124 protein-coding genes, 1 pseudogene and 1 riboswitch (1 of these 126 only partly in view) are annotated in these 108,141 nt (G+C 68.0%); of the genes and pseudogenes, 61 read left to right on the top strand and 64 right to left on the bottom strand.

Going from position 1 to position 108,141, the window contains the following annotated elements; translation table 11 throughout:
• A protein-coding gene (locus ACAG25_RS13070; RefSeq protein ID WP_370488877.1) for a lysostaphin resistance A-like protein crosses the window boundary here: on the bottom strand, positions 1–285 show its 5' end (the start). The gene continues 480 nt to the left of window position 1, outside the view; 285 of the gene's 765 nt are visible here — the first part of the coding sequence; its start codon is at positions 283–285; its stop codon lies off the left edge, out of view.
• A 20-nt stretch (positions 286–305) separates the two neighbouring features.
• On the bottom strand, positions 306–2,792 hold the full coding sequence (locus tag ACAG25_RS13065) for a phosphoketolase (RefSeq protein ID WP_370488876.1): 2,487 nt from the start codon (positions 2,790–2,792) through the stop codon (positions 306–308).
• 90 nt (positions 2,793–2,882) lie between these two features.
• On the opposite strand from ACAG25_RS13065, the gene ACAG25_RS13060 reads away from it, so the two are divergent.
• Positions 2,883–4,358, top strand: coding sequence for an acetyl-CoA acetyltransferase (locus tag ACAG25_RS13060; RefSeq protein ID WP_370488875.1), 1,476 nt, complete (start codon positions 2,883–2,885; stop codon positions 4,356–4,358).
• A 6-nt stretch (positions 4,359–4,364) separates the two neighbouring features.
• Here the strand turns inward: ACAG25_RS13060 and ACAG25_RS13055 are convergent, their stop codons facing one another.
• The 4 genes from ACAG25_RS13055 to ACAG25_RS13040 form a co-directional block, all read right to left on the bottom strand.
• On the bottom strand, positions 4,365–4,946 hold the full coding sequence (locus ACAG25_RS13055) for a hypothetical protein (RefSeq protein ID WP_370488874.1): 582 nt from the start codon (positions 4,944–4,946) through the stop codon (positions 4,365–4,367).
• A 27-nt stretch (positions 4,947–4,973) separates the two neighbouring features.
• Positions 4,974–5,621, bottom strand: a complete 648-nt coding sequence (locus tag ACAG25_RS13050; RefSeq protein ID WP_370488873.1) for an endonuclease — start codon at positions 5,619–5,621, stop codon at positions 4,974–4,976.
• A 107-nt stretch (positions 5,622–5,728) separates the two neighbouring features.
• Positions 5,729–8,062 carry an endopeptidase La gene (gene lon / locus ACAG25_RS13045; RefSeq protein WP_370488872.1) on the bottom strand — a complete coding sequence of 778 codons (2,334 nt, stop codon included), beginning with the start codon at positions 8,060–8,062 and terminating at the stop codon, positions 5,729–5,731.
• Positions 8,063–8,225: 163 nt separating this feature from the next.
• Positions 8,226–9,230 (bottom strand): esterase family protein, encoded by a 1,005-nt coding sequence (locus tag ACAG25_RS13040; protein ID WP_370488871.1) that lies wholly within the window; start codon positions 9,228–9,230, stop codon positions 8,226–8,228.
• 188 nt (positions 9,231–9,418) lie between these two features.
• Here ACAG25_RS13040 and ACAG25_RS13035 point away from each other — a divergent pair, with 188 nt between their 5' ends.
• Entirely contained in the window at positions 9,419–9,865 is a 447-nt protein-coding gene (locus tag ACAG25_RS13035) for a DUF1810 domain-containing protein (protein ID WP_370488870.1), read from the top strand.
• Here ACAG25_RS13035 and ACAG25_RS13030 read toward each other — a convergent pair.
• Both ACAG25_RS13030 and ACAG25_RS13025 read right to left on the bottom strand, forming a co-directional pair.
• A complete protein-coding gene (locus ACAG25_RS13030; protein ID WP_370488869.1) occupies positions 9,862–11,169 on the bottom strand; it encodes an alpha-amylase family protein in 1,308 nt (435 codons plus the stop codon). The two genes, ACAG25_RS13035 and ACAG25_RS13030, sit on opposite strands and share 4 nt — an antisense overlap.
• A gap of 17 nt (positions 11,170–11,186) precedes the next feature.
• Positions 11,187–11,645 (bottom strand): nucleoside deaminase, encoded by a 459-nt coding sequence (locus ACAG25_RS13025; protein WP_370488868.1) that lies wholly within the window; start codon positions 11,643–11,645, stop codon positions 11,187–11,189.
• Positions 11,646–11,705: 60 nt separating this feature from the next.
• On the opposite strand from ACAG25_RS13025, the gene ACAG25_RS13020 reads away from it, so the two are divergent.
• Positions 11,706–12,335, top strand: a complete 630-nt coding sequence (locus ACAG25_RS13020) for a PaaI family thioesterase (RefSeq protein WP_370488867.1) — start codon at positions 11,706–11,708, stop codon at positions 12,333–12,335.
• Here ACAG25_RS13020 and ACAG25_RS13015 read toward each other — a convergent pair.
• The gene (locus ACAG25_RS13015) at positions 12,307–14,301 is read right to left on the bottom strand and encodes an FUSC family protein (protein WP_370488866.1); all 1,995 of its coding nucleotides are present in this window, start codon (positions 14,299–14,301) and stop codon (positions 12,307–12,309) included. The two genes, ACAG25_RS13020 and ACAG25_RS13015, sit on opposite strands and share 29 nt — an antisense overlap.
• A gap of 37 nt (positions 14,302–14,338) precedes the next feature.
• Between ACAG25_RS13015 and ACAG25_RS13010 the strand changes: the two genes are divergently transcribed.
• Together ACAG25_RS13010 and ACAG25_RS13005 are read left to right on the top strand one after the other, a co-directional pair.
• The gene (locus ACAG25_RS13010; protein ID WP_370488865.1) at positions 14,339–15,058 is read left to right on the top strand and encodes a hypothetical protein; all 720 of its coding nucleotides are present in this window, start codon (positions 14,339–14,341) and stop codon (positions 15,056–15,058) included.
• Positions 15,055–15,813, top strand: coding sequence for an enoyl-CoA hydratase/isomerase family protein (locus ACAG25_RS13005; protein ID WP_370488864.1), 759 nt, complete (start codon positions 15,055–15,057; stop codon positions 15,811–15,813). The genes ACAG25_RS13010 and ACAG25_RS13005 overlap by 4 nt, the downstream gene beginning before the upstream one ends.
• On the opposite strand, the gene ACAG25_RS13000 is transcribed toward ACAG25_RS13005, so the two are convergent.
• The gene (locus ACAG25_RS13000; protein WP_370488863.1) at positions 15,810–16,001 is read right to left on the bottom strand and encodes a bacterioferritin-associated ferredoxin; all 192 of its coding nucleotides are present in this window, start codon (positions 15,999–16,001) and stop codon (positions 15,810–15,812) included. The genes ACAG25_RS13005 and ACAG25_RS13000 overlap by 4 nt on opposite strands.
• 8 nt (positions 16,002–16,009) lie before the next feature.
• Positions 16,010–16,642, bottom strand: a complete 633-nt coding sequence (locus ACAG25_RS12995) for a fatty-acid--CoA ligase (RefSeq protein WP_370488862.1) — start codon at positions 16,640–16,642, stop codon at positions 16,010–16,012.
• 252 nt (positions 16,643–16,894) lie between these two features.
• On the opposite strand from ACAG25_RS12995, the gene bfr reads away from it, so the two are divergent.
• The 3 genes from bfr (at position 16,895) to ACAG25_RS12980 (ending at position 20,043) form a co-directional block, all read left to right on the top strand.
• On the top strand, positions 16,895–17,374 hold the full coding sequence (gene bfr / locus ACAG25_RS12990; protein ID WP_370488861.1) for a bacterioferritin: 480 nt from the start codon (positions 16,895–16,897) through the stop codon (positions 17,372–17,374).
• Between the two features lie 109 nt (positions 17,375–17,483).
• Positions 17,484–19,541 carry an MDR family MFS transporter gene (locus ACAG25_RS12985; RefSeq protein WP_370488860.1) on the top strand — a complete coding sequence of 686 codons (2,058 nt, stop codon included), beginning with the start codon at positions 17,484–17,486 and terminating at the stop codon, positions 19,539–19,541.
• A 19-nt stretch (positions 19,542–19,560) separates the two neighbouring features.
• Entirely contained in the window at positions 19,561–20,043 is a 483-nt protein-coding gene (locus ACAG25_RS12980) for a carboxymuconolactone decarboxylase family protein (RefSeq protein WP_370488859.1), read from the top strand.
• Between the two features lies 1 nt (position 20,044).
• On the opposite strand, the gene ACAG25_RS12975 is transcribed toward ACAG25_RS12980, so the two are convergent.
• Genes ACAG25_RS12975 through ACAG25_RS12965 form a run of 3 tightly spaced genes read right to left on the bottom strand, consistent with a single transcriptional unit; the run spans position 20,045 to position 24,070 of the window.
• The gene (locus tag ACAG25_RS12975; RefSeq protein WP_370488858.1) at positions 20,045–21,805 is read right to left on the bottom strand and encodes an amidohydrolase family protein; all 1,761 of its coding nucleotides are present in this window, start codon (positions 21,803–21,805) and stop codon (positions 20,045–20,047) included.
• An 11-nt stretch (positions 21,806–21,816) separates the two neighbouring features.
• Positions 21,817–22,266 (bottom strand): nuclear transport factor 2 family protein, encoded by a 450-nt coding sequence (locus ACAG25_RS12970; protein WP_370488857.1) that lies wholly within the window; start codon positions 22,264–22,266, stop codon positions 21,817–21,819.
• Positions 22,256–24,070 carry an amidohydrolase family protein gene (locus ACAG25_RS12965; protein ID WP_370488856.1) on the bottom strand — a complete coding sequence of 605 codons (1,815 nt, stop codon included), beginning with the start codon at positions 24,068–24,070 and terminating at the stop codon, positions 22,256–22,258. The genes ACAG25_RS12970 and ACAG25_RS12965 overlap by 11 nt, the downstream gene beginning before the upstream one ends.
• 72 nt (positions 24,071–24,142) lie before the next feature.
• On the opposite strand from ACAG25_RS12965, the gene ACAG25_RS12960 reads away from it, so the two are divergent.
• The 3 genes from ACAG25_RS12960 to ACAG25_RS12950 all read left to right on the top strand — a co-directional run bounded on the left by ACAG25_RS12960 (position 24,143) and on the right by ACAG25_RS12950 (position 25,976).
• Positions 24,143–25,042 (top strand): dienelactone hydrolase family protein, encoded by a 900-nt coding sequence (locus tag ACAG25_RS12960; protein ID WP_370488855.1) that lies wholly within the window; start codon positions 24,143–24,145, stop codon positions 25,040–25,042.
• Positions 25,043–25,062: 20 nt separating this feature from the next.
• Positions 25,063–25,455: a hypothetical protein gene (locus ACAG25_RS12955; RefSeq protein ID WP_370488854.1), complete on the top strand. Its 393-nt coding sequence runs from the start codon at positions 25,063–25,065 to the stop codon at positions 25,453–25,455.
• A gap of 80 nt (positions 25,456–25,535) precedes the next feature.
• On the top strand, positions 25,536–25,976 hold the full coding sequence (locus ACAG25_RS12950) for a hypothetical protein (protein WP_370488853.1): 441 nt from the start codon (positions 25,536–25,538) through the stop codon (positions 25,974–25,976).
• On the opposite strand, the gene ACAG25_RS12945 is transcribed toward ACAG25_RS12950, so the two are convergent.
• From ACAG25_RS12945 to ACAG25_RS12930, 4 genes are read right to left on the bottom strand one after another with little or no spacing between them, the layout of a single operon-like run.
• Positions 25,977–27,275, bottom strand: coding sequence for a cytochrome P450 (locus ACAG25_RS12945; protein ID WP_370488852.1), 1,299 nt, complete (start codon positions 27,273–27,275; stop codon positions 25,977–25,979).
• Between the two features lie 17 nt (positions 27,276–27,292).
• The gene (locus ACAG25_RS12940; protein WP_370488851.1) at positions 27,293–27,688 is read right to left on the bottom strand and encodes a hypothetical protein; all 396 of its coding nucleotides are present in this window, start codon (positions 27,686–27,688) and stop codon (positions 27,293–27,295) included.
• A 41-nt stretch (positions 27,689–27,729) separates the two neighbouring features.
• A complete protein-coding gene (locus tag ACAG25_RS12935) occupies positions 27,730–28,191 on the bottom strand; it encodes an SRPBCC family protein (protein WP_370489005.1) in 462 nt (153 codons plus the stop codon).
• A gap of 8 nt (positions 28,192–28,199) precedes the next feature.
• Positions 28,200–28,409, bottom strand: a complete 210-nt coding sequence (locus ACAG25_RS12930) for a hypothetical protein (protein WP_370488850.1) — start codon at positions 28,407–28,409, stop codon at positions 28,200–28,202.
• A gap of 195 nt (positions 28,410–28,604) precedes the next feature.
• Between ACAG25_RS12930 and ACAG25_RS12925 the strand changes: the two genes are divergently transcribed.
• The 7 genes from ACAG25_RS12925 to ACAG25_RS12895 all read left to right on the top strand — a co-directional run bounded on the left by ACAG25_RS12925 (position 28,605) and on the right by ACAG25_RS12895 (position 34,813).
• A complete protein-coding gene (locus tag ACAG25_RS12925; RefSeq protein ID WP_370488849.1) occupies positions 28,605–29,489 on the top strand; it encodes a cyclopropane mycolic acid synthase family methyltransferase in 885 nt (294 codons plus the stop codon).
• A 42-nt stretch (positions 29,490–29,531) separates the two neighbouring features.
• Positions 29,532–29,641: riboswitch (TPP riboswitch) on the top strand.
• Positions 29,633–30,259, top strand: a complete 627-nt coding sequence (locus tag ACAG25_RS12920; RefSeq protein ID WP_370488848.1) for an ECF transporter S component — start codon at positions 29,633–29,635, stop codon at positions 30,257–30,259. Its footprint overlaps the riboswitch before it by 9 nt.
• Positions 30,256–31,722, top strand: a complete 1,467-nt coding sequence (locus ACAG25_RS12915; RefSeq protein WP_370488847.1) for an ABC transporter ATP-binding protein — start codon at positions 30,256–30,258, stop codon at positions 31,720–31,722. The genes ACAG25_RS12920 and ACAG25_RS12915 overlap by 4 nt, the downstream gene beginning before the upstream one ends.
• Complete coding sequence (locus tag ACAG25_RS12910) at positions 31,719–32,465, top strand: energy-coupling factor transporter transmembrane protein EcfT (protein WP_370488846.1); 747 nt, start codon at positions 31,719–31,721, stop codon at positions 32,463–32,465. The genes ACAG25_RS12915 and ACAG25_RS12910 overlap by 4 nt, the downstream gene beginning before the upstream one ends.
• Positions 32,455–33,003 carry a hypothetical protein gene (locus tag ACAG25_RS12905; protein WP_370488845.1) on the top strand — a complete coding sequence of 183 codons (549 nt, stop codon included), beginning with the start codon at positions 32,455–32,457 and terminating at the stop codon, positions 33,001–33,003. Before ACAG25_RS12910 ends, ACAG25_RS12905 begins: the two co-directional genes overlap by 11 nt.
• Positions 33,004–33,019: 16 nt before the next feature.
• Positions 33,020–33,988, top strand: coding sequence for a threonine/serine dehydratase (locus tag ACAG25_RS12900; RefSeq protein ID WP_370488844.1), 969 nt, complete (start codon positions 33,020–33,022; stop codon positions 33,986–33,988).
• A gap of 63 nt (positions 33,989–34,051) precedes the next feature.
• Complete coding sequence (locus ACAG25_RS12895) at positions 34,052–34,813, top strand: L,D-transpeptidase family protein (RefSeq protein ID WP_370489004.1); 762 nt, start codon at positions 34,052–34,054, stop codon at positions 34,811–34,813.
• Positions 34,814–34,822: 9 nt separating this feature from the next.
• Here the strand turns inward: ACAG25_RS12895 and ACAG25_RS12890 are convergent, their stop codons facing one another.
• Genes ACAG25_RS12890 through ACAG25_RS12880 form a run of 3 tightly spaced genes read right to left on the bottom strand, consistent with a single transcriptional unit; the run spans position 34,823 to position 36,877 of the window.
• Entirely contained in the window at positions 34,823–35,242 is a 420-nt protein-coding gene (locus ACAG25_RS12890; protein ID WP_370488843.1) for a lipoprotein LpqH, read from the bottom strand.
• Between the two features lie 37 nt (positions 35,243–35,279).
• Positions 35,280–36,062 carry an acyl-CoA thioesterase gene (locus tag ACAG25_RS12885; protein WP_370488842.1) on the bottom strand — a complete coding sequence of 261 codons (783 nt, stop codon included), beginning with the start codon at positions 36,060–36,062 and terminating at the stop codon, positions 35,280–35,282.
• Between the two features lie 38 nt (positions 36,063–36,100).
• The gene (locus ACAG25_RS12880) at positions 36,101–36,877 is read right to left on the bottom strand and encodes a helix-turn-helix domain-containing protein (RefSeq protein WP_370488841.1); all 777 of its coding nucleotides are present in this window, start codon (positions 36,875–36,877) and stop codon (positions 36,101–36,103) included.
• 110 nt (positions 36,878–36,987) lie between these two features.
• On the opposite strand from ACAG25_RS12880, the gene ACAG25_RS12875 reads away from it, so the two are divergent.
• On the top strand, positions 36,988–37,287 hold the full coding sequence (locus ACAG25_RS12875) for a hypothetical protein (protein ID WP_370488840.1): 300 nt from the start codon (positions 36,988–36,990) through the stop codon (positions 37,285–37,287).
• Here ACAG25_RS12875 and ACAG25_RS12870 read toward each other — a convergent pair.
• On the bottom strand, positions 37,254–38,507 hold the full coding sequence (locus ACAG25_RS12870) for a cytochrome P450 (RefSeq protein WP_370488839.1): 1,254 nt from the start codon (positions 38,505–38,507) through the stop codon (positions 37,254–37,256). The genes ACAG25_RS12875 and ACAG25_RS12870 overlap by 34 nt on opposite strands.
• Positions 38,508–38,632: 125 nt before the next feature.
• On the opposite strand from ACAG25_RS12870, the gene ACAG25_RS12865 reads away from it, so the two are divergent.
• Complete coding sequence (locus tag ACAG25_RS12865; protein WP_370488838.1) at positions 38,633–39,028, top strand: hypothetical protein; 396 nt, start codon at positions 38,633–38,635, stop codon at positions 39,026–39,028.
• 3 nt (positions 39,029–39,031) lie between these two features.
• On the opposite strand, the gene ACAG25_RS12860 is transcribed toward ACAG25_RS12865, so the two are convergent.
• Positions 39,032–40,162 carry a nitronate monooxygenase gene (locus ACAG25_RS12860; RefSeq protein ID WP_370488837.1) on the bottom strand — a complete coding sequence of 377 codons (1,131 nt, stop codon included), beginning with the start codon at positions 40,160–40,162 and terminating at the stop codon, positions 39,032–39,034.
• A gap of 53 nt (positions 40,163–40,215) precedes the next feature.
• A complete protein-coding gene (locus ACAG25_RS12855) occupies positions 40,216–40,959 on the bottom strand; it encodes an HAD family hydrolase (protein WP_370488836.1) in 744 nt (247 codons plus the stop codon).
• Positions 40,960–41,165: 206 nt separating this feature from the next.
• On the opposite strand from ACAG25_RS12855, the gene ACAG25_RS12850 reads away from it, so the two are divergent.
• Complete coding sequence (locus tag ACAG25_RS12850; RefSeq protein WP_370488835.1) at positions 41,166–41,552, top strand: STAS domain-containing protein; 387 nt, start codon at positions 41,166–41,168, stop codon at positions 41,550–41,552.
• 46 nt (positions 41,553–41,598) lie between these two features.
• The gene (locus tag ACAG25_RS12845) at positions 41,599–42,045 is read left to right on the top strand and encodes an ATP-binding protein (RefSeq protein ID WP_370488834.1); all 447 of its coding nucleotides are present in this window, start codon (positions 41,599–41,601) and stop codon (positions 42,043–42,045) included.
• Here ACAG25_RS12845 and ACAG25_RS12840 read toward each other — a convergent pair.
• A complete protein-coding gene (locus ACAG25_RS12840; protein ID WP_370488833.1) occupies positions 42,042–43,118 on the bottom strand; it encodes a diacylglycerol kinase in 1,077 nt (358 codons plus the stop codon). The two genes, ACAG25_RS12845 and ACAG25_RS12840, sit on opposite strands and share 4 nt — an antisense overlap.
• A 79-nt stretch (positions 43,119–43,197) precedes the next feature.
• On the opposite strand from ACAG25_RS12840, the gene ACAG25_RS12835 reads away from it, so the two are divergent.
• The 3 genes from ACAG25_RS12835 to ACAG25_RS12825 are packed head-to-tail and all read left to right on the top strand — an operon-like array spanning position 43,198 to position 45,493.
• On the top strand, positions 43,198–43,944 hold the full coding sequence (locus ACAG25_RS12835) for a glucose 1-dehydrogenase (RefSeq protein ID WP_370488832.1): 747 nt from the start codon (positions 43,198–43,200) through the stop codon (positions 43,942–43,944).
• Positions 43,945–43,950: 6 nt separating this feature from the next.
• Positions 43,951–45,231 carry a competence/damage-inducible protein A gene (locus tag ACAG25_RS12830; protein ID WP_370488831.1) on the top strand — a complete coding sequence of 427 codons (1,281 nt, stop codon included), beginning with the start codon at positions 43,951–43,953 and terminating at the stop codon, positions 45,229–45,231.
• A 37-nt stretch (positions 45,232–45,268) separates the two neighbouring features.
• Positions 45,269–45,493: a hypothetical protein gene (locus tag ACAG25_RS12825; protein ID WP_370488830.1), complete on the top strand. Its 225-nt coding sequence runs from the start codon at positions 45,269–45,271 to the stop codon at positions 45,491–45,493.
• A 3-nt stretch (positions 45,494–45,496) separates the two neighbouring features.
• On the opposite strand, the gene ACAG25_RS12820 is transcribed toward ACAG25_RS12825, so the two are convergent.
• Genes ACAG25_RS12820 through ACAG25_RS12805 form a run of 4 tightly spaced genes read right to left on the bottom strand, consistent with a single transcriptional unit; the run spans position 45,497 to position 47,900 of the window.
• Positions 45,497–46,414 (bottom strand): alpha/beta fold hydrolase, encoded by a 918-nt coding sequence (locus tag ACAG25_RS12820; RefSeq protein WP_370488829.1) that lies wholly within the window; start codon positions 46,412–46,414, stop codon positions 45,497–45,499.
• Between the two features lie 24 nt (positions 46,415–46,438).
• Positions 46,439–47,290 carry a hypothetical protein gene (locus tag ACAG25_RS12815; protein ID WP_370488828.1) on the bottom strand — a complete coding sequence of 284 codons (852 nt, stop codon included), beginning with the start codon at positions 47,288–47,290 and terminating at the stop codon, positions 46,439–46,441.
• Between the two features lie 17 nt (positions 47,291–47,307).
• A complete protein-coding gene (locus ACAG25_RS12810; protein ID WP_370488827.1) occupies positions 47,308–47,676 on the bottom strand; it encodes a hypothetical protein in 369 nt (122 codons plus the stop codon).
• Positions 47,673–47,900, bottom strand: coding sequence for a hypothetical protein (locus tag ACAG25_RS12805; protein WP_370488826.1), 228 nt, complete (start codon positions 47,898–47,900; stop codon positions 47,673–47,675). The genes ACAG25_RS12810 and ACAG25_RS12805 overlap by 4 nt, the downstream gene beginning before the upstream one ends.
• A gap of 86 nt (positions 47,901–47,986) precedes the next feature.
• Here ACAG25_RS12805 and ACAG25_RS12800 point away from each other — a divergent pair, with 86 nt between their 5' ends.
• Positions 47,987–48,460 carry a hypothetical protein gene (locus ACAG25_RS12800; RefSeq protein WP_370488825.1) on the top strand — a complete coding sequence of 158 codons (474 nt, stop codon included), beginning with the start codon at positions 47,987–47,989 and terminating at the stop codon, positions 48,458–48,460.
• Between the two features lie 12 nt (positions 48,461–48,472).
• Here ACAG25_RS12800 and yaaA read toward each other — a convergent pair whose 3' ends face one another.
• On the bottom strand, positions 48,473–49,219 hold the full coding sequence (gene yaaA, locus ACAG25_RS12795; protein WP_370488824.1) for a peroxide stress protein YaaA: 747 nt from the start codon (positions 49,217–49,219) through the stop codon (positions 48,473–48,475).
• Positions 49,220–49,261: 42 nt separating this feature from the next.
• A complete protein-coding gene (locus ACAG25_RS12790; protein ID WP_370488823.1) occupies positions 49,262–49,798 on the bottom strand; it encodes an NlpC/P60 family protein in 537 nt (178 codons plus the stop codon).
• 597 nt (positions 49,799–50,395) lie between these two features.
• Here ACAG25_RS12790 and ACAG25_RS12785 point away from each other — a divergent pair.
• On the top strand, positions 50,396–51,706 hold the full coding sequence (locus ACAG25_RS12785) for an adenylate/guanylate cyclase domain-containing protein (protein WP_370488822.1): 1,311 nt from the start codon (positions 50,396–50,398) through the stop codon (positions 51,704–51,706).
• 55 nt (positions 51,707–51,761) lie between these two features.
• On the opposite strand, the gene ACAG25_RS12780 is transcribed toward ACAG25_RS12785, so the two are convergent.
• From ACAG25_RS12780 to ACAG25_RS12765, 4 genes are read right to left on the bottom strand one after another with little or no spacing between them, the layout of a single operon-like run.
• Complete coding sequence (locus tag ACAG25_RS12780) at positions 51,762–52,901, bottom strand: alkaline phosphatase family protein (RefSeq protein ID WP_370488821.1); 1,140 nt, start codon at positions 52,899–52,901, stop codon at positions 51,762–51,764.
• Position 52,902: 1 nt separating this feature from the next.
• Positions 52,903–53,343: a response regulator gene (locus tag ACAG25_RS12775; protein WP_370488820.1), complete on the bottom strand. Its 441-nt coding sequence runs from the start codon at positions 53,341–53,343 to the stop codon at positions 52,903–52,905.
• The gene (locus ACAG25_RS12770; protein ID WP_370488819.1) at positions 53,340–54,938 is read right to left on the bottom strand and encodes a CHASE3 domain-containing protein; all 1,599 of its coding nucleotides are present in this window, start codon (positions 54,936–54,938) and stop codon (positions 53,340–53,342) included. Before ACAG25_RS12770 ends, ACAG25_RS12775 begins: the two co-directional genes overlap by 4 nt.
• The gene (locus tag ACAG25_RS12765) at positions 54,935–56,110 is read right to left on the bottom strand and encodes a PP2C family protein-serine/threonine phosphatase (protein ID WP_370488818.1); all 1,176 of its coding nucleotides are present in this window, start codon (positions 56,108–56,110) and stop codon (positions 54,935–54,937) included. The genes ACAG25_RS12770 and ACAG25_RS12765 overlap by 4 nt, the downstream gene beginning before the upstream one ends.
• A gap of 245 nt (positions 56,111–56,355) precedes the next feature.
• Here ACAG25_RS12765 and ACAG25_RS12760 point away from each other — a divergent pair, with 245 nt between their 5' ends.
• The 3 genes from ACAG25_RS12760 to ACAG25_RS12750 are packed head-to-tail and all read left to right on the top strand — an operon-like array spanning position 56,356 to position 58,631.
• On the top strand, positions 56,356–57,567 hold the full coding sequence (locus ACAG25_RS12760; protein WP_370488817.1) for an acyltransferase family protein: 1,212 nt from the start codon (positions 56,356–56,358) through the stop codon (positions 57,565–57,567).
• A 59-nt stretch (positions 57,568–57,626) separates the two neighbouring features.
• Complete coding sequence (locus ACAG25_RS12755) at positions 57,627–58,316, top strand: GDSL lipase (RefSeq protein WP_370488816.1); 690 nt, start codon at positions 57,627–57,629, stop codon at positions 58,314–58,316.
• Between the two features lie 21 nt (positions 58,317–58,337).
• Positions 58,338–58,631, top strand: coding sequence for a Dabb family protein (locus tag ACAG25_RS12750; protein WP_370488815.1), 294 nt, complete (start codon positions 58,338–58,340; stop codon positions 58,629–58,631).
• A gap of 8 nt (positions 58,632–58,639) precedes the next feature.
• On the opposite strand, the gene ACAG25_RS12745 is transcribed toward ACAG25_RS12750, so the two are convergent.
• The gene (locus tag ACAG25_RS12745; RefSeq protein ID WP_370488814.1) at positions 58,640–59,389 is read right to left on the bottom strand and encodes a glutamine amidotransferase; all 750 of its coding nucleotides are present in this window, start codon (positions 59,387–59,389) and stop codon (positions 58,640–58,642) included.
• 35 nt (positions 59,390–59,424) lie between these two features.
• On the opposite strand from ACAG25_RS12745, the gene ACAG25_RS12740 reads away from it, so the two are divergent.
• Both ACAG25_RS12740 and ACAG25_RS12735 read left to right on the top strand, forming a co-directional pair.
• On the top strand, positions 59,425–60,204 hold the full coding sequence (locus tag ACAG25_RS12740; protein WP_370488813.1) for an O-succinylbenzoate-CoA synthase: 780 nt from the start codon (positions 59,425–59,427) through the stop codon (positions 60,202–60,204).
• 87 nt (positions 60,205–60,291) lie between these two features.
• Positions 60,292–61,473 carry a cytochrome P450 gene (locus tag ACAG25_RS12735; protein WP_370488812.1) on the top strand — a complete coding sequence of 394 codons (1,182 nt, stop codon included), beginning with the start codon at positions 60,292–60,294 and terminating at the stop codon, positions 61,471–61,473.
• A 15-nt stretch (positions 61,474–61,488) separates the two neighbouring features.
• On the opposite strand, the gene aceA is transcribed toward ACAG25_RS12735, so the two are convergent.
• Both aceA and tenA read right to left on the bottom strand, forming a co-directional pair.
• On the bottom strand, positions 61,489–63,777 hold the full coding sequence (gene aceA / locus ACAG25_RS12730; RefSeq protein WP_370488811.1) for an isocitrate lyase ICL2: 2,289 nt from the start codon (positions 63,775–63,777) through the stop codon (positions 61,489–61,491).
• Positions 63,778–63,802: 25 nt separating this feature from the next.
• A complete protein-coding gene (gene tenA, locus ACAG25_RS12725; RefSeq protein WP_370488810.1) occupies positions 63,803–64,480 on the bottom strand; it encodes a thiaminase II in 678 nt (225 codons plus the stop codon).
• Positions 64,481–64,552: 72 nt separating this feature from the next.
• Between tenA and ACAG25_RS12720 the strand changes: the two genes are divergently transcribed.
• The 4 genes from ACAG25_RS12720 (at position 64,553) to ACAG25_RS12705 (ending at position 68,388) form a co-directional block, all read left to right on the top strand.
• The gene (locus ACAG25_RS12720; RefSeq protein WP_370488809.1) at positions 64,553–65,239 is read left to right on the top strand and encodes a DUF899 domain-containing protein; all 687 of its coding nucleotides are present in this window, start codon (positions 64,553–64,555) and stop codon (positions 65,237–65,239) included.
• Between the two features lie 42 nt (positions 65,240–65,281).
• On the top strand, positions 65,282–65,779 hold the full coding sequence (gene tpx / locus ACAG25_RS12715) for a thiol peroxidase (RefSeq protein ID WP_370488808.1): 498 nt from the start codon (positions 65,282–65,284) through the stop codon (positions 65,777–65,779).
• A gap of 211 nt (positions 65,780–65,990) precedes the next feature.
• Entirely contained in the window at positions 65,991–66,587 is a 597-nt protein-coding gene (gene ripD, locus ACAG25_RS12710) for an NlpC/P60 family peptidoglycan-binding protein RipD (RefSeq protein ID WP_370488807.1), read from the top strand.
• Positions 66,565–68,388 carry a fatty acyl-AMP ligase gene (locus ACAG25_RS12705; RefSeq protein ID WP_370489003.1) on the top strand — a complete coding sequence of 608 codons (1,824 nt, stop codon included), beginning with the start codon at positions 66,565–66,567 and terminating at the stop codon, positions 68,386–68,388. Before ripD ends, ACAG25_RS12705 begins: the two co-directional genes overlap by 23 nt.
• Positions 68,389–68,395: 7 nt before the next feature.
• On the opposite strand, the gene ACAG25_RS12700 is transcribed toward ACAG25_RS12705, so the two are convergent.
• The gene (locus ACAG25_RS12700; RefSeq protein ID WP_370488806.1) at positions 68,396–68,986 is read right to left on the bottom strand and encodes a YdcF family protein; all 591 of its coding nucleotides are present in this window, start codon (positions 68,984–68,986) and stop codon (positions 68,396–68,398) included.
• A 121-nt stretch (positions 68,987–69,107) separates the two neighbouring features.
• Between ACAG25_RS12700 and ACAG25_RS12695 the strand changes: the two genes are divergently transcribed.
• Positions 69,108–69,638, top strand: a complete 531-nt coding sequence (locus ACAG25_RS12695) for a hypothetical protein (RefSeq protein ID WP_370488805.1) — start codon at positions 69,108–69,110, stop codon at positions 69,636–69,638.
• A gap of 3 nt (positions 69,639–69,641) precedes the next feature.
• On the opposite strand, the gene ACAG25_RS12690 is transcribed toward ACAG25_RS12695, so the two are convergent.
• From ACAG25_RS12690 to ACAG25_RS12675, 4 genes are read right to left on the bottom strand one after another with little or no spacing between them, the layout of a single operon-like run.
• Positions 69,642–70,394 (bottom strand): alpha/beta hydrolase family protein, encoded by a 753-nt coding sequence (locus ACAG25_RS12690; RefSeq protein ID WP_370488804.1) that lies wholly within the window; start codon positions 70,392–70,394, stop codon positions 69,642–69,644.
• On the bottom strand, positions 70,387–71,928 hold the full coding sequence (locus ACAG25_RS12685; protein ID WP_370488803.1) for a class I adenylate-forming enzyme family protein: 1,542 nt from the start codon (positions 71,926–71,928) through the stop codon (positions 70,387–70,389). Before ACAG25_RS12685 ends, ACAG25_RS12690 begins: the two co-directional genes overlap by 8 nt.
• Complete coding sequence (locus ACAG25_RS12680; protein ID WP_370488802.1) at positions 71,910–72,494, bottom strand: cyclopropane-fatty-acyl-phospholipid synthase family protein; 585 nt, start codon at positions 72,492–72,494, stop codon at positions 71,910–71,912. The genes ACAG25_RS12685 and ACAG25_RS12680 overlap by 19 nt, the downstream gene beginning before the upstream one ends.
• Positions 72,491–72,838, bottom strand: a complete 348-nt coding sequence (locus tag ACAG25_RS12675) for a DUF3253 domain-containing protein (protein WP_370488801.1) — start codon at positions 72,836–72,838, stop codon at positions 72,491–72,493. Before ACAG25_RS12675 ends, ACAG25_RS12680 begins: the two co-directional genes overlap by 4 nt.
• A gap of 177 nt (positions 72,839–73,015) precedes the next feature.
• On the opposite strand from ACAG25_RS12675, the gene ACAG25_RS12670 reads away from it, so the two are divergent.
• Both ACAG25_RS12670 and ACAG25_RS12665 read left to right on the top strand, forming a co-directional pair.
• The gene (locus tag ACAG25_RS12670; protein ID WP_370488800.1) at positions 73,016–73,402 is read left to right on the top strand and encodes a hypothetical protein; all 387 of its coding nucleotides are present in this window, start codon (positions 73,016–73,018) and stop codon (positions 73,400–73,402) included.
• 65 nt (positions 73,403–73,467) lie between these two features.
• Entirely contained in the window at positions 73,468–73,752 is a 285-nt protein-coding gene (locus ACAG25_RS12665) for a hypothetical protein (RefSeq protein ID WP_370488799.1), read from the top strand.
• On the opposite strand, the gene ACAG25_RS12660 is transcribed toward ACAG25_RS12665, so the two are convergent.
• Entirely contained in the window at positions 73,749–74,693 is a 945-nt protein-coding gene (locus ACAG25_RS12660; RefSeq protein ID WP_370488798.1) for an esterase family protein, read from the bottom strand. The two genes, ACAG25_RS12665 and ACAG25_RS12660, sit on opposite strands and share 4 nt — an antisense overlap.
• A gap of 133 nt (positions 74,694–74,826) precedes the next feature.
• On the opposite strand from ACAG25_RS12660, the gene ACAG25_RS12655 reads away from it, so the two are divergent.
• The 3 genes from ACAG25_RS12655 (at position 74,827) to ACAG25_RS12645 (ending at position 77,330) form a co-directional block, all read left to right on the top strand.
• Positions 74,827–76,215, top strand: coding sequence for an NAD(P)/FAD-dependent oxidoreductase (locus ACAG25_RS12655; RefSeq protein WP_370488797.1), 1,389 nt, complete (start codon positions 74,827–74,829; stop codon positions 76,213–76,215).
• The gene (locus tag ACAG25_RS12650) at positions 76,212–76,463 is read left to right on the top strand and encodes a hypothetical protein (protein WP_370488796.1); all 252 of its coding nucleotides are present in this window, start codon (positions 76,212–76,214) and stop codon (positions 76,461–76,463) included. The genes ACAG25_RS12655 and ACAG25_RS12650 overlap by 4 nt, the downstream gene beginning before the upstream one ends.
• Positions 76,464–76,526: 63 nt before the next feature.
• Positions 76,527–77,330, top strand: coding sequence for a thioesterase family protein (locus ACAG25_RS12645; RefSeq protein WP_370488795.1), 804 nt, complete (start codon positions 76,527–76,529; stop codon positions 77,328–77,330).
• Here the strand turns inward: ACAG25_RS12645 and ACAG25_RS12640 are convergent.
• Complete coding sequence (locus ACAG25_RS12640) at positions 77,327–77,695, bottom strand: RNA-binding S4 domain-containing protein (RefSeq protein ID WP_370488794.1); 369 nt, start codon at positions 77,693–77,695, stop codon at positions 77,327–77,329. The two genes, ACAG25_RS12645 and ACAG25_RS12640, sit on opposite strands and share 4 nt — an antisense overlap.
• Entirely contained in the window at positions 77,692–78,252 is a 561-nt protein-coding gene (locus tag ACAG25_RS12635) for a TetR family transcriptional regulator (RefSeq protein ID WP_370489002.1), read from the bottom strand. Before ACAG25_RS12635 ends, ACAG25_RS12640 begins: the two co-directional genes overlap by 4 nt.
• A 198-nt stretch (positions 78,253–78,450) precedes the next feature.
• Between ACAG25_RS12635 and ACAG25_RS12630 the strand changes: the two genes are divergently transcribed.
• Both ACAG25_RS12630 and ACAG25_RS12625 read left to right on the top strand, forming a co-directional pair.
• Positions 78,451–80,856 carry a SpoIIE family protein phosphatase gene (locus ACAG25_RS12630; RefSeq protein WP_370489001.1) on the top strand — a complete coding sequence of 802 codons (2,406 nt, stop codon included), beginning with the start codon at positions 78,451–78,453 and terminating at the stop codon, positions 80,854–80,856.
• On the top strand, positions 80,856–81,164 hold the full coding sequence (locus ACAG25_RS12625; protein WP_370488793.1) for an STAS domain-containing protein: 309 nt from the start codon (positions 80,856–80,858) through the stop codon (positions 81,162–81,164). Before ACAG25_RS12630 ends, ACAG25_RS12625 begins: the two co-directional genes overlap by 1 nt.
• Here the strand turns inward: ACAG25_RS12625 and ACAG25_RS12620 are convergent.
• The 3 genes from ACAG25_RS12620 to ACAG25_RS12610 are packed head-to-tail and all read right to left on the bottom strand — an operon-like array spanning position 81,161 to position 82,774.
• Positions 81,161–81,595 (bottom strand): nitroreductase/quinone reductase family protein, encoded by a 435-nt coding sequence (locus tag ACAG25_RS12620; RefSeq protein WP_370488792.1) that lies wholly within the window; start codon positions 81,593–81,595, stop codon positions 81,161–81,163. The genes ACAG25_RS12625 and ACAG25_RS12620 overlap by 4 nt on opposite strands.
• A complete protein-coding gene (locus ACAG25_RS12615) occupies positions 81,592–82,167 on the bottom strand; it encodes an FKBP-type peptidyl-prolyl cis-trans isomerase (protein ID WP_370488791.1) in 576 nt (191 codons plus the stop codon). Before ACAG25_RS12615 ends, ACAG25_RS12620 begins: the two co-directional genes overlap by 4 nt.
• Before the next feature lies 1 nt (position 82,168).
• Positions 82,169–82,774 carry a TetR/AcrR family transcriptional regulator gene (locus ACAG25_RS12610; RefSeq protein WP_370488790.1) on the bottom strand — a complete coding sequence of 202 codons (606 nt, stop codon included), beginning with the start codon at positions 82,772–82,774 and terminating at the stop codon, positions 82,169–82,171.
• Between the two features lie 103 nt (positions 82,775–82,877).
• Between ACAG25_RS12610 and ACAG25_RS12605 the strand changes: the two genes are divergently transcribed.
• Positions 82,878–83,813, top strand: a complete 936-nt coding sequence (locus ACAG25_RS12605) for a metal-dependent hydrolase (RefSeq protein WP_370488789.1) — start codon at positions 82,878–82,880, stop codon at positions 83,811–83,813.
• Positions 83,806–84,945 (top strand): hypothetical protein, encoded by a 1,140-nt coding sequence (locus ACAG25_RS12600; RefSeq protein WP_370488788.1) that lies wholly within the window; start codon positions 83,806–83,808, stop codon positions 84,943–84,945. Before ACAG25_RS12605 ends, ACAG25_RS12600 begins: the two co-directional genes overlap by 8 nt.
• On the opposite strand, the gene ACAG25_RS12595 is transcribed toward ACAG25_RS12600, so the two are convergent.
• Positions 84,942–85,676, bottom strand: a complete 735-nt coding sequence (locus tag ACAG25_RS12595) for a hypothetical protein (protein ID WP_370488787.1) — start codon at positions 85,674–85,676, stop codon at positions 84,942–84,944. The genes ACAG25_RS12600 and ACAG25_RS12595 overlap by 4 nt on opposite strands.
• Positions 85,673–86,128, bottom strand: coding sequence for an MOSC domain-containing protein (locus ACAG25_RS12590; protein ID WP_370488786.1), 456 nt, complete (start codon positions 86,126–86,128; stop codon positions 85,673–85,675). Before ACAG25_RS12590 ends, ACAG25_RS12595 begins: the two co-directional genes overlap by 4 nt.
• 58 nt (positions 86,129–86,186) lie before the next feature.
• On the opposite strand from ACAG25_RS12590, the gene ACAG25_RS12585 reads away from it, so the two are divergent.
• Positions 86,187–86,669, top strand: coding sequence for an SRPBCC domain-containing protein (locus ACAG25_RS12585; protein WP_370488785.1), 483 nt, complete (start codon positions 86,187–86,189; stop codon positions 86,667–86,669).
• Here the strand turns inward: ACAG25_RS12585 and ACAG25_RS12580 are convergent.
• The gene (locus tag ACAG25_RS12580) at positions 86,650–87,384 is read right to left on the bottom strand and encodes a cutinase family protein (protein ID WP_370488784.1); all 735 of its coding nucleotides are present in this window, start codon (positions 87,382–87,384) and stop codon (positions 86,650–86,652) included. The genes ACAG25_RS12585 and ACAG25_RS12580 overlap by 20 nt on opposite strands.
• A 79-nt stretch (positions 87,385–87,463) precedes the next feature.
• Complete coding sequence (locus ACAG25_RS12575; protein WP_370488783.1) at positions 87,464–87,913, bottom strand: hypothetical protein; 450 nt, start codon at positions 87,911–87,913, stop codon at positions 87,464–87,466.
• A 64-nt stretch (positions 87,914–87,977) separates the two neighbouring features.
• Here ACAG25_RS12575 and ACAG25_RS12570 point away from each other — a divergent pair, with 64 nt between their 5' ends.
• Positions 87,978–88,457, top strand: coding sequence for a hypothetical protein (locus ACAG25_RS12570; RefSeq protein WP_370488782.1), 480 nt, complete (start codon positions 87,978–87,980; stop codon positions 88,455–88,457).
• A 45-nt stretch (positions 88,458–88,502) separates the two neighbouring features.
• Here ACAG25_RS12570 and ACAG25_RS12565 read toward each other — a convergent pair whose 3' ends face one another.
• Positions 88,503–89,144, bottom strand: a complete 642-nt coding sequence (locus ACAG25_RS12565; protein WP_370488781.1) for a nitroreductase family deazaflavin-dependent oxidoreductase — start codon at positions 89,142–89,144, stop codon at positions 88,503–88,505.
• Here ACAG25_RS12565 and ACAG25_RS12560 point away from each other — a divergent pair.
• Genes ACAG25_RS12560 through ACAG25_RS12545 form a run of 4 tightly spaced genes read left to right on the top strand, consistent with a single transcriptional unit; the run spans position 89,109 to position 90,782 of the window.
• On the top strand, positions 89,109–89,720 hold the full coding sequence (locus tag ACAG25_RS12560) for a hypothetical protein (protein WP_370488780.1): 612 nt from the start codon (positions 89,109–89,111) through the stop codon (positions 89,718–89,720). The genes ACAG25_RS12565 and ACAG25_RS12560 overlap by 36 nt on opposite strands.
• On the top strand, positions 89,717–90,232 hold the full coding sequence (locus ACAG25_RS12555; protein ID WP_370488779.1) for an FUSC family protein: 516 nt from the start codon (positions 89,717–89,719) through the stop codon (positions 90,230–90,232). Before ACAG25_RS12560 ends, ACAG25_RS12555 begins: the two co-directional genes overlap by 4 nt.
• 15 nt (positions 90,233–90,247) lie before the next feature.
• A complete protein-coding gene (locus ACAG25_RS12550; protein ID WP_370488778.1) occupies positions 90,248–90,397 on the top strand; it encodes a hypothetical protein in 150 nt (49 codons plus the stop codon).
• Positions 90,398–90,413: 16 nt separating this feature from the next.
• The gene (locus ACAG25_RS12545) at positions 90,414–90,782 is read left to right on the top strand and encodes an STAS/SEC14 domain-containing protein (RefSeq protein WP_370488777.1); all 369 of its coding nucleotides are present in this window, start codon (positions 90,414–90,416) and stop codon (positions 90,780–90,782) included.
• An 11-nt stretch (positions 90,783–90,793) separates the two neighbouring features.
• On the opposite strand, the gene ACAG25_RS12540 is transcribed toward ACAG25_RS12545, so the two are convergent.
• Positions 90,794–92,479 carry a GMC family oxidoreductase gene (locus ACAG25_RS12540; protein WP_370488776.1) on the bottom strand — a complete coding sequence of 562 codons (1,686 nt, stop codon included), beginning with the start codon at positions 92,477–92,479 and terminating at the stop codon, positions 90,794–90,796.
• A gap of 43 nt (positions 92,480–92,522) precedes the next feature.
• Complete coding sequence (locus tag ACAG25_RS12535) at positions 92,523–92,726, bottom strand: hypothetical protein (protein WP_370488775.1); 204 nt, start codon at positions 92,724–92,726, stop codon at positions 92,523–92,525.
• Positions 92,727–92,880: 154 nt separating this feature from the next.
• On the opposite strand from ACAG25_RS12535, the gene ACAG25_RS12530 reads away from it, so the two are divergent.
• Positions 92,881–93,705: a mycofactocin-coupled SDR family oxidoreductase gene (locus ACAG25_RS12530; protein ID WP_370488774.1), complete on the top strand. Its 825-nt coding sequence runs from the start codon at positions 92,881–92,883 to the stop codon at positions 93,703–93,705.
• Positions 93,706–93,736: 31 nt separating this feature from the next.
• On the opposite strand, the gene ACAG25_RS12525 is transcribed toward ACAG25_RS12530, so the two are convergent.
• Positions 93,737–94,546, bottom strand: a complete 810-nt coding sequence (locus tag ACAG25_RS12525) for a FadR/GntR family transcriptional regulator (RefSeq protein ID WP_370488773.1) — start codon at positions 94,544–94,546, stop codon at positions 93,737–93,739.
• A 136-nt stretch (positions 94,547–94,682) separates the two neighbouring features.
• Between ACAG25_RS12525 and ACAG25_RS12520 the strand changes: the two are divergent.
• Positions 94,683–95,854 (top strand): annotated as a pseudogene (locus tag ACAG25_RS12520) (amidohydrolase family protein).
• Positions 95,855–95,857: 3 nt separating this feature from the next.
• Here the strand turns inward: ACAG25_RS12520 and ACAG25_RS12515 are convergent.
• From ACAG25_RS12515 to ACAG25_RS12505, 3 genes are read right to left on the bottom strand one after another with little or no spacing between them, the layout of a single operon-like run.
• Positions 95,858–97,075, bottom strand: coding sequence for a CaiB/BaiF CoA transferase family protein (locus tag ACAG25_RS12515; RefSeq protein WP_370488772.1), 1,218 nt, complete (start codon positions 97,073–97,075; stop codon positions 95,858–95,860).
• Positions 97,072–97,497, bottom strand: a complete 426-nt coding sequence (locus tag ACAG25_RS12510) for a Zn-ribbon domain-containing OB-fold protein (protein WP_370488771.1) — start codon at positions 97,495–97,497, stop codon at positions 97,072–97,074. Before ACAG25_RS12510 ends, ACAG25_RS12515 begins: the two co-directional genes overlap by 4 nt.
• An 8-nt stretch (positions 97,498–97,505) precedes the next feature.
• On the bottom strand, positions 97,506–98,702 hold the full coding sequence (locus ACAG25_RS12505) for a lipid-transfer protein (protein WP_370488770.1): 1,197 nt from the start codon (positions 98,700–98,702) through the stop codon (positions 97,506–97,508).
• Positions 98,703–98,851: 149 nt separating this feature from the next.
• Here ACAG25_RS12505 and ACAG25_RS12500 point away from each other — a divergent pair, with 149 nt between their 5' ends.
• The gene (locus ACAG25_RS12500; RefSeq protein ID WP_370488769.1) at positions 98,852–100,060 is read left to right on the top strand and encodes a cytochrome P450; all 1,209 of its coding nucleotides are present in this window, start codon (positions 98,852–98,854) and stop codon (positions 100,058–100,060) included.
• Between the two features lie 85 nt (positions 100,061–100,145).
• On the opposite strand, the gene ACAG25_RS12495 is transcribed toward ACAG25_RS12500, so the two are convergent.
• Positions 100,146–100,379, bottom strand: a complete 234-nt coding sequence (locus tag ACAG25_RS12495; RefSeq protein WP_370488768.1) for a hypothetical protein — start codon at positions 100,377–100,379, stop codon at positions 100,146–100,148.
• Positions 100,380–100,815: 436 nt separating this feature from the next.
• On the opposite strand from ACAG25_RS12495, the gene ACAG25_RS12490 reads away from it, so the two are divergent.
• Positions 100,816–101,487 (top strand): DUF4304 domain-containing protein, encoded by a 672-nt coding sequence (locus ACAG25_RS12490; RefSeq protein ID WP_370488767.1) that lies wholly within the window; start codon positions 100,816–100,818, stop codon positions 101,485–101,487.
• A gap of 116 nt (positions 101,488–101,603) precedes the next feature.
• On the opposite strand, the gene ACAG25_RS12485 is transcribed toward ACAG25_RS12490, so the two are convergent.
• The 3 genes from ACAG25_RS12485 to ACAG25_RS12475 are packed head-to-tail and all read right to left on the bottom strand — an operon-like array spanning position 101,604 to position 103,663.
• Complete coding sequence (locus ACAG25_RS12485) at positions 101,604–102,854, bottom strand: MFS transporter (RefSeq protein WP_370488766.1); 1,251 nt, start codon at positions 102,852–102,854, stop codon at positions 101,604–101,606.
• Positions 102,855–102,856: 2 nt separating this feature from the next.
• On the bottom strand, positions 102,857–103,252 hold the full coding sequence (locus ACAG25_RS12480; protein ID WP_370488765.1) for an ArsR/SmtB family transcription factor: 396 nt from the start codon (positions 103,250–103,252) through the stop codon (positions 102,857–102,859).
• 60 nt (positions 103,253–103,312) lie between these two features.
• Positions 103,313–103,663, bottom strand: a complete 351-nt coding sequence (locus ACAG25_RS12475) for an ArsR/SmtB family transcription factor (RefSeq protein ID WP_370488764.1) — start codon at positions 103,661–103,663, stop codon at positions 103,313–103,315.
• Between the two features lie 154 nt (positions 103,664–103,817).
• Here ACAG25_RS12475 and ACAG25_RS12470 point away from each other — a divergent pair, with 154 nt between their 5' ends.
• The 5 genes from ACAG25_RS12470 (at position 103,818) to ACAG25_RS12450 (ending at position 108,098) form a co-directional block, all read left to right on the top strand.
• Complete coding sequence (locus tag ACAG25_RS12470; protein ID WP_370489000.1) at positions 103,818–105,746, top strand: heavy metal translocating P-type ATPase; 1,929 nt, start codon at positions 103,818–103,820, stop codon at positions 105,744–105,746.
• Positions 105,747–105,864: 118 nt separating this feature from the next.
• The gene (locus ACAG25_RS12465) at positions 105,865–106,467 is read left to right on the top strand and encodes an LGFP repeat-containing protein (RefSeq protein ID WP_370488999.1); all 603 of its coding nucleotides are present in this window, start codon (positions 105,865–105,867) and stop codon (positions 106,465–106,467) included.
• 465 nt (positions 106,468–106,932) lie between these two features.
• Positions 106,933–107,382, top strand: coding sequence for a type II toxin-antitoxin system VapC family toxin (locus tag ACAG25_RS12460; RefSeq protein ID WP_370488998.1), 450 nt, complete (start codon positions 106,933–106,935; stop codon positions 107,380–107,382).
• 171 nt (positions 107,383–107,553) lie between these two features.
• Entirely contained in the window at positions 107,554–107,760 is a 207-nt protein-coding gene (locus tag ACAG25_RS12455; protein ID WP_370488763.1) for a DUF2191 domain-containing protein, read from the top strand.
• The gene (locus ACAG25_RS12450; protein ID WP_370488762.1) at positions 107,751–108,098 is read left to right on the top strand and encodes a VapC toxin family PIN domain ribonuclease; all 348 of its coding nucleotides are present in this window, start codon (positions 107,751–107,753) and stop codon (positions 108,096–108,098) included. The genes ACAG25_RS12455 and ACAG25_RS12450 overlap by 10 nt, the downstream gene beginning before the upstream one ends.
• Positions 108,099–108,141: the final 43 nt, after the last annotated feature.

The following is a 108,141-nucleotide window of genomic DNA, read 5'->3' as shown; positions in this document are numbered from 1 at the left end:
TGCCGCGGCGGCGTAACCGGCGCCGGACTTCCAGTGTTCGCGACCGAGACCGAGTTCGGACCAGCCCAGGCCGTGCGAACGCACCAGCAGCACCAGCGCGACGGCTGCGGCGGGTACGACGGCGACGTTGGCCCACGGGGTGGTGAAGTGCGCGACGAGGTTCGTCACCGCCAGGACCACCACCACGACCGCGATGTCGACGTAGATCCGCAAGTGGTGCAGCGCCGAGAGTTGGGCCAGCAGCGGATGCGGCTCGACCGGTGCGGCGACGGAGGCGTCAGACATAACCGTGCAAGATTACCGGCTCATTCGTTGTCCCCGCCGGTGTCGGCGGTCGCGTCCGCGCCGGCGGTGCCGAAACCCGACTCCCGCGCCGCGGGCCACACCCAGTCCTTGACCTCCGGGATGTCCTCGCCGTGGGCGCGGGTGTAGTCACGGGCGGCCAGCCGCTTGTCACCCATCTGCTGGCGCAGCGTCGCGCAGGTGGACCCCAGTGACGGAACGCGATCGATGACGTCCATGACCAGGTGATACCGATCGAGGTCGTTGAGCATCACCATGTCGAACGGCGTGGTGGTGGTGCCTTCCTCCTTGTACCCGCGGACGTGCAGGTTCGGATGGTTGGTGCGGCGGTAGGTCAACCGGTGGATCAGCCACGGGTAGCCGTGGTAGGCGAAGATGATCGGCTTGTCGGTGGTGAAGATCATGTCGAAATCACGCGTCGACAGCCCGTGCGGATGCTCGGTGGCGTCCTGCAGCCGCATCAGGTCCACGACGTTGACGAACCGCACCTTCAGGTCGGGTAGATGTTGGCGGAGGATGTCGGCAGCGGCGAGCGCCTCCAGTGTCGGGATGTCGCCCGCGCAGGCCAGCACGACGTCGGGATCGGTGCCGACGACCTCGCTGCCCGCCCACTCCCAGATTCCGAGCCCGCGGGTGCAGTGCGCCACGGCCTGGTCCATGGTCAGGAAGTTCGGCGACGGCTGCTTACCGGACACCACGACGTTGACGTACTGCCGCGACCGCAGGCAGTGGTCGTAGGTGGACAGCAACGTGTTGGCGTCGGGCGGCAGGTAGACGCGCACCACGTCGGCGCTCTTGTTGACGACGTGGTCGATGAAACCCGGGTCCTGATGGGAGAACCCGTTGTGGTCCTGGCGCCAGACATGGCTGGACAGCAGGTAGTTCAAGCTCGCGATGGGCCGCCGCCACGGGATGTGGTTGGTCACCTTCAGCCATTTCGCGTGCTGGTTGAGCATCGAGTCGACGATGTGGATGAACGCCTCGTAGCAGTTGAACAGGCCGTGGCGGCCGGTCAGCAGATAACCCTCGAGCCAGCCCTGGCACTGGTGTTCGGAGAGCATCTCCACGACGCGGCCGACGCGGCCGAGGTGATCGTCGACTTCGGGGCCGAGCAGTTCGGCGTTCCACTGCTTGTCGGTGGCGTCGTAGACCGCCTGCAGGCGGTTGGACGCGGTCTCGTCGGGGCCGAAGATCCGGAAGTTGTCCGGGTTGAGCCGGATCACCTCGGTCAGCCACTTTCCGAGCACTCGGGTCGCTTCGTCGACGGTCGCTCCGGGCTCGGGCACGTCGACAGCGAAGTCGCGGAAGTCCGGCAGCCGCAGGTCTTTGAGCAGCAGGCCGCCGTTGGTGTGCGGGTTGTCGCTCATCCGCAGCGCACCCTCGGGTGCGAGCTCGGCGATGTCGGTGTGCAGTTTGCCGGTGTCGTCGAACAGTTCCTGCGGCCGGTAGGAGGACAGCCAGTCGGCGAGCACCGCGAGGTGTTCGTCACTGTCGCGAGCACTGGACAGCGGCACCTGGTGGGCGCGCCAGGACCCCGTGGTCTTCTTGCCGTCGATGTGGGCGGGTCCGGTCCAGCCCTTCGGGGTACGGAAGACGATCATCGGCCAGGACGGCCGGGAATCGTCGCCGGCCGCCGCGGCGGCCTTGATCTCCGCGATGTCGTCGAGCGCGTCGTCGAGCAGCGCGGCGAAGCGCCGGTGAGCATCGAGGTGGTCGTGGTCGTCGTCGGCGACCTCGAAGAAGTACGGCTTGTGGCCGTAGCCGATCATCAGGCTGCGCAGTTCGTCTTCGGGGATGCGGGCCAGCAGCGTCGGGTTGGCGATCTTGTAGCCGTTGAGGTGCAGGATGGGCAGCACGACACCGTCTGCGGCCGGGTTGACCAGCTTGTTCGAGTGCCAGCTGGTGGCCAGCGGTCCGGTCTCGGCTTCCCCGTCGCCGACGACGGCGGCGACCAGCAGGTCGGGGTTGTCGAATGCCGCGCCGTAGGCGTGCGACAGCGCGTAGCCGAGTTCTCCGCCCTCGTGGATGGAGCCCGGGGTTTCGGGTGCGACGTGCGACGGGATGCCGCCGGGGAACGAGAACTGCCGGAACAGTCGCCGCAGGCCTTCGTCGTCGCAGGTGATGTCGGGATAGATCTCGGTGTAGGTGCCGTCGAGGTAGGTGTTGGCCACCAGTCCCGGTCCGCCGTGCCCAGGCCCGGTCAGGTACATGGTCGACTGCCGGCGTTCCCTGATCACCCGGTTGAGATGGGCGTAGAGGAAGTTCAACCCGGGCGTGGTGCCCCAGTGGCCGAGCAGACGGGGCTTGACGTCGTCACGGGTCAGGGGGCGGCGCATCAGCGGGTTGTCCAGCAGATAGATCTGCCCGACCGAAAGATAGTTCGCCGCTCGCCACCACCGATCCAGACGTTCGATCTCGGTGTCGGGCACCTCGGCACGGTCGACCGTCGTCCATGCGCGGGGTGGCTCGGTGGGGGCGGTAGTCGTCATTTCTCCATCCAAGTCGGCGGCAGGCGGATTGCAAACCCATACCCGGTGGCGATCTCGTTAATCTCTGCGCTGCCGTTATGGTGTGCAGTCATGCCCCTTGCTCCCAGGACACCGGTTCTCGTCGGCTACGGCCAGATCAACCAGCGCACCGAGGATCCGGCGGTCGAACCGGTCGATCTGATGGCTGCGGCGGCGCGCGAGGCCGCCGAGGCCCGCGTCCTCGAGGCGGTCGACGCGATTCGCGTGGTCAACCTGCTGTCCTGGCGTTACCGCGATCCCGGTTTGCTTCTGGCGCAACGTATCCGCGCGGACAAGGCGACGACGCGCTACACCGGCATCGGCGGGAACGTGCCGCAGACCCTGGTGAACCTGGCCTGCCTGGACATCGCGCAGGGCAAGGCCGACGTCGTCCTGATCGCCGGCGCGGAGACGTGGCGCACCCGCACCAAGATGCGTCGCTCCGGGCAGAAACCCGACTGGACCCGCCAGGACGAGTCGGTGCCCCTGCCGCCGGGCTCCGACGAGAGTGTGCCCATGTCGGCCCCGTCGGACGAGCGGATCCAGCTCGACCGACCGTCGTTCGTGTATCCGATGTTCGAGACCGCGGTGCGTATCGCCGCGGGGGAGTCGATCGCCGACCACCGTCGTCGGATCGGCGAGTTGTGGGCGCAGTTCTCGGCGGTGGCTGCGGCCAATCCGCACGCCTGGAGCAGGGAGGCGCTCACCGCCGAGCAGATCACCGAGCCGTCGCCCGCCAACAGGATGATCAGCTGGCCCTACACCAAGCTGATGAACTCCAACAACATGGTCGACCAGGGCGCCGTGTTGATCCTGGTCTCGGCGGAGAAGGCGGAGGAACTCCGGATCCCCACGGAGCGCTGGGTTTTCCCGTATGCCGGTGCCGACGCGCACGATACGTACGCGATCGGTGAGCGCGCGGAGTTCCACGCCTCGCCGGCCATCCGCATCGCGGGTCGACGCGCGCTGGAGCTGGCCGGCACCGGCACCGACGACATCGATCTGATCGACGTGTACTCGTGTTTCCCGTCGGCGGTGCAGGTCGCGGCCAAGGAGCTGGGCTTGCCGGTCGGCGATCCGGCGCGGCCGCTGACCGTGACCGGCGGGCTGACCTTCGCCGGCGGGCCGTGGAACAACTACGTCACGCACTCGATCGCGACGATGGCCGAGCAGTTGACCGCCGGGGCCGGCCGGCTCGGACTGATCACCGCCAACGGCGGATACCTGACCAAGCACAGCTTCGGGGTGTACGGCACCGAACCTCCGGGACGCGAGTTCCGTTGGGAGGACGTGCAATCGGAGGTGGACCGGGAGCCGACTCGCACAGCGCTGGTGGAGTGGAGCGGCGTCGGGACCGTCGAGTCGTGGACCACGCCCGTGGACCGGGACGGCACACCGGAGAAGGCGTTCCTGGCCGTGCGGACCGAAGACGGTGCGCGCGCGCTGGCGGTCATCGCCGACGCGGACGCCGCGGCGGTGACGGTCACCGAGGACATCGCCGGGGCGGCCGTACGGGTGAACTCCGACGGGACCGCGAACCTTCAATGAGCCCCGTCAGGGCAGATCGGTGTAGCCGGGACGGAACTCGTCGGCGGAGAACGTGAACCCGTTGCCACTGCGCTCGGACTGACACGAGATGCCCACGGCCTCTTGCACATTGCAGCGAAAGCCACCGACAGCGAGGATGCGGTCGTACGGCAACTCGGTCGCGTCGTCGGTCCCGAACGGTGGGTCGTCGAGCGCGACGAGGCGGGCCGCTCGGTCATGGGTCACGACCACCGCGTTCGGCGGCGCGGGCCGGCCGTCCTCACCGGACACCTGAGCCGGCGCGCCGGTGATGCCGATGCGGGCGCTGTTACGGGCGTTCTGGCAGCCGGCGTGCACACGCGGCACGATGGCGCATTCCCAGTTGCCGCTCGGCGAGGTGAAGTAGTAGGCGGTCTGCCCGTCGACCTCTTCGGCGAAGTCGAAGGCGTTGGCCAGCCGCGCATTGCTGGCGACGGTGGTGCTGGGCGCGGCGACGGTCGGGGGCGCCGGGGCAGGGGCGGCATCGTCGGTGGTGATGACGGTGGGGCCGGAGCACGCGACGAGGACGCCGGCGAGCACCGGCAGACCGGCGAAGGTGAAGGCATGCATGTCGGGTCACCAGCCTGCCACGCGCTACTAGGACTGTGTGCACACCCGGTCGCGGAGTTCGTCGTCGAGGGCCACCCGCACCAGGGCGGCGGCCAGGTTGGCCGCGCGCCGCGGAGCCAGCCCGGCGAGCTCTCCGGAGTCCTTCGGTAACCCGAGGTCTACCGCGGCTTCGGTGGCCCGGTCGTCGAAGTACGGCCGCACCCACGTCCAGGTGTCCTGCACCTCGCGCAGGAAGATGTCGGCGCCGGTGTCGCCGATGCCCTTGAACTGCTGCAGGAGCTTCTTGGTCTTGTCGATGTCGCGTTCTGCGGCCACGGCCAGCCGGCGCAGGTCACCGTGGTACTCGTCGAGCGCCGTGGCGGCGATCTCCACCGCGCGGGTGGCCGAGCTCTCGTCGTAGCGGGCGTAGCCGGCACGGCCGAACGCGTCGATGAACACCGACCGCTGCCCGTCGCAGACGTTGCGCGGGGTGCGCAGCCCGGCGCGGAACATCTCGCGCGCGGCCCGGGTCGCGACGGCCGCGTCGATCGGCTTGCTGGCGAGCATGCACAGCATCAGCAGCTGGAACAGCGGCATCGGTTTGTCCCGCATCCGGATCCCGGCCTGCTCGGCGTAGGTCGTACCTGCCTGCTCCAGCAGGCGCTCCACGATCCGGCGTTGCGTCGATGTGGCCATGCCAGCGGGCTTGCCCGAACGGTCCGGTGAGAAACGCCGAGCAGACGCAAACTCCCCCGAAATCCGCGGAAATCGGGGGAGTACGCGTCTGCTCGCGGGGAAAAAAGTCACGCCGCAGCGGGGGACGTCGCCTCCGCCACGGGCTCCAACGCCTGCGCGACGATGTCGGCGACGTCGGTCATCGGCCGGACGTCGAGCTCCTCGAGCACCTCGGCGGGCACGTCGTCGAGGTCGGCCTCGTTGCGCGCCGGGATGAACACCGTGCTCAGCCCGGCCCGCTGTGCGGCCAGCAGCTTCTGCTTGACGCCGCCGATCGGCAGCACCCGACCGTTAAGCGTGACCTCGCCGGTCATGCCGACATCGGAGCGCACCTGCCGCCCGGTGGCCATCGACACCAGCGCGGTCACCATCGTCACGCCCGCCGACGGTCCGTCCTTGGGGACCGCACCGGCCGGCACGTGCACGTGGATGCTGCGGTTGAGCCGGGCGGGGTCGACGCCGAGCTGTTCGGCGTGCGACCGCACGTAGGACAGCGCGATCTGCGCGGATTCCTTCATCACGTCGCCGAGTTGACCGGTCAGCTGCAGACCCGGTTCCCCGTCGGTCGCGCCCGCCTCGATGTAGAGCACGTCGCCGCCGAGGCCGGTGACCGCCAGGCCGGTGGCCACGCCGGGCACCGCGGTGCGTTCGGCCGATTCGGCCAGGAACCGCGGACGTCCCACGTAGCCGACCAGGTCCGGTTCGTCGATGACGATCCGTCCGGCGTCGGAACCGAGCCGCGTGGTGACCTTGCGCATCAGCTTGGCCAGCAACCGTTCGAACTGACGGACACCGGGTTCGCGGGTGTAGTCGGCGGCCAGCTTCCGCAGTGCCGCATCGGTGACGACGACCTCGTCGTCGCCCAGCGCCGCACGTTCACGCTGCCGGGGGAGCAGGAAGTCACGCGCGATGGCGAGCTTGTCATCGGCGGTGTATCCGTCGATCTCCACCAGTTCCATGCGGTCCAGCAGCGCCTGCGGGATGTTCTCGATCACATTGGCCGTCGCCAGGAACACCACGTCGGACAGGTCCAGGTCGAGATCGAGGTAGTGGTCGCGGAACGTGTGGTTCTGCGCCGGGTCGAGCACCTCGAGCAGTGCCGCGGCAGGGTCGCCGCGGTAGTCGGAGCCGACCTTGTCGATCTCGTCGAGCAGCACCACGGGATTCATCGAGCCCGCCTCGCCGATGGCGCGCACGATCCGGCCGGGCAGCGCGCCGACGTAGGTGCGGCGGTGCCCGCGGATCTCGGCCTCGTCGCGCACACCGCCGAGCGCCACGCGCACGAACCGGCGGCCCAGCGCACGGGCGACGGATTCACCCAGCGAGGTCTTGCCGACCCCGGGAGGACCGGCCAGCACCATCACGGCACCCGATCCGCGTCCGCCGACGACGGCCATGCCGCGCCGGGCACGCCGGGCACGCACCGCCAGGTATTCGACGATGCGGTCCTTGACGTCGTCGAGGCCGTGATGGTCGGCATCGAGGATCTCTCTCGCCGACTCCAGATCGGTCGAGTCCTCGGTGGTCACGTTCCACGGCAGGTCCAGCACCGTGTCCAGCCAGGTGCGGATCCAGCCACCCTCCGGACTCTGTTCGTTGGACCGCTCCAGCTTGCCGACCTCGCGCAGCGCGGCGTCGCGCACCTTCTCGGGCAGGTCCGCGGCCTCGACCCGGGCTCGGTAGTCGGCTTCCTCGTCGGAGCCGTCCGGATTCAGCTCACCGAGTTCCCTGCGGATCGCGTCCAGTTGGCGACGCAACAGGAACTCCTTCTGCTGCTTGTCCATTCCGGCGCGGACGTCCTCGGCGATCTTGTCGTTGACCTCGACTTCGGCGAGATGTTCGCCGGTCCACTCGATCAGCGACCGCAACCGTGTGGCCACGTCTTCGGTCTCGAGCAACTCACGCTTCTGCAGGTCGGTCAGATACGACGCGTAGCCGGCCGTGTCGGCCAGTGCCGACGGGTCGGTGATCTGGTTGACCACGTCGACGATCTGCCACGCCTCACGGCGCTGCAGCATTGCCAGCAGCAGCTTCTTGTATTCGCCGGCCAGGCCGGTGGTCTCGTCGGTGACCGCGCCGTCGGGCACCTCGGTGACCGAAACCCACAGCGCCGCACCCGGTCCCGCGGCACCGGCGCCGATCTGCGCGCGTCGTCCGCCACGCACGACCGCCGCCGTACCGCCGCCGGGGACACGACCGACCTGCACGATCGACGCCAGCACACCGTGGGTGGGGTAGCGGTCGTCCAGCCGCGGCGCGATCAGCAACGTGGCCGACTCGCTGGCCTGGGCGGCTTCGACCGCAGTCCGTGCAGCGTCGTCGAGTTCGATCGGCACCACCATGCCGGGCAGCACGATCGGCTCACGGACGAAGAGCACGGGCACTTGCAGAACGTCAGGCATCAAACCTCCAAAGTTGAACCTGATGCGCTCAACCTTGACCGGATCCATTTTGTTCCCCGGAACCTCACCTTCCGACGGGTGATGAAGTGGCCGGCCTGACAGACGAAAGCAGGGAGCCTGCCGTTCGGGGGAAACGGCAGGCTCCCTGGGTTCCGGGAACCCGTCAGGCCGAGGCCTGTGCACCCAGGACGCGCTGGATGTCGGGCTTCATCTGCTGCAGCTGCTGACCCCAGTAGGCCCAGCTGTGCGTGCCGTTAGCCGGGAAGTTGAACACCCCGTTGGTGCCGCCGGCGGCGATGTAGTGATCGCGGAAGCTGACATTGGTGCGCAGCGTGAACCCTTCGAGGAACTGCGCAGCCATCAGGTTCTGGCCGGCGGTGCCCGCGTCGAGCTCCGACGGGGTACCCGTGCCGCAGTAGATCCAGATGCGGGTGTTGTTTGCGACCAGCTGGTTGATGTTGACCATCGGGTCGTTTCGCTTCCACGCCGGGTCGGACGACGGTCCCCACATGCTCTCGGCGTTGTAGCCGCCGGCGTCGTTCATCGCCAGACCGATCAGCATCGGCCACCAGCCCTCGGACGGGTTCAAGAAGCCCGACAGCGCGCCGGCGTAGATGAACTGCTGCGGGTGGTAGATGGCGTAGGTCAGCGCGCTGCTGCCGGCCATCGACAGCCCGACGACGGCGTTGCCGGTGCGGGAAACCCCGCGGTTGGCCTCCAGCCACGCCGGCAGCTCCTGGGTCAGGAACGTCTCCCACTTGTAGGTGTAGTTCTGCCCGTTGCCGCGCGAGGGCTGATACCAGTCGCTGTAGAAGCTGGACTGGCCGCCGACCGGCATGATCGTCGACAGACCGGACTGGTAGAACCACTCGAAGGCGGGGGTGTTGATGTCCCAGCCGTTGTAGTCGTCCTGCGCGCGCAGACCGTCGAGCAGGTAGACCGCACGCGGTCCGCCACCTTGAAACTGGATGCGAATGTCACGGTTCATCGACGGGGAGAACACATCGAGGTATTCGACCGGAAGACCGGGACGGGAGAACGCCCCGGCGGTCGCCGAACTGCCCGCGAGGCCGATCAGCCCCGGCAGCGCAGCGGTCGCGACCGCGACGGCCGCCGCCCGCCGCAGTGCGGTCCTCGTCGACCCACGCAACTTCTCTTTCCACTTCATAACGGCAACCAACCACCTTTCCGGTCAAGTCTCACGCAGACGTCGCCTGTGCCGTCGCGTTGCAGTCGTAATGAAACACGTTGCGGCTACGCAGGTACGGCGCCGACACGGCGGTTCGACGTCGCGGTTGGCTAACGAAAAGGACTCGGGCTGGACTCGTCGGACGCAGGGGAGCAGGATTGCTTTCCGTGTCCGCCGCCACCGACCGGGACCCGCACGACCTCGAACGATTCGTCTCCGCGCAGCAACGGGCGTACTCGACGGCGCTGGGCGAACTGCGCGCCGGCGCCAAACGCAGCCACTGGATCTGGTACATCTTCCCGCAGTTGCGTGGCCTGGGGCGCAGTTCCACCGCCACGCGATACGGCATCGTGTCGCTCGCCGAGGCGCGGGCCTATCTGGCCCACCCGGTGCTGGGACCGCGGCTACGCGAGTGTGCCCGCGCCCTGGCCGCCCACACCGACCGATCGGCGACCGAGATCCTGGGTTCGCCCGACGACCTGAAGGTGCGCTCGTCGATGACGTTGTTCGCCCGGGCCGCCGGTGACGACGCCGCGGAGTTCCGCTCGGTGCTCGCGACGTTCTACGACGGCGTGGAGGATCCCGCGACGGTGGCGCTGCTCGGCGACGGCTAGTGCCGCGGCGCCAGGATCAGCCAGCCCTGACCCGGGACCGCGGTGTCGGTGACCACCTCGTTCGGCGGCGCCCCGGACCCGGCGACCACCTGCGCTCGGCTAATCCCGAATTCGTTGAGCGACAAGGGCAGTGGCTCGTCGTCGACGTTGAGCGCGACGACGAGCGCGTCGTCACCGTTCCGGGTCAGATAGACGTATCCGGTGTTGGTGACCCGCAGCGGGACGGTCCGTGCCGTGTGCAGCCACGGGTGGCGACGTCTGAGTCCGATCAGGTGCTGGTGGGCGCGGAAGATCTGATGGCCGTGTTCGCCGACACCCTCGAAGGGTGCGCCGAACTCGGGCCGCACCGCGTCGTCGCCGCCGAACCGTTCCTCCTTCACGCCCCGGTAGGCGACCTCGTCGCCGGCGTAGATGCTGGGCGTGCCCGCGGTGGTCAGCAGGACCACCAGGGCGTGCTCGACGTGGGCGGGGTCGGTCAGCCGGCTCGCGATGCGGGTGACGTCGTGGTTGCCGATGAACGTCATCGGGACAAAGGACTCGAGAAAGTCGTTGTGCCGCTTGAGCGCCCAGTCCAATTCGTGCAGGTTCGCGTCGTTGAGGCTGCTCCAGACGGCCTTCCACAACTCGTACTGGGTCACCGAGTCGAACCCCGAGTCGTCCACGCGCGCGGCGTAGTCGCCGTGGATCACCTCGCCGACGAACCACGATTCGGGGAACCGCTCCCGGACCCTCGGCAGGACCTGCGCCCAGAACCGGTCGGGCACCGCGTAGGCCGCGTCGAGCCGCCAGCCGTCGGCACCGCGCGCCAACCACTGACACATCACCTCGACGGTGTAGTCGACGACCTCGGGGTTGGCATGGTTGAGCACGACCAGCTCGTCGTGCCCTTCGAACGTGTCGAACGTGTTGCCGCGCAACCGGAACCACGAGGAGTCCGATTCCAGGGAGGCCGCGGCCAGCCGCGGGAAATCGGTTCCCACGTGGTTGAAGACGCCGTCGAGCAGTATCCGCAGACCACGCCTGCGCGCCTCGGCGACGAGGTGGTCGAAGTCGGCTTCGGTGCCCAGCCGCGGGTCGATGCGCCGGTGGTCGGTCGTGTCGTAACCGTGGGTGCGGGAGGCGAAGATCGGACCGAGCGCGAGCCCGGAGGCCCCCAGTTCCACGGCGTGGTCCAGCCAGTCGACGAGGCGACGCAACCTGTGCTCGTCGGGACCGGGCGGCGACTCGGCGGGGTGGGCGCCCACGAATCCCAACGGATAGACATGCCACCAGAGGGTGTGCTGGACCCATGCCGGTTCGGTCATGGCCGAAACGCTCTCGCCTACAACGCCTTCATCTCCTCGGTCAGCTCGTCTGCCGGACCGTCGACGTCGCATCCCGGTGCCACGTCGGTGATCGGTAGCGGCGCGACGGGTGGGCGGGGCGCGCCCCACTCCTGCAGCCATCCGGTCAGCTGCGCCGTCGACGCCGCGTAGACGATGCGTCCGAGGCCTACCCACGCATGCGCCGCGGCACACATCACGCAGTGCTCCCCGGAGGTGTAGACGGTGGCCGCGGCCCGCTCCTCGACGCTGAGCTGCGTCACCGACCAGCGGGCGATCTCGAACTCCGGGTGGCGGGTGGCGTCGCCGTGCTGGACCCGGTTGTGGTCCTCGAACCGGACGACGCCGCGCCCGTCGACCAGCAGCGACCCGAACGGCTCGTCACCACCGTCGAGGGCCGTGCGCGCGAGTTCGACACATCGGCGCAAGTGGATCAGGTCGGAGTCGGTGACGGCCATGCTCTCGAGTTTCCCACCCCACCGCGACAGGGGGCGGGCGGATCGTGGTCTAGTCAGAAGATGCTGGAGTACACCCGCGTCGACGATCTGGGCGCCGACGACGTCGCACGCCTGCGGGCCTGCTACGAGCCGCTGACGGAGGCGGTACGCGACCTGATCGACGCCTCGATCCGTACCGAGGTGGGCCCCGAACAGGTCAGGGCCTCGATCGCCGACATCGAGTCCGCGACGCGACGCCTGCGTAGCGCGCAACGCCCGGGTTCCTTCGGCATCCGTTACAGCGCCGAGGGCGAGCCGATGCCGTGGGGGAACGCGGTGGTGGGGGTCCGCAACCCGACCGCGCCACCCTTGGTGGTGCGGCGGTTGGCCGACGGGTCGGTGCGCAGCGACTTCGTGCTCGGAGCCGCCTTCGAAGGCCCGCCGGGCCACGTGCACGGCGGGGTGTCGGCCGAACTGCTCGACCATGTGCTGGGCGAGGCGGTGAGCGCCCCCGACGTCCACCGACTGACCGGCACGCTGACTCTGCGGTACCTGCGGCTGACCCCGCTGGGCAAACCGCTGCACCTGGTCGCACGCCTCACCCGCACCGACGGGGTGAAGACCTACGCCGAGGGGCACATCGCCGACGAAGACGGTCCGACGGTGCGGGCCGAGGGCGTGTTCATCGAGCCGCGGTGGGCCCGGCAGTGACGGCGATGGTCGTCAGATTGCGTGTGATCGCCCCGATTTCGGCCGCCAGCACGCGCGCCGACGCCTTGTCCAGGCCGTGGCGCGGCACCGCGTCGCGCAACCGCCGGTCCGCGGCGTTCAACTCGGTGGTGTCGATGACCCACGGGGTGTCCGGGGTGGGCGGATCACCGCTCAACGACTCGAGGTAGGCGTCGACCGCCAGGAAGAACTCGCTGTTGTGGACCATCGGGGGAGAGATGGGCAGATCGGTCTCCAACGTGCTGCACGACGCGGTGATCCCGTTGAGCGCCGTGCGGTATGCGCGCAGCCAGTGGCGTAGTTCCCGGGACTCCAGACGGGCCGCCCCACAGGCGGCCTCGAACGCCGCGCGCGCCCGGAACGCCCGCTGCCACGCCGTCGCCAGCGTCTCCGACGGCGCGGGCAGCACGTGCAGGTAGGCCTTGATGACGGTGGTGACGTAGTCGATCTCGGTCTTGAGGAGTTCACCGGCGCGCTGCTCGAGGCGCGTGAGTTCGTCGTCGGGCAGGATTACGTGCGCGAGCACCGCGAGCGCGCCACCGACCAGGACACCGAGCACCTGTTCGGTCACCGGCGGCGCGGTGCCGACGTCGGACACGGCGAGCAGGAACACCACCGCCGTGACCAGCGCCGCGGTCGTCGCAAGATAGCCGTGGTGGGCCACCGCGACGGTGACGCCGATCATCAGCACCGCGACCGCCGCGATCAGCACGGCCGGCGGGTGCAGTGCCGCGAGCAGCGATGCGGTGACGGCCAGCGCCACGACCGCGGCCGCCAGCCGGCCGGCGCAACGTGTGTAGGTGTGGGCGGTTTCGGGTCGCAGCACCAGAAGCACCGCAAGCGGCAGCCACGGGTTGTGCACGGCGTCGGCGTAGCGCTCGAGCGCGACGGCGAATGTCACGGCCCCCGCCAACCGCAGCGCATGCCGGAACACCGGTGATCGCCAACGGATGTGGTCGCGCATCAGTTGGGTCGCGGCCCTCAGCGAGGTCCGCAGTTCGGGGCGGCGCAACCGGACGATGTCGGGCGTGGACGGCACGAAGTCGCCCAGCCGGATCGCGACGGCTTCGTGGCACTGCACCGCCAGGCGTTGCGCGGCAGGGGCGTGCGCGCCGTCGATCTGCTCGACCGCGCCGTCCAGCCGCTGGATCGCGGCGTCGGCGCGCGGGCCCGCGTCGGATCCGCTGTCGGCGACGGCGGCCAGGGTGTCCGCGGCGGCCTCGAGGACCGCTGTCATCCCGTCGGCGGCAGCGAGCTCACGCAGGCTCGCCGAGATTTGTTCCGGGAGCGCATACCAGCTGCGGTACTGGGCGGGTCGGCGTCGGGGTTGGCCGTCGAGGTCGGCGAACGCCGACCGCAGGGTGACCAACGCGGAGTCGTCGCGCTCTGGCGGGTGCCGGTCGGTGACCGCGTAGGCCCGTGCGTCGTCGGCCAGCGACTGGTAGGCCGCGGTCAGAGCGTCGCGCTGGCGCAGCCACCGGCGCGGCGGGAACGCCGCGACCAGTCCGGCCTGCAGCAGTCCGCCGAGGACCGCCAGCCCGGCGGTACCCAGCGTCGTCGACCAGCTCGGCGTCTCCGGGACGGCGATCACCAGCAGCGCGGCCGACGCGGTCGTGGTCAGCCCCGCGTTGGTGCCCAGCGCCCACGGCATCGCCGCACCGAAACACCACACCGCCACCACGGCCACGAAGATCCACGGGTAGGCCGCCGTCGCGGAGCCCAGCAGAACGGCCGCGCCCAGCAGGACCGAGATCCCCACCACCAGTGGGATCCGGTTGCGCGGACTGTCCCGTAGCGCAGCCGCGCCGGCGACCGCCGCCGCGCCTCCCACCGCGGTGGCCGATCCCGCGGGCCCCCACAGCACCGCAACCAGAGTCACCACGGCGACCGCGAGCAGACATCGCACCAGTACCGGGTCCGGCATCACCGGACGAAGTGCGCGGCCCATGTCCACGCCTCCATTCTGGCCCGCTAGGTTGACCGGAGTGGAGAAAGTCATCGTCACGCTGCGTGGCGCGCTGCCCGACGAGCCGTGGTGCGAGCGGTTGCGGACCGAGGTGGCGGCCGACCTCTGCGCCCTCGGGGTCCCGGGTTTGACGATCCATGTCCGCGATGCGGTGGTCACCGACTCGCTGATGACGCTGACCACGCTGGATCCTCCGGTCGTCGCGGTGGTCAGCTTGTGGACCGAGCAGTACTACGGCGAGCAGATGACCTCTGCCACAACACTTCTGGCCGCCATGTGTGATGAGGCGGCGGCGTACCTGGTCACCGAGTCGGTTCCGCTGACGCCGCCGTCGACCGAGCCCGGCCGGCGCACCCCGGGGCTGGCGAACATCGCATTGCTGCGGCGTCCCGCGGACATGGCCGTGTCGACCTGGCTGGCGCGGTGGCACGGTGACCACACGCCGGTCGCGATCGAGACGCAGTCGACGTTCGGATACGTGCAGAACACCGTGGTGCGCCCGCTGACCGCCGGCGCTCCGGCGGTGTCGGCGATCGTCGAGGAGCTGTTCCCGATCGAGGCGACGGCGGACCTGCACGCGTTCTTCGGCGCCGCCGACGACGACGACCTGCGCGACCGGATGGCACGAATGCTCGCCAGCACCGCGGCTTTCGGCGCCGACCGCGACGTCGACACGATCCCGACGAGTCGCTATATGGTGCGGGACCCGTTCCGGCGCGCGGATACAGTGCAGCCGTGAGCCTGCAGATCAGCGACGACAACCGCGTCCGCACCCTCGTCCTGGATCGTCCCGAGGCGCTCAACGCGTTCAACGAGGCGCTCTACCTCGCCACCGCGACCGCGCTGCGCGACGCCGACGCCGATCCCGACGTCGCCGTCGTGCTGCTCACCGGCGCCGGCCGCGCGTTCAGCGCGGGCAACGACCTCAAAGAGATGGCGGCCGGGATCGCCGACGGGTCCCTGACCACCAACGGCAGCCACTTCGCCACGATGATCGAGGCGCTCACCGCGCTGTCCAAGCCGCTGATCTGCGCGGTCAACGGCGTCGGGGTGGGCATCGGCACCACCATCCTCGGTTACGCCGACCTGGTGTTCATGTCCACGACCGCGCGGTTGAAGTGTCCGTTCACCAGCCTGGGGGTGGCACCCGAGGCGGCGTCGTCCTACCTGCTGCCGCAGTTGATCGGTCGCCAGAACGCGGCTTGGATGTTGCTGTCCTCGGAGTGGGTCGACGCCGAGGAGGCGCACCGGATGGGCATCGCGTGGAAGATCTGCGAGCCCGACGAGTTGCTGCCCGAGGCGCGCCGGCATGCAGACATCCTCGCGGCCCGGTCCATCCCGAGTCTGGTGGCGGTGAAGAAGGCGGTTGTCGAACCGTTCCGGGCCGGGATGGCCGCGGCGACCGAGTTCGAGAACGCGGCGTTCGCGGAACTGTTGGGCGGCGCGGCGAATGCCGCGGCCCTGGCTGAATTCACCGGTAAACGCGAAAGCTAGCCGGTGACCCGATCGGGCGCGCGCTCGGCGAAGTGCGCCTCGATGATGGCGCGCAGGGTGCGGCGGCACCGGCCGCAGTCGCCCCCGGCACCGCACGCCTCGGCGATCTCCCGGGACGTGCGCGCACCGTTGGCGACCACCTCGGTGACGGTGTGGCTGGTGGTCCCGGTGCACAGGCAGACGAACATGGTGGTGGCTAACTCGGTTCGCCGACGCTCATCAGGTCGGCGAAGCGGCCGACGAAGCGCGTGGGGTAGGGGCCCATCCCTGCGTTGGTCATCCATTCCGCGGCGGCGTCGGGGTGCTCGATCCACTGGCGCACCTTGGCCTCGTCTTCGATCTCCTGCAGGATCAACACCTCCTGACCGTCGTCGAGCGCCCGGTAGACCCAGATCTTGCGGACTCCGCCGGCCTTGAAGCGTTCGAGGCCGTCGTGGATCTTGACCATCAGCGTCGGCACGTCGTCGACCGAGGAGACCACGCCCACCACGACCCGGCCGACGTGTCGCTCGGAGCGGGGACCGCTGATGTCGATCTTCTCGACCACCTCGCCACCGAATATCGGTGGAATGTCCTCGGCACCGGAAATGTCGAACAATTCGAAAATCGCCGGTGAGCGGAGCACTTCTCGAATGGAATTCGCCTGCCTGATCCCGATCGTGGTCAACACCCGGCGCGGTTCCCAGATCGATTCGTACAACACGACGTGGTGAGCACCCATTCGCGCCAGCGCATCGCGTTGTTTCTTCAACCATTTCCACATCCGGTCGACGTCGTCGACACGGAAATCGCAGGCAAGAATGAATGAGTGCAGACCGTAGTCACCCATTGGATATCCTTACCTATCTCGACCGGGCAGAAGGGTTAGCGAAGTCTAACCTTACTTAGCCTAGGCAGTCCAGAGTTGGGTCCGGATTCGAGGTCCAAGCGCGTCAGTCCGAGCGTCCACCGCGCGAAATTCCCGCTGCGACACCGGAAATGGCGGCGACATCGCCGGCTTTCTGGACTAGATTGGAAGTGTTCACACACAGCCCGTGTAGATAGCGCACGCGATCAGCCCACCACGCGTATAGGAGCGGTCATGCAAGGCGATCCAGAGGTTCTGAAATTGCTCAACGAGCAATTGACCAGTGAACTGACGGCGATCAATCAGTATTTCCTGCATTCCAAGATGCAAGAAAACTGGGGCTTCACCGAATTGGCCGAACACACCCGCAAAGAATCCATCGAAGAAATGATTCACGCGGAGCACATCACCGACAGAATTCTTCTGCTCGACGGCCTGCCGAATTACCAGCGTCTGTTCTCGCTGCGCGTCGGACAGACGCTGCGCGAGCAGTTCGAGGCCGACCTCGCCGTGGAGTACGAGGTGGTGGCCCGCCTCAAGCCGGGCATCCAGATGTGCCGCGAGAAGGGCGACGCCACCACCGCGACGCTGTTCGAGAAAATCCTCGCCGACGAGGAGCTTCACATCGACTATCTCGAGACCCAGCTCGAGCTGATGGGCAAGCTCGGCGAGGAGCTCTACATGGCCCAGTGCGTGTCGCGTCCCCCGAAGTGACGGTTCGACCCCCGACCCCACGGGAATGAAAGCTTCCTGACCGGCGTAACTTCCATAGGCTATCTAACGATAGTCCGAGCGAAGTTCACGCTCGAGCAGGAAGGCAGGTATGACGGCTTCTCCCGAAGCGCGCCCCGCGACGGCGGAGCCGACAGAACCCACACCGGTGAGCCCGCAGCGGCGCAACGTCATCTTCGTCGCCGTCGTGCTGGGCATGTTCCTCGCGGCACTCGATCAGACGATCGTGGCCACGGCCCTGCCGACGGTCGCCGCCGACCTCGGCGGTGCCGGTCATCAGGCGTGGGTGGTCACCAGCTACCTGTTGGCCTCGACGATCGCCACCGCGATCGTCGGCAAGCTCGGGGACCTGTTCGGCCGCAAGATCGTCTTCGCGACGGCCGTCGTGTTCTTCCTGATCGGTTCGGTCCTGTGCGGCATCTCCTCGTCGATGGGGATGCTGGTCGCGTCGCGGGCGCTGCAGGGCATCGGCGGCGGCGCGCTGATGGTCACCGCCGCGGCGCTGATCGGCGAGGTAATCCCGCTGCGCGACCGGGGCCGCTATCAGGGCGCGTTGGGTTCGGTCTTCGGCGTCACCACCGTCATCGGGCCGCTGCTGGGCGGCTACTTCACCGACCACCTGAGCTGGCGGTGGGCGTTCTGGATCAACGTGCCGATCGGCATCGTCGTGCTGATCGTGGCACTGACCACCATTCCGGCGCTGCAGCGACGCGGCCGGCCGGTCATCGACTACGCCGGTATCGCGTTGATCGGCCTGGGCGCCTCTGGGCTGACGCTGGCCACGAGCTGGGGCGGCAGCACCTTCGCGTGGTCCTCCCCGACGATCATCGGCCTGTTCGCCGGGTCGGCCCTCGCGCTGGCGGCCTTCGTGCGCGTCGAGTTGCGGGCACGCGAACCGATCCTGCCCATCCGGTTGTTCGCCAGCCCGGTGTTCACGGTGTGCTGCATCCTGTCGTTCATCGTCGGCTTCGCCATGCTGGGCGCGCTGACCTTCCTGCCGACGTTCATGCAGTTCGTCGACGGCGTGTCGGCCACGGAGTCCGGGCTGCGCACCCTGCCGATGGTGGCCGGCCTGCTGTTGACCTCGATGGGCAGCGGGGTGCTGGTCAGTCGCACGGGCCGGTACAAGATCTTCCCGGTCGTCGGCACCGCGGTGATGGTGCTCGGCTTCCTGCTGCTGTCCCGCATGGACCAGACGACGCCGATGCTGCAGCAGAGCGCCTACCTGTTCATCCTCGGCACCGGGATCGGGATGTGCATGCAGGTGCTGATCCTGATCGTGCAGAGCACGGTGAAGTTCTCCGACCTCGGCGTGGCCACCTCGGGGGTGACGTTCTTCCGCACCATCGGAAGTTCGTTCGGCGCGGCCATTTTCGGGTCGCTGTTCGCCAACTTCCTCGACGCGCGCATCGCGCCGGCGTTGGCCGCCGGCGGCGCTCCGCCGGCGGCCGGCGAGTCCCCCCAGGTGCTGCACCGACTGCCCGACGCCGTCGCCGCACCCGTCGTCACCGCCTACGCGGACTCGCTGGGTCTGGTGTTCCTCTTCGCGGCGCCCGTCGCCGCTCTCGGCTTCATCGTGGCGTTGATGCTCAAGCAGGTGCCGCTGCAGGACATCGAGACCGCCGGCGCACTGGACATGGGGGAGGGCTTCGCGATGCCCACCTCCGACACGCCCGAGGAAATGCTCGAGACCTCCGTGGCCCGCCTGATCCGGCAGTCACCCGACATTCGGCTGCGCAGCATCGCCGGCACCTGCGGCTGCGAATCCGACGTGGCCCTGCTGTGGGCGATGATCCAGATCTACCGGCAGAGCCAGGTATTCGGCTCGGCCCGACTGACCGAGATGGCCGAGCGGCTGCGGGTGCCACCGGAGGTGCTCGAGCCCACGTTCGACCGGCTCGTCGACTGCGGACACGCCCTGCGCACGGGTGATCAACTGTGGCTGACGCAATCCGGCGCCCGGCAGGTCGACGCGACGTCCGCGGCGCTGGTCAGCAGGATCATCGCGAAGCTGGAGAGTTCACCGGGTTTCGAAGGCCGGCCCGACCGCGCCGAGGTCGAGGCTGCGCTGGAGAAGATCGCCCAGCGCCTGCTCGTGCAGCGCGACTGGGAGGACGACCGCACGCAACTGGCCGCCGCCGCCCGGTGACGCGGCTACCATGCGGGACATGAGCCGTATCGGAGATTTCGCCGACGACGACGTGACCGGATTCGCCGTGAAGTCACCCGATCTGGGGGCCGCGATGGCCGAGTTCACCAACGCCGTCTACACCAAGAGCCGGCTGCCCATGCGGGTGCGCGAGGCGGCCCGGATCGTGATCGCCTACGCCAACGAGTGTGTGGTCTGCCAGAACACCCGTGACTCGCAGGGTGAGGACAACGGCATCACCGAGGAGTTCTACGACTACGCCACGCAGTGGCGGACCTGGCCCGGCTACAGCGACGCCGAACGCATCGCGATGGAGTTCGCGCATCGCTTCGCCACCGACCACACCGGCCTGCGCGACGACGAGGACTTCTGGCGCCGCGCCGCAGAGCATTTCGACGACGAGTTGCTGACCGACCTGGCCATCTCGTGCGCGATGTGGGTGGGCATGGGACGGATGCTGCGCACCCTCGACATCGGGCAGAGCTGCAAGATCACCCTGTAGTTCAGCGCACCCCGCGCAGCAACCGGCCCGGGCGGGCACCGGTGTCGGCACCGTGCCGGCGGGTCACCACGCCGCTGACCACGGTCGCGTCGTAGCCCGACGCGCTCTGGATCAGCCGCCGGCCGCCGGCGGGCAGGTCGTAGACCATCTTCGGCACGTCCAGTTGCAGCGCCGCCATGTCGATGACGTTGATGTCGGCTTTCTTGCCCGGCGCGATCACACCACGGTCGGACAGTCCGAAAAGTGTTGCGGTGTCCAGGGTCTGCTTGCGCACCACGGTCTCCAGCGAGAACTTGGGTCCGCGGTGGCGGTCGCGCGCCCAGTGGGTCAGCAGGAACGTCGGATAGGACGCATCACAGATCAGCCCGCAGTGCGCGCCCCCGTCGGACAGGCCCGACACGGTGCCCGGGTGCGACATCATCTCGTAGATCGCGTCGTGGTTGCCGTCGGCGTAGTTGAAGAACGGCAGCATCAGCATGGCCGTCGCGTTGTCCTCGAGCATCAGGTCGTAGAGCACGGCCAACGGGTCGGCGCCGGTCCGTTGAGCGATCGCGGCGACCGTCATGTCGGGCGTCGGCTCGTAGTCGGGCGGATTGCCCATCGGGTAGATCCGGTCGAGGGAGTACTGCACCAGCGCGAACAGCCCGTCGAACAGCGGAATCGGCTGCGGCGGAAGGTCGCTCTCGGAGAGGATCGCCGCGCGCACCGCGGGCTCGGCCAACTTGGCGGCGAGTTCCTGCGGCCCGAGCTGCGCCTTCAGCGCGCGGAAGGTGGGCCGGTGGGTGAAGGCGTGATATCCGGGGAATCCGAACAGCATCCCGAAGGGACGCGCCGCGAACTGGCCGTACACCGCGATCCCGTTGTCGTGCGCCTTGCCGATGCGGTCGAGCTGCTCGCGGTACAGCGTCGGCGCACCTCCGGTCTGCAGCAGCGTGAACGACACAGGTCTGTCGATGTCCTCGGCGATGCGGGTCAGCAGATCGAGTTCGGTCAGCGAGGCTGCGTCGTTTTCGCCCGCGGTGCCGGCCGGGGAACACTCGAAGACCGCCTGGCCACCGGCCGCCATCGCCCGGCCCAGCCCGAGCAGCTCCGCCTCGACGGCGTAGGTTCCCGGCATCACGGTGCCGTCGAGCGCACGGTGGGCTTCCGTGCGTGACGTCGAAAAGCCCAGCGCCCCAGCCTCGATCCCTTCTCTGACGATCCGCGCCATCGCGTCGATGTCCTCGGCGGTGGCGTCCTCGTTGCGCGCGCCCCGTTCACCCATCACGTAGCCGCGCACGGCGCTGTGGGCGATCTGGGTCCCGTAGTCGATGGCGAACTGACGCTTGTCGATGGCGTCCAGATACTCCGGGAAGCTCTCCCACTGCCAGGTAATGCCCTCGGCCAGCGCCGATCCCGGGATGTCCTCGACCCCTTCCATCAGCTCGATCAGCCACTGTTCGCGGCCGGGCCGAACCGGCGCGAACCCGACGCCGCAGTTGCCGCCGACCACGGTGGTCACCCCGTGCAGGCTCGACGGTTCCAGCGTCTCGTCCCAGCTGACCTGTCCGTCGTAGTGCGTGTGCACATCGACGAATCCCGGAGCGACGATCCGACCGGTCGCGTCGATGGTCTCGGCGGCCTCGGTCTGCAGCCCGGCATCGTCGCCCTCGCGGCGGCGCACCTCGATGATGCGACCGTCCTTGACGCCGACGTCGGCGCGGAACCGTTGCGCGCCGGTACCGTCGACGACGGTTCCGCCGGTGATCTTCACATCGAGCATGGGACTTCCTCTCAGACCAGGCCGGTCGCGTCGAACATCCAGGACATGTCAGCGTTGGCGAAGTCCTCGAGCCAGGTCGGGGGCGCGTGGTTGGCCAGACCGGCCATGTCCCAGTAGTCCTTCCACAGCGTGATCTTGCCGCCTTCTACCCGGTGTACGGACACGAACGGCAGAAGTGCGGATTCACCACTGTCCCAACGCCATTGCTCGCTGTGCTCGTACATCACGTCGGTGCCGTTGGTCACCATGAGGCCGGGGAAGTTCTCGTAGGCCGCCAGCGGTTCGATGCCGATCTTGAGCCGTTTGACGATGTCGGCGGGACCACGGGCGGCTGCGGCCGGCCCGACCGGCACGTCGAGGTAGATGCAGTCCGGGGACAGGAACGTCTGCACGCCGTCCCAGTCGCGGGCCGACAGGGCGGCCCACATGCCGGTGACCGTGGCCTCGAGATCAGCTGACATCGGCCAGTTCTCCTTCCTGAGCCGCGAGGGCGGGGGTGTGCTCGCCGGCCCTCAGGAACTGTCCGGTGCGCCGCCGGCCGAGCACGCCGGTCGGCTTTCCGCCGGTGAAGACCGCCCGGCCGCCGACGAACACCGCAGACACGGTGTCGTCGTTGCGGTTGACCATGCGGGACAGCCCGCCGTAGATGTCGACGGCCTCTTCGGCGTAGTCGTCGAGCGTGCCGTCCAGGTGTTCGGGGTCGACGATGACCAGGTCGGCGCGGTCACCGAGGCGCAGATGGCCGGCGTCGATGCGGTACCAGTCGGCCAGTTCCCCGGTGAGCCGGTGCACCGCGTGCTCGACCGTCATGAAGGGTGTGCCGGCCCGTTCGGCGTCGCGCACATGACGCAGCAGCCGCAGTCCCATGTTGTAGAACGCCATGTTGCGCAGGTGGGCGCCCGCGTCCGAGAAACCCATCTGCAGGCCGGGATCGACGGCCATCGCACGCAGTGCAGCCGGCCGGTGGTTGGAGATCGTGGTGCGCCAGCGCAACGACTTTCCGTGTTCGACCACCAGGTCCAGGAATGCGTCGACCGGGTGGATGTCGCCGCGCTCGCGACCCACCTGGCCGAAGGACTTGCCGACCACGGAAGCGTCTGGGCAGCCGACGATCTCGGCGTCGAAGAAGTCGCGCTGCCACACCCGGACGCCGAGCTTGTTCTCGTAGTCCTTGCGGAACCGGCGGCGGTAGTCCTGGTCGCGCAGCATGTCGTTGCGTTCGAGTTCGTCCTTCAGGTGCAGCGCGGCCTCGCCGGATCCGAACTCCTCGAAGATGACGAAGTCGATGCCGTCGGCGTACACCTCGAAGGGCACCGGCAGGTGTTGCCAGCGGAAGTCGCCGCCCAGCCGGTTGGCCAGCCGCGCCATCGGACCGAGCGCCCGCCAGGCCAGGGGGTTGGTCTTGACGTCGGCTGCCGACAGCAGGCTGGTCTTCAGTGGGGCACGTCCCAGCCCCAGCGACCGCAGCAGGTGCACTCCGATGTTGGCGGGGTTCTCGATGTCGGGCGCGGACTGCAGGACACGGCCCGAGCGGCGCAGCAGAGCGGCCAGTCGGCGTCGTTCGGTCCGGTGGGCATAGGTCGACGGGAGTGTGCGGGACCGGCACACCTCGCCGTCGAGCTTGTCGAAGCGCAGTTCCATCGACGACATGCCGAGGAATCCGGCACGCAGCGCGTCGACCAGCATGCGCTCCATCCGGAGTTGCTCACCGGGGGAGGGCGTCACCTCGGAACGCGTGGCGCGGTCGAGGCCCATGGTCGCCGCCCGCATATCGGAGTGGCCGAGGAACGCCGCGACGTTGGGGCCCAGCGGCCGCGCCTCCAGCGAGTCGATGTAGTCCTCGGGTCCGGACCAGTTCTGGTGGCGCTGCACCGCGGAGATGACGTGGTCGCGGGGGATCGCCTCGACCCGGCCGAAGATGTCGCCTGCGGTGACGGGGTCGACGTGCACGGTGGACAGCGAGCAGGATCCCACCACCACGGTGGTGACGCCGTGGCGCAGCGATTCCGACAGCGCGGGGCCGTCGAGCACCTCCACGTCGTAGTGGGTGTGGATGTCGATCATGCCGGGCAGCACCCACTTGCCGCGCGCGTCGATCACCTGGCGGCAGCCGGTGGCGTCGAGGGCGTCGGCCCTGATCGCGACCACGTGGCCGTCGCGGATACCGAGGTTGCGCACGGCCGAAGGACCGCCGTTGCCGTCGAACCAGCGGGCTCCGCTGATGATCGTGTCGTAGGTCACAGCCTCATCGAACAGCGCATGCATACAGGTGTCAACAGATCGGGGGATTTGTCTACTCGCGCCTGGGGGCGCCGTCCCGCGCGGATAATCGGGGCGGTGACGCCGCTGCAGCGCTACATCGCCGAAGAGATCGCCACCGACCACGTCGACGGCCTGCTGTCGCGGCGAGAGGCTCTGCGCCGCCTGGCCCTGCTCGGTGTCGGCACGGCCGCGGCGACGGCGCTGATCGCCGCGTGCGGGCGCGGCGACGACCCCGCGGCCCCGACGCCGTCCGGAGGTCCCGACGGCGCACCGCCACCCGGCATGGACGCGGCCCGGCCGACCTCGCCGGTCCAGTGGGACGGACCCGACTCGACGCTGCAGGGTGCGTGGGCAGAGGCGCCCGATGCGCGCGGCGCCGTCCTGGTGATCCACGAGAACAAGGGACTCAACGATTGGACCCGCTCGGTGGCCGGGCGCCTGGCCGGTGCCGGATATTCGAGCCTGGCCATCGATCTGCTCTCCGCGCAGGGCGGTACCGCGACATTCGCCGATCCCGCGGAGGCCACCGCCGCGCTGGGCGGACGCGAGCCCGCGTCGATGCTCGCCGACATCCGCTCCGGGCTGGCCGAGGTGGCCCGCCGGACCCCCGATCGCCGGGTTGCCGTGATCGGGTTCTGCATGGGCGGCGGCCTGGTGTGGCGCCTGCTCGATGCCGGCGCCCCGGAAGTGGCGGCGGCGCTGCCGTTCTACGGACCCACCCCCGAGGATCCGGACTTCTCCCGTTCCCGCGATGTCGCGGTGCTGGCGTTCTACGGCGCGCTCGATCAACGGGTCAACGCCACCGAACCGGTCGCCCGCTCAGCCCTGCAGGACGCCGGCCTGGTGCACGAGATCGTGATCGAACCCGACGCCAACCACGCGTTCTTCAACGACACCGGCGACCGGTACGACCCGGCCGCCGCGCGCGACGCGTGGCGCCGGTCGCTTGACTGGTTGTCCACGCACGTCGGTTGATCCGCGACTACGATCAGCGCATGTTGCGGGGTCTGGGCCTACTGGCAGCCATCGCCCTGACCGGCGGTGTGGTTGCCGCGCCGGCCGTTGCGCAACCTGCGCCCGCCCCCTGCGCCTATGTCCTCAGCCCGCCTCGACTCGTCGACGTCGACGGCACCACCATGGTCACCGCCACAGTGGACACCGGAGCCTGCGACGGTGCCGTGACCTACCAGACGATGGTGTGCCTGCAGCCCACCGGCGGCACCGGCCCCGGCCAGTGCGCACAGGGTCGCGGCATCCTGCCGGCACAGGTCTTCGCTCCGCACCGGGCCGGTACCAGCTATACGGCCACCGGACGGGGCTGTGCGTTGCGGGGTAATCCGCCGCAGTCGTTCTGCGTGGAACCGCAGCCGTCGACCGTCACGCTGTGAGCGTTTAGTCCGTCGGCCGCGAGGGCACCCGCCGAATCAACGAGGTCGTCAACACGCGGCCCGGGATCGGAGGAGCCGAGATGGACAACACCGTCTGGATCATCGTCGCCGTCGTCGTCGCGCTCATCGTGCTGGGCGCGGTGGTCTTCCTCGCGGGTAAGGCCCGCCACCGTCGCCGCGCCGAGGAAGCCGACCGCATCCGGCAGGAGGTCGCCGAGGACAGCCGCCGCGTCGATCGGCAGGCGGCGCTGGCGCAGGAGGCCGAGGCCCGTGCCCGGGCAGCCCAGGCCGAGGCCGATGCGAAGGCCGCCGAGGCCGCCCGCCTGGCCGACACCGCGGCCAGCCGTCGCCAAACCCTCGACAGCGCAAAGGAACACATCAGCTCGCGCCTCAGCGAGGCCGACGAACTCGACCCGCGGGTGGGACGGGACAAGAACGACCCGAACGACACCCACGGTGCCACGGTCACCGATCAGCAGCGGGGCGCCGATCGGATGCGCCCCGACGTCACGCAGCGCTGATCAACTCCGCGGCGGGGTCCAGGCCACCGGCAACCGTTTGATCCCGTGGATGAAGGCCGAGTGCAGCCGGTCGGGTTCGGCCGTCGCGGTCAGGTCGGGGACCCGGCGGTGCAGTTCTTCGAACGCCACGGTGATCTCGCGACGGGCGAGGTTGGCGCCGAGGCAGAAGTGGGCACCACCGCCGCCGAACCCCAAGTGCGGGTTGGGGTTCCGTCGCACGTCGAACGTCCACGGATCGGCGAACTTGGCTTCGTCGCGGTTGGCTGACCCGTACCACAGTGTCACCTTGTCCCCGGCCGGGATGCGCACGCCGCCGAGTTCGACGTCGGCGGTGGCGGTGCGGCGCATGTAGGCCACCGGCGAGGCCCACCGCACGATCTCCTCGACCGCGGTCGGTGCGACCGCGGCGTAGTCGGACCACCAGGCCTCGCGCTGGTCGGGGTAGCGACTCAACGCCAGCACGCCGTGGCTGATGGCGTTGCGGGTGGTCTCGTTGCCGGCGACGACGAGCAGGATGAAGAACGACGCCACCTCCGCCGACGTGAGCCGCTCACCGTCGAGCTCGGCTTCCACCAGGGCGGTGGTCAGGTCGTCGGCGGGATGGCTGCGTCGGGTGTCGGCGAGTTCGGACGCGTAGGTCCCGATTGCGATGGCCACCGACATGAACTCGTCGAAGTCGGTCGCGATGTCGGGGTCACCGAAACCCAGGATCACGTTGGTCCAGTGGAAGATCCGTTGATGGTCGGCTTCGGGGATGCCCATCATGTCGCAGATGATCTGCAGCGGCAGCGGCCCCGCCAGCGCGGTGACGATGTCGGCCCGGCCGTCGGGATGGTCGGCGATCATCGCCTCGACGAGGCGGCCCGCACGGTCGCGCACCGAGTCCTCGATGACCGCCAGCACCCGCGGCGTGAACGCGCTGCGCACGATGTTGCGCAACCGGGAGTGCCGGGGATCGTCCATCGCGATCATCGACCCGAAGTACTCGGCCAGCTCGGGTGTCTGGTCCCCGATGGTGATACCCAGGGCCGAGCTGAACAGTTCGGGATGGCGGCTCGCGTAGTGGATGTCGTCGTATCGGGTCAGCACCCAGTGCCCGGCGACCTCGGCGTCCGGGTCACCGACGAACGCCTCATGGAACGAGATCGGGGCTTCGCGGCGCAGGGTGGCGAATGCGCCGTCACGCACGTCGTCGTCGAGTCCCCAGAAGTCCCACGAGCTCAGGTCCACGTCGCCTAGCGCGACCTCCGGCGGTGCGGCGCCGTTGGTCCGCGGGACGATTCCGGTGTCGGAGGTCATGCGGACCCAGCGTAGCTTCAGGGCCGGGACTCGTGCCCTTTTCTGCCCTCGGTGCGGCGGTCCTCTTTCATCCGCGACTCGTGCAGGTGCCGGGCGCCGCCGACCAGTTCTTCGCGCACCCGTCGTTCGTGGTCGCGGAACACCTCCCAGTAGGTGTCCTCGAACTCCTCGACGATCTGGAACGTCCAGCGCCCTTCGAGCACGTTGCGGCCGACGAGCTCGGATTCCAGTCGTTCGGCCACCGCCTCGTTGCCGGTGTCGCGCAGCATCTCGGCCGCCTCACCGGCCAGCAGGTCGGCCCGGCCCATCAATTGGTGGAAGGAGTACAGGTGTCCCCGCGCACGCTCGAGGTACTCGAGCCCCTCGGTCAGCTTGCCGACGGCATCGACGACGTCATCGCTTGGCTCAGTCACCGAGGTCAGATACCCGGCCACCACGGCGGGCAATCACGGGGTCATTTTTCGACGACGGCCTTGATGCGCTCGAGGGTCTTGCGCATGTCGCGCAGGTTGCGCCGACGGCGGAGCTGCCCGCCGAGCACGGCGTAGACCGACATCAACGGGCTGGGGTTGAGGTGGAAGGACTCCGTAACCTCGGTGTGGCCGAGGTCCTGCGCGGACGGGTCGAGCCGGTAGTGCCAGTTGTTGACCGCCCGGTCACCGACGAGCACCTCGAAACCGAACTCGCGGCCCGGTTCGCAGGCGGTCACCCGGCAGACGGCCCAGTACACGGGCCCGATCTCGTTGCGGCGGACGTGTCCGCGGAAACGGGCACCCAGCGCCGGCCCGGTGGCGCCGTCGAGCCACTCCGCCTCGAAGGTCTCCGGGGAGAACCGACCGATGTTCTCGACGTTGGCGATCAGGTCCCAGATGCGGTCGGCCGGGGCGGCCATCGTGACCGTCACCGAACCGCGCAGCGGACTGGTCAACGATCGAATTCCGAGTCGTCGTCGGTCGGGACGACGATCGACTGGTCGATCAGATCGGCTTCGCTGGCCTGCCAGTCGCGGCGACCGGCCACCCGCTGCGCCTCGGACCAGACCGTGGTGTCCTCGGTATCGTCGACCGGGAGATTCTGATCGACGACGTCGGCCTCCGGGGCGTCGTCGAACGAGCTGGGATCCGGAGTTGTCATCGTTCCCTCTCTTTCGCTGACGTGCGCGGACTCCGTCCACGATAGGCCTGCTCGACGGTACCCGCCCGATCCGGTCGCCTGCGATGGACGCCGTACCATCTCCGGTATTGTGCGTAACTGCGCAACGACAACACGGGTCCTCTAAACCGGCGGGGCCGCCAATCTTTAAGCATCTCGATTGGAAAGGCTTGCGACTTGCCAGAAGCCAAAGACGGGGCACGCGACCTGACCCCGCATTTCGAAGACGTCCAGTCGCACTACGACCTCTCCGACGAGTTCTACCGGCTGTTCCTCGATCGCACGCAGACCTACAGCTGCGCCTACTTCGAGCGCGACGACATGACCCTCGAAGAAGCCCAGATCGCGAAGATCGACCTGTCGCTGGGCAAACTCGGTCTGCAGCCGGGGATGACGTTGCTCGACGTGGGATGCGGCTGGGGCGGAACCCTGCTGCGCGCCATCGACGAGTACGACGTGAACGTGGTGGGGTTGACGCTGAGCCGCAACCAGCAGGCACACGTGCAGCGCCGCCTCGACGAGCACCCGAGCCAGCGCTCCAAGCGCGTCCTGCTGCAGGGCTGGGAACAGTTCCGCGAGCCCGTGGACCGCATCGTCTCGATCGGCGCGTTCGAGCACTTCGGCCGCGACCGCTACGACGACTTCTTCTCGATGGCCTACCAGGCGCTGCCCGATGACGGCGTGATGATGCTGCACACCATCGTCAAACCCGACGACGACGAGTTCAAGGCGCGCGACCTGCCGCTGACGATGACCAAGATCCGCTTCTTCAAATTCATCATGGACGAGATCTTCCCGGGCGGGGATCTGCCCCAGCCGAACACGGTGCGCAGCCACGCCACCAAGGCCGGCTTCACCGTCGCCCGGGTGCAGCCGCTGCGCCTGCACTACGCGCGCACCCTCGAACTGTGGTCGGCGGCGCTGGAGGCCAACAAGGACGAGGCCATCCGGGTGCAGTCGCAAGAGGTCTACGACCGCTACATGAAGTACCTGACCGGCTGCGCGGACCTCTTCCGCGAGGGCTACACCGACGTCTGCCAGTTCACGCTGACCAAGGCGTAGTCAGCGCCGCGGGCCCGGCGGTAGGACGGTACCGTTGGAGCCGACAACCCACACGGGAGCGCACACCCATGCGCTGAGAGGACGGCTCAGGGCCGTCGACCGTATGAACCTGACCGGGTAATGCCGGCGTAGGGAGTGAAGCGATGGCCGACGTCCGTTCCGAGAATCCGATGAGCAGGCCGTCGTACCGCTGGCGCGTGGTCGACATCGTGGTGGCCAGCGTCCTTGCCGTCGCGTCCGGTCTGGTGTTCGTGATGTGGAACGTCGCGTCGAACCCCATCGGCGCCCCGCTGGGCGCGCTGCTGCCCGGCCTGCAGGCGCTGTTGGGCGGCGGCTGGTTGTTCGCCGGGGTGCTGACCGCGCTGGTGATCCGCAAGCCCGGCGCGGCGCTGTACGGCGAGCTCGTCGCCGCGACGGTGTCCGCGCTGGTCGGCAACCAGTGGGGGGTGCTCACCCTGGAATCCGGTCTGGTGCAGGGGCTGGCCGCCGAGCTGGTGTTCGCGGCGTTCCTGTACCGCCGATGGACGCTGCCGGTCGCGGTCCTCGCCGGCGCGGTGGCCGGTCTGGCACTCGCGGTCAACGATCTCCTGCTGTGGTATCCCGGCGCGGCCGCGGCGTTCGCCACGATCTACACCGTGTCGGCGATCGTCTCCGGCGCCCTGCTGGCCGGCGCCCTGTCGTGGTACGTGGTGCGCGCGCTGGCCGAGACGGGCGCGCTGTCGCGCTTCGCCTCCGGGCGCACCGCAGCTCGCGGCGGCGCGGTGCGATGACCGGCGGGGTCGCCGTGCGCGCCCAGGGCTGGCACTGGCGGCACGCGGGTCGCTCCGCCGCGGCGATCCGGGGTCTGGATCTGGCGATCGAACCGGGGGAGCGGGTCCTACTGCTCGGCCCCTCGGGTTCGGGCAAATCGACTCTGCTGCAAGGACTTGCGGGGCTGCTCGGCGGCAGCGAGGACGGTGACGAGTCAGGGCGGTTGCTGGTCGACGGCGCGGCACCGCAGGACCGCCGGCACCGCATCGGCATGGTCCTGCAGAACCCGGATTCGCAGGTGATCCTGTCCCGGGTCGGCGACGACGTGGCGTTCGGGATGGAGAACTTCCGCACCGAACGCGACGCGATCTGGCCCCGCGTGCGCCGGGCGCTGGCGGCGGTCGGTCTCGACGTGCCGTTGCGCCGGGACACGTCCCGGCTCTCCGGCGGCCAGCAGCAGCGCCTCGCGCTGGCAGGGGTGCTGGCCATGGACCCCGGCCTGATCCTGCTCGACGAGCCGACGGCCAATCTCGATCCCGCCGGCGTGGTGGAGGTCCGCGACGCGGTGGCCGCGGCCGCCGCGCACACCGGGGCCACCCTCGTGGTCGTCGAACACCGCACGCAGGTGTGGCTTCCCGTCGTCGACCGGGTGGTCGTGCTCGGCGCCACCGGCGAGGTGATCGCCGACGGGCCACCCGAGCCCACACTGAGGCAACAGCACGACTCACTGACGCGCGCCGGCGTCTGGCTGCCCGACGTGCCGCTGCCGTCGGTGACCCGCGACCGCCGGCCCGCAGACCCGGTACTCGACGCCGTCGCCCTGACCGCTGCCCATCCCGGCGGGCCCGGCACGCAGCCGCTGGACTTCACGCTGCGCCGCAGGTCGGTCACCGTCGTCACCGGCCCCAACGGTGCGGGAAAGTCCGCACTCGCCCTTTCGGTGGGCGGGCTGCTGCCCCCGCGCGGCGGAACGCTCGAGGCGCACCCCGGATTCGCGCCGGCGCCCGGCCGGCGTCGGCCGGTGGACTGGAAGTCGCGGGACCTGTTGACCCGCATCGGCAGTGTGTTCCAGAACCCCGAACACCAGTTCCTCACCGCGAGTGTGCGTGCCGAACTGGCGCTGGGTCCGCGGGCGCTCGGCCACCGTCGGGATCGGATCGACCGGACCTGTGACGCGCTGCTGGACCGGCTGCGACTGAGCACACTCGCCGACGCCAACCCGTACACATTGTCCGGCGGCGAACAGCGACGGCTGTCGGTGGCCACGGTGCTGGCCACCGCACCGGCGGTGATCGTCCTGGACGAACCGACGTTCGGGCAGGACCGCACGACGTGGGAGGAACTGATCTGCCTGCTCGCCGAGATCGCCGACGACGGAACCGCGGTGGTGGCGATCACCCATGACACCGACTTCACCGACCTGCTCGCCGACCAACGCGTCGAGTTGTCCTCGCCCGCTGTGGCCGAGAGGGCCGACCGGTGAGCCGGATCAATCCGGTCGCACGGCTGGCCGCGGCACTGGTCATCGCCGTGGGACTGGTGCTCAGCCTGGACTGGGTGTCGGCAACCACCGCGCTGGCGTTGGAGTTGATCCTGTTCCTGGCGTTGCGGATCCCGTTGCGCCCCTTGTTGATCCGCGGGTCGATGCTGGTGGTCTTCGCCGGGCTGACCGCGCTGACCATCCTGCTCTACGGCGAGCCGAGCGGTGTCGTGCACTGGCAGTTCCTGCTGATCACCGTCAGCGACGGCTCGGTCGAACTGGCGGTGGCCACGTTCCTGCGCGTGCTGGCCATCGCGCTGCCGTCGGTGGTGCTGTTCATCGACACCGACCCGACCGAACTCGCCGACGGCCTGGGGCAGGTGTTGCGGCTGCCCGCGCGCTTCGTGCTCGGCGCGTTGGCGGGGCTGCGCCTGGTCGGGCTGCTGCGGCAGGACTGGCGGTATCTCGGCTACGCCCGCCGCGCGCGGGGCGTCGCCGACCAGGACCGGCTGCGGCGCACCGCCGGCCAGGCATTCGCGCTGCTGGTCTTCGCCGTCCGGCGCGGATCCATGCTGGCCACGGCGATGGAGGCCCGGGGGTTCGGCGCGTACCCGACCCGCACCTGGGCCCGCCCGTCGCGGTTCGCGGGCGCCGAGATCGCGGTGATCGCCGCAGGTTCGGTGATCGCCGTGACCGCGATCGCCGTGTCGGTACACACCGGACACTGGAATTTCATTGGTTCCTGACGACCTCGCGCGCCGACTCGACGGCACGGAGGCACGCACCGTGCTGATCGGCGGCCGCTCCGGGTCCGGCAAGTCCACCCTGGCGACGATGCTCACCGCCCGGTGGGTGGACAGCGTCGTGGTCACCCTCGACGACATCTACCCCGGCTGGGACGGCCTGGCCTGGGCCGTCGAGCACGTGCACGACGAATTACTGACGCCCCGCGCCCACGGCAGGACGGGCCGGTGGCGGCGCTGGGACTGGGTCCTCGAGGCACCGGCCGAATGGCACGCCGTGGCCCCGCAGCAGCGGCTGATCGTCGAAGGATCCGGAGCCCTGACCGCCGCCAACCGGTCGCTGGCCGACCTGGGCATCTGGATCGAGGCCGACGACACCGAGCGCAAGCGCCGCGCGTTGCTGCGCGACGGCGACACCTACCGCCCGCACTGGGAACGCTGGGCTCGGCAGGAAGACGCGTTCCTCGCGGCCCACCATCCGCGTGCGGTCGCCGACCTCATCGTGTTCAACGGCACCGATGGGTGGCGCTGGTCGACCTGACGGGCAGACTCGGGGCATGCAGCTTGTCACGATCGACGACGTCCGGGCCGCGGCCGAGCGCATCCGCCCCCACGTGGTGCGCACCCCGCTGCTGCCGGCGCTGTGGGGCGACGCGGATCGCAGCCTGTGGATCAAACCGGAGAGCCTGCAGGCCATCGGGGCGTTCAAGGTGCGCGGCGCGTTCAACGCCCTCTCCGTCCTGCGCGCCGCCGACCCCGACGTCTCCGACGTGGTGGCGTACTCCAGCGGCAACCACGCCCAGGCCGTGGCCTACGCCGCACGGACCTTCGGCCTGCGCGGCCACATCGTGATGCCGGAGGAGACACCGTCGATCAAGGTGGACGCCACGCGCAGACACGGGGCCCGGGTGGTGCTCTGCAGCGCCGGAGCGCGCGAACAGGTGGCCGACGAGGTCGCCCGGGACACCGGCGCGGTCATGATCCCGCCGTTCGACCATCCGGATGTCATCGCCGGGCAGGGCACCGTGGGCCTGGAGATCGGTGAGGATCTGCCTGAGGTGCGTACCGTCCTGGTGCCGGTCAGCGGCGGGGGCCTGTGTTCGGGGGTCGGGGTCGCGATCCGCGCGCTGTGCCCGCAGGCTCGCGTCGTCGGCGTGGAACCCGAACTGGCCGCCGACACCGCCGAGGCGCTGCGCGTCGGTCACCGGGTCGACTGGCCCATCACCGACCGCAACCGCACCATCGCCGACGGGTTGCGTTCCCAGCCGTCGGACCTGACGTTCGCGCACCTACAGACCGTGGTCGACGAGATGATCACCGTCTCCGAGGACGAGATCCGGTCGGCGGTGGCCGACTTCGCGCTGCGCGGCCGGTTGGTCAGTGAGCCCAGCGGCGCTGTCGCGTTGGCGGCCTATCACCGCGGAGTCACGCCGGACGGGCCGACGGTGGTCGTGCTCTCCGGTGGCAACATCGAGCCCGCGGCGCTGCGCGAGTATCTCGCCGCCGGGCCGCACCGATATCGGTGAAACGATCACCGTGGTCGCGGCGATAGGTAACTATCGGAAAATCCGGGTAAAAAGGAGGTTGTGCTGAGACCTCTGCAGCAAACCGCGCTGATTTGCGCGGCACTGTTGACCATCCTCGTTGCGGCCGTCGCGCCGGCAGCGCCGGTGTCCCACGCCGCGGTGTCGCTGCCGCGCCCGGTGCAGGTTTGGCCCGCGCCGGGCCAGACGGTCGGTGTCGCCCATCCGGTCACCGTCACCTTCCGGTCCGCACCGGCCGACCGGGAGGTCGTGGAGCGCTCCTTCGAGGTCCGCGCCGCGGGCGCGCCCACCCCGGCACCCGGATCGGTGACCTGGCTCGACGACCGGACCGTGGAGTTCACCCCGGACGGGTTCTACCCCGCCCATTCACGCATCGACGTGCGCGCCGACGGCCTCTCCACGAGCTTCCAGACCGGCGCCGCCGTAGTCAGTGTCGCCGATATCAGCGCGTACACCTTCACCGTCAGCATCGACGGTGTGGTGGCCCGGCAGATGCCGGCCTCGATGGGCAAGGCGAAGTTCCCGACGCCGGTCGGCCGCTTCACGGCGCTGTCGAAGGAACGCAACGTCACCTTCGACTCGCGCACCATCGGCATCCCCCTCGACGACCCGGAGGGCTATCTGATCAAGGGGGAGTACGGCGTGCGGGTCACCTGGGGCGGGGTCTACGTGCACTCCGCACCGTGGTCGGTGGGTTCGCAGGGCTACGCCAACGTCAGCCACGGTTGCATCAACCTCAGCCCGGACAACGCCGCCTGGTACTTCGACACCGTGCGGATCGGCGATCCGATCATCGTGCAGGCCTGACGGCCCCGCTCAGCAGTCGGTCTGGATGCGGAACTCGGCGCTGACCGCTTCGTTGGGCTTCTCGGTGAAGTTGCCGTCGGCGGTTCCGGTGATCGTGTAGCGCCCGTTCTCGCCGCTGACCTGGGCCTCGCCGACGTTGTCGGTCCAGAACGAACCGGTGAAGCCGCCGAAGTCGTTGAACTGGACGGACTGTGCGGTCATCGGTCCGCTTGCGTCCAGGATCGCCGAGAAGCTCCCGGTGTCCCCGGGCGTCTCGATGAACCACGACCACCCGGACTGGTGACACCGCACCGGATGCGCACCGTTGACGGCCTGACCGTCGATCGTGACAGTGGCCGTGGTTCCGCCCAGCGCGGGCTCCGGGCTCGAGCACCCGGCCAGACAGAGGGTGAGGCCGGCGGCGGCTGCCAGGACTTTGCGGCGCGTCATGAGGTCCGACTCTATTCGGTCGGGCCCCCCGACAGCGTCAGATCCGCCAGAGCGATTCCTGTGCCACGCTCGCGACCAGCGTCCCGTCCTCGTCGACGAGCGATCCGCGGGCCAGACCGCGGGCGTCGTGGTGGCTGACCGCCTCGGCGTCGTAGAGATGCCACCGGGCCACGTCGACCGGCCGGTGGAACCACACCGCGTGGTCGAGACTGGCCGCCCCGCCCGGCCCCGGCGACGACGCCCGTCCGGGTGGGCGGGCGACGGCGACGAGGCCCACGTCGGAGATGAAGGTCAGGGCGCACGCCTGCAGCACGGGATCGTTCTCGACCGGTTCGCGGCTGCGGAACCACATGGGCTGCACCGGCCATTCGTCGAGGCCGGTGCTTCCGCAGCGCACCTCGAAGTGGTCGGCCCAGGTCTCCGGGATCCCGGTGACGATGGTGGCGTCGGCGAGCGCGAAACCGGAATCGTTCGTGCGCTGCCAGTCGGTGGTCGGCTCGTCGCGGTGGAACGAGGCCAGCATCTCGAAGATCGGCACGCCGTCCTGGCTCGCGGTGATCCTGCGGGTGTTGAAGGATTTGCCGTCGCGGGTGTTCTCGACGACGTACTCGATGTCGACGCCGACCCGGCCACCCTTGATGAAGTAGGCGTGCAGCGACTGCGGCAGCCGCGTGGGGTCGACGGTCGCGCCGGCGGCGGCCAGCGCCTGTGCGGCGATCAGCCCGCCGAAGAGCCGACCTTCGGTCCCGAAAGATGCTGTGGAGCGGAAGGTTTCGCCGTCCCGCTCGAGACGGACGAGGTCTGCGATCCAGCTCGGCATGACCCTCATCGTAGAGAGCAGCTTTGCTGCGTCCGCCGTCACCCCAGCGCAGCGGCGGTCTGCTCGTCTGCCGGCAGGAAGGCTTCGATGCTCAGTTCGGCGGCGGTGAGGTCGAGCGCGGTGCCGAAGGTGGTGACCGTGCTCAGGAACTTCAGCCGGCGACCGTCGGGGGTTTCCAGGTCGAGCGGGACGGCGACTTCGCCGAGGTCGGGTCCGTCGTCGAAGCCGCCGGGGTAGGAGGTCAATTCGTCGGCCAGTGCGGCGAGTTCGGACAAGCCTCCGGCGGCGGCCTCGCGGCGCAGCCGGCTCAGCAGGTGGGTGCGCCACTGCGCGAGGTTGCGGATGCGCGGGGCCAACCCTTGCGGGTGCAGCGCGATGCGCAGGGCGTTGGGCGGGTCCAGCAGAACCGGGTCGACGCCGTCGAGCAGCACGGCGGCGCCGGGGTTGGCCGACAGGATGGTCCAGGTCCGGTCGACGGCGATGCACGGGTAGGGCTGGTAGGCGTCGAGGACCTGCTGTACCCCGGCGCGGACGGCCGCCATGTCCGGTGCGTCGAGGGGTCGTTCGGTGTAGGCGGGTGCGAAGCCCGCGGCGGCGAGCAGACCGTTGCGCGCTCGGGGCGGGATGTCGAGGACCTCGGCCAGGCGCAGGACCATGGCACGCGACGGGGTCGAGCGACCGGTCTCGAGGAAGCTGACGTGCCGGGCGGAGACTCCCGCCGCGATCGCGAGATCGAGTTGGCTGCGCCGGCGCAGCGCCCGCCACTGCCGCAATTGCTCACCGAACGGGTTCGGGCGGGGGTCCGGCGCGGCCATACCCGTCAGTCTGACGCGGCCCGCGCGGCCAGACCACTACCTCCCAGGTAATTGCGACGACTACCTCGGGCAGGAATCGTGGGTGGTGGAGCACTCGGGAAGGAGTTGCCATGTCGGACAACGTGATTGCGCCCCGGGCGCCGGTTCCGCGGTGGCTACGGGTGGTGTTGATCTGTGACCGGGCCGGCTCGGCGTGGTACATCGGGGCGGGGTTCTTCTTCGCACCGGTCCTCATGCTGGTCTCACCGTGGCCCGCGCTTACCGCAGCGCTGTGGGTGGTCATCGCGTTGGCCGGACTGTGGTTGGGATTGCTCGGCATCGCCATGGCCACCGGTCTGGCCCTGGTGCTGCGCTCCAACGCCGAGATCCCCGAGGACTACTGGCGCACGATCATCGACTTGCCGGCGTAATCGACCTGCCAGTGTTTGATGCCGTTGAGCCATCCCGAGCGCAGCCGGTCGGGAGGTCCGAGCGCGCAGAGGTCGGGGATGTGGTCGGCGATGGCGTTGAACATCAGCTCGATGGTCATGCGGGCCAGATTCGCCCCGATGCAGTAGTGCGCGCCGGTACCACCGAACCCGACGTGCGGGTTCGGGTCGCGCAGGATGTCGAACGTGTACGGATCGTCGAAGACCTCTTCGTCGAAATTGGCTGACCGGTAGGACATCACGACGCGCTGCCCCTTCTTGATCTGCACCCCGGACAATTCGACGTCCTCCAGCGCGGTGCGCTGGAACGACGTCACCGGGGTGGCCCACCGGACGATCTCGTCGACGGCGGTGGCGGGCCGTTCCCGCCGGAACAACTCCCACTGGTCGGGGTGCTCGGTGAACGCGATCATCCCGTGGGTGATGGAGTTGCGGGTGGTCTCGTTGCCGGCCACCGCGAGCAGCACCACGAAGAAGCCGAACTCGTCGTCGGAGAGCTTGTGGCCCTCGACATCGGCTTCGATCAGCTTGGTCACGATGTCCTCACCGGGTTGCTCGGCACGCAGGGCGGCCAGCTCCATCGCGTACATGATCAACTCGGTCGCGGCGCTGCGGTTGTCGTAGTGCGCGAACTCGGGGTCGTCGTCGCTGACCATCTGGTTGGACCAGTCGAACAGCTTCTTCCGGTCCTGCAGCGGAACGCCGAGCAGCCCCGCGATGGCCTGCAGCGGCAGCTCGCACGAGACCTGCTCGACGAAGTCGCCGACCCCGTTGGCCGCCGCGGTGCGCGCGATGTCCTGAGCCCGGCGGTCGAGGTCGGCGCGCAGCCGTTCGACGGCGCGCGGCGTGAACCCCCGCGAGATGATCTTGCGCAGGTGGGTGTGGTGCGGGGCGTCCATGTTGAGCAGGACGTACTTCCCGGTCTCGATCTGCTCGCCGGTGGAACCCTCGGGGTAGCGGGGCAGCGCCGTCTTGGCCAGGCTGGAGAACACGTCGCTGCGCTTGGAGATCTCCTTGACGTCGCGGTGTCTGGTCACCAGCCAGAAGCCGCCGTCGTCGAATCCGCCTACGCCCCTGGGTTGTTCGTTCCACCAGATCGGTGCGTGACGGCGAAGTTCGGCGAGTTCCTCGACCGGCAGCCGGTCGCGGTTGAGGTCGGGATCGGTGAAGTCGAAACCGGGCGGGAAGGTGGGAGTCGCCATGCGTGGCTCCTTAAACCGACAGCGGGCCTACCGCATTGCTACACCACCGACCGGCGTCGTGTAACGAAATCGGCGCGCGAAAGGAAGCACAGGGTGACAATGACGGCGACCCGAAAGGAGTCTCGGTGAAGTTGCGACGCGATGCGGCCTCGACCGGTCTGATCGGCGCGGCGGTGACCGCTGCCTTTTTGATGTGGGCTCCCGCCGCCGCAGCACAACCGGGTTCGGTGGAACCGGTACCTCCGCCGCCCGCCCCGGGTCAGCCGGTGATCACCAGTGCCGCCGCACCCGCCGAGGGCGTTCCGCATCTGCCCAGCCCGGACAACCTGCCGCCCGGGACCTCGACCACGCCGGTGTCGCAATCGCGGCTGGACTACCTGCGCGACCTGTGGCACGCGATGCGGACCCAGGAGGTCAGCGGCGCCGACGCGCTTCTGCTGCTGACGCAGCGACCGCTGAGCTCGGGGCCGCAGGTGATGCAGCCCGTCGCCCCGCCGCCGGCTCCGGCCCCGGCGCCCTGACCGTCAGACCGACGCCGCCTCGTTGAGCTCGTTGAGCGTGTTGGTGGCCTCGAGGTACTCCTGCACCCAGCGCTCGATGACGGTCGCGGTCTTCTCGACCTTGGTGAACTGACCCACCACCTGACCGATCGGGTTGAACGCGACGTCGACGGTCTCGTTGGGGTACTTGTGCGTCGCCGCGACGGCCATGCCGGAGACCATGTACTGCAACGGCATTCCGAGCGGCTTCGGGTTGTTCGGGTCCTCCCACGCGTCGGTCCAGTCGTTGCGGAGCATCCGTGCGGGCTTCCCGGTGAACGACCGGCTGCGCACGGTGTCGCGGCTGGTGGCCTTCGCGTAGGCCTCGTGCTGCACGGGGGTGTTCTCCGACTCCTCGACCATCACCCACTGCGAGCCCGTCCAGGCCCCCTGCGCTCCGAGCGCCAGCGCGGCGGCGATCTGCTGGCCGCTGCCGATGCCACCGGCGGCCAGCACCGGGACCGGGGCGACCTCCTTGACCACCTGCGGCCACAGCACGATCGAGCCGATCTCGCCGCTGTGCCCGCCGGCTTCGCCACCCTGGGCGATGATGATGTCCACCCCGGCGTCGGCGTGCTTACGGGCCTGTGACGGCGAGCCGCACAGTGCGGCGACCTTGCGGCCCTCGGCGTGGATGTGGTCGATCATGTCCTTCGGCGGGGTCCCCAGTGCGTTGGCGATCAGCGTCATCTTCGGGTGCCGCAGCGCCACCTCGACCTGCGGGGTGGCGGTGGCCTCGGTCCAGCCGAGCAGTTGCAGCGCGTTGTCGTCGAGGTCGTCGACGGGTACGCCGTGGTCGGCCAGGATCTTCTTCGCGAAATCCAGATGCTCCTGCGGGACCAGCGCGTTGAGCGTCGACTTGAGCTCGTCGGCCGACATGTTCGCGTCCATGCCCTCGTATTTGTTGGGGATCACGATGTCCACGCCGTAGGGGTGGTCACCGATGTGCTCATCGATCCAGTTCAGCTCGATCTCGAGCTGTTCGGGGGTGAAGCCCACCGCTCCCAGCACACCGAACCCGCCGGCCTTGCTGACCGCGACCACCACGTCGCGGCAGTGGGTGAACGCGAAGATGGGGAACTCGATACCCAATTCGTCGCACAGGGGAGTATGCATAGTCCGCTCCTGGTGAGGCTATAGGCACGTATGACGTCAAACTGAAACGTGTTCTACTTTAGTACACCACGGCGGGGCCGCGGCATCCGCAATACGGGCCAACCCTTTTCGGCTGCGACCACCGCGAGCCGGCGCCGCGGATTGACCGGATGCGGATGTCCGACCAGTCCCATCAGGGCGATGTCCTCCTCGCCGTCGGCGTAGAAATAGCTGCCGGCCAGGTCGATCTCGCGGTCCACGCAGAACTGTTGCACGGCCAGCGCCTTACCCCGGCCCCACACGACGGGCTTGACGATCGCGCCGGTCAGACAGCCGTGCTCGTCCACCTCGAAGTGGTTGCAGAGGACATGGTCGATCTCGAGATGACGTGCCACCGGTTCTGCGTGGATGGTCAGCGCCGAGGAGCTCAACACGACCGTGTGCCCGCGCCGCTGGTGGGCCAGCACGATCTCGTGCATCACCGGGAACACCCGTGAGCGCACCCGCTCGGCGAACAGGCGCGTGCCCACGGCGTCGAGCGCGGCCAGCGAGTCGCCGCGCAGGTATCCCGCCGCGCGGGCCAGCAGGTTCTCGAACTGCACCCGGCCGAACCGGTACCGCATGGCTGCTTCGATGACACCGAGGACCTCACCGAGGCGGGCCTGGCGGCGTCGGATGCGGTCGCCGGCGTGCGCGGTGGCGGTGATGCCGTCGACCAAGGTGCCGTCGAGGTCGAAGAACGCACCGACGCGGGGCCCCGGGGGACTGGCCTCGATCGCGGCGATCAGCTCGACCGGATCGGCGGGGTCGGCCGTCACATTCGACTCCTCGGTCGGTGCGTCGCTGCTGTTGACCCGCCATGCTACGGGCGGCCTGAACGGTCCTGGTTTAATCTGACCCCGGTCGCCGCAGACGACCACGGTAGTTTGGTCCTTGCCGGGTTCAGGATGCAGCCTGCGCGGGTGGCACGCTCAAGTGCGCAGCCGTGCTTCTGCACGAAGCGGCCTGACATGGAAGGTGAACATTGGACGAGCAAGCAGCCGAAGGCGCAACCGCCTCATCGGGGGCATCGAACTGTGTCGTCACCGAACGGTGGGTCGATCAGGTAGCGGTGGTGGCGGTGTCCGGGGTGGTCGACATGCTCACGTCCCCGCAGTTGGAAACCGCGATCGACGCCGCGCTGGGTAAGAATCCGACCGCCGTAGTGATCGATTTCACCGACGTCGAGTTCCTCGCTTCCGCGGGCATGGGCGTGCTGGTCGCCGCACACGACAAAGCAGGCTCTGACGTGGCAATAAGCGTGGTGGCCGACGGTCCGGCCACCAGCAGACCGCTGAAACTGGTGGGCATCGCCGACATCGTCAGCCTGTATCCGAGTCTGGACGAGGCGCTCGCCTCCCGCGGCGCCTAGACGAATCCGCATAGGAACGTGCGTGTTGGGGTAGCCACGGACTGCCATGATCGATTCCATGCCGCCGGCTGAGGTAGCCAATGCAGAACGCTTTGAGCGCTTCGGCCTCGACGCCGACGCTCTGGCCGTCGCGCAGGCCCGCCAGGACTTCGCGCAGTGGCTGCAGCGGTTCTTCGACCTCGACGCCGTTCGGTGCAGTGACGTCGTCCTGGCCATCAACGAAGCGCTGGCCAACTCCGCGGAGTTCGCCTATCTGCTGACCGACCGTCCCGGCACGGTCGACATCCAGGGTGTCCACGACACCACCGCGCAGACGCTGACGGTGACCGTCAGCGATCGCGGCCATTGGCGCACTCCGCAGCCCGGTCCGGCGCCCCGGACCCGCGGCCGCGGCATCCCGCTGATGGAAGCGCTGTCCGACGAGTACGAGATCGACAAGTCGCCGGAGGGGACGCGGGTGCGCATGGTGTGGCACCGCGTCGGCAGACGCTAAGCCGGTCGGTACACACCCTTGCCGGTGCACAGCGGCAGATCCAGGGTCGTCCGGATGCCCGCAGGCGCAGCGAGGATGTCCGGGATCGAATTCACGATGCGGCCCGCCGCGGCCAGGATGGCCGCGTAGTTGTGGTCGCCATTGCAGCTGGTCGGGCAGATGTCCATGACGTAGGACGGCTCGCCGGTGATCTCGACACGGTAGGAACCGCCCCCCTGCGCGGGTTGCGCCCAGTCCGGTCGTAGGTCACCGCGCAACCGCGTGATGTGTTCGACCACGATCGCCGACCGGCCGTCGACCTTGCCCTCGATCAGGAAACGGACCGCGGCGACGGTGCCCTTCTTGATCGTGCCGACGGCGACGTCGAAGTCCTCCGGCGCGGGTTCCTGTTCGACGGAGTCGGCGATCTCGTCGATCTCGATGCCCAGGCCGGCGGCCAACTGACGGATGCCGACGCCCCACGCGAGGCTGAGCATGCCGGGCTGGTACAGGAAGGGCAGGTCGCCGATCTCGTTACCGAAGCCCATCACGTCGAACATCACCGTCGCGCCGTCGTAGCTGGCGTAGTCGGCGATCTCCATGGTGCGGATCTGTTCGACGTGCTGGCAGGTACCCGCCAACGCCAGCGGCAGCAGATCGGTGACGAAACCCGGGTCCACACCGGTGATGAAGATGCTCGAATTCCCTTGCTGCGCAGCAGCTTCGATCCGCTCGATGGAACGGTCGGGGATCACTCCCCACGGGTACTCGAGGCTCACCGGCGACGAACCGACCACGTCGATGCCCGCCTCGAGGAAGCGACGCACGTCGGCGATCGCCTCGCGCATCCGTACGTCGCCCATCGCGCAGTACACGACGCAGTCGGGTCGGGCCTCGATGATGGCGTCCATGTCGGTGACGGCGGTGACCCCGGTCGTCACGCCCAGGCGGGCCAGTTCACCGGCATCCCTACCGGCTTTCGCCTCCGAGGAGACCCATACTCCGGTGAGGTCGAACCGGTCGTCCTCGATGAGTTGACGCAACGTCAGACTGCCGCAGTTACCCGTCCCGATCTGTGCCACGCGAATCGCCATGGCCAGCAGTATGCGTGCTCGGATTTCAAATAGAAACAGGTTCTAGTTTGTGTCTACCGGTGCGGTAGCCTGACGCCCCATGGGACGCGTGGACGGAAAAGTGGCACTCATCAGCGGCGGGGCGCAGGGCATGGGCGCTGCCGATGCCCGGGCGTTGGTCGCCGAGGGCGCCAAGGTCGTCATCGGCGACATCCTCGACGAGAAGGGCCAGGCGCTGGCCGACGAGATCAACGCCGAGACCCCTGATTCGGCGCGCTACGTCCACCTCGACGTCACCCAGTCCGATCAGTGGGAGGCCGCGGTCGCCACCGCGGTCAACGACTTCGGCAAGCTCAACGTCCTGGTCAACAATGCCGGCACGGTGGCGCTGGGCATGATCGGCCAGTTCGATATGGCCAAGTGGCAGAAGGTGATCGACGTCAACCTGACCGGGACCTTCCTGGGCATGCAGCATTCCGTGGAGGCGATGAAAGCCGCCGGCGGGGGTTCGATCATCAACATCTCGTCCATCGAGGGTCTGCGCGGCGCGGTCATGGTGCATCCCTACGTCGCCTCCAAGTGGGCCGTGCGCGGTTTGACCAAGTCGGCCGCACTGGAACTCGGGGCGCACAACATCCGCGTCAACTCCGTGCACCCCGGTTTCATCCGCACCCCGATGACCAAGCACTTCCCGGACAACATGCTGCGCATCCCGCTGGGCCGGCCGGGCCAGCCCGAGGAGGTCGCCACCTTCGTGGTGTTCCTGGCCAGCGACGAGTCCCGCTACTCGACCGGCGCCGAATACGTGATGGACGGCGGCCTGACCAACGACGTCCCGCACAAGTAGCGCACCGTGACCGCTCGCGCCGGGATCGTGGTGACCGGGACCGAGGTGCTGACCGGGCGGGTCCGCGACCTCAACGGCCCGTGGCTGGCCGACCGTCTGCTGGAACTGGGTGTCGAGCTGGCCCACCTCACGCAGTGCGGGGACCGGGCCGCCGACATCGAGGCGCAGCTGCGGTTCCTCGCCGAGCAGCGGGTCGACCTCATCATCACCACCGGCGGTCTGGGCCCGACGGCCGACGACCTGACCGTCGAGGTGGTGTCGCGCTTCTGCGGCCGGGAGCTGGTCCTCGACGCCGACACCGAACGCACGATCAACGGCATCGTCGACCGGCTGATGGCCCGGTTCCCCGACGTCGACGCCGAGGCGGTGCGCGCCGCCAACCGCAAACAGGCGATGGTCCCGGCCGGCGCAACCGTCCTCGCGCCAGTGGGCACCGCACCCGGTGTGGTGGTGCCGGGTTCGCCGACGGTGCTGGTGCTTCCCGGACCGCCGCGCGAGCTGCAGCCGATGTGGGAGACCGCCGTCGAGACCGAGGCCGTGCAGGCCGCGCTCGCGGGTCGGACCCGCTACGAACAACGCACCATCCGGATGTTCGGTCTGCCGGAATCGGGCCTGGCCGACACTCTGCGCGACGCCGAGCGCGCGGTCGCGGGGTTCGATCGCCTCGAGATCACCACCTGCCTGCGCCGCGGTGAACTCGAGATCGTCACGCGATTCGAACCGCAGGACGCCGCGGTGTACACCGGGCTGACCGACCTGCTCGACGACCGGCACGGCCGCGAGATCTTCTCCACCGACGGGTCATTGGTCGACGACCAGATTGCCGCGCTGCTCAGCGGTCGCCGGATCGCGACCGCCGAGTCCTGCACCGCAGGGCTGTTGGCCGCTCGGTTGGTCGACCGGCCGGGCTCTTCGGCCTACGTCGCGGGAGGGGTCGTCGCCTACGCCAACGACGCCAAGATCGACCTGCTCGGTGTCGACGCCGCTCTGATCGACGAACACGGCGCCGTGTCCGAGCCGGTCGCCGAAGCGATGGCGCGCGGCGCGCTGCGTCGCTTCGGCGCCGACACCGCCGTCGGCATCACCGGCATCGCGGGACCCGGGGGCGGCACCGAGACCAAACCGGTGGGCACCGTATGCTTCTCGGTCGCGCTGGGCGACTCGGACGGTGACGTCCGTCTGCTCACGCGCACCACGCGCATGCCCGGCGACCGATCCGACATCCGCGAGCGCTCCACCACCGTGGCCATGCATCTGTTGCGTCGGGTGCTGACCGGCCAGGGCTAGAGTGGCGCAGACACCGATCGATACGGGAGATTCACCGATGGCTGACACCGACGAGCGACAGACCGTCTCGGCGCTCGCCGAGCAGGCCGGCTGGCGGCACCGCGTCGCCGAGCGCAGCGACTACTTCGACAAGGGTGTGGTCCGCATTCACATCGTGTGGCAGGGCGACAGCGCGATCAGCGGTGGCACGCTCTATCACGACGACCTCATGCAGACCTACAGCAAGGACCTGCCGACGGTGCGGGGCTGGCTGCAGCGCTGACGTCTAGCTCTGGTGCTGGGTGTCCCACAGCTCGACCATGGCCGTCATGATCGCCTCGGCCTGACCGAGCCCGCCCAGGTGGCTTTCCCCGGGCAGGGTGTAGAGCTCGGCGTCGGGTAGCAGTCCGACGACGTGCCGGCCGTGCGCGAACGGAACGATGTGGTCGGCGTCGCCGTGCCACCAGCGCACCGGCACCTTCACCTCGTCGAGGCGGAAGCCCCAGTCCCGGGCGAAGACCACGACGTCGGCGAACGGCGCGGCGAGCTGGCGACGACTGCCGTTGAGAAGGTCGTCGAGGAACATCGCCTTGAACTCGGGGCGGGCCAGCAGTCGACGGTCACCTTCGGGCGACACGCTCGCATAGAGATAGAGCACCGGCTCGGCGACCGGCTTGATCAGCCGGATCAACCCGGTCGCGACCATGCTCAGCGGCGCACCGACGTGCTCGAGCAGCGGCGCTGCCCGCAGCCCGACGTTGCCCATCAGTCCTCCGCCGATGGCGTCGGGGCCGCGGGTCGGCGCCACCCCGCCGAGCACCCCCACCGCCAACACGCGATCGGGCATCGCCGCAGCACACCCCAGCGTGTAGGGCCCACCGCCGGACAGGCCGATGATCACCATCTTCTCCACACCCAGGCTGTCGGCGACGATGCGCAGATCGTGCGAGAAGTCGATGACCCGGTGGTACTCGTGTGGTGACGACGATCCGATCCCGGGCCGGTCGAGACCGATCAGCCGGATCCCGTGCTTCTCGGCGAACATCCGGGCCTCGACCGGGACCTGACGGCGCGCTCCCGGGGTGCCGTGCAACCAGAAGATGGCGCGTCCGGCGGGGTCGCCGAACTCGGCGAACCCGAGCTGACGGTCCGACCCGACATGGACCTTGCCTTCGAGCCTGGGACGCGCGATGTCGAGAGCCATGAGCGACAGTCTTGCAAACGCCGATCAGGGCGCGGTGGCGAACAGGTAGGACCCGACCGTGGTCATCCGGTCGTCGGCGCCCTCGTCGTACATCACTACCCGCACCGCGACCCGACCGTCGGCGCCGGGCAACGGCTCGGCCTCCAGGCGGAACGGCCCGGTCTTGCCGCGGGCGACGAACATGACGTGCGACGACACCCCGTGCAGCCGGTCGGTGCCGGCCGTCTCGACGGCGCGGTGGCGCGCAGCGGTCTCGAGCATCACGAACTGCGGCCCGATGTGCAGCGCGGCGTCCGGGGATGCCACGTCGACCGACAGTTCGGGCAGCCTCCAGTAGCCGTCGTCGCTGAGCCGGCCGCCGAAGACCTCCCACAGTGGGGGCAGGTCGGGGGAGTCGACGATGTTCATCGGGTTGGGTTCCATCCGCCCGAGCCCGTCCGGCGGGGTGCCGATGCTGATGCCCTGCCCCTCGGTCAGCGCCAGCACCCGGGTCGGGTCGGCGGCGTCGACGATCTTGGACCGGCTGTAGGCCATCTGGCGGCCGCGCTTGAGTTCCTCGGAGATGACCTCGAAGCGGCTGACACCGACGCCGGGGTCGAGAATCTGACAGGAGTGGATCACCGGGTTGGGTACCGCCTCCATGTCGGTCATGTGCCCGCCCTCGGGCGACGCGATGCCCAGGACCGCCAGCAGTAATCCGCCGGCGCCGTCGTGCATGTCGCGCCGCACCGCCACGGTGTTGTCTTCCGGGCCGAGGTCCATCGAGGCGTAGCTGCGGCCGATGTAGCGGTAGCTGAGCAACCCGCCCCAACGGCGGCGCAACTCCTCGCCGTACTCCGCCGGCGAATCCATCAGCTCGCGGATGTCTCTGAGCATGCGCTCAAACTAGCGTGCTATCCGCCGACTGCGGCCGTGTATGCGATTCCGCCGAGGAACAAGGTCAGCACACACAACGCCAGCGTGCCCGTGGCGAAGGGCCAAGCCGGCTTGGCGCGCACCAACTGGATGACCGACAGCACCCCGCCGGTCAACCCGATGGCGCCGGCGACGAGCACCGCGGTGAACACGGCGTTCACGGCCGCGTCCACACTGCAGGTCTCCGGCGGACAGTGATCGAGGAACACCAGCAGGAAGAACCCGATCAGCGCGCCCATCAGGCCGATCAGCACCGTCACCACCAGCACCGCGATCGACAGCACGAGGTCGGCTTTGGAACGTCGCGGACCCGGCGGCGGCGCAGGCCACGGCTGCCCCCAGGTCATCTGTCGGCGGGCTTCGTGTCGGCACGCTCGCGCGCAGCCATCGAGTCGGTCAGATACAGCGCGATCAGGATGTCGGCGAAGGTGATGAACAGACCCCACCAGTACATCCAGCGGACAGTCGGATCCGGCTGGATGGCGAAGTAGACGAACAAGAAGATCGGCCCGACGATGCCGAAGACGAACATCATCGCCTGAAGGCGCAGGTAGAGCCGCAGCGTGGCCATCGGCGAAAAGTGTGCCGCGCCGACCGGTGGCCGTCAACGGCGCGGATCCCGCTTCTACCGGCCGGGATTCGATCTAGGATTTCACCATGCGTCGATTCGCGCGGAGCGCGCTCGTCACCACGGCACTCGTCTCGGCGGCAGCGGTGGTGGGCCCGGTGCCGGTGGCCGCCGCGACCACGATGCCCCTGTCCCAGAAGCTGCGCAACTGCGACTTCACCGAGAACCCGTACCAGGGGGCCGACGACTACGGTCGCGCGGCTGCGGAGATGCGCACTGACGGGCGCACCGTGACCGCACACATCGCGATGGCCACTGGAAAGCTGAACTCGCCCTACGATGTCCGGCTCATCCAGGTGCCGCGCGGACTGTACTGCGCGCCGGGTGATCCCGGTGTCGCCGCGACGACGATGTTCACCGATGCTGCGGGCAGCGGCACGGTGACGTTGACCGCGCCGATCGAGCAGGGCGCCACCGGGGCCTGGGTGATGATCTCCCGTCCGAGCGCGCTCTCGCAGCATCCGGACGAGTTCTACACCACCGACTACCTGTTCCGGTTCTGAACCGGCGCCGCGTCACGCGGGGACGACGACGGTGAGCTGATCGTCCTGCCGTTCGACGCGCATCCCGGCCCGGCGCGCGATGGCCGCGACACCGGCGGCATCGGTGGGCTCGGCGCGGGAGGTCGCGAGGATCCTGGCCAGCCGGCCCTTGTGCGCCTTGTTGAAGTGGCTGACGGTGGCGCGTCGACCGTCGTCGTGTTCGGCCACCACCGTGACGGTGACAGCGTCGGAGAGCCGGCCGAGGCCCGCATATGAGCCCGAGCGCAGGTCGACCACCAACTCGTCGGCGGCCACCGACTTGAGTACCGGCTCGAGCACGGGTCGCCAGCGGGTGGCCAGTCCCGGACGGCCCGGCAGCTTCGAACCTGCGGAGAGCCGGTAGGCCGGGATGAGGTCGTCCGCTCGTACCAGTCCGAACAGCGCCGATCCGACCGCGAGCCGGGACATCGCGCGGCTCGCGGCCGTGCCGGAGAGCGACTGGGCGTCCAGTGCGTCGTAGAGCACGCCGGTGTAGCGGTGGATGGCCGGCAGCGTCGGGGCCGCGCGCAGCGTGGCGTTGCGCTCGATCTCGGCGTCCTGTTTGGCCGAGATGCCGAGCGCCTTGCGGCTCGCCTCCCGATCGCGGGCCAGTTCGACCAGCTCGTCGACCAGTTCACCTCGCACGTCGTTGAGCGCGGGCCAGCTCAGCGTGTCCAAGTCCAGGGGGACTCCGTCACCGCCGGTGCGTTTGGTCTCCGACGGGGGCAGCAGCACCATCACGGCAGAGACGCTAGCGCGAGCTGAATCTCGGTCGGCAACCGCTTACAGGGGCACGCCGGGGGGCGGAGGCGGCACCTCGTGGCCGGCGAGCATGACCGGGTGGGCGGGCGGCGGCGGGGGCGCCATCGGGTCGCCGGGCGGCGGGGGCGGGGGAGCCAGCGGGTTGATCGGCGGGGCCAGCATCGGGTCGGGCACCGGCGGGACGTCGGCCGGCATCGGCAGGAACATGTGATTGGTGAACTGGTCCTGGAAGGCGCCGCCGCCACCGATCTTCACACCGCCGCCCTCACCGGAGGACACCGGGGTGCCGTCGGGCAGGGTCACCGCCGTGTGACCGCTGTTCCAGCCGACCACCAGCGCGCCGGGCTGAGAGCCGTACTGGAACCCGCGGGCCAACAGCGCGCTCTCGATGTTGCCGGTGTGGAACCGGTCCCCGTAGACCGGCCGCCCTGTTGCGGCGTTGGTCACCCAGGAGACCAGTCCGGAGCAGTCCGTACCGGACGGTGAATCACCGCCGACCACGTACGGAGTCCCCGACACCTGATTGACGAGTGTCAAGAGAGTCGCGAGAGCAAACATGCGGACGGACGTTAACAGGGGTCTCTAAAACACCCCAAAATCTGTGAGCAGCCCCACAATCAGCGCGTTTGTGATGTAGACATCACGAAATCGGGTGTCAGAGGCCCTCATTTACGCAATGCGCACCCGCGCGGCTCCGCGCCGTTCATCCAGCTCAAAGAGATTTCGTAGTAACGCTTCTCGTAACTGCAAGCAGTCGTTGATAAGCGCCCCAATATCACCGGCAGGTGTCGGACCGAGAACCGTTGCGCATCAATCACTCTGCGCCCAAGGCTGCCGCTGTAGTCACAGACTGTTCAGAACGGGGGTGCGTCGTTGGATGCCGGGACGAGTTATTCGCTGTCGTCGGTCAGGACTGCTTTGTTGATGCGGCGTAGGACCTGGAGGTAGCGAGGTAGGAGTGACCGGTTGGGCAGACCTATTCGATGGTTCCGTCGGGATGTTGTCGGTCGGTCCAGCCGTCGGTGCCGCACCGAAACGTTTTCGAAAATGTCGTGGCATCGAACCGGCGCAAGGCGCACACGGAAACGATCGCGAGCAGCCTGAACGCTGCCGATAAACACCGCCTGACCTGCTAACCAGGCTTACACTGCCGCCATGTTCTCGGAGACGCGCTATGCGCTGAACGGGGATTTGCGCGTCGCCTACCGCGCGTCGCCCCCGGGCGCGCGCGACATCGTGTTCGTCCCGAACTGGTTCACCTGCTGCGAGCACCTACCGGAGCTGCCGTCTCTTCACGGGTGGGTCGAGGCGATGACATCGCTCGGGCGGCTGATCTTCTTCGACCAGCCGGGCACGGGCGCGTCCGACCCCGTAACACCTGAGGCGTTGCCGACGTTGGAGCAATGGGCGGACAGCATCACTGCAGTGTTGGACGACCTGGGGAGTCGCGAAGCTGTTCTCGTCGGGTCGAACTTCGCGTTCGCGCCCGCTGCACTGTTCGCGGCGACCCATTCGTCGCGCACCACAGCGCTGATCGTGCTCGATGGTTACGCGGATGCGAGCGGCACCGCTTTCGCGCGAGCCAAGGCTCCCGCCGCGTTGGCGCGCATGTGGGGCAGCGGGAAACTTCCACATCTGAATAATCCGGACATGCCATGGAACGAGGAGATCCGGGCAACCTGGGGTCGACACGAACGCCTGGCTGCCAGCCCTCAGACCGTCGCTCTCATGTTCCCTCTGGTCACCGAATTGGACGTGCGGGCGGTCCTTCCGACAGTCCGTGTGCCGACTCTTGTTGTCCAGCACGCCGACGGCGTCACCATCCCGCCCGAGAAAGGGAAGTTCATCGCCCAGCACATACCCGGTGCGAGATATGTTGAGGTGCCGGGCCGCAACCTGTACCACATCGTTGAACCTTGGCGAGTCTCGTTCCAAGAGATCGCCGAGTTCCTGACCGGCGAGCAGCCTGAGGTGGCCGACGACCGAGTGCTGGCGACGGTGTTGTTCACCGACATCGTGGGTTCGACGCGCCGGGCCGTGGAGATGGGTGACCGAGACTGGCACGCCTTACTCGATGCGCACGACGGCGTCGTCCGTACCCAACTCAACCGCTTCAGAGGCCGCGAGGTGAACACGTCGGGAGACAGTTTCCTGGCGATGTTCGACGGCCCGCAGCGCGCGATCCGCTGCGCGATGGCCATCCGAGATGCGGTGCAAGCGTTGGGCATTGAGGTGCGTGCCGGGTTGCACACCGGCGAGTGCGAGATTCGCGGCGACGACATCGGTGGGATCGGTGTGCACATCGGTGCGCGCGTCAGCGCATTGGCAGGGGCCAGCGAGGTGTTGGTGTCCAGCACTCTGCGCGACCTGGTGATCGGGTCAGGGTTGGAGTTCGAGGAGCGAGGGGTTCACGAGTTGAAGGGAGTTCCCGGAGAGTGGCGGCTGTTCGCGGTCGCTTGTCCGTAGCGTCTCGGCGCGCCGGGGCGCAGACGGCCTGCGCGTCGAGCACGGCCTGATCTGATCAGTCCCCGACAGCAGTGAGCAGCGGTATCCGCTGCTCGGCATCGGTCAGCGAACCGTGCTGACCGACGAGCGACGACTCGATCGGCTCGGTGGTCTTGCGCAGGATGCCGGCGGATCCGCGCGCCGCGGCCACGACGTCGCCCACCCGCCGCAACACCGCGTCACCGACCCGTGGACCGAACCAGCCGGCGGCCACCGCGTCGTCACGCGTCACCACCCAGGCGCGGTCCCCGAGCACCGAGCGCCACGTCTGCAGGACGTCGTCGAGCGCGCCGTCGCGCACGTAGACGTGGCGGGCGCGCACCTCACCACCCAGGGCGGCCACCCCGTCGAGCAGATCCTCGGAACGGTCGGCGTCCACGGTCTCGGCCGGGTCCAGCCGGATCATGCCGTGGTCGGCGACCACCGCCAGGAGACCGCCCGGCGGAAGGTTCTCGACGATCGACTCCACCAGGCGATCCACCTGTCGCAGTTCGAAGCGCCACGCAGCAGAACCCGGGCCATGCAGGTGCCCGACCAGATCCAAATCGGCGTGGTAGCCGTAGCAGAAGCCCCGCTCGGTGATCACCGTCGACACCGCCGCGGCCAGGTCTCCGAGCGCGTGCACGCCGATGTAGCGGCCACCGCGCAGCACGGCACGGGTCAGACCGGAGCCGCTGAACTGAGCGCCCGAGATGACACTGACCGCCACCCCCGCCGCCTCCGCCCGCTCGAACACCGTGGGCCGGGGTTGCACGTGCTCAGGGATGGCGGCGCCCCGGAGGTCGTCACCCCACGGGTGCGGACGCCAGCGCAGCGCATTGATCAGCCCGACATCGGGGAGCAGGAACGACATCCCGACCATCCCGTGCTCGCCGGACCGACAACCGGTACCGACGGCTGCCAGACCCGCCGCGGTCGTGGACGGGAACCCGACCTGCAGGGTTTGTCGACGCATCCCCGACAGCACGGGGGCGTCGGCAGCGTATTCCTGTAGTAGCGAGGCGCCCAGACCGTCGATGAGCAGCACGCACGCACCGGCGACGTCGCCGGGCAGGTCCAGCCCCGTCTCGAACCCCTCGACACCCATGGCGGCCAGAACTGCCGGCGTGACATCGGCCAGATGCGGCAGGTCGGGGTCGAGGCGCGGCAGGTCCACGTCAGAACTGGGGGAGCCGGACCACCTGCACGAAGAACTCGTCGATCTGGCGCACCGCGTTCATGAACTGGTCGAGGTCGACGGGCTTGGTGACATACGCGTTCGCATGCAGCTTGTAGCTGCGCAGAATGTCCTCTTCGGCTGCGGAGGTGGTGAGCACCACCACGGGAATGTGGCTGAGGTCGGGGTCGGACTTGACCTTCTCCAGCAGTTGACGTCCGTCGTATTTCGGCAGGTTGAGATCCAGCAGGATCAGATCCGGCGTCGGGGCATCGCTGAACGGACCGCGGCGGTACAGGAAGTCCAAGCCCTCCTCACCGTCGTGCGCCACGTGCAGCGTGTTCTTGATTTTGTTGTGTTCGAAGGCTTCCCGGGTGATCAGTTCGTCGCCGGGATCGTCCTCGATCAGCAACACGTCGATGGCGCGTTCAGCGGGTGTCATGAGGCCGATCCTTCCAAAGCAGGTGCTGCCGTGTCATCCACGGGGATGGGCAGAGTGAATTCAAAGCGTGTGCCGCCCGTGTAGTCGTTGTCAATCCAGATGGTGCCGCCGTGGTGCTCGACGATCTTCTTGCACAATGCCAGGCCGATACCGGTGCCGCTGTAGGCGTCGCGGCCGTGCAGCCGTTGGAAGATGACGAACACCTTGTCGCTGAATTCCGGCGCGATGCCGATTCCGTTGTCGGTCACCGAGATCAGCCAGTGCGGTTGCTCGGCATCGGCTTCGGTGCGGGTTTTGATCACGATGCGGGGCTCAGCGTCGGGCCGGCGGAACTTGACCGCGTTGCCGATCAGGTTCTGCCACAACATCGACATCAACGTCGGATCACCTTTGACCGTGGGCAAGCCACCCTCCGGCCGTTCGATCACCGCGCCGGATTCCTCGATGGAGGTGGTCAGGTTGCTCAGCGCGGTATCGAGGGTGGTGTCGAGGTCGACATCGGTCTCGGTGGCGTTCAATCGGCCCACCCGCGAGAACGTCAGCAGGTCGTTGATCAGCACCTGCATGCGTTTGGCGCCGTCGACGGCGAAGCCGATGTATTCCTTGCCGCGATCATCGAGTTTGTCGCCGTAGCGCTTCTCCAGCAGCTGACAGAACGACGCGACTTTGCGCAGCGGCTCCTGCAGGTCGTGCGAGGCGACGTAGGCGAACTGCTCCAGTTCGGAGTTGGATCGGCGCAGTTCCTCGGCGTGCTCGTCGAGTGACGCTGTGGCCGCCCGAGAGGACTCGAGTTCCTCGACGATGCGTTGCCGCATGTTCTCGACGTCCGCGGCGATCGCGCGGATGTCCTTGGGGCCCTGTGGGACGATCCGTTCGTTGAAATGTCCTTGCGCCACGCGCCGGCATGCGGTGGCCACCGCCGACAGCGGTTGCATCAGGGCTCGACGCAGCAGCAGCGTCAGCAGCACCATCGTGGTGATGAACGCCCCGAGCATCACGACCATGATGAGGTTGCGCCATGTCCGGGTGTTCTCGAACTCGGCGACACCTCGATCACGGGCCTCTTCGAGGCGCTGGTTCTGGATATCGAAAAGTGCACGCAGCCGGTCGAATTCGATCCTGCCGACATCGGCGAGCTCGGTCGGGATCACGGCCGGCTGGCCCGGCTGAACTGCCGCGATGGCCGGTTCGGCGAACTCGGTGCGCCACGCGCCGGCGGTCTCCTCGATGGCATCGAGGTCGTCGAGCAGGTCGGGTCGGTCCTGTTCGAGGATCCGCAGCTGCGCCGAGGTCTCCGCCTCGATCCGCCGCCCGTCCTCGTAGGGATCCAGGAACTGTTCGTCGGCAGAGATCAGGTATCCCCGCACCGCCGTCTCCTGGTCACGCAGCGCGGCCTGCAGCTGGTAGGCCGCGATCCGCGACGGCTGGATCTGGTCGATGACCTCGGTGGTCGCCGCGTTCGTCCGGTTGATCAGCACCATGATCGTGACCCCACCGACGACGACCACGAGCCCCATCACCGCCATGACCAGGTACTGCCAGCCCTGCACTGTCAGTCGCGCCGACATCCGGTCGCGCTGTTGCGGTTGAGTCATCCCTGCGCAACCCGCTCCACCCGGACGACGGCGATGTCGTCGCCGATGCCGCCCTGGGACTGCGCCCGGTCTTCGACAGCGTTGATCAGCGCGTCGACGAACGCGCGGCCCGGCAACGCCGCCAACGACTGCGCGAGCTCCAGCAGGCCGTCCTCGCCGAGGCGTTCGTTGCCGCGCCCGATGTGGCCTTCGAACAGTCCGTCGGTCAACAGCACCAGCCCCTTCCCTTCGGGCAATTCGACCTCCGCGGGGGTCCAGTCACCGGCTCGCAGACCAAGCGCAGGCCCCCCGGGCGGCTCGACCCACTCCACGGTCCCGCCGCCGTGCAACAACATTCCGGGGTGACCTGCGCGGACCGCCGTGATCATCGGGCCGTCCGGCGGGATCGCCAGACTCAGCACGGTGGCGAAGATGCCGCGGCCGGCGCGCTCGGCCCGCAGGATCCGTTCCAGTTGCCGCATGCGGTCCGATCCGCGCAGCCCGGCGAACGTCAATGCACGCCACGCGATGCGTAGCGCCACCCCCAGCGCGGCCTCGTCGGGGCCGTGCCCGGCCACGTCGCCGATCATCACGTGGACGGTCCGGTCGGGCGTCTGCACGAAGTCGTAGAAGTCGCCGCCCAGCAGGGCGTTCTCGCGGCTCGGCCGGTACTGGCTGACGATCTCGACGCCGGGGTTGTCCAGCAGGAGCGGCGACGGCAACAGGCCGCGTTCCAACCGCGCGTTCTCGCGTTCCCGCAAGCGGGTGGCGTGCAGGTCGACCGCGGTGAGCTGGGCGCGCTTGCGCTCGATGGCGTAGAGCACCGCGCGGCGCAGGGTCTCCGGATCAACCCGGTCCTTGACGAGGTAGTCCTGCGCACCCGACGCGACCGCGACCGACGCGAAGTGCTCGTCGTTCAGACCGGTCAGAACGACCACCGGGATCGTCGCGTCGGCGCGCGCGATGCGGGTCAGGCCGTCCATGCCGTCGACGTCGTGCAGGTGCAGGTCGAGCAGCACACAGTCGGGCCGCTTCGTGACGATCAGCTGTTCGGCCTGTGACATCGTCTGCGCCCAGGAGACGGTGATGTCGGCCCCGGTGTCGGCGATCAGCTCCTCGACGAGGATGGCGTCGGCGCGGTCGTCCTCGACCAGCAGCAACGTCAGGGTGTCGGCGTCATTAAGGAGGCTCATGTGCCTCGGCACTTTCGTCGGCGCACACTGCGGGCGGGCCAGTCTGTTCGATTGACAATTTCTTGACCATACCCGGGTGGCGCGGGACGAGGACAACCTCACGCGGCGTTGCGCAGCCGAACCCGGCCGCACCGCTGGTAGCCTCCGATCGGTCGCCGCTGTTGAGCTCGGGGGAGGCGGTTCCAGCTGGCCTTCCCGTCCACCGGCGTCGCGCGAACCACACATCCGGAACTCAATTCGACGAAATGAGCGGCGTGCGCAGCGGAGAGATCAAGGCCTTGTCGGGCCTGCGTATCGTCGCCGCGCTCTGGGTGGTGCTGTTCCACTTCCGGCCCCTGCTCGCCGAAGCGGCGCCCGGTTTCACCAGCGCCCTGGCTCCGGTGCTCAACTCGGGCGCCCAGGGTGTCGACCTGTTCTTCATCCTCAGCGGTTTCGTCCTCACCTGGAACTACCTCGACCGAATGGGCCAGTCCTGGTCGACGAGGGCGACGTTGCGGTTCCTGTGGCTGCGGCTGGCACGGGTGTGGCCGGTCTATCTGGTGACCATGCATCTGGCGGCGGCCTGGATCATCTTCACGCTGTACGTGGGCCGCGTGCCGGCCGAACCCGAGGTCGTGGAGTCGCTCAACGCGACCGCCTGGTGGCGGCAGGTGCTGCTGGTCCAACTGTGGTTCGAGCCGTATTTCGACGGCACCAGCTGGGACGGGCCGGCATGGTCGATCAGCGCAGAGTGGTTGGCCTACCTGCTGTTCGGCGGGCTGATCCTCGTGGTGTTCCGGATCGCGGCGGCGACCAGAGCGCGCGGACTGATGTGGCTCGCCTTCGCCGCAGCGTTGCCGCCGACACTGTTGCTGCTGGCCAGCGGAGTGTTCTACACACCGTGGAGTTGGTTGCCGCGCATTGTCATGCAGTTCCTGGCCGGTGCGCTGGCGTGCGCGGCGGTACGCAAACTCCAGTTGTCCGATCGGTCCCGGCAGACCGCCGGTTGGGCGTCCCTGGCGCTGGGCGCGGCGATCGTCGGTGGGCTGTACTTCCTGGATGCTCACCCGCCCGGCGACATCCTCGACGCCGGTGGACTGGTCGACGTGCTGTTCGTGCCGTTCGTGATCGCGGTGGCCATCGGCGCGGGCACGCTACCGGCACTGCTGTCCCTGCGTCCCATGGTCTATCTGGGCCACATCTCGTTCAGCCTGTACATGCTCCACGAGATCGTGCACACAGCATGGAACTGGGCGGTGCGGCAGTTCGACATCACCCTGACCGCGAGTCTGTCGGCGAAGTTGATCGTCCTGGGCTTGGTGGTCCTGTCCGGACTCGGCGCCGCGCTGCTCTACCACGTCGTCGAGGAGCCGGCGCGACGCTGGATGCGACGCATGATCGAACCGCGTCGGCCCGACGTTGCGAAGCCGGTGGACGCGGTGCACGGCCATCTGCACCCGGTGGCGCGGGTCGGTTGATCGTGCGCGCTGCGGCGCGTCGCCTCCGCGGTCGCGGGCCCCGAAACTACTCTGGTCCGGTGAGTCGGCTGTTGACGTACCTGCTCGCCGCCGCATTGCTTTTCGGCGGCGTGGCTGCCGGGTTGCCCGAGGGTCAGCGGCACGAGGTGAGACACCTGAATTTCGTCGCCAACCGGGTGACGGTGATCGGCGATTCCTACACCACCGGCAGCGACCAGGGCGGCAACGGGCCTGCCGGCTGGGCTCCGCAGGTCTGGCGCGACCTCTCCGAACGCGGTATCGCGGTGACGCCGACGGTGGCCGCCGAAGGCGGTGCCGGCTACTGCACACGCGGCAACCGGGGCAGCGTCTTCGAGGATCTGACGGTGCGGTCGGTGAAATCCAACGATGCGCTGGTGGTGTTCTTCGGGTCGCGCAACGACATGCAGGTGGACCCGGCACGCTTGTCCATCACGATGTACGGCACGCTCAAGCTGGCGCGTCAGATCGCCCGGGCTGCCAAGCTTTTGGTCATCGGCCCGCCCTGGCCCACGGCCAGTCCGCCCCCGGAGATCCTGCGGATCCGCGACATTCTCAGCTATCAGGCCGAATTGGCCGGGGCCTCGTTCGTCGACCCGATCGCCGCGCGCTGGTTCGTGGGCCGGACCGATCTGATCGGCGCGGACGGTGTCCATCCCACCGACAAGGGCCATCAGTACATGGCGGCCAAGATCGCGCCGCTGATCGGTGCACAGCTCAATCCCTACTGAGTGCGCTGCTACGGTGCTCGGGTGATCCGCAATGTGGTGCTGGCCAAGCTGAACGCCGGCTACGACGCGGCCGAGGTGGCCGCGATCCAGCAGGGCATGCGGGACCTCGATTGCCCCGGGCTGCTACGCATGACCGTCGGTACCGACGCCGGGTTGCGCGACGGCAACTGGGATTACGTGATCGTCGCGGATTTCGCCGATGTCGCGGCCTACCGCACCTACGACGAGGACCCCGCCCACAACGACCTCCGGTCGCGCCTGGCCCCGATGGTGGAACAGATCGCGCGGGCGCAGTTCGAGCTCCCGGAGGCCTGAAACACCGGTCAGACAGGCGCCGGTCGCCGGTAGCGACGGGTGAAGGCGCGCAGGATCTTCATCGGATGTGTGACGTCGTGTTGTCGCGCAGCGTCTTTGAGCGCGTCGGCCGTTTCCGGCGCGAAATACCCGTAATTCTTGTAGACGTCGATGCGGGTGCACAGCCCGGCGAGGTCGAGCTCGGGATGGAACTGGGTGGCGTAGACGTTGGCGCCGACCCGGAACGCCTGCACCGGACAGGCTTCCGAGGTCGCGAGGACTTCGATTCCGGCCGGGAGGATCGACGCGGCCTCCTTGTGTCCGCCGTAGGCGTCGAACGTCGGGGGCAGGTCGGCGAACAGCGGATCGCGCCGACCCGCGTCGGTGACGGTGACGCTGACGGGCCCGACCGGTTCGGTGTGCACCTTGTCGATGACCGCGCCGGCAGCCAGACCGACGGTGCCGATGCCGTAGCAGCACCCCAGAAAGGGGAAGTCCTGCGCGATCACCTCGGCCAGCAGTCCGGCCAGTTCGCCTTCGACGCGCCGCTGGGTGGGGGATTTCGTCGCGGGATCGTCGCTGACGTTGTACGGACCTCCGCCCAGGATGATCCCCGACCATTGCCGCAGATCCACGGCACCGAGCGCGCGCTCGGTCAGCCGGACGCGTTGCACGCCGCGCTCGTCGAGACCCGAGAAGCGCAGCACCGCCCGGTACTCGTCGTCGGCCGCTTCGTCCTCCGAGCGGATCGACAGCAGCAGAAACGGGGCGTCGGCCACGGCGCCAGACTAGCGACGAGATAGCTTGTCGGGCAGTGAGAGCACTGATCGACTTCGACGTCGCCCCCGTCTTCGCCGTCCCGACCGCCACGGGCGTCCGGGAGGGGGTACTGCTCGACGGCCCGCAGGGCTGGGGCGAGTTCAGCCCGCCGCCCGGTGCGAATGCGGCGCTGGCCGCACGATGGCTGACCGCGGCGATGGAACCGAGCACCGTGGGCTGGCCCGACGCGGTGCGGGGACGCGTCCCGGTGTCCAACGGGGCCGGCCGGGCCGTCATCGAGGTCGACGACGTCGACGCCGCCGTCGCGCGAATCACCGACCTGGGCGACACCGTCGAGGTCGTCGAGCTCGCCGACGCCGGGCCCGACGACGCGGCGGCGATCCGCAGGCGCGTCGACGTGGCGGTCGCCGTCGATGCGGAGGTGTTGGCGCTGGATCGCGACTGCGCCGACGTCGCGGTGCTGCGCAGCGGTCCGCTCGGGGGAGTGCGACGGGCCCTGCGCCGCGCCGAACGCCTGGGTTTGCCGTGTCTGGTCGCGTTCACCGGGACCACGAGCATCGGTCTGGCCGCCGACGTGGCCTTGGCCGCGGTCCTGCCCGACCTGCCGTTCGCGCCCGGTCCGGTACCGGACTGGTTGCGGGACGCCGACGTCGTCTCCGCGTCGCGCACGCTGCTTCCGGCCGACGGCCTGCTGCCTGCCGCACCCATGCCCGCCGCCCCGGATCCGGAACGGTTGTCGCGGTTCCTGGTCACCGACCCCGCGGTCGTGGGACGGTGGCGTGACCTGTTGCACCGCACTGCGGCGCTGCTCTGATCCCATCCGGACCCCGGGTGTCGATCTTGACCCGGCGCGGCCCCGGCTGCTAAGCAGGTGCCCAGCACCTTCAGCCCCAGGAGCTCCATGACCGCGACGACCGACGCCGCCCTGTACTACGACCCGTACAACGTCGACCTCAACATGAACCCGTACCCGGTCTTCGCCCGCATCCGGGAAGAGGCGCCGCTGTACTACAACGAGCAGCACGACTTCTACGCGTTGAGTCGCTACGACGACGTCAACAAGGCCGTCATCGACCACGAGACGTTCATCTCCGGTCGCGGTGCGTTGCTCGAGATCATCAAGTCCGGGATGGAGATCCCACCGGGCACCTTGATCTTCGAGGACCCGCCGATCCACAACATCCACCGCAATCTGTTGTCGCGGATGTTCACGCCCCGCAAGGTGCTGGCCCTGGAACCGCAGATCCGCGAGTTCACCCGGCGCTGTCTCGATCCGGTCGCCGACACCGGGCGGTTCGACTTCGTCAACGATCTCGGCGAGCAGATGCCGATGCGGGTGATCGGCATGCTGCTCGGCATCCCGGAGGACCGGCAGCGCGCGATCACCGACCACGGTGAGGAGAGCCTGCAGAACGACAAGGTCGAGGCTCTGGCCACCGGCGAGGTCTTCGCCGAGTTCCTGGACTGGCGTGCCGAACACCCGTCCGACGACATCATGACCGAACTGCTCAACGCAGAGTTCACCGACGAAACCGGTACCGTGCGCACGCTGCGCCGCGAAGAGCTGCTGTTGTATCTGACCGTGATCGCCACGGCCGGCTCGGAGACCACGACACGGCTGATCGGTTGGGCCGGAAAGACCTTGGCCGACTACCCGGACCAGCGCCGCGAGCTCGTCGAGAACCCGGCGCTGATCCCGCAGGCCATCGAGGAAATCCTGCGCTGGGAGCCGCCCGCCCTGCAGATCGCCCGCTACGTCACCCGCGACGTCGAGTACTACGGCCAGACGGTGCCCGAAGGCTCGGCGATGCTCATGCTCGTCGGCGCCGCCAACCGGGACCACCGCCGTTTCCCGCCGGACGGGGACGTCTTCGACATCCACCGGGAACAGCGCTCGCACATGACGTTCGGTGCAGGCACCCACTTCTGCATGGGCAACGCGCTGGCCCGGCTCGAGGGCCGGATCGCGCTGGAGGAGATCCTCAAGCGCTTCCCGACCTGGGAGGTGGACTGGGACAACGCCAAGCCCTCGGAGACCGCGGCCGTGCGGGGCTGGGCGGCGATGCCGACGTTCACCGCCTGACCCGGGCCCCCGCGGTCAGTCCTGCTTGCTGATCAGGCGGCTCAGTGCCTCTCGGTCGGGGGCCAGCAGTTCGTCGATGCGCGGCTGGTTCACATCGGCGACGATGATCTCGCCGACCTCCTGGTACACGTCGCGGAAGATGCCGTGCGCCTTCATCTTCTCGGTCTGGTAGATGTTGTCCTCGGTGGGTGTCACGTAGTACACCACCTCGGCCTTGAAGCGGTGGATCAACCACAGGTGGATCAGATCCATCAGTCGCTTCTGGCGCAGGTGCTCGGCGAAGGTGTTCTGGTCCCGCACCGTGAGAATGCTGCGGCCGTGCCGATCCTTGATGGGGTCCACCACGACGTTGGCCAGTGGGTCCTCGCCGTCTCCGAGGATCTGTAGATCCAGCACGTCGGAACCGGCGCGGCGCGGGCGCAGTTGCACGGTCAGCTTCTCGGAGAGCTGGTAGTGCTTGCCCCACAGGCCCAGCCATTCCTCCAGCAGCTTCTTGGGCACTTCGGTCTGGACCAGATGCTGATGCTGGGTGGAGCCCTTGCCCATCGACTTCGTGGTGGCGGTGCGCCCGGACGACGCAGCCAGCGCGGCGTCGCTGCGCGGGCCGCCGGCGAGCGTTTGCGGTGTGCGGTAGGGGGATTCGACCAACCGCATCTTCCGTTGCAACCGGGCCAGCGCCAGCATGCCCTCCTGGCGCAACGAGGTGGCGAACTCCTCGGAGGCCACGCCGTCGACCTGGTGCCCGCCGTAGGTGATGAAGTTGAAGACGAAGCCCATCTTGCCGAGTTCCTCGGGGAACACCCGCATTTCCTCGTCGGACATTCCGGTGGTGTCCCAGTTGAACGACGGAGACAGGTTGTAGGCCAACATCTTGTCCGGGTAGACCTCGTGGATCGCGTCGGCGAACTGTTTGGCGTCGGCCAGATCGGCGGTCTTGGTCTCCATCCACAGGATGTCGGCGAACGGGGCGGCGGCCAGCGACTTGGCGATCGCATACGGGATCCCGCCGCGCACCTGGAAATAACCTTCCGGGGTCTTGGCGCGTTCACAGTCCCATGCGACGTCGGCGCCGAGTTCCTTGGCCTTCTCCCGCGCGGTGTACAGCGGGGCGCGTTCGGCGAACGCGCGCCATTCGGCCACGCTCATGGCCGACGGCTCGCCCTCGCGTTCGCGGAACTCGAGCAACTCGGCGACGGCCCCGCCGTAGGTGTCCAGGCCGGCGTCCTGCTCCCACAGTTCGACGAACTTGGATTCGACCTTGTCGTAGGCCGCGTCGACGGAGTACTCGGCGCCGTCCTTCCAGGCCCGGGCCGCGTCGTCGATCACGGTGAGCAGCCCCTGACGTTCCAGCCAGCCCTCGGCGGCGGCATATTCGCCGTCGGGCAGCGCGTAGAGCAGGTGGCCGTTGATCTCGGTGACGCCCTGGTCGTAGAAGCGGCGCATCATCGCCAGGAAGCACGCCTTGTAGGGCGGGATCTTGAGGTTGGTCGCGCCCAGCAAGAACGGCTGGTCGCGTTCGTCGGCGCGGCTGTCGATCAGGTTGGCCGCCTCGGCGTCGGTGCGGGCCACGATGATGCCGGGCACGCGCATGACGTCGAGCTGGAACCGTGCGGTGTTCAGGCGCTTGATCTGCTCGTCGGACGGGACGAGGACCTTGCCGCCCTGGTGACCGCACTTCTTGGTGCCGGGACGTTGGTCCTCGATGTGGTAGCCGGGTACGCCGGCTTCGACGAACCGGCGAATCAGGTTGCGCACGTGGGGATCTCCGCCGTGGCCGGTATCCGCGTCGGCGATGATGAACGGACGGTAGTCGTACTCGGGCGTCGTCGCGCGTTGCTCCGGCGTCATCTGCAGACGCAGGTAGCGCTGGTTGCGGTCGGCGGTCAGCAGCGCGCGCACCAGGCCCGCCGCCTCTTCGGGCACCTGGCTGAGCGGGTAGCTCGCGAGGTCGGGTCCGGGGTCCTCGGTGGTGGAACCTTTCGCCGAGGTGGCCCAGCCACCCAGATAGATGCCCTCGATGCCCATGCGCTTCATCACCACGGCCTGGCCGGGGGAGTAGGGCCCGAACGTGGTGATGGATTTCTTCTGTTCGAAGAGCTTGCGCAGGTGCGGGTAGAACTCGGCCGCAGCCTTGCGGGCCACCGCGTAGTCCACGGGAATGGTGCCGCGCTGCTCGGCGACCTGACGTGCGGTGTAGAGCCGGATGATGCCCTCGAACCGCGGACTGTCGAAGTAGTTCTGGGTCTCGGCGACCTCACGCTCGAACGGCGTCTCGGACTGAAGGTCAGCTTCGGTGATGGCCATGCTTCACCCTACGGCGCGGCGGCGCTCAGATGGGCCAGTTCTCCCGTCGGTATCCGGCGTCGAAGAACATCCACTCATACCGCGAGGTCGTGACGAAATGCTCGCGGGCCACGACCTCCTGCTCGGCGGTCAGAGTCGGGCCGACGCGGTCGGTGATCGCGAGCACCTCGGTGACGGTGGCGGCGAACTCCTCGCCGCCGTAACTGTCGATCCACAGCTGGTAGCGCGGGTCTTTCGAGCCCTGCTGGGCCAGAGCGGCGCCGACACGGGCGTAGATCCAGTAACAGGGGAGTACCGCCGCCAGGCCGTCGGCGAAGCTGCCGCCGTGCACCGTGGCCAGCAGATAGCTGTTGTAGGCCTGCGTGGTCGGCCCGACCGGAACTCCGTCGACCGCCTCGGCGCTGAGTCCGAGCGCCGGCAGCAACTCGTTGTGCAGTTCCATCTCGACGTCGAACACCTCGGCGGAGTGCCGGGCAAACGTGGCGGTCTCGGCCAACGTCGGGGCCTTGGCCGCGACCACGGCCAGCGCGCGGGAGTAGGCGCGCAGATAGTGCACGTCCTGGGCGACGTAGTGCGCGAACGACTCCGCGGACAGGCTGCCGTCGGTCAGACCGGTGATGAACGGGTGGGACATGATCGCGTCGTAGATCGGGGTGATCGCCGTCCACAGCTGGGTCGACCAGGAATTGGGCATGGCCGACATCCTGCCAACCGATGACTTCCGCTCCGACCGCCGGTCAGTATCGACGTCGGAACGAACAGTGGAGGGAACCGAATGACCCAACCAGAGGCATTACCGCCGGTGGTCGACGAATCGACGTGGCGCGCACAGCTGGCCGCGCTGCGGGCCCGGGAGAAGGCCGCGACCCGGGAGCTCGACGCGATCGCCGCAGCACGCCGCCGGCTACCCATGGTCGAGATGCCGGACTACACGCTGATCGGCGCCGAGGGCCCGGTCCGGCTGGCCGACATCTTCGCCGGACGCAGTCAGCTGATCGTCTACAACCACATGTGGACCGACGGCGCCGAATGGCAGTGCGGCGGGTGCACCTGGTTCACGTCGCAGTTCACGCGCCTGGAGTTCCTCGACAGATTCGACGCCCGCTTCGTCGTCGTCACCGCCGGCCCGATCGACGAGGTGCTGGCCTACCGGACCAAGGTCGGCAACACGATGGCCTGGTACTCGTCGTCGCAGAGCAGCTTCGCCGCAGACGTCGACGCCGCACCCGGCACCGGCTTCGCGGTCAATGTGTTCCTGCGCGACGGCGACACCGTCTACCGCACCTGGCACACGAACGGGCGCGGCACCGAACAACTCAGCCACACCTTCCCGTTGATCGACATCCTGCCGTGGGGCCGGCAGGAGGAGTGGCAGGACTCCCCGCAGGGCTGGCCCCAGGGACCGACATATGCCGGGTGGCTGGACTCTCCTGACGTGGCTCGTTTCTACGGCGCTGGTTGACCCGGACGCGCCGGCGGGCACCGCGCTTGGCAGACTGTGCCCATGGCACAGATAACGTTGCGTGGAAACCCGATCAACACCGCCGGCGAACTGCCTGCCGTCGGATCAGCCGCACCGAGCTTCACGCTCGTCGGAACTGATCTGGGCACCGTCGGCACCGATCAATTCAGCGGCAAGCCCGTCCTGCTCAACATCTTCCCGTCCGTGGACACCCCGGTGTGCGCCGCCAGCGTGCGGACGTTCAACGAACGTGCCGCCGCCGAAGGTGTCGCGGTGCTGTGTGTCTCCAAGGATCTGCCGTTCGCGCAGAAGCGGTTCTGCGGCGCCGAGAACATCGAGAACGTGACCACCGCGTCGGCGTTCCGCAGCAGCTTCGGCGACGACTTCGGCCTGACCATCGCAGACGGTCCGATGGAGGGTCTGCTGGCCCGCGCGGTCGTCGTGGTCGGCGCCGACGGCAAGGTCACCTACACCGAGCTGGTTCCCGAGATCGGCCAGGAGCCGGACTACGACGCCGCGCTGGCCGCGCTCAAGTCCTGACCCAGATCGTTGCGCGTCGGCGCCCGCCCACCTTAAAGGGCCGGGCGCCGACGTAGGTCACCGTTCGATTCCGGTTGCGCATCTGTCCGTCCACGCTCCTGCGGCGACGCCGAGACCTGTCGGCTCCGTGGTGTAGAAGTGGTCATAGTGACAGTTGTGGTTTGAGCTCGGCGTCCGCGCGACGCCGTGAACGGAAAGCGGTGGAACTGCGATGCGACGCATCCTTGTCCTGATGATCGGCCTCGGGCTGCTGGTGGCGACACCGGGCCTCGCGACCGCCGACATCACGCGCTCAGCCACGAACCAGAAGGCCGTCGACCTCGTCATCGCGCGCGCACTGTCCCAGCGCGGTGTGCCGTTCGCCTACGGCGGCGGTGGCGCGTCCGGTCCCAGCAAGGGCACCGTGGCCGCACCGACGCCGGAGGAACCGCAGGTCGCCGCCGATCCGCTCGGGGCGGTACCCGGTCTGAACCTCTCACCGGTCGCGCCGGCCCCGGTGTTGCCGGCGGCGCCGGCGCCGCGGATCGAGGTCGTCGGCTTCGACGCTTCCGGCTTGATGGTCTACGCGTATGCCGGCGCCGGGGTGAAACTGCCGCGGTCCTCCGGCGAGCAATACAAGGTCGGCCAGAAGGTGGTGCCGTCGATGGCGCTGCCCGGGGATCTGATCTTCTACGGACCCGAAGGAACCCAGAGCGTCGCGCTCTACATCGGCAACGGACAGATGGTGGAAACCACCGACAAGGGTGTCGCGGTGTCGCCGGTACGAACCGCCAACATGACGCCCTATCTGGTCCGCATCATCGCCTGAGCGGCAGGAGACCGTGGGTCTACTGCGAATCGAGGACTGTCTGGCCCCGGACGGCGGTATCGAGCTGCCGCCGGGCGTCACGCTCATCTCGTTGATCGAGCGCGCCATCGCCGCCGTCGGTGACGACGTCGCCTACCGCTACCTGGATTTCACCGGCGCCGCGGGCGTCCACGTCCGCGAACTGACGTGGAAACAACTGGGTGTGCGCATGCAGGCCGTCGGAGCCCGGGTCCAGCAGGTGGCCACCCGCGGTGACCGGGTCGCGATCCTCGCGCCGCAGGGACTCGACTACGTCACCGCGTTCTTCGCCGCCATCCGGGCCGGCGCCATCGCCGTTCCGTTGTTCGCACCCGAGTTGCCCGGCCACACAGAGCGACTCGACGTCGCGTTACGCGACGCGCGCCCGACTGCGCTCCTGACGACCGCGGCCGCACGCCCCGCGGTCGAGGAATTCCTCCGCGCCATGCCGTCGTTCGAGATGCCGCAGGTGCTGATAGTCGACGACATCCCCGACTCGGCGGCGCACGGGTTCGCCCCGACCGTCATCGGAGTCGACGACGTCTCCCACCTGCAGTACACCGGCGGTGCCACCCGAGCCCCGGTCGGTGTCGAGATCACCCACCGCGCGGTGGGCACCAACCTGGTGCAGATGATCCTCTCGATCGACCTTTTGGACCGAAACACCCACGGTGTCAGCTGGTTACCGCTCTACCACGACATGGGTCTGTCGATGATCGGTTTCCCCACGGTTTACGGCGGCCACACCACGCTGATGTCACCGGCCGCGTTCGTCCGTCGGCCGCTGCGCTGGATCGAGGCGCTGTCTGCCGGTTCGCGCACCGGCCGCGTGGTCACCGCGGCACCGAACTTCGCCTACGAATGGGCGGCTGCGCGCGGGGTGCCACCGGCCGACGCGGACGTCGACCTGCGCAACGTGTCGCTGATCATCGGCTCGGAACCGGTGAGCTTCGACGCGATCACGACGTTCAACGCCGCATTCGCACCGTTCGGGTTGCCGCCCACGGCGTTCAAACCGTCGTACGGGCTGGCCGAGGCGACGCTGTTCGTGTCCACCATCGAACCGTCCGAGCAGGCCCGCATCGTGTACACCGACCGGGAGGCACTCAGCCGGGGCCGCGTGGTGCCCGTCGACGCCTCTCATCCGAACGCGCTGGGCCACGTGTCCTGTGGACGGATCGCGCGCAGTCTCTGGTGTGTGATCGTCGACCCGGACACCGGGGACGAGCAACCCGACGGCATCGTCGGCGAAATCTGGCTGCAGGGAGCCAATCTCGGTCGCGGCTACTGGGACCGGCCGGCTGACACCGCCCGAACCTTCGATGCCCGGCTGAGTTCGACCTTGGCCGAGGGCAGCCATGCCGACGGCGCCCGGCGCGACGGAAAGTGGTTGCGGTCCGGCGACCTCGGCTTCTACCTCGACGGGGAACTGTTCGTGGCCGGCCGACTCGCCGACGTGGTGCGGATCGACGGGCGTCTGCACTATCCGCACGACGTCGAGACCACCGTCGCCGATGCTTCGCCGGTCATCCGGCGGGGCTACGTCGCGGTGTTCACCGTCGACGGTGACCGACTCGTGGTGATCGCCGAACGGGCCACCGGCACCGGTCGTGCCGACCCGGCAACCGCTGCCGCGCACGTGCGTGAGGCTGTGCGGCAGCGGCACGGGTTGACCGTCGCGGATATCCGCGTGGTGCCTGCCGGGGCGATTCCGCGCACCACGAGCGGCAAGCTCGCCCGGCTCGCCTGCCGCGCGGAGTACCTGGGCGGCGGCTTCGACTGACCGGCCGTCAGGTGATGGTGATGAACGGGCTGATGACGTCGCGGACGAACTGAGTGACGTTGATGGTCGGGTTGCTGTCCGGGAAACTCACGGTGGCCAGCACGTTGGCGCCGGCGTCGGCGAAGTTCCCGTCGGCGCGACCCTGATGTGATGACGACGTCACCAGGATGATCCCCGACGCGCCGGCCTTCTTGGCCAACGGAACCGAGAAGCGCGCGTTCTGCACGGTGCTGTTGGCGCGGTCCTCGACGATGATGCGATGGTCGGGCAGGCCGAGCATGCGCAGCATCTTGCGCATCTGACCCGCTTCGGTGTTGCCGTTGCGGGGGTTCCCGCCGGTCACGATCACCGGTGCCTGCGGAAAGATCTGCGCCACAGCCAACCCGGCGAGCACCCGGGTGTGCAGGATCGTGCGCATCGTGCCGTCGGGTTTGAGCCCGTAGCCGAGGATGACAATGGCCGGCTTGGAGAAGTCCTTGGCCACGATCGGCGCGGCGTGCGCGGTCGCCGTCGGCCCGACGGTGCCGGGACCGACCACCAGAGAGCAGGCCGTGACGGCAGCGGCAAGGGCAACCAGGGCGCGCGATCGTAGAGTCATCAGTTGGTAGATCGCCGCGGCCACCGAAGTCATTACGACTCGGTCTCAGACCGCCAACGATGCGTGCTCGGCGCGGGTCGTCATTGGCACCGCGGGCGCGGGTCGTGATCTGCTGGAACAGATGTTCTCGCACCGAATTCCCAGCCCGGCAAGACCACACCGCGTCCTGATCGTTGCGGCGGCAGCCGCGTGCGCGGCACTGCTCAGCGCACCGGCGGCGGCGGGCGCCCCGGAGTCCGACGGTCGCGGTTATCTGGATTCGACCGCGCGCTGCGCAGCACCCGACACCGCGGTGGTCTTCGGCTACACCTCGTCGTCACGCGTGGCGATCTGTCGGTCGCCGGACGGTGAATTCACCTATCGCGGTGTCCGCGTGCGGGACGGCGCGCGGTTGATCACGTCGGCGACCCGGACCGCCGACGGTGCCTACGCGGCCAAGCGCGAGGGCATCGAGTACCTGGTGACCGAGGAGTCGCTGGTGATCAGTGCCGGCGAGACGATCATCCGGGACGAGGCGATGCTGGACTTCCAGCGGCCGGGGACGTCGCTCACGACGAGCCCGTCCCCGTCGGCGACACCGAAACCCACGCCCACCTCCACGAAACCGCTCCCACCCCCGCTGGCGGCCGAGGTCGGCGGCGGCGAGGGCTGACGCCTACAGGTAGGGGTCGGCCCAGGCGCTGATGATGCGGGCGGCCCGGGCGGCCTGGTTCTTGCCGGTCAGCAGATGGTCGGCGCCTTCCAGGGAGACGAAGCTGCGTGGGTGACGGGCTGCTTCGAAGATCTTGCCCGCGTGGTCGATGCCGACGGTGTTGTCGGTGGGGGAGTGCATGATCAGCAGCGCACGGTCCAGTGTCGCGATCAGTTCGCGGAGGTCGACAGCGCGCACGTCGTGGACGAAATGCCGTTTGAGCGTGAGGGCCTTGTCGCCGATCCGCAGCCGGGCTTCTCCATGTTCCTCGACGCGGTCGAGCAACGCGTCGTAGATGCGTTCCACGTGCGCGGGTTCGCACGGCGCGGCGATGCTGACCACCGCGGCCACCGACGGGCAGTCGTGGGCGGCCGCGATCGCGGCGGCCCCGCCGAACGAATGACCGACCAGCAGCCGCACCTCGCGCCCGGATTCGTTCATGAACTCGACCGCCCGCGCGGTGTCGTCGACCTTGTGGGAGAACGAGCCGTCGCCCCAGTCGCCGTCGGAGTCGCCGAGACCGAGGTTGTCGAACCGCAGCATGCCGATGCCCTCGGCGGCGAGTTGTTTGCAGATGCGGTTGGCTGCCGGGGAGTCCTTGCCGAGGGTGAAGCCGTGGGCGAAGACACCCCAGCCGCGGACCGCGCCCTCGGGCTCCTCGATCACACCGGCCAGCGACGGACCCGAACAGCTGGGAAAGCTCACCCGTTCACTCATCGGATGCACCGTCTCCGACCCACGCGCGCAACGCCTTTCGGTCCAGCTTTCCGCTCGGCAGGGTGGGGATCTGTGCGCCGGTGGCGGTGACCCAGCGGGTGGGCACCTTGTAGGACGAGAGCAGTTCGGCCGTGCGCTGCCGCAGCGATGCGGTGTCCGGGGCACCGGCAGCGGGCACCACCACGGCGCACACCTCCTCACCGCGGTCGGGGTGGTCGACGCCGACGACCACACACTGGGCGACGTCGTCGAAGGTCTCGATGACGGCCTCGACCTCCAGCGGCGAGACGTTGGCTCCGGAGGTCTTGATCATGTCGGTGTTGCGACCGACGTAGAACAGCCGTGGGTCACCGGGTTTGCGGTAGACCCGGTCGCCGGTGTGGTACCAGCCGTCCGCGTCGAAGGTGTCGGCACGTTCGCGCTTGTTGTAGCCGGCCATCACCCCGATGCCGCGCACCCACAGTTCGCCGACGGTCCCGTCCTCGACGGGGACGCCGTGGTCGTCGACGATCTGCATGTCGGTGTAGGCGAAACCGCCGGCGGTCTCCGACATCGTGCGGTGCACGGGGAAGCCGTCGGGCACGTCGGTCATCGCGATGTCGAGCGGGCCGTCGCGCAGCAGCGGCGCCGAGGACAGGTCACGCTCGTCGAAGTCCGGGTGTTCACGCAACCGCTGGGTGAATGCCGGCCATCCCACCACGCCGGTCGCGCGTTCGGCCTCGATCAGGTCAAGTGCCACAGCGGGTTCCAGCCGCGGCAACACCAGCAGGGTGACGGGGTCGTGCAGCGCCCCGGTGGCGGCCAGGACACCACCGATCCAGAAGAACGGCATGGCGCACAGGATGACCGGGGGCGCCGACGATCCGGTGACCGCGCGGATCGCGTCCGGCCAGGTGGAGGTCTGCCGGCTCAGGGTGCCGTGGGTGTGCAGGACTCCTTTCGGGTCTGCGGTGGAACCCGAGGTGTGCACCATGATCGCCAGATCTGCGGCCGTGACCTCGGTTTCGGCGCGCGTCAACAGGTCGTGCGGGACGAGTCGGCCGTCGTCGGGGTCGGAGGACCAGCCGGGCCGGCCGCTGCCGGTGAGCACGACGGTGCGCAGGAACGGCGCCTCCGGCAGCATGACCTGCCCGGGCTGTCCGCCGGCCAGTTCGGGCCACGCCTGCTCGAAGAGCGCGGCGACGTCGATGTTCAGTACGCGTTCGGGTGCCACCAGCACCGCGACGTCGGCCAGACGCACCACCTTGGCCAGTTCGGCGGCGGGGTAGAGGGTGCTCAACGGCACGGCCACGGCGCCGATGCGCGACACCGCCAGCCACCAGCTCACCCACTTGGTGCCGTTCGGGAAGAACAGCCCGACGCGGGTGCCTTTCCCGACACCGCGGGCCATCAGCCAGCGCGCGTGCAGTGCCGAGCGACGTTCGGCCTCGGCGAAGGTGAGCCGGTCGTCGGGACTCACGACGTAGGTGTGCTGAGGACTGTTCTCGGCCGCGCGCGCGAGCAGCGCACCGACCGTCAGCGGGATCTCGGCCACGTGCTGATCTTCGCAAGAGCCGGTTTGCGCGCCAGCACCCAGGCCAGCCCGTCGGCCTCCGCGGCCGCGAGCACCTCCAGCCGGGCGAACGCCCGCGTCAGTTCACCGCGTGCCGCGCGGTAGCGCCCCGGGTTCGCCCCGACCTCGCTGAGCGCGCTCACGGCCAGCAGCCCGTCCGGGGCCAGGCGGGCGATCAGGACGTCGTCGAGGCGGGCGTCGCGGAATCGCGAGCAGACGATCACCCCGGCCGGTGGGCCGGGAGGCAGGCCCGCCTCGAGGTCGACGACCTCGAAGTGACAGCGTTCGGCGCACCCGGCGAGCTGCGCCAGTTCCCGGGCCTGCGACACCGCGACCGCGGACACGTCGTAGCCGTGCACGGTCAGTCCGCGCTGGGCCAGCCATATGGCTGCGCCGCCGCGACCGCACGCGACGTCCAGCCCGGTTCCGGTCCTGGGAAACACGTCGGAGAAATCCCGGAACGGCGAGGGCAGGCCCACCTCGTCGAGACCCGCCGGGCCGCGATCGGCGTAGCGCCGATCCCAGTGCCGGCGGTCGTCGTCGCTCACCGCGGCGGTCTCGTCGTCTTGATGCGGATCGGGCCGCTCCACGGTGCCCGCGGGTCGAGCACCCGGCCGCGTTGGGTGAGTTGCACCTCCCCGCGCTCGGCGAGTTCCACCGCGATCTCGCGTGCGCAGTCCATGAGCTCGCGCCACTGTTGTCCGCCGACGGCGCGGGCGGCGTCGGACGGGCAGGTGCTGCTGCGCGGGCCGCGGTGCTCGGCCAAGGCCCGGATGCCGGCCTCGAGACGACGGCGAACGGATCCGCCGCCGAGGGCGACACGTGCCGGCTCCGACCCGGGCCCACCAGCATCGACGGCTCGCCGAAGCTCAGCACGCAGACGGTCGCTCACCCCAGTAGTCAACGCCATCCATTGCGGCGATGGACGCAGCCCGGGCGGCTGTGTCGTGGGCCACACCTTCGCCACCGACCCTCTACCTCGGGTTTATGGCGCCGGAATGACGGTTAGTAATCAGCCGTACTCACCCGAAAACGGGTTCGGACGAACCCGGGATAGGAGTTGTGACCGATGAAGTTCACCCGCATTCTGGCCAGCGCCGCCGTCGTGGGCGGTATGGCCGCCGGCGCGGTGGGTGTCGCTGCCACCGCGGGCGCGCAGCCGCCGCAGCCGCAGCCGCCGGCCCCGGGCCAGCCGGGCCACAGCAACATGACCGGGCAGCCCGGCCACAGCAACATGACCGGCCATCCGGGCCACAGCAACATGACCGGCCATCCGGGCCACAGGCACCACGTTCAGGGGCTGCCGCCGGCCGGCCCGAAGACCGGTCAGCCGCCGGCCTGGGCTCCGCCGAAGCCCGTCGACCCGGCGTGGGCGGCAGGCAATCCGCAGGTCTGGGATGAGGGCTGGAACCACTGGGGCGTCTGGCTCAACGGTGTGTTCATCCCGACGTTCTGATCGTCGACACGAACGAGCCGCCGCGGGCACGAGCCTGCGGCGGCTTTCGGCGCTTCGGGTGCACGGTGCCGGAAACCACTGCTGACGGGCACTACGTCGTGATCGACGGAAAGCGTTGGCGGGCAACCGATCCCGATATCCCCGATGATCGGCGTCAGGAGCTCGTGGATGTCTTGATGGCGTGGCGGCGCCAGGTGCGGCGCACCAAGGGCACCGCCGCCGAACGCCGGTCGCGCGACGGCGTGCACGCTGCGAAGGTGGCGCTCGGCGAGCGCGGCGATCCGCCCTGGTGGGAGCAGACCGCCGCGCAACTCCGCGCGCGATGGCAGGCCGACGTGCCGATGCCTTAGACGCCCAGGGTGCGCTGGATGTCACCCTTCATCGCGTTGAGTTGCGAGCCCCAGTACCCCCAGCCGTGGGTGCCGTTGGCCGGGAAGTTGAACACCCCGTTCGCCCCGCCGGCTGCCTGGTACTGCCGCTGGAACTCACGGTTGCTGTTCAGCGTGATCGCTTCGAGCAGCTGTCCGGGGAAGTCCCCGCCGCCGCCGAGCTCACCGGGGCGCCCGGTCCCGCAGTACACCCAGATGCGGGTGCCGTTGGCGACCAGCTTGCCGACCTGCACGGTCGGGTCGTTGCGCTTCCAGGCGGCGCCGCCACCCGGGCCCCACATCGCCGAGGCGCTGAACCCGCCCGCGTCCCGCATCGCGATGCCGACCAGGGCCGGCCAGATCCCGTCGGACAGGTTCAGATACCCCGACAGCGATGCGGCGTAGGAGAACTGGCCGGGGTGATACGCGGCGAGGATCAGCGCCGCGCTCCCCGACATCGACAAGCCGACCACGGCGTTGCCCGTGGGGGAGATGCCCTTGTTGGCGGCCAGGTAGGCGGGCAGCTCGCTGGTCAGGAAGGTCTCCCACTGATAGTTGTAGGTCTGCCCGTTGCCGACGGCCGGGCCCTGCCAGTTGGTGTAGAAGCTCGACATGCCGCCCACGGGCATGACCACCGACAGTCCGGACTCGAAGTAGTTCTCGAACGCGGCGGTCTCGATGTCCCAGCCGCTGTTGTCGTCGCGGGCCCGGAGCCCGTCGAGCAGATACACGGCCTTCGGCCCGCCGCCCTGGAACTTGACCGGGATCTCGCGGCCCATCGCCGCGGACGGGACCATCAACGTCTCCACGGGCAGACCGGGACGGGAATAGGCGCCGGCCGTGGCCGACCCGCCCGCGACCGCCACCAGAGCGGGCAGCAGCAGCACCGCCGCCGTCCCGGCCAGCAGACGCCGGAGCAGCATCTGAAGTGACCCTGTTCGCATCATCGTTCTCCTTCCGGCGCGCCTGCCTGGTCGCGCTCCGTTGGGGATTTCACTGACGTTTACTTCGTCATGTGACGATTCGGCGTTACCCCGCGTGGTTAGCCTGCGTGACATGGGACGGAAACGAGTGCTCATCATCGGCGGCGGGTTCGGCGGTTTGTTCTGCACACGGCGCCTCAAGAACGCCGACGTCGACGTGACACTGCTGGACCGCGCCGCCGGTCATCTGTTCCAGCCGTTGCTGTACCAGTGCGCGACCGGCACGTTGAGCATCGGCCACATCAGCCGCCCGCTGCGGGAGCAGTTCGCCGGACAGGCCAACGTCCGGACCCTGCTCGGTGAGGCCGTCGACCTGGACCCCGTCGCCCGCCGGGTCACCGCGCTGCGGCCCGACGAGACGACGTTCACCGTCGACTACGACGTGCTGGTGCTCGCGGCAGGCATGCAGCAGTCGTACATGGGCAACGAGCACTTCGCGCAATGGGCGCCCGGGATGAAGACGCTCGACGACGCGTTGAGCATCCGACAGCGGTTGTTCACCGCGTTCGAGATCGCCGAGAGTCTCCCGCCCGGACCGGAGCGGGACAGTTGGCTGACCTTCGCCGTGGCCGGCGGTGGCCCCACCGGGGTGGAACTGGCCGGCCAGATCCGGGAGATGGCCACCCGCACACTGGCCAACGAATTTCACAGCATCGCGCCCGAGGAGGCTCGGGTGCTGCTCTTCGACGGTGGCAGCAGAGTGCTCAAGACCTTCGCTCCCGACCTGTCGGAGAAGGCCGGCGAGGCCCTCACCGATCTGGGCGTCGAGCTCAAACTGGGGGTGCGCGTCACCGACGTGCGGCAGGACGGCGTGACGGTGAGCCCGAAAGCCGTTGGGCCCAGCGAGGATTACGAGACGCGGACCGTGCTGTGGACCGCCGGGGTGGAGGCCGTGCCGTTCGCCCGGCACGTCACCGAGATCCTCGGCGCCGAGTCGGACCGGGCCGGCCGTATCGCGGTGGAACCCGACCTGTCGGTGCCGGGGCACCCCGAGATCTTCGTCGTCGGCGACCTCGCCGGGCGGGAGGGGTGGCCCGGGGTCGCGGAGAACGCGATGCAGGGAGGAATGCACGTCGCGGCCTGCGTCCGCCGGGACATCGCGGGGCGGCGACGCAAACCGTACCGCTACCGCGATCTGGGGTCCGCGGCCTACATCAGCCGTCGCAAGGCGCTGCTGCAGATCGGTCCGGTCAAGGTCTCCGGGTTGCTCGGTTGGCTGGCTTGGGGATTCATTCACATCGCGTTCCTCACCGGGCTGAGCAACCGCGTCGCCACGGTCACCACCTGGCTGGCGACGATCGCGCGATCGAATCGTTATCACCGCGCCTTCATGTTGGGCAGCGCGATCGCCCATCAGGAGCGCTACACGTGGTCCAGCTGGGATCAGCCCGTGCCCGAAGGGGAGGACACACCCCATCCGGCGAGTGTGAGACCGCCCGGACCGGGCATACGCAAACCATGACGATTACCCCCGACGACCTCCGCAGGCTTCTGGACGCGGGACCGGACGCGACACTGGTCCTCATCGAGGGACGCACGAAGATCCTCACGGCCGGCGACCTCGACCGCGACGAGAACCGCGGCGCGTTGGAGATCATCTCCCGCGCGGCGCTGGTGGAGCGCACCGGCGCCACGGACATGGTTTCGGAGTCGGAGCTGTCCACCCAGGCGCGGGCGCTCGAGACCGCGGTCACCGAGCTCGGAGGCTGATCCGCGAGGCGTCGGGCACCGCGACGAGACGGTTACTGTAAGCGCTTCAGTATGCTGTCGCGCATGACCGAGCGCCTCACCCCGTTCCTCGTGGCGCACGAGGACGGACTCATGCCCAATGCCGTAGCCCAGGGTGGATGGGGCCCCACACTGGGCGGGCAGGTGGTCGGTGGCCTGCTGGCGCGCGCGGTGGAACAGCACCTCGACGACCCCGAACTGCACCCGGCGCGCTTCACCGTGGAGATCCTGCGGCGCGTCGCCACCGAGCCGGTGCAGGTCAGTGCACAAGTCACACGGTCGGGCAGCCGGATGCGCGCGATCGATGCCACCATGACCCAGCACGGCGAGCTGGTCGCTCGGGCTTCGGCGTTGTGCCTGCGCCGGGGCACGCAGCCGGACGGCCGATTTTTCACCACGCCGGTCCAGATGCCCCCGCTGCCGCGGGAACCAGCTCATCTCGACGGCTCGACGCCGATGTTCATCGTCCCCTACGGCAAGGAGTTGGCCGAGCCGGGCACGTTTCCGTGGCAGCACGACGGTCCGCGATTCGCGTGGCTGCGCGAGATCCGCGACCTGGTCGACGGCGAGGAGTTGACCCCGTTCGTCCGGGCCGCGATGGCGGTGGACGTGACGAGTTCGCTGACGAACTTCGGCACCGAGGGGCTCGCGTTCATCAACGCCGATTACACGCTGGCGTTGAGTCGGTTGCCGCGCGGCCCCTACATCGGACTGGCGGCGTTGACGCACTACAGCTTCGAAGGGGTGGCCACGGGCAGCGCCACGCTGTTCGACGCAGACGGCCCGATCGGCACGGGCTTGTCCGCGTCGATCGCCAACTTCAACTTCACCCCGAACGTCCGCAACTAGCGACCCGAGGCCAGCCACTTCTCGAGCGCGCGGCGGTCGCGTTTGGTGGGACGGCCGGCACCGCGGTCGCGGACCGCCACCGGCAGCGCCGCGATGCGCGGCTCGGGCGGTGTGCGGTCTCGGTAGCAGGCCACCGCGACGGGCGCACCGACGCGTTTGGCGATCGGGTCCAGGACCTCGACGATGCGGGTGCGGTCGCCGAGGCGGGCTCGGACTTCGTCACCGGCCACCACCGGCGTGGACGGCTTGGCCACACGACCGTTGACCCGGACGTGACCGCCCCGGCAGGCCTCGGCGGCATCGGGGCGTGTCTTGGTCAGCCGAACCGCCCACAGCCACCGGTCGATCCGTGTCGACGCGGTCACGACAGGCGCGTCCCGAGGATCGCCAAGGCGCGGTCCAGCGAGCGGTCGGGCAACGGGGTTTCGTGCGACGCGGCGATGAGCACACCGACGATGGCGCCGGCGATCACACGTAGTTCGAAGTCGTCGACGGGCTCGTCGAGTCGGGTGGCCAGTACATCGGCGATCGAGTCGATCAGCTTGACGTACTCGGTGTAGAGCAGGCCGCGCACCTCGGGGATCTGATACATCAACTGTTCGCCGGCGATCACGTCGTCGCGTTCCTCGGGCGTCAGGGAGCCGTAGACGTGCTGGAGGGCGTACCGGTAGGCCTCGAGGTAGGGCAGGTCTTCGGGGGCCTGCGCGAACGCGGTGACGATCGGTTCGATCTTGTCGTCGCTGATCAGCACGGCTTCCTTGCTGCCGAAATACCGGTAGAAGGTCCGCGGCGAGACGTCGGCGGCAGCGGCGATCTGCTCGACGGTGGTGTCGGCGTAGCCCTGCTCGCCGAACAGCCGGAACGCCTCACGACGAATCGCCAAACGGGTCTGATGCTTCTTGCGTTCGCGCAACCCGGGCATCTCGTTGGGATCCGACACCACACCAGTCTCCCTTATCCGACCACGCTCATGTAGCGACCTCGTCGGCAAAGTGGCGCAATCTGCCAAAGCGTTCGATGCCGACCGGCGCGCTGATCACATCGCGGCGCGGCGAGGTCTAGGGTGGGTGGGATGGACGATGCACCGGGTGGGCCGTTCACCTGGCAGCACGGCGAGAACATGCCCGACGCCCTGATGGAGCGATTGGTGCGCGCGATCATCGCGATCGGTTCTGATCTCGACTTCCAGGTGACCTTGCAGCGCATCGTTCGCGCCGCACGGGATCTAGCCGACGCACCCCACGCCTCGTTGGCGGTGCGCGGTCCCAGCGGCAGTTTCGTCTCGTTCGTCGGATCCGGGCTCGATGAGGACCGAGCGCGGCGGTTGGCTGCCGGCCAGTCCGAGTGGCATGGCACTTCGCTCAGCGTCCCCATCGTCGTGCGGGGCGCGGATTTCGGCACGCTGTATCTCTTCGACGACCGCCCGAGCCGCGAGTTCACCGCACCACAGGAAGGCGCGGTCCGTGCACTGGCGACCGCGGCGGCGGCGGCCATCGACAATGCGCGCCTGTTCGAGAGGGAACGCGAATCCACGAAGTGGACGAAAGCCAGCCGCGAGATCACCACCGCGCTGTTGTCCGGGGATCCGCAGATGGGTCCGCTGCAGTTGATCGTCAACCGGGCGCTGGAGCTCTCCGACGCCGAGCAGGCGATCCTGCTGGTGCCACGCGATCCGGAGATACCCGGCACCGAGGTCACCTCGCTGGTGGTCGCCGCAACCGCCGGCCGGTACTCCGAGGAGGTCATCGGGCGTCAGGTGCCGATGGACGGTTCGACCACCGGCGGCGTGGCCCGGCGGGGCTTGCCGCTGATCACCGACTCGTTCCAGTATCCGATCGAAGGCTTCACCGACGTGGGCGAACGGTCGGCGATCGTGATGCCGCTGATGGCCGACGACCGGGTGCTCGGGGTCATCGCGGTGGCCCGGCGGGCCGAGCAGGTGCATTTCGACGAGGCCTACCTGGAGCTGGTCAGCGATTTCGCCCGGCACGCGGCCATTGCGTTGGCACTCGCCGAAGGCCGCGAGCATGCCCTCAATCAGGAGCTGGCGCAAGCCAATTCGGTCGACGAAGCGGTGCACGCCGCAGCCGAGGAACTCCGCCGGCTGTGGCGCGCGCGCCGGGTGCTGGCGGTGACGTTCGCCGCCTCTGCCGACACCTGGCAGACCCCTCCGCACGTCGTGTCGGTGGGGGAGGCCACCGACTGGGATTCCGCCCCGGCGCACACCCGAGAGGCGCTGCTGGCGCTCAGCGACGGTGAACTGCTCACCCCACACACCACCACCGATGGTTCAGCCGGCATCTCCGTCCAACACCCTGAGGGGGTACTCGTCGTCTGGATCGACCTGGCCGAGCAGCGCCCGTTCACCCTCGAGGACCAGACCCTGCTCACGGTGCTGGCCGGGCGGCTGAGCCAGGGCCTCCAGCGCGTGCATCAGGTGGATCAGCAACGGGAGACGGCGCTGGCGTTGCAGCACGCGATCCTCGGGCCCGCTGATCTCCCGCGGGGTTTCGTCGTCCGCTATCAGGCTGCGAGCAAGCCGCTGCAGGTCGGCGGCGACTGGTATGACGTCGTCGATCTCGAGGACGGTCGGGTGGCGCTGGTCGTCGGCGACTGTGTCGGGCACGGCCTGGCCGCGGCGACGGTCATGGGGCAGGTGCGCAGTGCGTGCCGAGCGCTGCTGTTCGCCAACCCCAGCCCCGCTGCTGCCCTGGTCGGGCTGGACCGGTTCGCCGCGCGTCTGGCCGGCGCGCAATGCACGACGGCGGTCTGCGCCGTTCTCGATCGGGAGACCGGCGAGATGGTCTACTCGAGCGCCGGCCATCCGCCGCCGATTCTGGTGAATCCCGACGGCACGACGGAGGCACTCGCCGACGCTCACACCATCGCGCTGGGGCTTCGGGTCGACCGGCCGCGTCCGGAGGCTCGCGTGGTCATTCCACCGCGCTCCACCGTGGTCCTCTATACCGACGGACTGGTGGAGCGACGTCGCATCGCCCTCGAGCACGGCATCTCGCGGGCCGCCGAATACGTCCTGGACCGGCGTGACCAAGATCTGGAGACCCTGGCGAGTCAGACGATGGCGGGGCTGGCTCCCGACGGTGGATACCAGGACGACGTGGTCCTGTTGCTCTACCGCCAGCCCGCGCCGCTGGAACTCGAGTTCGAGGCCGATGCCGGAAATTTGGCGCCGACACGAGCAGCGTTGCGCGGGTGGCTGAGTCGTGTCGGCCTCCCGCCGGACCGTGCCACCGATGTGTTGGTCGCGGTCGGGGAGGCCGTGTCCAACGCCATCGAGCACGGTCACCGTCACACGCCTGGCGGCACCGTGCGCCTGCAGGCGAGCGCCTCGGCGGGGCGCGTGCAGTTGACCGTTGCCGATACGGGATCCTGGAAGCTGCCGCGCGTCGATCCCGCGTTGAACCGCGGCCGCGGGATAGAGCTGATGAGGAAGTTGATGCACGAGGTCTCGATCGAGTCCGACACCGACGGGACGCGGGTCGAACTGGCCACCAGGATCACCTGATGTCCACGTCCCTGACCGTCGACACCGCACGCCAGGACACCGGCGAACTCACCGTGATCGCTTCGGGGGAGGTCGATATGAGTAATGTCGCGACGTTCCAGCAGACGCTGACGGCCGCCGCGGAGGCCACCACGGGCGCACTGACCGTCGATCTCAGCCGTGTCGAGTACGTCGACAGCGCCGGGATCAACCTGTTGTTCCGCCTGGCCGACCGCATCAGCAGCGTGATCGCGCACCCGCTGCTGATGACGACGTTCACCGTCAGCGGGCTGACCGAACTGGTCCCGGTCGTCCCGGCCGACTCCTAAGCCGCTTCGCGTTCGAGCGCCAGCACCGGGATGGTCCGGATGCCGGCCGTCTTCTCGGCGTACTCGGCGAAACCCGGGTAGCGCCTTGCCTGTTCGCCGTAGATTCGGTCGCGGTCGGGACCGGTGATCTCGGTGACCGACACGGTGAGCGTCTCGGTGCCGAGCTCGATTTCGGTTCGGCCGGCCTCGATGAGGTTGTAGTACCAGGCCGGATTCGTCGGGGCACCGGCCTTGGAGGCGAACACGTAGATGGTGTCCGGATCCTCGTCGTTCGGCAGGTACATCATCGGTGTCACGTTGTGTTTACCGGATTTACGGCCGACATGGTGGACGAGCACCATCGGTGCGCCCTCGAAGTTCCCGCCGACGCGGCCACCGTTGGCGCGGAACTCGTCGATGACCTTCGAGTTGAAGTCGTCCGGCGAGCTCATCGCACTTCCAGGATCTTGATGGCGAAGATGAGGGAGTCCCCGGGCATGATCCCGGCGGCGGGTTGCCCACTGGGGTAGCCGTCTTCGGGCGTCATGGCCACCGCCACGGTGGACCCGACGTTCTGACCGGCGATGGCTTTCTGGAAACCGGAAATGACACCGTCGAGCGGGAACTCGACCGGATCGCCGGTCTGATAGGAGCTGTCGAAAACACTTCCGTCGCGGCCGTTGACACCCATGTAGCACACCGACACAGAGGCGGTGTCGGCGACGACGGGGCCGTCACCGGTCTGCAAGGTCTGGACCTGGGTCTCGGTGACGCTGAACGGTGGGGTCACCTCGACCACCGGTGCTGCGGTGTCCGTCGAACCGGTGACGGCGACGCTGCCGGTGGCGCCGGTGAACGTCCAGTCCGGAGCGGGGGCGCTTTCCGGGGCCGCGGTGGGACAACCCGTCGTCGGCTGCGCTTGCGAGGACGGCACGTTGGACGATCCGCAGGCGGCGAGTCCGGTGGCGGTGACGGCGGCAACGGCGGCGGAGAGGGCGAGTCGTTGGAAGTTCACGGACGCCACGCTACCCCTGGGCGAGAATGGCGCTGCCGAGCCAACGCCTCAGAAAGGCACGCAGGTCGCCGCTCGAACGTCCCGGATCGGGCGGCGCGACGACGAAGGACAACATGACGCGCAACGTGAACTCGACCAGATCGCGCAGCGCGGCGTCGTCGTAGCCGTAGCTCGACCAGTCCACGTCGAAGCGGGTGATCATCCGCATACCGAAGTCCTGCGCCACCGCGGACGCCATCTCACCCGGCCGCGCCGCCGAACTCGGCGACGACAACAGGATGCCCAGATGCGGGATGCGTGCGACCGCATCGAGGGTGAACACGACGCCTTCGGTCATGGCCTCGACGGGGTCGTGGATGCCCTGGACATGACGGGCGAGCTGGTCGAGGAATTCGTCGACCGACGCGATCGCCGCGGCGCGCATCAGCTCGTCGGCAGTGGGGAAGTAGCGATACACGGTCTGCCGGATCACGCCGAGCGATTCGGCAACGTCGGCGATGGTGATCGCGGAACCGGTTTCGGCGATCAGGTCCACGGCGGCGTCGACGATGCGCTGCGCGGCTTCCCCGTCGCTGGCTGGGGGATCACCGCCCCAACCTCGGCGTTTGCGGGCCATTTCGGGCTCGACGGTAGCACGACGTTGACGTTCGACCGCCGATCGAGTAATCATACAAACCGACACATACATGTATGATCACTAACGAGACTCGAGGACCGTCATGACCGAGTTGATCGTGCGTAAACTGCGGTTCGCCTTCGCCAACGAGCACGTTCCGTTCCTGTGGAACGAGGCCAACCCGGCGTTCTCCGCGATGGCCAACGCCGTGTCGTTTCTTGCCATCGGCTTCGAGAAGATGATCGGCAGCATGATTCCCGAGGCGATGCCGTCGATCACCGACCCCGCCGTGGCGGAGGAGGCCGACGCGTTCGTCCGGCAGGAGGGCCAGCACGCCATGGCCCACCGGCAGCACGCCAAAGGGTTGATCAAGGCCTACCCCGGCTTGAAGGAGACCCTCGACAAGGTCGTCGGGGCCTACGACGACATGACCGCGAACACGCCGCTGAAATACCGGTTGGCCTACACCGCCGACCTCGAAGCGACGTTCACCCCGGTGTTCAAACTGATGCTCGACCACGACGACACGCTGTTCGCCCCGGGTGACGATCGGGTGGCCTCGCTGTTCTTGTGGCACTTCGTCGAAGAGGTCGAGCACCGCAGTTCGGCTTTGACGATCTACGACGCCGTGGTCGACGATCCGTGGTACCGGATGCGGATGGCTCCGTCGATCTTCAAGCACGTCATGGGCGTCATCAAGATGGCCTCCGAGGACTTCAACAAGCACGTCCCGCTGGCGGAACGACAGGTGGACGCGATGTCGGCGTTCCGCATCCATCGTCGGAAGAAGGCGCTGCTGCAACGCCTTCCGTTCATCGATGCGCCCTACGACGGTCCGTTCGCCAATGCGTTCGCCGACCTGCCGTTGCGCGAGCAACTGGTGGCGCTCAACGGTGTCGTGCGCAGCCAGATCCCGGGTCACGACCCGGAGCACGAGAAACTGCCCGCGCTGGCACAGGTCTGGTTCGACCGTTACGACGCCGGCTACGACGTGACGAAGTGGTACACCGCCGACGAAAGCGACGCGCTCCATGTCTGATCTGTGCACCCCGACCTTCGCCGATCTGGCTGAGCGGCTCGGCTTCTCGTGTGAGACGGCGGGCGGTCTGGTCGAGTTCCGCAACCCGTTCGCGCTGGAGAACTGGACCCTGCCGGTCCTGGAGCTGACGATCATCGTCGGCGCGGTGCTCGCCCTGGTGTATGCGATCAACCGGTACCGCCGGCACAACGACCCGACCAACATCGTGCTGTGGTTCGGCGCGATCGCCTATCTGCTCATCATCGAGCCGCCGCTGTACTTCCCGACGGCGTTCGGCATCGACGACTACGTCGACACGATGTTCGCCCACAACGTGTTCACCGTCGAATTCCTCTGGGGCAGGCTGCCTCTGTACATCATCGCGATCTATCCGATGATGGCCACGATCTCGTTCGAGATCGTCCGCAGCCTCGGGGTGTTCCGCCGCTACGGCACTCTGGTGGGGGCGGTGTGCGTCGGGTTCGTGCATCATGCGTTCTACGAGATCTTCGACCACCTGGGACCGCAGCTGCGCTGGTGGGAATGGACGCTGGATCACACCTTCGCGCTGCCGTTCTTCGCGTCGGTGCCGGTGTCCAGCGTGGTCGTCTTCGCGGCGCTGTGGCCGATGTCGCTGGCGCTGTGCGTGCAGTTCTTCGTCGGACGCCACGTCGACGACGGCCGGACCTTCACCGGCGCACAGATTCTCGGGCGCACCATCGTCGTCGGGGTGGTCGCGTCGATCGGCACGGCGATCCTGCCGCTGCCGGCGACCGCTGCCGGCGGGATCACGGGCAGCACCACCGTCGCAGGGGTGGTCTACATCATCGAGTTGGTGATCTTGTCGGTCGTGGCCGTGTTGGCGTTGTCCACCCAGTGGCGCCGCGGGCACCTCGCCGGTTCGGGTCGCGTCGCCTACAGCAAGCCGATCATCGGGTACGCCGTCGTCTACCTGGTGGTGATGGCGGTGCTGTGGATCACCGCGCTGCCCGACTACTTCGCCGCCGTCGACGGATTGACGGCCAACGGCGATCCCATCGGCAGTCTCTGGTATGCCGTGCTGTGCTTCGTGATCGCGGCGCTGTCCATCGCGGCGACGGTCACCAGGACTACCGTGGACGCGCCGGAGCGCACCGAAGCCGAGGTGCGCTAGCGGGGGGGACCCGCGTCGAGGCGTCGCAAACCCCGCTCGTCGACCAGTTCGTCACGGCATTGCGGGTGTTGCCAGTAGAACCGCACCCATTCGAGAAGACCGCGGGTGTTTCCGGTGATCGCGTCGGCCACGAGCACGGCGCTGCGACGCTTGGGCTGCACGAACACGATCACGTCGTGGTAGGGGCTCGAGCCGCGCGGCGGCCGGTCGAGAACCTGGTCGACGGCCTCCCACTCACCGCGTACGAACGAACCGAATTGACCGTTCCACACCTCGAATCCCTCGGGAGTCAGGCGCAGGTGCCCGGTGCCGCCATGCTTGATCATCCGGAACAGCGTGGGAACGCCGAAAACCAGGATCGCGATGCAACCGGCGGGTACGGCCATGCGCATGACGCCTGTCGGGACGTAGTCGACGATGCCGAACGGCGCGAAGACACCGTAGAGCACGGCCGCGGTCACGATCGCGGCCGCCGACGCCCCGAAGATCATGTCGACGATCTTGGGCGGTCGCAGCAGTGTGCCGTCCGCGCCGCACCGCTTGCGGGGCCTGGCGAGACCTGAGGTGGAAAGCAGGATGTACCAGGCGAATCCGAGTGCCCAGATGGCCAGACAGAGGATGATGAGCGCGGTGACGTAACTCCCACGCGTCAACCACATCACCACCCAGACCCCGCAGAAGATCCCGACCCCTGCCAGTGCGACCGCAAGGATCAGCGCGCGAGTCTTCACTGTTCGCCACCGGTGGCGGGCCGGAGGCATAGCCTCACCTCGTCGCCGACGCGGATCGGTCCCGACGTCAGCACTCGGAAGACCGATCCACCACGCCGGTGCATCGACGCGGCCGCGCCTGGTGCGATCCAGTCGTCGAGCAGCCGGCATGGTGCGGCGATCCGCACGACCTCGAGTTCGACGTCACCGATCGTGAGTCGTTCACCGGGTCGGGTGGGGATGTCACCGGCGTCGACCGTGAGGTTGCGGCGGGTCGCTCCGGACTCGATGGGGTGGCCGAGATCGGCCGCCGCGCGGTCCAGCAGTTCGCGCGACTGGATGGTGACGTGCCGGTGCTTGGCGCCGTGATACCGGTCGCCGATCAGGCCCCTGCCTGCCTCGGCCTCGACGTGGGGGACCGAGCGGGTCGGAATCTTCCGGCCGGGGGCGATGTGAATGGCGACGATCCGCACGGTGAGCCAGTGTAGGGATGTGCGATGAGTTTCCGACCCGGCGCCGGTCGGTACCGGTATGAGTGACGAAACCATGAAGAGCGTGTGCACCGTCGATGCGTCCGCGGAGGCGGTGTTCGCGGTGCTGGCCGACCCGACGACCCATCAGGCGATCGACGGCACCGGTTGGGTGCGTGAATCCATCGACGGTAAACCGCTGACCGAGGTGGGCCAGATCTTCCGAATGGCCATGTACCACGTCAACGTCGGTGGACAGCATTACGAGATGGCCAACCGCGTCGAGGTCTTCGATCCGCCGCATGCGATCGCCTGGCTGCCCGGCCAGGGCGACGACGATGCGCACGTCGAATACGGCGGGTGGACCTGGCGTTACGACCTCGATCCGGTCGACGAGGACCGCACGCAGGTCACCTTGACCTACGACTGGTCGGCGGTGCCGGCGGCACTCCGCGCGGAGATCGAGTTCCCGCCGTTCGATCGCGGGCACCTCGACAACTCTCTGGAATACCTCGCCGGGATCGTCAGCGCGAGGTCAGCGTGACCGGTGCCGCATGGGCCAACTGGCCGGCGGTGAACGTCGCCGCCTGATCGGCCATGCCGTTGGTGGCGTACTGCTGGTGTGCCGCACTGGAACCGGTGGCCGGGGCACCGGAGCACACCGTGTCCCCGGGGGCACACAGTTCGATCGCGCGGGCGGCATAGGACGGCCCCACATCGATGACGGGGGCGCGGTACTTCGTCGCCGACCAGCCTGCCGGCATGCCGAAAAGCACCACCGCGGCGACGTTGTCAGCCACGTCGGCGGGTATCGGAGGGGGAGCGGCGCCAACCGGTACATCCGCCGGCAGGACCCCGGACGTCGTCAGGGCCGTGACGACAGCCCCCTGGGAGTAGCCGCCGAGCACCATCCGGGTGTTCGGGCACGCGGCCACCACACCGCGCAGGTGGTTCGTCTCGTCTCGCATGCCCTCGACCACGTTCATCGTGAACGCGGTGCCCCCGGTGAAGTTGCTGCTGGCCGGGTAGTTCACACCGTGGACGCCCACGGTTCGTGGAACCACCTGCGCTCTGAGCGATTCGACGAACCGCTGGCCGACGCCACCGACACCGGGCGGCTCGGAGGTCCCGCGCGCGAACACCACCCCGATGTCAGGGCACGGCTGCGAATCGGCCGTCGGAATCATGATCGGTAGTGCCGCCATGGCCAAGGCAGGCGCCGCGACCAGACGCCCCGCCAAACGCCACTTGACCGTCATCTCGTTCCCCCAAATACCACCGCACAGAACTATCCCAGAGGCGGAGCCCGTAGGAAGCGGGATTGCTCAGTGTGATGACTCAACTGCAGGCGGGGTTTCCTGCGGTCGGGATCGCCAGGAACGTGATCGTCGCCGGCGCCAGGGTGATGTCACCGGCCTCGACCGGGGTGCCGTCCAGCGCGGGCAGTTCGTCACCGGGGCCCAGCGTGAGCGGCTGTCCGTTCAGCGTCACGGTGCGAGATTCGAGGGGATCGGCGGCCAGGGTGTAGCGCTCGGCCGCCGTCGACAGGCGCAGCGTGCGCTCGCCGGCGCGATCGTTGTTGATGGCCAGCAAGGACACTCCGCCCGGTGTGCCGGCCTGACAGTGGGCGTAGACGTGCATTCCCTGCCCGATCGGCACACCGGAGTCGAGCACCGTCGGCCCCATCAGGCGGTGCCACAGAAGCGCGGCCCAATAGTTCGGTTTCGGGGTGAAGTCGGTGTCGTCGAGCAGCCCGTAGTCACTGGCGACCAGGGTGTTGTGCGCCACGACCTGCACTCCCTCGCGCGCCAGCCGACCGAGCTGATCCAGATAGCGGAAGCTGTCGAGAAATGTGTTCGCCCAAGGGTTTCCGCCGCAGGCGGCGTCGGCGACCTCGGTCAGCCAGAGTGGCTTACCGGGCGCATGGGCCAAGGGCTTCTACAAGGTGGAACCGGTGGTCGCCGACGGTGGCGAGGTGATTCTCTATGCCCCGCACGTCACTGAACTGTCCGCGTCGCACCCGGAGATCTACGACATCGGCTACCACTGCCGCGACTACTTCACCGGCCAGTGGGACCGTTTCTCCGAGATCCCGTGGGGGGTATTGGCCCACTCGACGCATCTGCGCGGCGCGGGCAGCTACGACGCCGAGACCGGTGAGGAGCGGCTGCGGGTGCAGGTGACGTTGGCGACGCAGATTCCCGAAGACGTGTGCCGCGCAGCGAATCTCGGGTACTTGGACCCAGCCTCCGTGGACCCCGCGGCCTACGAGGCCGACCCCGACACGTTGGTGGTGCCGCGGGCGGGGGAGATGTTGTTCCGGCTGCGCTGATTCTCAGTTGCCCGACAGTTTCGTCATGCCCGCCTCCTGGTGTTCTCAGCGCCGCGTTTCGGTGATTTCAGTGAAAGCCACGACCGGAATGCACCGCCCTGTGGCCATCCGTTCGTAATCGGCGTAGTTCGGCATGAATTGCTTGGCGAGATCGAACAATCGGTCACGTTCGGCACCGGTGATCTCCTCGGAGACGAACGTGCCCGTGTAGCCGAGGGCCGACAGCGTGACACGAGGATGCGCCTGGACGTTGTGATACCAGGCGGGGTGGCGCTCACCGCCGAAGTTCGAGGCGATCGTGATGACCCGACCGCGGTCGGTGAAGTAGGTCAGCGGCGTGGCGCGCTGCTGGCCCGTCTTCGCGCCGACGTGGGTGAGCAGCACCTCGGGCATCACCAGCGACATGGACACATGGCCGTTCGTCAGTTTGATGACGGCGCGGTCGATGCGCCAGCCGTACCGCTTGAGAAACCCGCGCACAGCACTTGTGCCCACCAGCCTCACGCCTACCTTGAACAACGGCGACGGCGGTGTCGGTTCGACCTCGGGGATACCCATGCTTGGCGACGCTATCTCAGCGATTCGAGATGAGGCACAGACCTTGCGCTGCAGCGCGGCATCCGGTGTCGATGACGGCCTAAAATTCATCGAATGCCCACCCGTGCGATCACCCGACGCGTCGCGCACGGCTTCACCGCCCTCGTCCACGCCGTCTCACCGCACACCTGGCGCGGCATGCTCCACATCGACTCCCGCAAGGCGGGCTACGCCGCACCGCTGCGGGTGGGGGTTGCCGTCTCCGTGGTCTTCGTCCTGGGCGGCCTGACCGGGCAGCACGCGGTCGCCGGATTCGCGGCGCTGGGAGCGCTGGTGTCCGCGTTCTGCCGCCCCGATCCGTATCCGGTCCGCGCGGGCCGTCTGGTCGTCCTGGGAATCGGCATCACGGTGTCGATCGGCGTCGGCGCGATTCTCGGCGCCACCGGCAGCAACAGCTACGTGGTGACCATCGTCATCTCCGTATTGGCCGGTGCCGCCGCGTATCTCGTCTGGGCGTTGCACATCGTCGGGCCGGGAGCCGTGGTGTTCGTGTTCGGCGCCGCAGGTGCGCAGGGCTTCGCCCACGACGCCACAGACGTCGCCCTGGCAGTCGGTGTGACGCTCGGGGGAGCAGCGATCGGCGTGCTGGCCGCTCTGGCGCCGTGGCTACTGCGCGTGTCCGGTCCGAGCCGACGTCGACCGTCCAGCGCGAACCGTTGTGGGTGACGCTGGCGCGTGCCCCGCACCGGACGCTCTTGTGGCGCGGTGCGCGGATCAGTCTGGCCGGGATTCTGGCCGCGGCCATCGCCTTCGGTCTGGGGTTCGACCATCCGCTGTGGGCCACGATGGGCGCGGTGGCCGCCTTGCAGGGTGTCGGTTACCACGTGACGGTGCATCGCGGTGTGCAGCGGCTCCTCGGCAATGTCGGTGGGGCGCTGCTGGCGGCGGGGCTGCTCGCGCTGCCGCTGGGGTACTGGGGTGCCGTGGCGGCGATCGTTGTATTCCAGGTCATCGCCGAGATCGCCTCGACGGTCAACTACGCGGTGACGTCGTTGGCGGTGACGCCGATGGCGCTTCTGCTGACCGGGCTCGGAGCCGGCCTGGACCCCGCGGTCGCACTGGACCGCGTCCTGGACACCGCCGTGGGCATCGCGGTCGGAATCGTCATCGCGGCGCTCACCATCAGCGGCGCCGACGCTGAACGTCTGCGGTCGAGGGTGGTCGGACGCGCGTCGTAGGAGGACAATTGCACCATGTCCACAGCGGTTTGGATTGTGGTTGCGGTGTTCGCCGTCGGGGCCGTCGCCGGCGGGTTGCTGAGGATTCGGGCCTGGCTACAGAAGCCCGCGCCCCCTGAAGTGATCGAAGCCGCGCATCGCAACGACGACGAGGACGAGGACTGAAGAGGCAGGACATCCGATGATCGAAGTACTGCCGGACATGCCCGAGGGCGTGTCCGGGTTCCGTGTGTCAGGCAGAGCCAGCGGTGAGGACCTGCGCAACTTCAAGCCGACCATGGAGAAGATGCTGCAGAGCGGCGAAGTGCGAATCGTCGAGGTCATCGCACCCACCTACGAGGGCTTCGGTCCCGGCGGGCTCGGTGAGGACCTCAAGCTGGGTCTCGGAGCGTTGATCCGACATCATTCGGCGTTCAAACGCATCGCAGTGGTCACCGACAAAGAGTGGATCGTTCATGCGCTGCACGCGATGGCGTGGATGGTTCCGGGCGAACTCGCATTGTTCGGATTGGACGAACTGGAGCAGGCCAAGGCGTGGGCGGCCGGCTGAGCCGGCGGGGTTCAGCCCAGGATCGCCCTCGCCGCACGTTCGGCAATCAGCATGACCGGGGCGTTGGTGTTTCCCGACGTGATGGTCGGCATCGCCGAGGCATCGGCCACTCGGAGTCCGGCCACACCGAACACCCGGCAGTCGGTGTCGAGCACGGTGGCCTTCGACTGCGGCACACCGCGTGCGTCGAAGGCGCCCATCGCACACGTTCCCACCGGATGGAAGATCGTCGTCCCCAACTCACGGGCGGCTTGTGTCAGGTCGTTGTCGCTGACCAGTTGCGGGCCGGGGAGCATCTCTTCGGGACGGTAGCGGGCCAGGGCCGGCGCCGCCATGATCTGCCGGGTCATCCGGAGGCCGCGCACGGCGATGTCGCGATCGGCGTCCGTGGATAGGTAGTTGCAGGAGATCGTCGGGTGGGTCAGGGGATCGGCATCGGCCATCCGCACGTGGCCACGTGAGGTGGGACGCAGATTGCAGACCGAGGGGGTGATCGCCGCGTAAGGGTGTAGCGGCTCACCGAATTTCGGCAGGGACAACGGCTGCACGTGCCACTCCAGATCGGGACTGGCCAGGGAGGGGTCGCTCTTGGCGAAGGCCCCCAATGTGGACGGCGGCATGGTCATGGGACCTGATCGCAGCAGCAGGTACTGGATTCCCATGCCGGCGCGGGTGATCCAGTTCCGGTACAACGTGTTGACGGTGCGCGCACCCTTGATGCGGTAGACGGTTCGAAGCTGGAGATGGTCCTGCAGGTTCTCGCCCACTCCCGGTAGGTCCACGGCCACCGGCACCTGATGCTGCTTCAGCAGGCCCGCCGGCCCCAGTCCGGAAACCTGCATCAGATGCGGCGAACCGATGGCTCCGGCGCTGAGGATGACCTCCCGGCGGGCCCGGACGTCGACGATCTTGCCGTCTTTGAGCAGCCGCACGCCGGTGACGCGGTGCTGGGCCGTGGTCCATGCGCCGCGCCGCTGCCCTTCGTGGACGTCGTTGTCCATCAGTAATTTCAGAGCCTGGGCGTGGGTGTAGATAGTCAGATTCGGACGGTGGCTGATCGGGTGCAGGAAGGCGTCGGCCATCGACCAGCGCCGGCCACGCCGTTGGTTGACATGAAAGTACGCGCTGCCGGAGTTGTCGCCCCGGTTGAACTCCTCGATCGGTGCGATACCCAACTGGGCGGCAGCGTCCTGCCACGCGTCCAAGATCTTCCAGCGCACCCGCGGTCGCTCGACCCGGATCTCGCCGTCGGCGCCATGCCATTCGTCGGCGCCGCCGAAGTAGTTTTCCAGCTCTCGGTAGATCGACAGGGTCTCGCCGGGTTCGTCTGGGCCGCCCCAGAGCCAGCGGTCGTCACCGGTCGCCTGAGCCCACAGCTCGTAATCGCCGGCCTGTCCCCGCATGTGGATCATGGCGTTGATCGAGGAGCAGCCGCCGATCACCCGTCCCCGCGCGTAGATGATGCTGCGCCCGGCCAGTCCGGGATCGGGCGCTGTCGTGAAACACCAGTCGGTACGGGGATTGCCAATGGTGAACAGATAACCGACCGGCACCTTGATCCAGAACCAGTTGTCCTTGCCGCCGGCTTCGATCAACAGCACCCGGTGGTTCGGGTTCGCGCTGAGCCGGTTGGCGAGCAGGCAGCCCGCACTGCCGGCCCCCACGATGACGAAGTCGAACTCGGAGACGGGGGTCATCGCCGGATCGTTCCCTTCCTGCCGTCGGATGCGGGTTTGTCGGTCAGCCGTGGCCTTCGGCCAGGGTCAGTTCGAGCACGTTCCCGTCGGGATCGCGCGCGGTGAGCAGCATTCCCCGTCGGTTGGTCACTGGGTAGCGCAGCGCACCGACGCGCTCACCCGTGGTACCGGGATTCGGCAACACGAACCCCAGCCGTCGGTCCAGGTCCGATACGTAGAGAACCATTGACGTCAGAGGTGGGGGCACGAACTGATTGTGCCTGCCGTCCGGTGTCGTGGATATGACGATTGGCTCTGCGGCGGGCTGACCTGTCCGATCTTCGACCGGCCCTTGCCGCTATCGGTGCGCCCGCCGTAGCTTTACCCCAAATCATCGAACATTTCGAGGGATAGGTAACGATATGGCTCTGCCGCCACGGATCGCATTCATCACTGGTGCCGCTCGAGGCCAGGGTCGGGCGCATGCGGTGCGGTTGGCCGCCGACGGTTGCGACGTGATCGCCGTCGACGTCTGCGCAGACATCGCCACCATCCCGTACCCCATGGGGTCTCGCGAGGAACTGGAGCAGACGTGTCGGCTGGTGCAGGAGCAGGGCCGTCACGCCAGCCTGCAGATCGCCGATGTCCGCGAACTCGATCACCTGCACAAGGCGTTTGCCGCGGGAACTGCCGAGCTCGGCGCCGACTGCGCGGACATCGTGATCGCCAATGCCGGCGGCTGCGCCTACCCGTCGGACGTCGACGAGGCCCGAGCATTCCGCGACGCGGTGGACATCATGCTCGTGGGGGTGTGGAACACCATCAAAGCGACGACGCCGGCGCTCGTCGAGGCTGGGCGCCCGGGATCGGTGGTGTTGACCAGCTCGACGGCCGCGGTGAAAGGATTCACCGGGGGTTGGGGCGGGCTCGACGGCTACACGGCGGCCAAGGCCGGCATCCTCGGTCTGCTACGGCTGTTCGCGAATCTGCTCGGCCCCAAGGGCATTCGGGTCAACGCGATCCTGCCAACGGGTGTCGACTCCGGGATGACGCGCAACCAGGCCTTCTACGAGTGGATCGGCACGATGGCCGACAATCCCATCGGCAATATGCGCAATGTGCTGCCCGGCGTGGATGTACTCCAGCCCGCCGACATCGCAAACGCGGTGGCGTGGCTGGTCTCCGAGGAGGCCCGCTACGTCAGCGGGGTCTGCCTGCCCGTCGACGCCGGATTCTGCAATGCCTGACCGCGGCACGCCGCGGCGAAGCCGTTGAGCGTCACTGCCAGTCGACGAGGTGGTCGGCCAGTTCGGGGGCGACCTCGAAGATCGCCTGTGCGGCCGACTCCATGTGCTCGCGCATCAGACCGCGCGCGGTCTCGGCGTCGCCGCCCTGAATGGCATCCGCGATCCGAATGTGGTCGAAGTGCAGGCGCGTTCGGGTGTCCTTGCTGAAGAGACTGGCGCCGCCGCCGGCCGTACGGCTGGCGAAGATGTGACTCACCGATTCGGTGAGCAGATCGAGCACCGGATTGAGAGCGATGTCGCGGACCAGCAGATGGAAGCGGCTACCCGAATCGACGTAGTCCTGGCTGGACAGGGTGTGCTCGGTGACCCTTGCCATCCCGCGCCGGGTCTCTTCGACCATCTCCGCCACGGCCTGCGGGTCTGCCGATCCATCGCGCACCCGCAGTGCGGCCCGTTCGGCCGACAGCGGTTCGAGCTGGATCATCGCGGAGTTGACGTCGCCCATGGTGGCCCGAGCCAGCTGCAGGTGCATGGTCATCGTCTCGCCGAAGCGTTGCGGGCCCCGATGGCCGACCACCGGCCCGCCGCCGTTGCCGCGGCGGATCTCGACGATGCCCTGCAGTTCGAGCACTCGCAGCGCCTCGCGGATAGAAGCCCGTCCAACCCCGAATTCGGCGGCCATCGCCTGCTCGGTGGGTAGCGGACTGCCGGGGACCAGCCGATCCAGGGCGATCTGCCGGACGATGTCCTGGGCGATTGCCAGCGAGATTTTCCCGCGGCGGGTCCGGGCCACCAGCTCCTGCCGGGCGGGATCGGGAGTGGTGGGCGCGTCGATCGTCATGGGCAGCACACACGCCTTTCGAAACATGGGGGTATTCAGGCTACCGCCTCGCGCGACATCTGTGATGTGCTCCGATGACGTTCAAATATCAGTATGTTTGAAACGGACGGCGCTCGCCCGGTCCCAGGAGGATGCCATGCCGCTTCAGGACAGCCACCAGATCATCTCCGTCGACGACCACCTGGTGGAACACCCGCGCGTGTGGTTGGACAGACTGCCCGCCCGTCGGCACGACGACGCGCCGCAGATCAGGGAGGTCGACGGCGCCCAGCTGTGGCACTACAACGACACCCGGTTCGCCACCATCGGGTTGAATGCGGTGGCCGGCAAGCCCCGTGCGGACTGGGGTGTCGACCCGATCCGGTACGAAGACATGATCCCGGGGTGTTACGACCCCGAGTTGCGGGTCAAGGACATGGATGTCGATGGGGTGCAGTCGGCGCTGTGCTTCCCGTCCTTCCCGGGTTTCGCGGGCAGCACCTTCTTTCACGGCAAGGACAAGGAGCTTGCTGCGCTCTGCATCAGGGCGTGGAACGATTTCTACATCGACGAATGGTGCGCCACGGCTCCCGACCGCTATATCCCGCTGGGTATCTTGCCGTTCTGGGATATCGGGGCGACGGTAACCGAAGCCCGACGTCTGCTGGACAAGGGGCCCGCACCCTGTCGTTCCCCGACACCATGTCAGTGTTCGATCTGCCCTCCTTCCACACCGATCATTGGGACCCGTTGTGGCAGGTGTGCTCCGACGCAGACCTTCCGCTGTCGCTGCACTTCGGCTCCGGTGGATACGTGCCGGGATTCTCGTTCTCCGGCGCACCTTTCGCGCCGAAGACCATGAAGAGCAAGTCCGCTCCGTTCGCCGTGGCCATCGCTGTGTTCGCCACCAACTCCTGGTGGACCACCGTCGATCTGCTGCTCTCCGGCAAACTGCAACAGTTTCCGAACCTGAAGTTCTCACTTGCCGAAGGTGGGATCGGCTGGGTGCCCTACATGCTCGAGCGCACCGACTTCGTCTGGGAACGCCACCGGCACTACCAGGACATCGACTTCGACGCCCGGCCCTCGGAGTTGTTCCACCAGCATTTCTGGACCTGCTTCATCGACGACGAACACGGATTGGAGAGCCGTCACAGGATCGGCGTCGATCGCATCATGCTCGAAAGCGACTTCCCCCATTCGGATTCCAACTGGCCGAACTGCCGAAAGCGCGCCGCGGAGGTGTTGTCCGTCGTACCCGACGACGAGGCCGCCAGGATCGCCGAGGCGAATGCGCGCGAACTGCTGCACTTTCCGCGCACCGCGTGAGCCTCAGCTGATGGCGCCGCCGATCTTCAGATCCATGATGTCCTCGTCGCTGTACCCGCACGCCCGCAACACCTCGTCGGTGTGTTCGGCGTGCCCCGGCGCCGGGTGCAGGTCGGTGGTCGCCTCGTCGAACTGAACGGGGGCCGGAACCAGCGGCAACTGTGCCCCGTTGGCATAGCCCACCATCGAGAAGTAGCCGTTGTCCCAGGCCTGCTGATCGGCGAGCGTATCCCGCGGTGACTGCACCACGGACCACTGTCCCTCCTGGCCGTCCAGCACCGGTTTCCAATGTGCCAGTGGATGCTCGGCGAACAGCTCGTCGAGCAGCCGCACGCAGGTCTCGATGTTGCGGTAGCGGCTCTTGGCCGTCGCAAGCACGGGATCCTCGACCCACTCAGGACGGCCCACCGCTCGGCAGAAGCCGGGCCAGTACCGATCGGCTTCCAGCATCGCAAGGAAGACGAACCGGTCATCGGCGGTGCGGTAGATGTTGGCCAACGGATTGCCCGGGCGGCGCCGGTCGCCGCGGGGCAGCTGGTCGCGGTCGGTGACGTAACTGCCCGCGATGGTGGACTGCATGGCCCACAGGCCCGCCGCCAACAGGGAGGCGTCGACCACGGCGCCATCACCGGTCTGTGCCCGGTGATACAGCGCCGCACAGATGCCGCCGGCGAGATTGAGGCCGGCCTGAATGTCGCCCACCGCCGGGCCCGGGAGGTTGATCGGGTAGTCGTAGTCCACCGGGCGCGCCGCCGTCGCCAGTCCGGTGCGCGCCCAGTAGGAGATGCCGTCGAAACCACCGCGGTCGGCATCGGGGCCGCGCACGCCGTGTCCGGTGCCCCGGGCGTAGATGATGTCGGGCTTGCGGGCCCGGATGTGCTCGGCGTCGATGCGCAGGCGCTGACGTGCCGGGCCCAGGAAGTTGGTCACGAAGACGTCGGCCTGGTCAACCAGCGCCATCAGGGCCGCATAGCCATCCGGATGAGCGATATCGATTCCGGCGCAGCGCTTCCCGCGATTGAGCACCTCCCAGAGCATCGTCACCCCTCCGTCACCGGGCTTGACGCCGAAGGCCGCCAGGCCACGAATCGGGTCTCCGGTCTCCGGATGCTCGATCTTGATGACATCGGCGCCCCAGTCGGCCAGGGCGCTGGCCGCTGCGGGCACGAAACCGTAGAGCGCCACCTCCAGCACGCGAACGCCGTGCAGTGTCTTGGTCACGTCAGGTTCCCTCCGGTGTATTCGGGAATCGGTTCCCACTGCGGCAGCAGCACCCCGGTGGCATCCGGGCGGGTGGTGAACCGCATGTGCTGTCCCGCACGCAGGGGCGGTGTTCCGTCGATGCGCGTCAGCAGGCGGATCGACGGATGGGCGGTGAGCGTCACGAGGACCAGGGTGTGGGGGACGGGGAAGGCCGGATGCACCGGATGGCGCACCACCGTCCACGAGTACACCGAGGCCGAGCCCTCGACCTCGCGCCACCGCAGCCCGGCCGACGCGCAGCGTGGGCACTGCGGCCGGGGCAGGTGGACGAATTCTGCGCAGCGGTCACACCACTGCAGGGCCAGGACACCGCGTTGCGCCGCCGCCCAGAACCCGCCGGTGTCGGGGTCGTCGATGACGGGGGTGGGTGCTTCGGGCATGGACGGTCCTATCCGGCGGTGGTGAGCAGCAGGGCGCCGGTCGCGGTCGGCAGGCCGGAGGTCACCAGGCACACCTGGGCGCCGGGCACCTGATTGGGCGAGGTGCCGCGGATCTGCCGGACGCCCTCGACGACGTGGTTGAGACCGTGCAGGTAGCCCTCGGACAGGTTGCCGCCGGCGGTGTTGGTGGGCAGTGCGCCGCCGACTCGCAGCGCGCCGGACGCCGCGAACGGGCCGCCGTCACCCCGGGCGGCGAAGCCGTAGTCCTCCAATTGGATCAGCACGGTGATCGTGAAGCAGTCGTACAGTTGCGCCACATCGACATCGTCCGGCCCCAGACCTGCTCGGCGGTAAAGGATCTCGGCGGTGCGCACCGACGGCTGGGCCATGGGGTCGGTGCGCATCAGGGCCGGGAACACGAGCCCGGGCTGTTGGCCGGCCTCGGCGACCTGGGCGACAGCCCGGATGGACACCGGTGGTGCGGCCGTGTCGCGGGCTCGCTCGGCCGAGGTCACCACCACCGCGCACGCCCCGTCGGTTTCCAGGCAGTAGTCGTAGAGTCGCAGCGGCTCGGCCACCGGCCGGGAGTCGAGGTAGTCGGGCAGCGTCATGGGTCGGCCGTGCATCTGGGCGGCGGGGTTGGCGTTGGCGTGCTCCCGACAGGCCAGCGCGATGGCGCCCAGGTGTTCGGGCAGCGTGCCGTGTTCGATCATGTGACGTCGTGCGATCAGGGCGAACATCTGCCCGGGTGCCATCAGGCCGTACGGGAGGAAGAACTCGTCGTAGGAGCCGTTGCCGCCGACCGCACGACGGTCGCGTCGCCCGCGGCCGAAGCGGACGCCGGAACGCCCGTTGAGCGCGCGGAACACGAGCACCGTGGTCGCCAGGCCAGACGCTATCGCCGCGCAGGCCTGCGCGATCATTCCGGCGGGGGCCGAGCCGCCGGTTCCGGTCGAGCCCCAGTACGTCAGTAGTGGGAGCCCGAGAACGTCGGCGAGGTCGTTGTGGCGGACGGTGTCCTGTTCGCACCGGACGATGCCGTCGACGTCGGCGGGTGACAATCCGGCGTCGACGAGGGCTGCCGTGGCGGCGGCCGCGGCCAGGGCCAATTCGGTGCGGCCCGACTTCCGGCTGAAGTCGGTGGCGCCGATCCCGACGATGGCGCACCGGTCGCGCAATGGGTGCGCTGCGGTCTGTGCGGCCATACCGAGACAGTACGACGAGCACTCGTCGAATATGCATATATTCGATCTGACGGTGCGGCTCAACTGCCCACGGATTCCGGTTGAAACTGTCGTTTCGCCCATTGAACCTTGCTATGTTAGCCAGCAGCCTGACCAGTGCGGAGGTTCAGATGACCGACACTCTCAACGTCGAGGCGCCGGACATACCGATCGATCTCTACTCGGCGAAGTCGTTCAGCAACGGCCATCCCTTCGATCAGTATCGGTGGCTGCGGGCGAACGCCCCTGTCTACCGGCACCCCGATCCCGACGGCGGGCACTTCTGGGCCGTCACGCGCAATGCCGACATCCGCTATGTGGAGCATCACCCGGAGCTGTTCCAGTCCGCGCCGTCGGTCGGCATCGCCGATGCGCAGATCGAGGTCGGTTTCCTGTCCATGGACGGTGCGCGGCACCTGCAGTTCCGCAAAATGATTGCTCCGCGGCTGATTCCGCCACGGGTCAAGCACATGATGCCCGACTTGCAGCGCCTGGCGGCCGGCATCGTCGACGAGGTGGCCGGCGACGGTGAATGCGATCTGGTCGATCTCGCCGGTCGGATGGCCGGTTATACCGCCGCCACGCTGCTGGGAATCCCGCGCGAACACGGGCATCGGCTGCACGAGTTGTTCATGATCACGCACAGCTCACCAGATGTGGTGGGGGAGGACGCGTTCCAATCGGCGTTCGTCGAGATGGCGTCGATGGGCTTCGAAGCGTTGGCGACGAAGCGGGCTGATCCGGCTGACGATGTGCTGAGCGCGTACGCGAACATGGACGTCGACGGTCGCCCGATCACCGAGATCGAATTTCTGCGCAATTTCATCCTGCTCAGCGACGGCAGTCTCGACACGTCGCGCAATCTGATCTCTGGCGGCATGAAGCTGCTCTTCGATCATCCCGACGTACGTCGCCGCCTCGTCGCGGACCTGGACGCCCGGCTGCCCGGTGCCATCGAGGAGATGCTGCGGCTGCTCTCCCCGGTGGTCTACATCCGCCGGCTGGCCACGCAGGACACCGAGCTGGCCGGTCAGCGGATCGCCGCAGGGGAGAAGGTGGTGATCTACTACGGTTCGGGCAACCGGGACGAGAGCGTCTACGACGATCCCGAGGCGTTCGACATCGACCGTAAACGCGGGGATCACTTGGCTTTCGGGGGCGGCGGTCCGCATTTCTGCGTCGGCTCGCACCTGGGCCGGGCCGAGGGTTCGGTGATGATCCGTGAGCTGCTCACCCGGTTTCTTGATATCGAACAGGCCGGACCCGAGACGTGGGCCGCCACCAGCCTGACCTCCGGACTGGCGACGCTGCCGGTGCGCTACACCCCCAACCGCAGCTGACCGGAATCGGCTTCAGACTCGGCTCGTCACGTTCCATCGCCGCGCGAGGCCGAGGCGCCGTCGCACGGTTACCGCGGCGCGATCGCTAGAGCTGACCCAGCGGTCGACAGACGTTGGACAAGGCGTTCCAGTACTGACCGGGCGCGCAGTTGTCCGCCGGACGCGGTGTCTGACAGGTGTTGGTGATCGGATCCCAGAACTGGCCGTTGGTGCAGTTCAGGGGCTGCGCCGAACTCACGCTGGCCCCGAACAGCGACGCGGCAGCCATGGGAGCCGCAGCGAGAATGGCGATGGTCGAACGCTTGACAAGATTTCGCATGGATTGATCTTGCCCGAGGATGTGGGTCCCAAAACCCTCATCAGCACAGAATCCTCCGAGTCGGCACTCGTCGAGGCTCAACCGCCGCGCAGATCTTCCTCCGGTGAGCCGGGAAGCGTTGCGGCGCGGCATTGACAATCTTGATCGAGCCGTTGCTGTGACAGAACCACCAGAGCCGGGGGATGCTGGACACCTCCACGGTGATCCTGCTCGGCCGCATCTCCGATCCGTCCCAGCTCCCCGAGGAATCTGTTATCAGCGCGATAACGCGAGCAGTGCCTGTCGCCAGCACTTGCAGCAGGCCGAAGTGCGATTTCGAAGGAATCCCTCGGCTTCAGCTCCGTCCCATCGCACACCCTGACCGTCAGTTGAGCGCTCCTGCCGCCGCCATCGATTGCTGTCATGGAGGACTGCGTCGGCGACTTAGCCTTGGATCATGAGCGAGGGAAAACTCGACGACTCACTACAGCGAGCGTACGAAACCATGGTTTCCTCCAAAGTCGCGCCCTTCCTGCAAGAGCGCGGCTTCGGTGTATCCGGACCCAGCTTCAAGCGGGCACGCGGACCGCTCTACGACATGATCAATTTTCAGGCCGACCGGCATAACGGGACCGTTTCGTGGCACGGGTTCTTCGTCAACGTGGGCATCGGATCGGCTGAGGTCGACGCCGCGTGCCCCGGATATGAGCGGCCCATGCATCCACTCAAAGGCTCGCTCCTGCAACGGCGTTGGGAAGCGTTGGTACCCGATCTGCCATACGAGGTGCGGTTCGACCATCACACCGACATGCAGCAGTTCGCCGCCGCACTCAACGAGGGCCTTGATCTGGTGCTGGCTGAGATGGAACGCGTAAGCACCACAAAGCATTTGGTGCGATACGCAGTCGACAACAACTTGCTGATCGAATACGACAAGACCTGCCGTTATCTGGCCGTAACCGACGATATCGAGATGCTGACCAAATACGTCACGACGTTGCACAATTGCTTCGGTCATCAAGACCGATGGTCGGTCTTCGACCGCCGCATCACCGCAGCTGTTGGCGATTGGGCGCCAGTGCTGCAAGACCGAGGCGTGCTCGGCGTTGCTGGTCCTCTGAAGGGATAGGCGACTCGACGTCTACCGGCCGGGCACGACATGGCGTCGGTCCTCGAGAAAGCCACCCCCAAATGCTGCGGACGCGTTGTGAGAGCCGTTCCCGATTCGGCGCCGGGATCCAAGGATTACGAAGTGGCGGCGACGAGTTGGCGGTCATCGGTGTTCAACGTCTTGTGCGCCGGCCAGGCCCGGCTGGCGATAACGGCGGCCAAGGCCGCCAGGACACCCAGAGCGCCTGCGGCGGCCGGTTGCCCGGCGGTGGCGCCGAGCCAGCCGGCCAACAGGTAGGTGACGAAGAAGCAGGCATGTGACAACGAGAATTGCGCGGTGAACACCGCCGAGTGGTTCTGCGGGTCGGACTGGTAACGCAATAGCCGCGCCGAGGGAGTGTTGATCAGGGAGGTCGCCGCCCCCAGCAAGATCCACACGGGTACGAACCCAAACCACCCGAGTTGCGGTGGGGGATGGGCGGTGAGGAGACCAGTGGTGGCCGCGAGCAGGACTGGGATGGCGGTGGCGCCGGTCAACATGATTCTGCGGTCGGGGACCCAGCGCAGCAGCGTCGGTAGCGCCAACGCCACGATCATCGACCCGCCGCCGTAACAGGCCAGGAGCAGGGCGAGCATCGAGTTCGAGGCGTCGAGGACATCGTGGATATAAATCACGGAGTTCACCACGACCAGTCCGGTCGCGGTCGCGACGACCATGTTCAGCGCCAACAAGGAGCGCAGCACTGGGCGGGCGATCATCACCCGCATGCCCTCGGTGGTGCGCTGCCACAGAGTGTCGTTGGCATTCCTGCCGGATATGGCCGGAATCCTGGTCGAGATCACCAGCACTGCCGACATCAGGAACCCCGCAACGGTGCCGAAGAACAGCCCGTTGTAGGTCATCACGGCCAGCATGGCGGCGGCGACGATGGGGCTGCACAGCGATTCCAGGTCGTAGGCGAGCCGCGATAATGACAGCCCGCGGGTGTAGTCCTCTTCGTCGGCGAGCACCTCGGGGAGTACGGATTGGAAGGCCGGGGTGAATGTCGCTGACGCGGCCTGCAGCACGAAGATCAGGACATAGATCTGCCACGTCTGATCGATCAGTGGCAGCAACAGTGCGATCGCGCCGCGCACGACATTCGACCCGACCAGCAGTCGCCGCCGCGACACTCGGTAGGTCAGCGCCGAAATGACCGGCGCGACAACGACATAGGCGCCCATTTTGACAGCCAGCGCCGTTCCCAGGACTGCACCGGCTCCGCTGCCGGCCAGGTCGTAGGCCAGCAACCCCAGTGCCACCGTCAACAATCCGGTGCCCAACAGAGCCACCACCTGCGCGGCGAAGAGACGCGCGAAGGTGGGGTTACGCAGGACAGCCGACACGGTCAGGTTCCCGACTGGCGAGCCGTGGTACCCAACCGGGACACCTCGGTATCACCGCGGTGGTGCGCAGGAATGCCGGGACCGGCGTGCTCGGCGTTGAACACCGCATCGGTGACCAACTGCCGGATGTGCTCGTTATCGATGCAGTAGTAGATGGTGGTGCCGGAACGGCGGGTGGACACCAACCGCGCCATCCGCAGCTTGGCCAAATGTTGCGACACCGAGGGTGCCGGCTTGCCTGTGTATTCGGCCAGTTCCGTGACGGAGCGTTCCCCATCTACGAGAGCCCACAGCACCTGAATGCGAGTGGCATCGGAGAGCATTCGGAACACCTCGACAATCAGTCCCAGCTGATCCTGACCGAGAGGAGCGCGCCCAATACCGCTATCTGCATCCATACGTAGATATTAAGCTACGCGGACTTGGCTGACAAAAATTGCGCGTCAAGCAGATATTGGTCAGTTGGCGGCGGGCTGAGTCTCGGTGATGTCGGCATCGAGGTGGCCGGCGTGAAACAAGGCTTGACTGAGCAGAGGCTGGACGTGCTGGTCAGCAGCGGAGTAGTACACGAACGTTCCTTCGCGACGACCTTTGACCAGCCCCGCGAGTCGTAGCTTGGCCAGATGCTGACTGACGACGGTGGGGGCGACGTTCGCCAACTCGGCCAGGCACGCCACGGAGGACTCGCCCTGCAGCAGCGCCCAGAGCACCTTGATCCGAGTCGGATCACTGAGCATCCGAAACGATTCCGCCGCGAGATGCACCTGTTCTTCGTTGGGCATCTGAAAATCCGGCAGCGAGGTGTGCATACCGTCGAGCTTACCGTGAGAGTCCTCTGATCAGCTGCACAACTGCATGCACATATGAGTGGTTGCGTATCTGCATGAGTCCGCATGTACGGTGGTCCGCGTGGGTCCCGACATCCGAACTCCCGACCTTCCACGAACGGTCACGTCGCGCGACGTGGTCGAAAGGTTGCGGGCATCGCGATCGAGTGCATGGTCGCTGCCAGAGGTCCGCTGGGCGCTGATCGCGACCGCGCTGTTCGCCGCGGGGGGAGTGGCGCAGCTCGCCGGAGCGCCACAGTGGCTGTCCTGGTCCCTGTACCTGGCGTGCTACGGCGCCGGCGGTTGGGAGCCGGGGTGGGCGGGGGTGAAAGCCCTGCGGGACAAGACTCTTGACGTCGACTTGCTGATGATCGCCGCAGCGCTCGGAGCGGCAGCGATCGGGCAGGTGTTCGACGGGGCTTTGCTGATCGTCATCTTCGCGACCTCGGGGGCGTTGGAGGCGGTGGCCACCAAACGCACCGAGGATTCGGTGCGGGGTCTGCTCAATCTGGCACCTGATACCGCGACCCGCATCACCGACTCCGGGCAGGAGGAGACGGTTGATGCCGCGAGGCTCGAGGTCGGCGACGTGCTGATGATCCGGCCGGGTGAACGCATCGGCGGAGATGGCGTGGTCGTGGAAGGCGCCAGCGAGGTCGATCAGGCCACCATCACCGGCGAGCCGCTGCCCGTCGACAAGGCCATGGGGGATGAGGTGTTCGCCGGCACCGTCAATGGCACCGGCACGCTGCGGGTGCGGGTCACGCGCCCGGCCGCACACACCGTGATCGCACGCATCGTCGCGATGGTCGACGAGGCCGGCGCCAGCAAGGCGAAGATGCAGTTGTTCATCGAGAAGATCGAGCAGCGTTACTCATTCGGCATGGTGGTCGTCACCGTTGCGCTGTTCGCCATTCCGCTGCTGCTCGGCGCTGATCTGCAGTCCACGCTGCTGCGAGCGATGACGTTCATGATCGTGGCCTCACCGTGCGCGCTGATGCTGTCCACCATGCCGCCGCTGCTGTCGACGATTGCCAATGCCGGACGCCACGGCGTCCTGGTGAAATCCGCTGTGGTGGTCGAAAAGCTCAGTTCCGTCACTCATGTCGCGTTCGACAAGACCGGCACCCTCACCGAAGGGTCTCCTCGGCTGCAGCATCTGCGCACAATGCCCGGCGCCGCCGTCGACGACGATGAATTGCTCGCTTTGGCCGCCTCCGTCGAGAACCCGTCTGAACATCCTCTGGGCCGTGCGGTTGTCGCCGCAGCCCGCGAAGCGGGCGTGACGTTGCGCCCGGTCGAGGACTTCGCGGCCATCCCCGGTCGCGGTGTCCGAGGCCGCCTCGTCCACGATCTCGTGGAGGTCGGTAACCCCAGACTGCTGCCCGTAGACGCGGGCATCGCCCATGAGTTCGTCGTCGAACTCGAACGATCCGGCCACACAGCGGTTCTCGTACGACGCAACGGCGCCGTGGTCGGGATTCTGGGACTGACCGACTGGGTACGCGACGCCGCGGCGGACATGGTGGCCGAATTGACCGCACTCACCGGTGCGCAGCCGATACTGCTGACAGGCGACAACCCGCAGGCCGCGGCAGCCGTCGCGGCACGAGTCGGTATCACCGATGTTCGCGCCGGGCTGCTCCCGCAGGACAAAGTGCAGATGGTGCGTGAACTCGAAGCAAGCGGGGCGAAGGTGATGCTGGTCGGCGATGGCGTGAACGACGCCCCGGCCATGGCCGCGGCCACCGTTGGTGTCGCGATGGGCCGGGCCGGGTCCGACTTGGCCCTGGACACCGCCGATGCCGTGATCACTCGCGACGACCTGTCCACCATCCCGGCGATCCTCGCGCTGTCTCAGCGTGCTCGCCGCCTGGTGATCGCCAACCTGACCATCGCAGCCAGCTTCATCGCCGTCCTGGTCACCTGGGACCTCGTCGGCCACCTGCCACTGCCGCTCGGAGTGGCTGGCCACGAAGGCTCCACCATCCTCGTCGGACTCAACGGCCTACGACTGCTGCGCGACGCGGCATGGCGGTCAACGCAGACCGTCCTCGACCTATAGGGGTTGGGGTCTGGACGGCGCGCCTTTGGCCGCTACCAGCTTCCCGTAGGTTGATCGTCGAGTGAGCCCGGACCCGGCGAGGTTCTGCCGCGAGTCAAGACGTGAGAGAAGGATGTTCATGAGCATGAGCACATACCGTTCCTCGGCGATCGTCGGCCTAGCTATCGCCGCGCTGATGACCGTCGGTTGTAGCAATGGCGAAACGGTCGACGCGTCCGCGCCGTCCCAGGTCGAATTGATCGCTACCTCCGAGCTGGAGGCGCCACCCGCCGAGGTGACGCTGATCGGGGAGCGCGACGTCGAGGTGACGCTCACCGGTCCGATCGCGGCGAAGTACTCGACGGCGACCGACAAGCAGAAGCAGGCGCTCGGCAAACCGCTGACCGGGAGCCGCAATGCAGGGACCCGGGACAGCGGGGTGGTGTTTCAACAGTTCCAGGGCGGCGTGATCGTCGCCAAGAACGACCAGGCCGGCACACCGGCGTACATCACCTGGGGCAAGATTCGCGAGGCATGGAACATCGAACGCGACGAGAAGGGTGTGCCCGACATCGAGGGCAGGAATGGTTCGCCAGGACCGCTGGGCGTACCCACCAGCGACGAGAATCCCGTCGGCGATCTACTTGTGACGACCTTCGAGCACGGCCAGATCACGTTCGACCCGAAGACCGGTGAGGTTGAAGTGACGGTCAACGGTAACGTCGTGCCGTCCGGACTCTAGGGGTGTCCTCGATGCATATGGCTATGCCGTCCTCCATGAGATGAAAGTGCTTGGCGCGCAGGTCGTCGTCGTGATCGCCGTCGCTGAGTGAAAACAGTTGCGTGCAGGACCGACGACCTCGAGGACTGGTGAACCTGTAGGTTCGCATGCTGCGATGCTCCGCTTACGGCTGTCACGGGCAGCATCAGTTAAATCGAGGCAGGGACGTGGAGTTGGAACCCGTTGGCGTGGAGTCCGTCGTACTCCACCTGTCAGCAAGCGGCGCGTCGACGTGATGATCGAAAGCTCACGACTATCAGGAGATCGAACGTTCACGCGCGAGTCGGTCGACTGACTGCGGAACAAGTCGTCGAAGTCGAGCGAGCGATGATGGCACTTCTCGGGCTGGCGCGTTAGACGAGAACCTCTGAGCAACAGAGCATTCCACTGAATGACGCCACATTCAGACGGTAGAACTAATTGATCGTGGCACTCCGCAGGCCGGCGCCCAGAATTTCAGCGAACCGTGATCGGCTCGGTAGCCGCGAGCGGACGACAATCATTCTCCTCGGCCGTCTGGCGGATCCGGACGAACTGCCGAACGAGTCCGTGATAAGCGCGATAACCCTGGCCGAGTTGTCCATGGGGCCCCACGTCGCCCGAACGGATGCGGAACGTAGCGCGCGTCAGCAACACCTGCAACAGGCTGAGGCGGATTTCGAGGTCCTTCCGTTCGGCGCCGAGAGCGCCCGCGCCTTTGGGGGTGTCGCTGCCGCCTTGCGCACCTCGGGACGCAAACCGGCCGCGCGGGCCTACGACGCGCTGATCGCGGCCAGTGCCGTCGCGCACGGTGTGCCGTTGTACACGTGCAACCCAGGTGACTTCTCCGGGATACCCCAACTGGACCTACGTGCGGTAACGCACCCCGACCACTGATTGTAATGCCGCAGATGAAAGCCTTTGGACAGCAGAGCAATAGCGCCGCACCGCGCAGGTAACCCTGCATATTCAATTGCTGCATATTCTGCGTTCACGGCTGGTGTAGCCGACCGAGAGCGCGCGTGTATATACTTGATCAAGACTTCGTATATACGTGAGGGCGGCGAGATGACTAAGCGTTTAATTGACCTCGATGATGATTTGTTGGCCGCCGCGCAGAAGGAACTCAAAACGTCCGGCGTGTCCGATACCGTCCGCATCGCGTTGCAGCAGGCTGCAGCGGCGTCTGCTCGAGCGCGCCAGGTCGCATGGCTGAAGACCGGCGGCATGGGGGAGATGGCCGACCCCGGTAAACGAGGTGACGTGTGGCGGTAGTGGCGCGGTATCTCATCGACACCAGTGCCGCGGCACGGATGACCCACCCCGAGGTCGCCGACCGACTTGCCCCGCTTATCGAGGCCGGATTCGTCGCAACCACCGCGCAGCTCGATGCCGAGGCGCTCTACAGCGCCCGGACCGCCGCGGACTACGAGCAATTATGGTCGGATCGCCGCCTCGCATACGAGTACCTGCCGACCAACGATGAACACTGGCAGGCGGCGTTGAATGCGCAGCGGTCGCTGGCCGGTACCGGTCGTCATCGCGCCGTTGGCATGGCTGACCTCCTGATCGCCACCTGTCCGTTCTCATTGATTCTGGGGCATTCTCATTGAATCTGGGGTAAGTGCGTGTCTTTCTCATTGAATCTGGGGCACG

Origin of the sequence: Mycobacterium sp. pV006 (genome assembly GCF_041287115.1) — a bacterium.
In the GTDB taxonomy this organism is placed as follows: domain Bacteria; phylum Actinomycetota; class Actinomycetes; order Mycobacteriales; family Mycobacteriaceae; genus Mycobacterium.
The sequence above is the reverse complement of the archived record's forward strand: the minus strand, read 5'-3'. Positions and strand labels throughout refer to the sequence as shown.

Bases quoted from the DNA above. Each gene is read 5' to 3' on its own strand.
- ACAG25_RS13065 (WP_370488876.1), bottom strand. From the start codon at position 2,792: ATGACGACTACCGCCCCCACCGAGCCACCCCGCGCATGGACGACGGTC.
- ACAG25_RS13060 (WP_370488875.1), top strand. From the start codon at position 2,883: ATGCCCCTTGCTCCCAGGACACCGGTTCTCGTCGGCTACGGCCAGATC.
- ACAG25_RS13055 (WP_370488874.1), bottom strand. From the start codon at position 4,946: ATGCATGCCTTCACCTTCGCCGGTCTGCCGGTGCTCGCCGGCGTCCTC.
- ACAG25_RS13050 (WP_370488873.1), bottom strand. From the start codon at position 5,621: ATGGCCACATCGACGCAACGCCGGATCGTGGAGCGCCTGCTGGAGCAG.
- lon (WP_370488872.1), bottom strand. From the start codon at position 8,062: ATGCCTGACGTTCTGCAAGTGCCCGTGCTCTTCGTCCGTGAGCCGATC.
- ACAG25_RS13040 (WP_370488871.1), bottom strand. From the start codon at position 9,230: ATGAAGTGGAAAGAGAAGTTGCGTGGGTCGACGAGGACCGCACTGCGG.
- ACAG25_RS13030 (WP_370488869.1), bottom strand. From the start codon at position 11,169: ATGACCGAACCGGCATGGGTCCAGCACACCCTCTGGTGGCATGTCTAT.
- ACAG25_RS13025 (WP_370488868.1), bottom strand. From the start codon at position 11,645: ATGGCCGTCACCGACTCCGACCTGATCCACTTGCGCCGATGTGTCGAA.
- ACAG25_RS13020 (WP_370488867.1), top strand. From the start codon at position 11,706: ATGCTGGAGTACACCCGCGTCGACGATCTGGGCGCCGACGACGTCGCA.
- ACAG25_RS13015 (WP_370488866.1), bottom strand. From the start codon at position 14,301: ATGGGCCGCGCACTTCGTCCGGTGATGCCGGACCCGGTACTGGTGCGA.
- ACAG25_RS13000 (WP_370488863.1), bottom strand. From the start codon at position 16,001: ATGTTCGTCTGCCTGTGCACCGGGACCACCAGCCACACCGTCACCGAG.
- ACAG25_RS12995 (WP_370488862.1), bottom strand. From the start codon at position 16,642: ATGGGTGACTACGGTCTGCACTCATTCATTCTTGCCTGCGATTTCCGT.
- bfr (WP_370488861.1), top strand. From the start codon at position 16,895: ATGCAAGGCGATCCAGAGGTTCTGAAATTGCTCAACGAGCAATTGACC.
- ACAG25_RS12985 (WP_370488860.1), top strand. From the start codon at position 17,484: ATGACGGCTTCTCCCGAAGCGCGCCCCGCGACGGCGGAGCCGACAGAA.
- ACAG25_RS12980 (WP_370488859.1), top strand. From the start codon at position 19,561: ATGAGCCGTATCGGAGATTTCGCCGACGACGACGTGACCGGATTCGCC.
- ACAG25_RS12975 (WP_370488858.1), bottom strand. From the start codon at position 21,805: ATGCTCGATGTGAAGATCACCGGCGGAACCGTCGTCGACGGTACCGGC.
- ACAG25_RS12970 (WP_370488857.1), bottom strand. From the start codon at position 22,266: ATGTCAGCTGATCTCGAGGCCACGGTCACCGGCATGTGGGCCGCCCTG.
- ACAG25_RS12965 (WP_370488856.1), bottom strand. From the start codon at position 24,070: ATGCATGCGCTGTTCGATGAGGCTGTGACCTACGACACGATCATCAGC.
- ACAG25_RS12955 (WP_370488854.1), top strand. From the start codon at position 25,063: ATGTTGCGGGGTCTGGGCCTACTGGCAGCCATCGCCCTGACCGGCGGT.
- ACAG25_RS12950 (WP_370488853.1), top strand. From the start codon at position 25,536: ATGGACAACACCGTCTGGATCATCGTCGCCGTCGTCGTCGCGCTCATC.
- ACAG25_RS12945 (WP_370488852.1), bottom strand. From the start codon at position 27,275: ATGACCTCCGACACCGGAATCGTCCCGCGGACCAACGGCGCCGCACCG.
- ACAG25_RS12930 (WP_370488850.1), bottom strand. From the start codon at position 28,409: ATGACAACTCCGGATCCCAGCTCGTTCGACGACGCCCCGGAGGCCGAC.
- ACAG25_RS12920 (WP_370488848.1), top strand. From the start codon at position 29,633: ATGGCCGACGTCCGTTCCGAGAATCCGATGAGCAGGCCGTCGTACCGC.
- ACAG25_RS12915 (WP_370488847.1), top strand. From the start codon at position 30,256: ATGACCGGCGGGGTCGCCGTGCGCGCCCAGGGCTGGCACTGGCGGCAC.
- ACAG25_RS12900 (WP_370488844.1), top strand. From the start codon at position 33,020: ATGCAGCTTGTCACGATCGACGACGTCCGGGCCGCGGCCGAGCGCATC.
- ACAG25_RS12890 (WP_370488843.1), bottom strand. From the start codon at position 35,242: ATGACGCGCCGCAAAGTCCTGGCAGCCGCCGCCGGCCTCACCCTCTGT.
- ACAG25_RS12885 (WP_370488842.1), bottom strand. From the start codon at position 36,062: ATGCCGAGCTGGATCGCAGACCTCGTCCGTCTCGAGCGGGACGGCGAA.
- ACAG25_RS12880 (WP_370488841.1), bottom strand. From the start codon at position 36,877: ATGGCCGCGCCGGACCCCCGCCCGAACCCGTTCGGTGAGCAATTGCGG.
- ACAG25_RS12875 (WP_370488840.1), top strand. From the start codon at position 36,988: ATGTCGGACAACGTGATTGCGCCCCGGGCGCCGGTTCCGCGGTGGCTA.
- ACAG25_RS12870 (WP_370488839.1), bottom strand. From the start codon at position 38,507: ATGGCGACTCCCACCTTCCCGCCCGGTTTCGACTTCACCGATCCCGAC.
- ACAG25_RS12860 (WP_370488837.1), bottom strand. From the start codon at position 40,162: ATGCATACTCCCCTGTGCGACGAATTGGGTATCGAGTTCCCCATCTTC.
- ACAG25_RS12845 (WP_370488834.1), top strand. From the start codon at position 41,599: ATGATCGATTCCATGCCGCCGGCTGAGGTAGCCAATGCAGAACGCTTT.
- ACAG25_RS12840 (WP_370488833.1), bottom strand. From the start codon at position 43,118: ATGGCGATTCGCGTGGCACAGATCGGGACGGGTAACTGCGGCAGTCTG.
- ACAG25_RS12835 (WP_370488832.1), top strand. From the start codon at position 43,198: ATGGGACGCGTGGACGGAAAAGTGGCACTCATCAGCGGCGGGGCGCAG.
- ACAG25_RS12825 (WP_370488830.1), top strand. From the start codon at position 45,269: ATGGCTGACACCGACGAGCGACAGACCGTCTCGGCGCTCGCCGAGCAG.
- ACAG25_RS12820 (WP_370488829.1), bottom strand. From the start codon at position 46,414: ATGGCTCTCGACATCGCGCGTCCCAGGCTCGAAGGCAAGGTCCATGTC.
- ACAG25_RS12815 (WP_370488828.1), bottom strand. From the start codon at position 47,290: ATGCTCAGAGACATCCGCGAGCTGATGGATTCGCCGGCGGAGTACGGC.
- ACAG25_RS12810 (WP_370488827.1), bottom strand. From the start codon at position 47,676: ATGACCTGGGGGCAGCCGTGGCCTGCGCCGCCGCCGGGTCCGCGACGT.
- ACAG25_RS12805 (WP_370488826.1), bottom strand. From the start codon at position 47,900: ATGGCCACGCTGCGGCTCTACCTGCGCCTTCAGGCGATGATGTTCGTC.
- ACAG25_RS12800 (WP_370488825.1), top strand. From the start codon at position 47,987: ATGCGTCGATTCGCGCGGAGCGCGCTCGTCACCACGGCACTCGTCTCG.
- ACAG25_RS12790 (WP_370488823.1), bottom strand. From the start codon at position 49,798: ATGTTTGCTCTCGCGACTCTCTTGACACTCGTCAATCAGGTGTCGGGG.
- ACAG25_RS12785 (WP_370488822.1), top strand. From the start codon at position 50,396: ATGTTCTCGGAGACGCGCTATGCGCTGAACGGGGATTTGCGCGTCGCC.
- ACAG25_RS12775 (WP_370488820.1), bottom strand. From the start codon at position 53,343: ATGACACCCGCTGAACGCGCCATCGACGTGTTGCTGATCGAGGACGAT.
- ACAG25_RS12770 (WP_370488819.1), bottom strand. From the start codon at position 54,938: ATGACTCAACCGCAACAGCGCGACCGGATGTCGGCGCGACTGACAGTG.
- ACAG25_RS12765 (WP_370488818.1), bottom strand. From the start codon at position 56,110: ATGAGCCTCCTTAATGACGCCGACACCCTGACGTTGCTGCTGGTCGAG.
- ACAG25_RS12760 (WP_370488817.1), top strand. From the start codon at position 56,356: ATGAGCGGCGTGCGCAGCGGAGAGATCAAGGCCTTGTCGGGCCTGCGT.
- ACAG25_RS12735 (WP_370488812.1), top strand. From the start codon at position 60,292: ATGACCGCGACGACCGACGCCGCCCTGTACTACGACCCGTACAACGTC.
- aceA (WP_370488811.1), bottom strand. From the start codon at position 63,777: ATGGCCATCACCGAAGCTGACCTTCAGTCCGAGACGCCGTTCGAGCGT.
- tenA (WP_370488810.1), bottom strand. From the start codon at position 64,480: ATGTCGGCCATGCCCAATTCCTGGTCGACCCAGCTGTGGACGGCGATC.
- ACAG25_RS12720 (WP_370488809.1), top strand. From the start codon at position 64,553: ATGACCCAACCAGAGGCATTACCGCCGGTGGTCGACGAATCGACGTGG.
- tpx (WP_370488808.1), top strand. From the start codon at position 65,282: ATGGCACAGATAACGTTGCGTGGAAACCCGATCAACACCGCCGGCGAA.
- ripD (WP_370488807.1), top strand. From the start codon at position 65,991: ATGCGACGCATCCTTGTCCTGATGATCGGCCTCGGGCTGCTGGTGGCG.
- ACAG25_RS12700 (WP_370488806.1), bottom strand. From the start codon at position 68,986: ATGACTCTACGATCGCGCGCCCTGGTTGCCCTTGCCGCTGCCGTCACG.
- ACAG25_RS12695 (WP_370488805.1), top strand. From the start codon at position 69,108: ATGTTCTCGCACCGAATTCCCAGCCCGGCAAGACCACACCGCGTCCTG.
- ACAG25_RS12690 (WP_370488804.1), bottom strand. From the start codon at position 70,394: ATGAGTGAACGGGTGAGCTTTCCCAGCTGTTCGGGTCCGTCGCTGGCC.
- ACAG25_RS12670 (WP_370488800.1), top strand. From the start codon at position 73,016: ATGAAGTTCACCCGCATTCTGGCCAGCGCCGCCGTCGTGGGCGGTATG.
- ACAG25_RS12660 (WP_370488798.1), bottom strand. From the start codon at position 74,693: ATGCTGCTCCGGCGTCTGCTGGCCGGGACGGCGGCGGTGCTGCTGCTG.
- ACAG25_RS12655 (WP_370488797.1), top strand. From the start codon at position 74,827: ATGGGACGGAAACGAGTGCTCATCATCGGCGGCGGGTTCGGCGGTTTG.
- ACAG25_RS12650 (WP_370488796.1), top strand. From the start codon at position 76,212: ATGACGATTACCCCCGACGACCTCCGCAGGCTTCTGGACGCGGGACCG.
- ACAG25_RS12645 (WP_370488795.1), top strand. From the start codon at position 76,527: ATGACCGAGCGCCTCACCCCGTTCCTCGTGGCGCACGAGGACGGACTC.
- ACAG25_RS12635 (WP_370489002.1), bottom strand. From the start codon at position 78,252: ATGCCCGGGTTGCGCGAACGCAAGAAGCATCAGACCCGTTTGGCGATT.
- ACAG25_RS12630 (WP_370489001.1), top strand. From the start codon at position 78,451: ATGCCCGACGCCCTGATGGAGCGATTGGTGCGCGCGATCATCGCGATC.
- ACAG25_RS12625 (WP_370488793.1), top strand. From the start codon at position 80,856: ATGTCCACGTCCCTGACCGTCGACACCGCACGCCAGGACACCGGCGAA.
- ACAG25_RS12620 (WP_370488792.1), bottom strand. From the start codon at position 81,595: ATGAGCTCGCCGGACGACTTCAACTCGAAGGTCATCGACGAGTTCCGC.
- ACAG25_RS12610 (WP_370488790.1), bottom strand. From the start codon at position 82,774: ATGGCCCGCAAACGCCGAGGTTGGGGCGGTGATCCCCCAGCCAGCGAC.
- ACAG25_RS12605 (WP_370488789.1), top strand. From the start codon at position 82,878: ATGACCGAGTTGATCGTGCGTAAACTGCGGTTCGCCTTCGCCAACGAG.
- ACAG25_RS12600 (WP_370488788.1), top strand. From the start codon at position 83,806: ATGTCTGATCTGTGCACCCCGACCTTCGCCGATCTGGCTGAGCGGCTC.
- ACAG25_RS12585 (WP_370488785.1), top strand. From the start codon at position 86,187: ATGAGTGACGAAACCATGAAGAGCGTGTGCACCGTCGATGCGTCCGCG.
- ACAG25_RS12580 (WP_370488784.1), bottom strand. From the start codon at position 87,384: ATGACGGTCAAGTGGCGTTTGGCGGGGCGTCTGGTCGCGGCGCCTGCC.
- ACAG25_RS12560 (WP_370488780.1), top strand. From the start codon at position 89,109: ATGCCCACCCGTGCGATCACCCGACGCGTCGCGCACGGCTTCACCGCC.
- ACAG25_RS12550 (WP_370488778.1), top strand. From the start codon at position 90,248: ATGTCCACAGCGGTTTGGATTGTGGTTGCGGTGTTCGCCGTCGGGGCC.
- ACAG25_RS12545 (WP_370488777.1), top strand. From the start codon at position 90,414: ATGATCGAAGTACTGCCGGACATGCCCGAGGGCGTGTCCGGGTTCCGT.
- ACAG25_RS12540 (WP_370488776.1), bottom strand. From the start codon at position 92,479: ATGACCCCCGTCTCCGAGTTCGACTTCGTCATCGTGGGGGCCGGCAGT.
- ACAG25_RS12530 (WP_370488774.1), top strand. From the start codon at position 92,881: ATGGCTCTGCCGCCACGGATCGCATTCATCACTGGTGCCGCTCGAGGC.
- ACAG25_RS12525 (WP_370488773.1), bottom strand. From the start codon at position 94,546: ATGACGATCGACGCGCCCACCACTCCCGATCCCGCCCGGCAGGAGCTG.
- ACAG25_RS12510 (WP_370488771.1), bottom strand. From the start codon at position 97,497: ATGCCCGAAGCACCCACCCCCGTCATCGACGACCCCGACACCGGCGGG.
- ACAG25_RS12505 (WP_370488770.1), bottom strand. From the start codon at position 98,702: ATGGCCGCACAGACCGCAGCGCACCCATTGCGCGACCGGTGCGCCATC.
- ACAG25_RS12500 (WP_370488769.1), top strand. From the start codon at position 98,852: ATGACCGACACTCTCAACGTCGAGGCGCCGGACATACCGATCGATCTC.
- ACAG25_RS12495 (WP_370488768.1), bottom strand. From the start codon at position 100,379: ATGCGAAATCTTGTCAAGCGTTCGACCATCGCCATTCTCGCTGCGGCT.
- ACAG25_RS12490 (WP_370488767.1), top strand. From the start codon at position 100,816: ATGAGCGAGGGAAAACTCGACGACTCACTACAGCGAGCGTACGAAACC.
- ACAG25_RS12480 (WP_370488765.1), bottom strand. From the start codon at position 103,252: ATGGATGCAGATAGCGGTATTGGGCGCGCTCCTCTCGGTCAGGATCAG.
- ACAG25_RS12475 (WP_370488764.1), bottom strand. From the start codon at position 103,663: ATGCACACCTCGCTGCCGGATTTTCAGATGCCCAACGAAGAACAGGTG.
- ACAG25_RS12465 (WP_370488999.1), top strand. From the start codon at position 105,865: ATGAGCATGAGCACATACCGTTCCTCGGCGATCGTCGGCCTAGCTATC.
- ACAG25_RS12455 (WP_370488763.1), top strand. From the start codon at position 107,554: ATGACTAAGCGTTTAATTGACCTCGATGATGATTTGTTGGCCGCCGCG.